A 112,426-nucleotide genomic window follows, 5' to 3' on the forward strand; every position below is an offset into this window, starting at 1 on the left:
CACGACAACGTCGTCCTCCGCGGAGCGGGCGGCACCCGCACCACACTCCTCGCCACCAAGAACCTCACCGACCTCATCGGCCCCTACGGCAGCCGCTACGGGGGCGACAAGTCGAGCTGGTCCTGGGCGGGCGGGCTGATCTGGCTCTGCCCGGCCGCCCGTTGGGACAGCCTGACGGCCGCCATCAGAGCCAGGGACTGGCCCTTCGAGGGCTGGACCGGCAACAAGCGCGACGCGTGGCGCACCCTCACCACCCTCGCCCCCGCCACCCGCGGCTCCTGGTCGGTCCGCGTCACCGACCCCACCCGCCTGCGCCGCGGCGACCTCGTCCTCCTCCGTCTCGCCGACGACGCGGACCACACCCTCCTGGAGCACATGGCGGGCGACGGCCCGGGCCCGCGCGCGTACACCTGGGACGACAAGACGAAGCTCACCTCGTACGTCCCCTACGAGTGGCCCGTACGGATCGCCGCAGTCAAGGGGCGCACCATCAGCTTCGAGCGGCCGCTGCCGCTCGACGTACGACCCGAGTGGGATCCCCGGCTCACCACCCACGTCCGGGCCCTCACCGGCTCCGGCGTCGAAGGCCTCACCCTGGAGGCCGTGGAGACGCCGCAGTCGCCGCACCTGCTCGACAAGGGGTTCAACGGCGTCACCTTCCAGTGCGCGTACGACTGCTGGGCCGACGACGTCCACGTACGCCACGTCGACAACGGGTTCGGGCTCGTCGCCGCCTCCGCCTGCACCCTGCGCCGCACCTCCGTAGGCGGCCGCGGCTCGCACCACCCGTACTTCTGCCGGGAGGGCTCGCACGACAACCTGATCGAGGACTTCCGCATCGAGGCGCGCACGACTCCCGCGCCCGCCGGGACGCAGCTGCACGGCATCAACGTGGAGGGCCTGTCCTCGTACAACGTCTGGTCGCGCGGCGAGATGGAGATGGGGACCTTCGACACGCACCGCGGGATGCCGTTCGCCAACGTACGGACCCAGATCACCGTCGAGAACAACGGGCGGCACGGCGGCGACGCGAGCGCGGGGCCCCTCTACGGAGCGCGCTTCACGCACTGGAACGTCACCGTCACCAACCAGCGCGCCGGACTGGTCAAAATTGACGGCATCGCGCCGTACAGCGCCACGGTCGGCATCTCCCGGGTGCGCGAGTTCGACCAGATTGACGTACCGGACTTCTCCGGAGAGCTCAACTCGCGCATCGAGGCGTACGGTTCGCCGGGTTCCGTACGGCCCCGGAACCTGTACGACGCCCAGCGCGCCCTGGACGACTGAGGGCCCCTAGGGGAACTACCCGAAGGGGACCAGCCGGACCACGGTCACCGTGAGGACCGAACCCGACACGTAGTAGAGGACGATCGCCCCGCCGACCGTCGCCTCGCGGCGGTCGCGCTCGGCGGCATCCGTGGACACGGCCGTCGAACCGTGCCCGTAGGGGTCGCGGCCGAGCGTGCGCACCATGGCCGCCCGGAAGGCCTCCGCGTCGTCCATCTTGGCGAGGGTGTCGTCTGCGGGCGGCGCGTACGTGATGCGATAGCTCCGGCTCCGGTGACGGCTCACGCGATGCTCCGCCTCTCGGCCTCGTCGGCGGCAAGGCGGTCGAGCAGGGCCTCGGCCTCGGGGTCCGGCACGGCCTCCAGCATCCAGTGCCGCATCACGCTGTGGATCTCGTCGACCCCGGCCTCGTTGATGGCCCGGTCGAACTCCGCGCGCCGGTCCTCGGGCAGGGCGGCGCGGATGTCCGGGATGGTGTTGGGGACGTCCACCTCCTCGCCGCCGATGAAGGTCTTCAGTGGTTCCGCCATGGTCGGGTCACTCTCCCTGAGGTCCCTGGGTGGGCCCTGCGCTGATCTCACGGTAGCGGCGGCGGCCCGATCCTCCCGGAGCCGCACCCGACACCTTCGGGTCCTGTCCCGGCGCCTCCGGAAGCCCCCGCATCAGACCCCAATACCCGAGCGCCGCCACCGTACCCACCACCGCACAGAAGCCCCACAGCCACTCCGCCCCCAGACGGTCGATCAGGAAGCCGGACATCAGGGGCGCCACGAGCGCCGCCACGGCCCACGACATCGTGTACATGCCCTGGTAGCGGCCGCGTCCGTGCGTCGGCGAGAGCTGCACCACCAGGCCCGTCTGGGTGGGCGCGTTGACGATCTCGGCGAGCGTCCAGACCATCACGGTCAGCATGAAGACGCCGACCGAACCCGCGAACGCGGTGAGCCCGAAGCCGATCCCGGCGAGGAGCGAGGACAGCACCAGCAGGCGCTGCGGGTCCCGGTGCTCGATGAACCGCGTCACCGGGATCTGCAGCACGACGATCATGACGCCGTTCACGGCGATGGCCACGCCATAGTCGCTCGGCGAGAAGCCCGCCTCGCCCATCGCCACCGGCAGCCCCACCGAGCCCTGCTGGAAGACCAGCGCGACCAGGAAGGACAGGCCGACCACGCCCATGAACCGGCCGTCCCGCAGCACCGTGCCGAGCCCGACGTCGTCCGCCTTGTCGGCGGCAGTAGGCCGCGGCCGCGACTCCGGCAGCTTCACGTACACGACGATCGCGCACACCAGCGTCATGACGGCCTCGATGAGGAAGCCCGCGAGATAGCTGTACGAGGCGATGAAGCCCGCGCCCGCCGCGGAGACGGCGAAGCCGAGGTTGATGGCCCAGTAGTTGAGCGAGAAGGCGCGCACCCGGTCCTCGGGGCGCACGATGTCCGCCATCATCGCCTGCACGGCGGGGCGGGACGCGTTGCTCGCCATGCCGACCAGGAACGCGACACCCGCGATGGCCACGGGGTGGATCATGAACCCCAGCAGCGCCACGGAGCCCGCGGTGGACACCTGGGCGATCAGCAGCGTCGGCCGCCGCCCGAGCCGGTCGGTCATCACGCCCGCGCCGAGCGAGGAGACGACCCCGCCGAGGCCGTGCAGGGCGGCGACGAGTCCGGCGTACGTGGCCGAGTAGCCCCGGTCCAGGGTGAGGTAGAGCGCCATGAAGGTGGCGACGAACGCCCCGAGCCGGTTCACCAGCGTGCTGGTCCACAGCCACCAGAACGCCGGAGGCAGCCCGGACACCGACTCCTTCACGGCGCGTCTGACTACGGCGAATGGCATGGTTCCCCCGAGGTGGCACAGGCAGTAGCTGTAAGAGGCCAAAGCGGCGAGCACAAGTTACTTCGGCGGGGAATCCCCGCGCCACACGTTTGACGGCAACCGTCAATCGCCTCGGGCGTGCTCCCGGACGCGACCCCTACGGGCGTTCCATTACGCTCAGAGGCATGGCCGACGCACCGTACAAGCTGATCCTCCTCCGCCACGGCGAGAGCGAATGGAACGCGAAGAACCTGTTCACCGGCTGGGTGGACGTCAACCTGAACGAGAAGGGCGAGAAGGAGGCGGTCCGCGGCGGTGAGCTGCTCAAGGACGTCGGCCTGCTCCCCGACGTGGTCCACACGTCCCTCCAGAAGCGAGCGATCCGCACCGCGCAGCTCGCCCTCGAATCGGCTGACCGCCACTGGATCCCGGTCCACCGCAGCTGGCGCCTGAACGAGCGCCACTACGGCGCCCTGCAGGGCAAGGACAAGGCGCAGACCCTCGCCGAGTTCGGCGAGGAGCAGTTCATGCTGTGGCGCCGCTCGTACGACACCCCGCCGCCCGCCCTCGAGGACGGCACCGAGTTCTCCCAGTCCGCGGACCCGCGCTACGCCTCCATCCCGCCGGAGCTGCGCCCCCGCACGGAGTGCCTGAAGGACGTCGTCGTCCGCATGCTCCCCTACTGGTACGACGGCATCGTCCCGGACCTCCTGGCCGGCCGCACGGTCCTCGTCGCCGCCCACGGCAACAGCCTCCGCGCCCTCGTCAAGCACCTCGACGGCATCTCCGACGCCGACATCGCGGGCCTGAACATCCCCACCGGCATCCCGCTCTCCTACGAACTGGACGCCGACTTCAAGCCCGTGAACCCGGGCGGCACCTACCTCGACCCGGAGGCCGCGAAGGCGGCGATCGAGGCGGTCAAGAACCAGGGCAAGAAGAAGTAGCCACGCACGACCGAGGCCGACCCGAGGCCGACCAAGGCCCCTGCCCGCGGATTCTCCGCTGGTGGGGGCCTTGTTGCTGAGCCCGCTCGGCCTTGGGCCCGCTCAGCCTGCGGCCCGCCCTTCCGCTGCCGCAGCGCCGGGATCGTCCGGCGGCGACGGGACCGGCGGCCAGGACGATCAGCGTCGGGCCGTCGAGAAGGGCCGACTGGGCACCCGCCGCTCCAGGAGGCCGCGCTGGAAGTGCTCAGCTCCCCGGCCTGGGACCGGCACGTCCGGTCCCTCGGCACGGCGCTCCGGGAGCGGTGCGCGGTGCTGGCCGCCGCGGTCACCCAGGAGATCCCCGGCGCGACCCTGACCGGGCCACCCGCGGGCGGACTGCACCTGTGGCTTCGCCTGCCGCCCGGTGTGGACGACACCGTCCTCACCAGCGCCGCACGGCACACCTGCGCATCGGATTCGCCGCCACCACCGACCACGCCGAACTGACCGAGGGCGCACGCCGGCTGGGCGCCGCGCTCACGGACCTCGGCCCGCGGCAGGGGTGAAGCGCGAGACACCGTCGAGGGGGAGGGGGAGGGGCGAGTGGCGTACGAAAGCGAGTGGCGTACGGAAGGGCGTGTTGGCGCCAAACGCGCGCGTGCGCCGTTGACGCGCCCCGGTGCCCCGGGCGTGCAATGGAGGGTCAGGCAGTACGTCTTCGCAGTACGCCTTCGAGGAGGAGACCATGGCCGAGTCCCCCAAGCCCGACATCTGTGCCGGCGACTGTCAGTGCGGTCCTGGCTGCAGCTGTGGCTGCCAGTCCGGCGGCCCGTGCCAGTGCGGCGGCGGTTGCGGCTGACGCTCGGCGGAGCGTCGGTCAAGCAGAGTACGAAGGGGTGGGCGCGCACACTGCGGCGCCCACCCCGCGCACGTCGACGCGCCCCCGCCGCCAGGCGGTTACGTGCCCCCCCGCCAGCAGGCGTTACGCGCCCTCGACCGGCGCCGCCCCCGGCTGGATCTCGTCCGCGTGCTCGCCCGTCACCAGGTACACGACGCGCTTGGCCACGGACACCGCGTGGTCCGCGAAGCGCTCGTAGTAGCGGCCGAGGAGCGTCACGTCGACGGCCGTCTCGATGCCGTGCTTCCAGCGGTCGTCCATCAGGTGCTGGAACAGCGTGCGGTGCAGCAGGTCCATCTCGTCGTCGTCCTGCTCGAGCTGGAGCGCCAGGTCCACGTCCTTGGTGATGATGACCTCCGCCGCCTTCGCCATCAGGCGCTGCGCGAGCTGCCCCATCTCCAGGATCGTCGCGTGCAGATCGCGCGGCACCGCCGAGTCCGGGAAGCGCAGCCGGGCCAGCTTGGCCACGTGCTGGGCCAGGTCGCCGGAGCGCTCCAGGTCGGCGCTCATCCGCAGCGAGGTGACGACGATCCGCAGATCCGTCGCGACCGGCTGCTGCCGCGCCAGCAGGGCTATCGCTCGCGCCTCCAGCTCGTGCTGGAGGTCGTCGACCTTCTGGTCGGCGGCGATCACGCTCTCGGCCAGCTTGAGGTCGGCGTCGAGCATGGCCGTGGTGGCGCGCCCGATCGCCGACCCGACAAGGCGGGCCATCTCGACCAGTCCCTCGCCGATCGAGTCAAGTTCCTCGTGGTACGCGTCACGCATGTGGCTGTCCCTCTCTCGTACGTCACAGGGGGTCACCCCTACGCTCCCACGGTGTGGGGCCGACGCGTCCGTTTAAGTCATCTCAAATGAATCGCCCCTGTCGTCAAGGTGAACTATGGGCGACAGGGCACCTCCCCGCGCCGGATGCGCCACACTGCACGAGGGGTCCCACGAGGTGACCCGCGACCCGCACCCGGAAGGCGTGCCCGGCACCGGAATATCCGGGTCCACCGGGCCCTCCCGCCGAAATGAACCACTGCCGTCCCCACAGTGAACTCTGGGCGACGAGTGTTCGAGTGGCCACCCGGATGGCTGTGGCCGGTGCTCCGACCGCGCATAACCTGGAGGCATGGACGTGAACGCGGCGGTCGCCGCAGCGGCAGCGATCGCCGGGGTGTGCACCGGCGTGATCGCCATGCTGGCGTTTCGCTGGAGCGAGCGCGACCAGAAGAGGCCCACGAGGACATCCCTGCACACGGACCCGGTCCTGCCCCCCGGCGTCGACACGGTGCTCTCCGTGCTGCGCTCCTCCGCCGTCGTCCTGGACGAGGCGGACAGCGTGGTCAAGGCGAGCTCCGCGGCGTACGCCCTCGGACTGGTGCGCGGCGGCAAGCTCGCCGTCGAGCCGATGCTGCAGATGGCCAGGGACACCCGGCGCGACGGCGAGATACGCCAGGTCGAGCTGGACCTGCCGCGCCGGGGCACCGGCCGCGGCGACGCGCTCGCGGTCTCCGCGCGGGTGGCGCCGCTCGGCTCCCGGCTCGTCCTGCTGCTCGTCGAGGACCTCACGGAGGCCCGCCGCATCGAGGCCGTGCGCCGCGACTTCGTGGCGAATGTCAGCCACGAGCTCAAGACGCCGGTCGGGGCGCTCTCCCTACTCTCCGAAGCCGTCATGGACGCCGCCGACGACCCCGAGGCCGTCGAGCGCTTCGCGGGCCGGATGCAGAACGAGGCGACCCGCCTGACCAACCTCGTGCAGGAGCTGATCGACCTCTCCCGGGTGCAGAACGACGACCCGCTGGAGGACGCCGAGCCCGTCCGCGTCGACGAGCTGGTGGGCGAGGCCATCGACCGCTGCCGTCACCAGGCGGGCACCAAGCAGATCACCATGGCCACGAATATGGCAGCGCCCGAAGGGCTCGATCAGGGTGGTGGTGGGCGACGGGAGGGAACGGCCGACCTGCGGGTCTGGGGCAACCGGGGCCAGCTCGCCGCGGCCCTCGGCAATCTCGTCGAGAACGCCGTCAACTACTCACCGGCCCGCACCCGGGTCGGAATAGCCGCCCGCCGGGTCAACGCACCGGGCGGGGACCTCATCGAGGTCGCGGTCACCGACCAGGGCATCGGCATCTCCGACAAGGACAAGGAGCGCATCTTCGAGCGCTTCTACCGCGTCGACCCGGCCCGCTCCCGGGCCACCGGCGGCACCGGCCTCGGCCTCGCCATCGTCAAGCACGTGGCCGCCTCGCACGGCGGGGAGGTCACCGTGTGGAGCTCGGAGGGACAGGGCTCCACCTTCACGCTGCGGCTGCCCGAGGCGGCCGCGGCCCGCGACCGCGGCGCCGGGACCGGCCCGGCCGCGAACGACGCGCACCAGGGCGCAAGGCCCGACGACACAACCGCATACGAACCCATCCCTGCCGCCCCGGAGGTCCTTCCGTGACCCGAGTGCTCGTCGTCGAGGACGAGGAATCCTTCAGCGACGCCCTGTCGTACATGCTCCGCAAGGAGGGCTTCGAAGTCGCCATCGCGGCCACCGGCCCGGACGGTCTCGACGAATTCGAGCGCAATGGCGCCGACCTCGTCCTGCTCGACCTGATGCTGCCGGGCCTGCCCGGCACGGAGGTCTGCCGCCAGCTCCGCAGCCGCTCGAACGTGCCGGTGATCATGGTCACCGCCAAGGACAGCGAGATCGACAAGGTCGTCGGCCTGGAAATAGGAGCCGACGACTATGTGACCAAGCCCTTCTCGTCCCGCGAGCTCGTCGCCCGCATCCGCGCGGTGCTGCGTCGCCGGGGCGAGCCGGAGGAGGTCGCCCCGCAGGCCCTGGAGGCGGGCCCGGTCCGAATGGACGTCGACCGCCACGTGGTCACCGTCTCCGGCTCCAAGGTCGACCTGCCCCTGAAGGAGTTCGACCTCCTGGAGATGCTGCTGCGCAACGCGGGCCGCGTACTCACCCGCATGCAGCTCATCGACCGCGTCTGGGGCGCCGACTACGTGGGCGACACCAAGACCCTGGACGTCCACGTCAAGCGCCTCCGCGCCAAGATCGAGCCGGACCCGGGGGCCCCGCGCTACCTGGTCACCGTCCGCGGCCTGGGCTACAAGTTCGAGCCGTAGCCGGGCCACGCGCGCGTGCGCGTCGCGAGGCAGGCAACGCAAAGGTTGCGAAGTAAGCAACGCAAAGGGCGGGAACCTCAAGAGGTTCCCGCCCTTTCGCGCTCGGCTGCGTACTCGGTACGAGGCGTCAGCCCCGGCACGCGGCGTCAGCCCGTACGAAGCGTCAGTGCGCGGCGCCGCCGTGCGAGGCGGCCTCGCCGCCCTCGGCCGCGGACCCGCCGGCAGGCGGCGTGGCGCCCGCGCCCTGAGCGCCCTCGGCGCCTTCCGCACCCTCGGCGCCCTCGGCCCCTTCCGCACCCCCGGCGGGCGTGCCCGACGGGTTGCCGGACGGCGTGCCCGAAGGCGAGCCGGACGGCTTGCCCGAGGCGCCCTGCGACGGCTTGCCCGACGGCTTGGCGTCCGGGGCCTTCGGGAGCTCGCTCGGGCCCCACTTCTCGAAGTAGCTCTCGGCCGGCACGACGAAGGTCTTCAGCTTCACGTCGCCGGTCTTGCTGAACGCGAACGTGACCGGCTGCGCGTTGCCGTCCTGCACGGACTCGCGGCTGCTCGGCAGCACCGCCGAGGCGTTGTCCTTGCCGCCGATGGTGACGGAGCCGCCGGCCGGGATCGTCAGACCGCCGCCCTTGCCCTTCTTCTCGCCCTTGGCGGGGCTCAGTTCGGCCTTCTTGCCGGTGCCGTCGACCTTGATCGAGTCGAGGGTCTGGGCACTGTCGCCGTTGTTGAAGAGCGTCGCGGCGATCACGGCCGGGCCGGTCGACTCCCGGTCGGGCTGCGTGATGATCATGGCGTTCTGGATCTTGATGTCGCCGACGGCGGTCGCCGCGTTGTCCGGCTTGATCTCGATCGTCTGGGCGTTGTTTCCGGCACCGCAGGCGGTGAGCGTGGCGAGCGAGAACGCGAGGGCGGTGGCGGCGATGGCGCCGCGTCGAAGGCTGCGGCTCACGGCGGCGGCAACTCCTAGAACGTGGGCGGTAACGGATGGGCGGGCGGCCGTTTGACCGCCCTAAGGGTGTGTCAGCGCGCTTAGGTTACCGAGCCGTTCCCGCGCCACCGCACCCGACCCGCCCCTGAGGACACCCGACCCGCCCCGGTGGCCCGCGCGCCTCCACCGCCTCGCGCGCCCCGGCCGCCCCATTGGCTTGATGTGGGTCGCACGTTGGCCTGATGTCGGCCGCGCGTTCCTCATTCCCATAACCGCCGCCGATGGTTCCCGGGTGATTTTCCGCGGGGAATGCGGGGCGGCGCCGGAAATTGATCAGGGCAACGCTTCTGGCGTGATCAGGGCAACGCTTCCGGCGGGCTTCCGATGGGCTCGGCCTCCGCGCTTCTTGATCAATTCCGGATTCGCCGAGTCGTCCCGTACGCGGCGTCGTACGCGGCGCCAGTCGCCGAACGGAGTAGCGGAAGTTCACCTACGGGAACCCGGCAAACCGGGACGTTCGTCCCCTTGGGGCGCCCTCGCGGGGTGCGTAACGTGGGTGTTTCTCCCCCGCCGGACAGCGGCTCCCACCTGCGAATACCCCCTTCCGGGACCCTCTCGAAGCACGTTCCTGTTGCTGTTGTCAAGCCCCGAGATATGCCCTGACCTGCGAAAACGCCATTCAGAAGACGCCGTATCCGTGTTACCCTGGATAGCCACGGAAGGGGTACCTGTCACATGACGTTCAAGGTTGGCGACACCGTGGTCTATCCCCATCACGGGGCCGCGCTGATCGAGGCCATCGAAACTCGCCAGATCAAAGGCGTGGACAAGACCTACTTGGTGCTGAAGGTCGCCCAGGGCGACTTGACGGTGCGTGTGCCAGCGGACAATGCGGAGTTCGTCGGTGTGCGTGATGTGGTCGGTCAGGACGGCCTTGACCGGGTCTTCGAAGTACTGCGCGCGCCGTATGCCGAAGAGCCCACGAACTGGTCGCGTCGTTACAAGGCAAATCTCGAGAAGCTCGCCTCCGGCGATGTCATCAAGGTCGCGGAAGTAGTCCGTGACCTGTGGCGTCGGGAGCGCGAGCGCGGACTGTCCGCCGGTGAGAAGCGCATGCTCGCCAAGGCCCGCCAGATCCTGGTGAGCGAGCTGGCCCTCGCGGAGAACACGAACGAGGACAAGGCCGAGGCCCTGCTTGACGAGGTCCTCGCGTCCTGACCCACGCAGCGCAGCGCCACTTGTGGCGTGCGTCCCGGGACAATGAATACTGCCGCGGTGCCCGCCGACTCCTGAATGGTGTTGCCGGGCACTGCGGCATGTCCGTACCCGGAACTGCCGTCACTCCGGGCGTGGCCGTACCCCGGTCTTCATCGCCGGTTCGCGTGTACGGAAAGATCCCCCCGGTACGTTGGCGTGCCGGGCTCGGGCAGCAGGCTCGACCGGATGTCACGGAAGGGTTCCGGTCAAGGCGTCGCGCCCGGCACGCTGTGGCCATACCCATGTCGGCCGAGCACACAAACCTGAACGGAACCGATGTCTGACGCATCTTCTGCGGCGGGCGGGCCCCCGGCCCCGCGCCCCCGCACGGCAGCCGTGATTCCCGCCGCGGGACGTGGCGTACGGCTCGGCCCGGGCGCCCCCAAGGCGCTGCGCGCGCTGAACGGCACGCCGATGCTGATCCACGCCGTGCGCGCCATGGCCGCCTCCCGCGCCGTCTCGCTCGTCGTCGTCGTGGCACCGGCGGACGGCGCCGCCGAGGTCAAGACCCTGCTCGACGACCACGCCCTGCCCGAGCGCACCGACTTCCTCGTCGTGCCCGGCGGCGCGACCCGCCAGGAATCCGTGAAGCTCGGCCTGGACGCGCTGCCGCCCGGCGTCGACATCGTGCTCGTGCACGACGCGGCCCGCCCTCTGGTCCCCGTCGACACCGTCGACGGCGTCATCGAGGCCGTCCGCGACGGGGCGCCCGCCGTGGTCCCCGCGCTGCCGGTCGCCGACACCGTCAAGGAAGTCGAGCCGGCGGCGCCCGGCGAGCCCGAGCCCGTCGTCGCCACGCCCGAGCGCGCCCGGCTGCGCGCCGTACAGACCCCGCAGGGCTTCGACCGCGCGACGCTGCTGCGTGCGCACGAGGCCGTCGTCGTCGGCGAGGGCGCCACGGACTGCGCGGGGCTCGTGGAGCGGCTCGGCGAGCCGGTCGTGCTCGTGCCCGGCCACGAGGAGGCGTTCAAGGTGACCCGCCCGCTCGACCTCGTCCTGGCCGAGGCCGTGCTCGCGCGCAGGAGGGCCACCGATGGCTTCTGAGCCGCAGTCGGCCCCGCAGCCGCAGCCGCACCCGCAGTCGGCCCCGCACCCGCACCCGCAGCCGTCCCCGCCCCCGGGGCCGGGAGCGCCCGCCTTCCCGTATCCGCTGCCGCAGGTCGGCATCGGCACCGACATCCACGCCTTCGAAGAGGGCCGGGAGCTGTGGTGCGCCGGACTGAAGTGGGAAGGGGAGGGCCCCGGACTCGCCGGGCACTCGGACGCGGACGTCGTCGCGCACGCGGCGTGCAACGCGCTCTTCTCCGCCGCGGGACTCGGCGACCTCGGCGCCCACTTCGGCACCGGGCGGCCCGAGTGGGCCGGCGCCTCCGGGCTCGCGCTGCTCACCGAGGCCGCGCGGATCGTGCGGGACGCGGGCTTCGTCATCGGCAATGTGGCCGTGCAGGTCGTCGGCCCCAGGCCCAAGATCGGCAAGCGGCGCGAGGAGGCCCAGAAGGTGCTCTCCGAAGCGGCGGGCGCGCCGGTCACCGTGTCCGGGGCGACCACCGACGGGCTCGGCTTCCCCGGCCGGGGCGACGGGCTCGCGGCCGTGGCCACGGCGCTGGTGGTGCGCGCCCCCTAGAGCGCCACCTGGCTCCCCCTAGCTCCACCCGGCTCCACTGCCTCCGCGCGGGCGCGTGGAGATCCCCAGGGGTTCACGTGTGGTGAAGGAGGATCGGGTTACGCGTTCATAAAACGCGCAATCCCGGCACCCCTCCGAAGGAGACACCGTGACCGCAGCACTCTCCGAGAAGCTCAAGGCACTCCTGGACTCCCCGGTCTTCGTCATCGTCGCCACCATCCAGCCCGACGGCAGCCCCCAGCTGTCACCGGTCTGGGTGAAGCGCGACGGCGACGACGTCATCTTCTCCACCACGCTGGGGCGGCGGAAGGAGCAGAACCTGCGCCGCGACCCACGCGTGACGGTGCTCCTCCAGCCCTTCGACGCCCCCTACACGTACGCGGAGATCCGCGGCACCGTCACCATGTCCAGCGACGGCGGCCAGGAGCTCATCGACGAACTGGCGCTGAAGTACACCGGCCAGAAATACGCGGAGTTCAACCCGAAGGCCGCCGAGGACAACCCGCGCGTCGTCGTCCGCGTGACGCCCCGCAAGGTCGTCGGCAGGCTCTGAGCGGCCCGCGCGGGACACCCGTTCATCACAGTTGTGTGCCCTGTCGCCCCTAGGGGCGCGGGGCACTGTCCCAGGGCCACTACCCTGGAGTGGTGACGATTCGCCTGTACGACACCAGCGCCCGGCAGATCCGAGAATTCAGCCCCCTCGTCGAAGGCTGTGTCTCGATCTACCTGTGTGGTGCCACGGTGCAGGCCGCCCCGCACATCGGACACATCCGCTCGGGCCTCAACTTCGACATCATGCGCCGGTGGTTCGCCCACCGCGGCTATGACGTGACGTTCATCCGCAATGTCACGGACATCGACGACAAGATCATCAAGAAGTCGGCGGAGCAGGGCCGCCCCTGGTGGTCCATCGGGTACGAGAACGAGCGCGCCTTCAACACCGGTTACGACGTCCTCGGCTGCCTGCCGCCCACCTACGAGCCGCGCGCCACCGGCCACATCACCGAGATGATCGAGATGATGCGCGGCCTCATCGAGCGCGGCCACGCCTACGAGGCGGACGGCAACGTCTACTTCGACGTGCGGTCGTACGACGGCTATCTGCAGCTGTCCAACCAGGACCTCGACGAGCTGCGCCAGCCCTCCGGCGAGGGCGAGACCGGCAAGCGCGACCAGCGTGACTTCGCCATGTGGAAGGCCGCCAAGCCGGGCGAGCCCAGCTGGGAGACGCCCTGGGGCCGGGGCCGCCCCGGCTGGCACCTGGAGTGCTCGGCCATGGCCCACAAGTACCTGGGCGCAGAGTTCGACATCCACGGCGGCGGCATCGACCTGATCTTCCCGCACCACGAGAACGAGATCGCCCAGGCCAAGGCCTTCGGCGACGCCTTCGCGCGGTACTGGGTGCACAACGGCTGGGTCACCATGAGCGGCGAGAAGATGTCGAAGTCGCTCGGCAATTCGGTGCTGGTCTCCGAGATGGTCAAGAACTGGCGCCCCATCGTCCTGCGCTACTACCTGGGCACCCCGCACTACCGCTCGATGATCGAGTACAGCGAGGAGGCCCTGCGCGAGGCCGAGTCCGCGTTCGCGCGGATCGAGGGCTTCGTGCAGCGCGTGGTGGAGAAGGCCGGGGGCGTGGTCGAGCCCGCCGCCGAGGTGCCGCCCGCGTTCGCCGAGGCGATGGACGACGACCTGGGCGTCCCGCAGGCGCTCGCGATCGTGCACACCACGGTCCGGCAGGGCAACTCCGCGCTCGCCGCCGACGACAAGGAAGCCGCGGTCGCCCGCCTCGCCGAGGTGCGGGCCATGCTCGGCGTCCTCGGCCTCGACCCGCTCGACGCGCACTGGGCGGGCGGCGACGGCGACGCGGGCGACGACCTGCACGGCGTGGTCGACACCCTCGTACGCCTCGTGCTGGATCAGCGCGAGGCCGCCCGCGGCCGCAAGGACTGGGCCACCGCCGACGCCATCCGCGACCAGCTCGGCCAGTCGGGCCTCGTCATCGAGGACAGCCCGGCAGGACCCCGCTGGACGCTCGGTCCGCGCTAGCGCGGACCGCATGCTGATGTGCCGCCCGCGGACTCGGGCGGCACACTGCATATACGACGACTTCAGATGCGTACGCGCGCGGAACAGCGCGGGTGCGCAACCACGCATCACAGAGACAGGTAGGTCATGGCCGCTAACAACCGCCGCATGTCGGGCAAGAAGGGCGCGCAGGTCGGCAGCGGCGGAAAGCGACGCCGGGCCCTCGAGGGCAAGGGGCCCACGCCGCCCGCCGAGATGCGCAAGGGGCACGTCAAGCAGCGCGTAGCCCAGGCCAAGTCGCGCCGCGCCGCCGGAGGACGGCAGGCCCCGCGCGGCCGGGGCGGCAAGTCGGCGTCCGAGATGGTCGTCGGCCGCAACCCCGTCTACGAGGCGCTGCGCGGTGGCGTGCCCGCCACGACGCTCTACGTCCAGCAGTTCATCGACAACGACGAGCGCGTCCGCGAGGCCCTCCAGCTCGCCGCCGAGCGCGGCGACATCCACCTGATGGAGGCCCCGCGCGCCGAGCTGGACCGCATGACCAACGGCCTCAACCACCAGGGCCTCGTGCTCCAGGTCCCGCCGTACGAGTACGCGCACCCCGAGGACCTGGCCGCGGCCGCCTACGACCAGGGCGAGGACCCGCTCATCGTCGCCCTGGACGGCGTGACCGACCCGCGCAACCTCGGCGCCGTCGTCCGCTCCGTCTCCGCCTTCGCCGGGCACGGCGTCCTGGTGCCCGAGCGCCGGGCCGCCGGGATGACGGCCAGCGCCTGGAAGACGTCGGCGGGCACCGCCGCGCGCACGCCGGTCGCGCGGGCCACCAACCTCACGCGCGCCCTGGAGGCGTACAAGAAGGCGGGCATCGCCGTCGTCGGCCTCGCCGCCGACGGCGACCACGAGATCGGCGACCTGGCGGCCCTGGACGGCCCGGTCGTCATCGTCGTGGGCAGCGAGGGCAAGGGCCTGTCCCGGCTCGTCGGCGAGACCTGCGACTACCGGGTGCGCATTCCGATGCCCGGCGGCGCGGAGTCGCTGAACGCCGGTGTCGCGGCGGGCATCGTGCTGTACGAGGCGGCGCGGCGCCGGAAGTGACGGTGCGGCCGGGCCCGCGGTTGACCGGGCCGGGCCCCACCCGGTAACGGATGCTTGACGGGGTCCGGACATTTGGCGTGGGTCAAGGCAGTGTCCAAACCACACATCACTCGGTTAGATGAGTGTGGACACCAGAACACCCCGCACACCCACGGGGGGACGCTCGTCAGGGTTCGACGACACTCCCGCGCTGAGCATGGTGAAGGTGCCCTGCGACCCGGCGCAGGTCATCGTCAATCACGCGAGCTTCCGCGTGCAGCTCCCCATCGCCGGGCGGACCCAATCGCCGCGCATCGCCCACCACTTGAGCTCCGCGGACGACACCGTGCGCATCCCCGCCGTCGGCGCCGCCCCGGCGCGCAGGCGCGCGCCTGTCGTGTGGAGCGGCAAGTCCGCGCCGGGGGACGTCGACGCGAGCGGGCTGCTGCAGGCCGCGCGTGCCAGCGTGCGCCGTTCGGCCGAGGGGGCGGGCCGGGACGGCGACGCGCACGCCGTGCTCGGCGGCCGCGACCCCTTCGACGACGGCGGTGCCACCCAGGTCATCCCGCGCGTCGACCTCGACGACCCGTACGCCGACCCCGCCGAGACCGCCGCGTTCGCCCCGCCCCTCGACCCCGCCGAGACCGCGGCCTTCACCCCGCCCCGCGACCCCGGCGACGGCACCCGGCTGCTCCCGCAGATGCGCCTGCCCGGCAGCGCCGACGACGAGCACCACGCGGCCGCCACCGCATCGGCGGCGTACGACGACGACGGCGACGGCGACGACGACCCGGACGAGTACGACGACGACCGCGACGAGGCCACCGGCCGCCGCGGCGCCGGGCACCGGCACGCCTACTTCCCCGGCCGCCGCATGAACCTCGGCGTCGTGCTGCTCCCGCTGCGCGTCTTCCTCGGCTTCATCTCCATCTACGCCGGCATGGGCAAGCTCTGCGACCCCGTCTACTTCGACGGCGGCGAGCGCGGCTCCATGGTCAAGTGGCTGAACTCGCTGCACCCGTGGGCGCTCGCCGAGCCGCTGCGCGACTGGGCGCTCCAGCACCCCGTGGGCGCCGGCCTGGTCATCGCCTTCCTCCAGGTCATCGTCGGCGTGCTGACCGTGCTCGGCCTCTGGCAGCGCCTCGCCGCGTCCGTCGGCGTGCTGCTCTCGGCGGCGCTCCTGGTGACCGTGAGCTGGAAGACCGTCCCGGCCTACGACGCGCCGGACATCATCTATCTGGCCGCCTGGTCCCCGCTGATCATCGCGGGCGCGCCGGTCTACTCCGTCGACGGCCGGCTCGCGGGCGAGGCCTGGCGCACGCTCGGGCCGCGTGCCGAACTGTGGGAGCTGCGGCGCCGGGTGCTGCGCCGCGGCGCGCTCATCGGCACCCTCGTCGTCGGCCTCACGCTGCTCGTCGGCTCGGTGCTCGGCGGTGCCGTGCGGGACGCGGACCGCGTCACCGTGCCCGGCCCCGGCGAGGCACCGCGCAACAACCTGCCCGGCTCGCCGCTGCCGGAGAACTCCGACGGCGAGCGCGAGCTGCGCCGCGACCGGCAGAGCCCGTCGGCGTCCACCAACGGCGCGCCCACGCAGGGGAGTTCGGCCAGCCCCACGCGGGGCGGCGAGGGCACCCCGGGCGCGGCCCGCGAGACGGGCGGCGGCGCGAGCGAGGGCGGCCGGCCGAGCGCCACCACCCAGGGCACCGGCGGCCAGGCGCCCTCCTCGCAGCAGCAGCAGGCGCCCCCTCAGCAGCAGCCGCCCGCGGCCTCCAGCGGCCCGGCCGCGAGCACCGGCGGCAGCACCGGTGGCGGGAGCACCACCGGCGGCGGCACCACGGGCGGCAGCACCGGCGGCGGCAGCACCGGCGGTGGCGGCACCACCGGCGGCGGCGGCGACCGGCCGGGCGGCCTGCTCGGAGGTGTCCTCGGCTGAGGAGGCGTCGCCGGTACGCGTCTCCGGCACGCCTCTCCCGTACGTTTCATCCGTACGCCGACGGGGCCCCGCACACAGCACGTGTGCGGGGCCCCGTCGGCGTACCGGAGAGCTGTTGCCGAGGTGAGTCCGTCAACGGCTCTGGGCCGCGAGTTCCTTGGCCGCCTCCGTGAGGTCCTTGGCGGTGTCGATGGCGCGCCAGTACGCGCCCTGCGGCAGCGGGAAACCGGCCAGGCGCTTCGCGCGGGCCAGGCGCGGGAACGTGGTGCGCTCGTGGTCGCCGCGGTCGGGCAGCAGCGCGGTGAAGGCCGCCGAGAAGACGTACACGCCCGCGTTGATGAGGTACGGCGACGGCGGCGCCTCGATGAAGTCCGTGATGTGGCCGAAGGCGTCCGTCTCCACGGCGCCCCAGGGGATCCGGGGGCGGGCGAGGGCCAGCGTGGCGGTGGCGTCGCGCTCGGCGTGGAAGGCGGCCATGTCGCGCAGCGAGAAGCGGGTCCAGATGTCGCCGTTGGTCGCGTACCAGGGCTGGTCGGCGTGCGGCAGATGCGCGGCGGCGTACTTGAGGCCGCCGCCGCGGCCGAGCGGCTCCTTCTCCACGACGGTGGTGACCTTCAGCGGCAGCTCCGTGGACTCCAGCCACTCCTGGAGCACCTCGGCGAGATGGCCGCAGGAGACGACCGCGTCCGTGACGCCCTCGGCGGCGAGCCAGGCGAGCTGGTGGCCGATGATCGGGGTCCCCGTGCCGGGGATCTCGACCATCGGCTTGGGCCGGTCGTCGGTGTACGGGCGGAGGCGTGAGCCCTGGCCGCCGGCCAGGACGACGGCCTGCGTGGGCCGTACGGAATGGTGGGCACCGGAGGTCATGACGGCACCTTACGCGGCGGACCGGGCGGGTTTCCGCGCCGCCCCGGCCCCTGCCGGGCCCCTACCGGCCCCTGTGGCCGCGCCCGGCTCAGCCGTCCTGGTGGGCGGCCACGCCCGAGGCGAAGGACGTGTCGCACACCGGGCGGGCGTAGGACTGGGCGCGGGTGGGGCCGTAGGCGCGGACGGCGGCGCGGCCGAGGGCGCGGGCGATGGACACGCAGTGCTTGGCGAGCGAGGGGTGCCGGTCGACCTCCTGCTGCAGGTGTGTGAGGGCGACGCCCGGGTTCTCCTCCTGGAGCTCGAGGAGCAGCCGGTCGCGCAGGACGTCCTGCGGGGCGCGGGACTTGGCCGGTGCGGACAGGTCTCCCGCGGAGGCGGTGAGGACCGAATCCGAGGGGTTTCCGGACCAGTTGACCCGGGTGACCGCGAGCGTGCCGGACAGCACCAGGACGACGGGCAGGACGAGGGCGAGCGTGCGCCCGATGCGGCGGCCGGGGCCGCGGTGGCCCCGGCGCGACTTCTGGGTGTGGTTGGCGGAGTGCGTCACGCGAGTGAGAGTAGCGCCAGGTGATGATTTGGCGACATTTAGTCACCCGGTCGAGTGACCAGGAAAGATGTCTGCCTGCTCGCGCGTTGACGTACACGGATCGAAATGGCCGATGTGCCGGGGTATTTGTCGACACAATCTCGGGCGGAGCGGGCCGGGCCTCCCTTATGCCCAGGGGCGCCCCGCACCATGCCCAAGGGCCCCGCACCGGAGTGCGGGGCCCTTGGGTGGACGTAAGCCGGCCGGTGTCCGGCGGTCAGTCGCTGAGGCGCTCGCCCGTCGACGTCGAGAAGACGTGGGTCTCGCCCGGGCGCGGCACGACGTGGAGCTGGGCGCCCTTCTCCGGGACCTGGCGGCCGTTCACGCGGACCACGAGGTCCTTCGCCTCGCCGCCGACCTCGGCGGTGCCGTAGACGTAGCCGTCGGCGCCGAGCTCCTCGACGACGTTCACGGACACGGCGAGGCCCGCCGGGGCGTCCTCGGTCTCCTTCGACAGGGTCTTCGCGGCGCCGCCGTTGGTCTCGACGATGTCGAAGTGCTCGGGGCGGACGCCGACCGTGACGGTGCGGTCGCCCCTGTCGGCCGCGGCGGACAGCGCCTCGCGGTTCACCGGCACCACCGAGTTGCCGAACTTCACGCCGCCGTCGGTGATCGGGACCTCGACCAGGTTCATGGCGGGGGAGCCGATGAACCCGGCGACGAAGAGGTTGTTCGGCCGGTCGTACATGTTGCGCGGCGAGTCGACCTGCTGGAGCAGGCCGTCCTTCAGTACGGCGACGCGGTCGCCCATCGTCATGGCCTCGACCTGGTCGTGGGTGACGTACACCGTGGTGATGCCGAGGCGGCGCTGGAGCGAGGCGATCTGCGTACGCGTGGAGACGCGGAGCTTGGCGTCGAGGTTGGACAGCGGCTCGTCCATGAGGAAGACCTGCGGCTCACGGACGATCGCGCGGCCCATCGCCACGCGCTGGCGCTGACCGCCGGAGAGCGCCTTGGGCTTGCGGTCCAGGTACTCCGTGAGGTCGAGGATCTTCGCGGCCTCCTCGACCTTCTGCCGGATGACGTCCTTGCTGACGCCCGCGATCTTGAGCGCGAAGCCCATGTTCGCGGCGACCGACATGTGCGGGTAGAGCGCGTAGTTCTGGAACACCATGGCGATGTCCCGGTCCTTGGGCGGCAGGTGCGTGACGTCGCGCTCACCGATGCGGATGGCGCCGGCGTTCACGTCCTCCAGGCCCGCGAGCATGCGCAGGGACGTGGACTTGCCGCAGCCGGACGGGCCGACCAGGACGAGGAATTCGCCGTCCTCGATCTCGATCTCGAGAGAGTCGACGGCGGGCTTGTCGGAACCCGGGTAGATCCGGGTCGCCTTGTCGAACGAAACAGTGGCCATGGTGAATGGGCCCCCTTCACCGGCAGGAACGTGCCGGACGATCCGAGTAAAGGATGGGTCTAGTCCACGTGGATGAACTGCCCGTGACCGTACCCCGCAGGTCGTTGGTCTGTCAGTAGCCGCGGCGTCATCACCTTCGAGACCTTCGAGGAAATTTTCGACAGGGGGACCGGTCGTGTTGGTTACACTTCACGGGCACGCCCGCAGCGGGGCCCGTGCGCGCCTCCTTAGCTCAGCTGGTCAGAGCGCCGCTCTTGTAAAGCGAAGGTCGTCGGTTCGAATCCGACAGGGGGCTCGGAGAAGTGGCAGGCCGAAGGCCCCGTCGTCCGGGTGGACGGCGGGGCCTTCGGCGTTGTGCTGCCTGGGTCAGGCTGTCGTCCACGGGCGGAGCTTCTCCGGGTTCCGTACCGCCCAGAGGCGCGTGATGCGGTCGCCCGCGAAGTCGAACGCGAGGACCGACACGGTGACGCCGTCCTCCTGGAGCACCAGGCCGGGCTGGCCGTTGACCGTCCGCTCCAGGAGCGTCTGGCCGGCGATCCTGTCGGTGAGGGCGACCATGTAGTGCGCGATCTGCTCGCCACCGCCGATGGGATGGGGCGCGGCGTTGGCCAGGCCGCCGCCGTCGGCGAGTGCCGTGGCGTCGGGGTCGAGGAGGCCGATGAGGGCGCCGATGTCCTGGGCCTCCCAGGCCCGCTTGAAGTCCCGGACGAGGCCGGCGCGCCGGGCCGCCGGGGTCGGGGGAGCCGCGGGTGCGGGCGACGCGCGCATGCGGCGGCGGGCCGAGGAGGCGAGCTGACGGCACGCCGCCGGGGTCCGGCCGACGATCTCGGCCACTTCGGCGAAGGAGTAGCGGAAGACGTCGTGCAGGATGAACGCGACGCGCTCGGCCGGGGTCATCGCGTCGAGCACGACGAGGAAGGCCATGTTCACCGACTCGTCGAGGGTGACGCGGTCGGCCGGGTCCGCCGGGTCGGCCGTCCTGCCGCCGGGCCCGCCGACGATCCACTCCGTGCGGTCGGGCAGCGGCTCCGGGATCCACTCGCCCACGTAGCTCTCGCGCCGGGCCCGCGCCGAGCGGAGCTGGTCGAGGCAGATGCGGCCCGCGACCCTCGTCAGCCAGGCGCCGGGGGACTCGATGGCCCGCTGCTGTTGCGGGGTCATGGCGTACCAGCGCACGTACGCCTCTTGTACGACGTCCTCGGCGTCGGCCAGGGAGCCGAGGAGCCGGTACGCGAGGTTGATCAGGTGGCGGCGCTCGCTCCGGACGGCGCTCAGGCCCGGATCGTCGGGTCGGTCGTCCGCCGGGTCGGAAGGGCCCGCCGGGTCGGACGGGTTCGGCTTGCTCATGGTGTCGCTGCTCCCTTGGCCGCTCGCCGCGTCTGCCGTCATCAGTACTCAGTACTCAGTACTCAGTACTCAGTACGACGAGACAGCCCCCCGAAATGTGAGGTCGGCGCGTCATCTCACATTCCGGGGGGCTGCCTCGTCGTACCGGGTGGGACGCAACCGCGGCCCACCTGAGAGAAGGAGATCACCATGGACACCCGTCTCGACTTCATCACCAACCCGGTCGCAGGCAAGTCCGTGAAGCACCTCGCCGCGGCGGGCATGGCGGTCGCGGAGTCGACGCTGCCGGCGGCGACGCGGGAGCTCGTACTGCTCCGCGTCAGCCAGATCAACGGCTGCGGATTCTGCGTCGACATGCACACCAAGGAGGCCACCGCGGCCGGGGAGAGCCAGCTGCGCCTCAACCTGGTCGCGGTCTGGCGCGAGGCCACGGTGTTCACCGACGCCGAGCGCGCCGCCCTGGAGCTGGCCGAGGAGGGCACCCGCATCGCCGACGCGGCCGGTGGCGTCACCGACGAGGTCTGGGCGAACGCCGCCAAGCACTACGACGAGGAGCAGCTCGGCGCCCTGTTGACGATCATCGCGGTCATCAACGCCTTCAACCGCCTGAACGTCATCACTCAGCGGCCGGCGGGCGACTACCAGCCCGGCCAGTTCGGCTGACCGGCGATTCTCCCTGCCCGGGGCGGCCGCGACCCGCGGTCCCGGCCGCCCCGGCCCTGAGCCCTGAGCCCCGGCTCAGGCGCCCGGAGGCGTCCCGATTCAGGCGCCCCGCCCCGAAAGCCGGTCCGCCAGCCGTGCCCGCCTCGGGGCCTCGGCCGTGTGGGACGTCAGCTCCTTGCGGTCCGCCGCGCGGTACGTGGCGTACATGCCGTGCACCCCGAGCCACCGCAGCGGCTCCGGCTCCCACTTGCGGACCCGGTGGTTCACCCACGGCAGCGCCGTCAGGTCCGTCGGGCCCGCCTGACCCGAGTCCGCCTGGACCAGGTCGCGCAGGGTGCGGGCGGCGAGGTTGGCGGTGGCGACGCCCGAGCCGACGTAGCCGCCCGCCCAGCCGAGGCCCGTCGCGCGGTCCAGGGTGACCGTGGCGCACCAGTCGCGCGGCACGCCGAGGACGCCCGACCAGGCGTGGTCGATCCGTACGCCCGTGAGCTGCGGGAAGAACCGGACCAGAAGCTCGCGCAGGGCTTCGATCGTGGCGGCCTGGGTGCGGCCGTCGTTGTCCGTCCTGGAGCCGAAGCGGTACGGGACGCCGCGGCCGCCGAGCGCGATGCGGTCGTCGGCGGTCCGCTGCGCGTACATGTACGCGTGCGCCATATCGCCGAGGGTCTCGCGGCCCGCCCAGCCGATGGTGTCCCAGGCGTCGGCGGGCAGCGGGGCGGTGACGATCATCGAGGAGTTCATCGGCAGCCAGGTGCGGCGCTGGCCCTTGAGCGCGGCCGTGAAGCCCTCCGTGCAGCGCAGGACGTAGGGGGCGCGGACCGTGCCGTACGGAGTGAAGGCGTGCTTCGGGCGGATCTCCGTGACCGGTGTCGACTCGTGAATGGTGACGCCGAGCGCCTCCACGGCCGCCGCGAGGCCCTTCACCAGCTTCACCGGGTGCAGCCGGGCGCCGTGCGGGGTCCAGGAGGAGCCGACGGCCCCGGTGACACGGATCCGCTCGGCGGTCTCGCGGGCGCCGTGCAGCGTCCGGTCGCTCTCTCCGTACGAGAGTTCCGTCGCGTGGAAGTCCTTCAGGCGGGCCAACTGGGCGGGCGTGTAGGCGACTTCGAGGACGCCGCCGTGGTGGATGTCGGCGTCGATCCGCTCTTCGCCGGCGGCGCGGATCACCTCGTCGACGGTGGCGTTCATGGCCTGCTGGAGGCGGACGGCGGCTTCGTGGCCGTGCAGGCGGGCGTACCGGTCGCGGCCCGCGATGCCGTTGTAGAGCCAGCCGCCGTTGCGGCCGGAGGCGCCGTAGCCGCAGAACTTCTGCTCCAGGACCGTGATGCGCAGGAAGGGCGCGGCCTTCTTCAGGTAGTACGCGGTCCACAGGCCCGTGTAGCCGCCGCCGACGACGCACACGTCGGCCGTCGTGTCGCCGGACAGGGGTTCGCGGGCCGTGGGGAGGCCGTCGTCGGCGTACCAGTAGGAGATGCCGCCGTTCACGGTGTTCGTGCTGCTCATGGGGCGGGACGTTACGCTTTCGGGGCCGCTTTTCGGGACCCTTTCGAGAGGACTGTTCATGGTCGTACGCAAGGCCGGGCGCGTGGTCGCATCGGTGGCCGCCGTGGCGCTGCTGGGCGTCGCCGTCACCGCGTGTGACTCCGGTGACTCCGACGACGGCAAGGGGGCGAGCCGCAAGGTGACGGAGTCCCGGGGGTCGGAGGGGCGGTTGGAGTCGGACTCTCCGTCGGCGGGCGCTGCGGCCGAGGGGTCCGCGTCCGAAGGGGCCTCGCCCTCCGAGTCCCCGGAGGTCGTCCCGGAGGCGAAGGTTCCGCCGGTCTCCGCCTCGCGACTGGCCAAGGTGCCCGCCACCGTGAAGGGCGGCGTGATCACGGTCGGCAAGCCGTCGGCCGAGCACACGGTCAAGGTGTACGAGGACCCGCGCTGCCCCTTCTGCAAGAAGTTCGAGGAGGGCGGCGCGCAGGCGCTGGTGGGACCGCTGTCCGCCGGTGACGTGAAGGTCGAGTACACGATCGCCTCGTTCCTCGACAAGAGCCTCGGCGGCAGCGGCTCGGTGAACGCCGCGAACGCCCTGCGAGCCGCCGTGGAGGCGGACAAGTTCCCGCAGTTCCACGCCGCGCTCTTCACCAACCAGCCGGAGGAGACCGAGGACGCGTTCACGCCCGCCTTCCTGCTGAAGATCGCCGACAAGGCCGGCCTGCGCGACGGCGCCTTCAAGAAGGCGGTGACCAACGGCACGTACAAGAACTGGGTCGGCACCGCCATGGAGGCCTTCTCGAAGGACGGGATCACCGGGACCCCGACCGTCGTCGTCGACGGGAAGAAGGCGCCCGCCGAATCGCTGTACAGCGAGGGGGATTTCAAGAAGGTCCTGAAGGACGCGGGGATTTCCTGAGGCGGTGTGCTGGCCGGTATGAGCTGTGTCCGGCGCGAGCGTGCCCTGTCCGACATAAGCGGTGTCCGGAACACGCTGTTCCCGGAAGAAAATCGCATGTGGTGGACGAGGGTGCCTGGGTAGCGTCGCCCGCGTGATCGACATCCACGTTCCGGACGAGCTGGTCCAGTCCCAGTACATGTACGCGGGCGAGGCGGGCCGCGCCTTCATCGCCGCGCTGCCCGCCCGCGTCGCGGAGTTCGTCGACCGCTGGGAGCTGGAGGTCGTCGGGGACTCCATGTACGGCATGGCGGCGCTCGTGCTGCCCGTGCGGCGGGCCGACGGGACCACCGCCGTGGTGAAGTTCCAGGTCAACGACGAGGAGACCGAGGGCGAGCCGGTCGGCCTGCGGATCTGGAACGGCGACGGCGCGGTCCGGCTGCTCGACCACGACGCGGCGACCGGCACGATGCTGCTCGAACGCGCCCGGGACGGCGAGGAGTTGTCCACGTACGCGGCGGCGGGCCACGCCGAGACCCGCAAGGCGATCGTCGTCATCGCCGAACTCCTGGCCCGCCTCACCGCCGTGCCCGCCCCGCCCGGCATGCGCACCCTCGGCGACATCGCGGGCCGGATGCTCGACGACACCCCGGCCGCCCTGAAGGCCCTCGGCGACCCGGCCGAGCGGGCCCTGATCGCGCGCTGCGCGGACGCCGTGCGCGAGGTCGTGGGCGAGCCCGGCGACCGGATGCTGCACTGGGACCTGCACTTCGACAACGTCCTCGCCGCCGACCGCGAGCCGTGGCTCGCCATCGACCCCAAGCCGCTTGCCGGGGACCCCGGCTTCGACCTGTGGCCCGCGCTCGACAACCTCTTCGAGGCGGACGAGGTGCTGTGGCGCTTCGACGCGATGACCGAGGTGCTCGGGCTCGACCGGGAGCGGGCGCGGGCGTGGACGCTGGGGCGGGTGCTGCAGAACGCGCTCTGGGACATCGAGGACGGGCGGCCGCTGCCGCCGGACGGCCTGGAGATCGCTCGGCGGCTGCTCGGGCGCTGAATCCGGCGCGTGCTCGTGGGGTACGCGGGTGTCCGGTCGCCGCGGGGTACGCGGGTGTCCGGCCGTCGTGGGGTACGCGGGTGTCCGGCCGCCGTGGGTGTCCGGTCGCCGAAATACGTGGTTGACCCGCCGCCGCGGCCTATGGCTTGCTGCGCTCATGATTCGTACCGCCACACCTGACGACATCCCTCTTGTCCACACCCTGGTCCGTGAGCTCGCCGAGTACGAGAAGGCGCCGCACGAGGCGCGCGCCACCGAGGCGCAGCTGCGCGAGGCGCTGTTCGGCGAGCGGCCCGCCGCGTACGCCCACATCGCCGTGGACGACGCGACGGGGCAGCCCGTCGGTTTCTCCGTCTGGTTCCTCAACTTCTCCACGTGGCGCGGGGTGCACGGCATCTACCTGGAGGACCTGTACGTACGTCCCGAGGCGCGCGGCGGCGGGCACGGCAAGGCGCTGCTGCGGGAGCTGGCCAGGATCTGCGTCGAGCGCGGGTACGAGCGCCTTGAGTGGTCCGTCCTGAACTGGAACGCGCCGTCCATCGCGTTCTACGAGGCGTTGGGGGCGCGGCCGCAGGACGAGTGGACGGTGTACCGGCTGACCGACGGCGCGCTGGCGGCGCTCGGCACGCGATGACGGCGCGCCGTCGGCTCATGTAGGTCGGTTCACTAGAACCAGGGTTCTAGAACTCGTCCACGGTGTGCGGGAGGCGGTCCGTGCGCAGGGCCGCGTCCAGCCCGGCAGCCGCGCCCGGGGTGTGCTCCGTGGCCAGGCCCGCCCGGACCACCGAGGTGGTCCGGGTGCCGCCGAGGTAGGCGGCGGCGAGGTCGCGTACGTCGAGGGTGAGGTCGGCGGGGTCGCTCGTGCGCTCGTACGACGCGTCCTCGCTGTTCACCGTGAGGCGGAAGCGGCCGTCGTTGGCGGGGAGTTGGGCGTCCGTGACCTCCAGGACGAGGTCGGCGGGCGCGGCCCAGGAGCGGGCGAGGAGCGCGGCGCGTACGTCCACGAGCCGGATCCACAGCGCCGGGAACTGGCCCGTCACGCGGACCTGGTCGCGGTCCGAGGCGAACAGGAGCAGCGGGTCGTCCAGGGGGCGGCCCCAGGCGCGGATCAGGCCCGTGAGGTCGATGCCGGCGAGGTAGCGCCACAGGGCCGCGGCGGCCTGCGGGGTGTCGGCCTCCAACTCGTCGAGGCGGACGAGGCCGGGGGCGTCGTCGCGGGTTTTGGTGCGGTAGACGGCGTAACCGGTGATGTTGTGGGGGCTGTTGGGGTGGGCGGCGTTGGGGTGGGTGCCGTCGGGTTGCGTGGTGTCGGACGCGGTGGCGTCGGACGGGGTGGCGTCGGGCCGGGCGTCGAGGACGACGACGCGCGGGGGCGACAGCTCGTCGTCTTCCTCGTCCTCCGTCACCAGCCACTCCTCGCTCCACCACGCCGCACTGCGGGCGATGCGGCCCGCGCGGTGGGCGCGGGTGCGGTCGTAGTACTCACCGATGAGGGCGGGGGCGTGCGCCGGGTCGACGAGGCGCAGGGGGCCGTCGTCCGGGGTGATGCGCAGGGCCAGCGGGCGCTCGGAGTTGATCTCCACGGTGTTGCCGTGGGTGGCGGGGCCGAAGCCGAAGCGGCCGTAGATCGCGTCCTCGGAGGCCCACAGCGCGGCCAGCGGGTGGCCGTCCGCCACGCACTTCTCGTACAGCTTCGCGATCATCCCGGAGAGCACGCCGCGGCGGCGGTGCGTCGGCGCCACGGAGACGAACGTCAGGCTGGGGCAGGGGAGTTCACCGCCGGGCACGGAGACGGTGAACGGGAACGCGACGACCACGCCGACCAGCGCGTCCCCGTCGTACGCACCGATCCGGTGACAGCCGAGCAGCAGGTCGCGGTGGTGCTTGCGCTTCTCTTCCTCGGGCGTGTCGTGAAAGACGAGATACGCCAGGTCGAGGGCGCGGTCGATGTCGGTCTCGGGGAGGGGGCGGATGGAGAGGAAGGGGGTGGAGAGGAGAGGGGTGGAGAGGGGGGAGGCGGCCGGGGGTGCGGAGTCCATATAACGGACGCTAATTCCCGTATCCCACGCGAGCACCTGATTTTCGCCACACCACTCCTTACCGCCCACTGCGGCGGCTCGTGGCCCCAGGCCTACGGCACCGTGACCACCAGGGCACTCACTAAGGAATCAGGACCACCTTCCCGTGGGTCCCACGGGACTCAAGCGCCAGGTGCGCCGAAGCCGCCTCGGCCAGAGGAAACCGCTGCACGGCAGGCGTGAAGTACCCCCCGGCATACGCCCGCAACGCGGCAAGCTCCAGCACCCGCACGGGATTCTCCCCACCCGCCTTCACCATCATGGCCTGCCCCAAGGGATTGACCTGCGTGATGCCCCGAGCGGCCAGCTCGTCCTCACCCAGCTCCACGGGCCCCTTGTTTTCCGACCACCCGAACGTCACATGCGTACCGCCGTCCCCCAACAACCCCACGAGCGCCCGCCCCGTCTCCCCACCGACCCCGTCTAGAACATCCGTCGCCGTCCGCCCCCCGTCCCCCAGCCCCTTGAGGAACCCGCGCACCTCGTCCAGCCACCCCGCCTCCCGGTAGTCCACGGCAAGATCCGCCCCGTACCCCCGCACCCGCGCCACCTTCGCGGCCCCACCCGCGAGCCCCACCACCGTGGCCCCCGCGTGCTTCGCGTACTGCACGAGCAACGTCCCGATCCCGCCCGCCGCCGCCGGAATCACCACCACCGACCGCGCGTCCAACTCCACGAACTGCAGGATGCCCATCGCCGTACGCCCCGTCCCGATCAACGCCACAGCCTCCGCGAAGCCCATCCCCCCGGGCCCCTCGGATCGCCCGGCCCCGTCGGCCGTCTCGGGCAGCTCGTGCAGCCGGGCCACGTCGACGACCGTCAACTCGGCGTACCCGCCGGGCGCGAAGCCGATGTGCGTGACGACGCGCTTGCCGAGCCAGTCGGCGGACACGCCGTCGCCCACGGACTCGACGGTTCCGGCGACCTCGCGGCCGGGGATCGTCGGCAGCGCGGGCAACTCCGGCAGCGGCCCCTTCTCGCCGCGGCGGATCGCCGTGTCGAGCAGGTGGACGCCCGCCGCGGCGACGGCGATACGCACCTGCCCCGCCCCCGGCCGCGGGTCCTCGACCCTCTCGTACGTGAGGTTCTCGGCGGGGCCGAAGGCGTGGAGGCGGATGGCGTGCATGAGGGCTCCTTGTTTGGCGCGGGCACTGGCGCGTCCCGTCCGGACCGCTGATACCGGCCACTCTTCAACCTCAAGCGGACTTGAGGTCAACCCACGGCGTACCGTCGTCCGGCCTGTCCACCCCCGCCAATCCGCCCCTGCCCGTCAACGCCAGCGTGACCGCCTCCATCGCGCTGTTGAACGACACCTCCGACAGCAGCCCGGGCGCCGCCACCTGGTCTCCCGCGAGGTACACATCGTCGCCGCGGTCCACCGCCGGCCGGTCCCGCCACGTGGTCCCGGGGCGGTCGAGCGCACCCGTGCGACCGTTCGCCACAGCGGCGCGCCGCCACGTCACGCGCTCCCGCCAGTCCCGGAAACCGAGGTCCAGCAGGTGCTCGGCGCGGGCGACCCCGTCCGCCTTGGACTCGTCCGGGCCGATCGGGATCTGGGCCTGGATGAGCTGCTCACCCGCGGGCGCGAGCGTACGGTCCTGCGCCGTGAACCGCTCGATCCACCCCGTGGCATCCAGATCCGACAGCGCGAACAGGTCCCCGCGCCGGGCCCGCACCGCCACATCCACCAGCGTTGTACGCCCGCTCTCCCAGCGCAGCGAGTCGTCCCCCAACAGCCGCCGCGCCGCGTCGAGCGACGTCGCCACGACGACCGGGCCCTGCGCCTGGAACTCCTCGATGTCGTCGATCCGCGCGAGCGTCTCCACCCGCACCCCCAGGTTCCACGCCATGCCCGCCATCCGGTCGATCACCGCACCCCAGCCACCCACCGGATAGTGCGCCTCCGGCGGAAACTTCGTCGCCCGCCGCAGCCGCGTGTGCACGAACCGCGCCGACAGCGAGCCGGGGTCGTGGTGGAACAACGCCACCGCCGAGTAGTGCGCCGCGGCCCGCGCGCCCTCCTCTCCCACCTGCGCGCCGGCCCAGGTCGCGAAGTCCACGTCCACCGGCGCCTGTTCGGGGGAGCGCCGCAGCAGCTTCAGCATCGCGAAGGGCGGTGTACGGCGGAGTGTGCCGCGGTGGTGGAGACGCAGCCGGGTGCCTTCGATGGGCGGGATCGGCGCGAGGTCCCCGATCAGCCCGCGCTGCTTCAGCCACGACCAGTGCGGCCCGCCGTTGTACAGCGCGTGCGGCCCCTCATTGGTCTTGTACATCCCTTCGGCCGTGCGCGCCCGACCGCCGAGCGTGTGGTGCGACTCGTGCAACGTGACCCGCGCCCCGGCCTCGGCAGCCGTGATCGCGGCGGTCAGCCCGGCGAAGCCACCGCCGACCACGGTGACGTGGCGCTGCGGACGGCCGGGGGAGTGGTTTGCTCGGGTGGCGCGGGCCATGGACGGCCTCCGTTTCTGTCGACCCTCACGGGCGCGGGAACGCAGTTACCGTTACGACGCACAGACCCTGGCCGAATGTGACATCCCCTTGTGACATCCCTGCGCCGACGCCCTTCAGCCCACCCGCGGATACCGTGCCTGCAACGTCCAGATCACCGGATTCGCCCCCAGCCCCTCATGCAGGTCGATGAGGTCGGCCATCAGGTCGTGCAGGAAGTCCCGTGCCTCCTTCCGCAGCTCCCTGTGCGAGAACGTGAGCGGCTCCTCCTCCGCCCGCATCCAGTCGGCCTCGATGTCCACCCACCCGAACCGCCGCACGAACAGCATCCGGTCCGTCGACTCCGTGAAGTCCAGCTCGGCATACTGCGGCCGCGACGCCCTGCTCCCCAGCGGATCCTTGTCCAGCTCCTCCACGATGTCGCACAGCGCCCACGCGAAGTCGAGCACCGGCACCCACCCCCACGCCGTACTCAGCTCCCGGTCCGCCTTGGTGTCCGCCAGATACACATCCCCGCAGAACAGGTCGTGCCGCAGCGCGCGAACGTCCGCCTCGCGATAGTCCATCTGCGGCGGGTCCGGAAAACGGCGGGAAAGGGCGTAACCAATATCGAGCACGCGCCCGATGGTGCCACGCTCACCGCCCCCCACCTCACACCGGACGACACCCCCAAGGCCCAGACTCTCCCGACCACCCCTGCTCACCGGCTTCCCCACCCTCCCGGCTTCCTCGCCGTCCCGGATTCCAGGCCCTCCCGGATTCCAGGCCCTCCCGGCACCCCCGTCCGTCTCGCCCTCCCGGACGCCCGTCAGGGAAGCAACCGCTTCTCCTTGGCCACCGCCACCGCCCCTGCCCGCGTATCCACCCCCAACTTGTCGTAGATCCGCCCCAGGTGTGTCTTCACCGTCGCCTCACTGATGAACAGCGTCCTGGCGATCTCCCGATTGCCCATCCCCTGTGCGAGCTGCGCGAGGATGTCCAGCTCCCGCGCGGTGAGCGTGGGCCGCGGCTCCCGCATGTGGGCCATCACACGGGAGGCCACGGGCGGCGACAGCGCCGTCCGCCCCTGCGCCGCCGCATGGATCGCCGCAAACAGCTCCTCGGGCCGCTCTGCCTTCAGCAGATACCCGGTCGCCCCCGCCTCGATGGCTCGAGTGATGTCGGCATCCGTGTCATACGTCGTGAGAACCAGAACCCGCGGCGTCTCACCCCCACCGTCACCACCTGGTCCCGCGCCACCGCCGCCGTCGTCACCACCTGGTCCCGCGCCGCCGACATCGCCCCTGCTACCGCCACCCTGGGCCTCGCGCTGCCCGGCCGCGATACGACGCGTCGCCTCCACCCCGTCGATCCCCTGCCCCAGCTGCAGGTCCATCAGCACCACATCCGGCACCAGCTTCGCCGCCAGCGCCACCGCCTCCTCACCGGTGCCCGCCTCTCCGATCACCTCGATCCCCGGCGCACTGGCCAGCAGCGCCAACAACCCCGCACGCACCACCACATGGTCGTCGCACACCAACAGCCGAACTGTGCCACTCGTCGGCGTACTACTGCTCATGACCACTCCCGGATGACGGCCGCTGGGACGGAGACGGCGACGAGGGCGAATGCGGAGACGCGGGCGAGGAAGGGGACGAAGACGGCGAAGGACGCGAGGACGAAGACGAAGGAGAACGGGACGAGGAGGGAGGCGACGACGAGGAGGGAGGCAAGGACGAGGAGGGAGGCAAGGACGAGGAGGGAAGCGAAGACGAGGCAGGAGGAGACGACAAGGAGAGAGCCGCGGACGAGGGCGAGGGAGAAGACGCGGGACCGGCCAGCGGAATCGACACCGACACCACCGTCCCCTCGCCCGGCGCCGACTCCACCGTCAGCATCCCTCCGAGCTGCCGCGCCCGAGCCCGTATCGCCAGCAGCCCATGCCCCCGGCCCGCCCGCACGCTCGGCTCACCCGGGCCGGACCCTGGTCTGCTGTCCGCGGCGGCGAACCCCGAATCGTCCTCCGAGGCCGGGAGCCCTCGACTTCCCTGACTTCTCTCCGCGACCACGAACCCCTTTCCGTTGTCCGCGATGTCGAGGACCACTTGGTCGTCCAGATATGTCAGCGTCAGCGCCGCCGTGCTCGCGTCGGCGTGCTCGCGCACGTTCGCCAGGGCGCCTTGTGCGATCCGGAGCAGCGCCGACTGGGCTCTGGCGGGCAGGGGGACGGGCTTGCCCTCGGCATGGAAGCGGACGGTCGGCTCCGTCTCCGATTCCCGTTCCGCCAGGGTCCGCAGGGCCGACGGCAGGGCGTCGCTGTCGTCGGAGCCCGCGTCGGCCAGGTCTGCGGGGGCCAGGTCGTGGACGAAGCGGCGGGCCTCCGCCAGTCCGCGTTCCGTGATCGCCTCCGCCGTCCGGACGTGGGCGCGGGCCGTTGCCGGGTCCGCGTCCCACACCCGGTCGGCGGCCTGCAGCAGCATCTGTTGGCTGGACAGGCCCTGGGCCAGGGTGTCGTGGATCTCCATCGACAGGCGCTGGCGCTCGGCGAGCGTACCCTCGCGCCGTTCGGTGGCCGCCAGTTCGCGTCGGGTGCGGATCAGGTCGTCGATCAGTGCGCGCTGCTGTGCCGTCTGCTGCTGCATGTGGAGGAACACCGCGGTCGCCACGGCCGCGACGGCGGGCGGTGCGAAGGCCAGATTCGGATCGAAGCCGCCGGCGAGTCTGAGCTGCGCGCCGACCACGAGGCCGGTGAGGACCGTGACCAGGGCCAGTGCCGCTCGCGTCGGCAGCGTGCGCAGTCCCGTATAGAACAGGGGCACTGCGCACCACGCGAAGCTCGGCGCGAGAACGACGAGGACCACCCAGGCGCCGACCACCGCGCCCAGCCAGAGCGGGCGGCGGGTGCTGGGGGCGGCTCCCGGCGCCGGCCCCAGCAGATAGAGGACGGCGAGCGCGACGGACAGGGCGATGATGCCCGGGGTGCGGGGCTCGCCCGGGTGGCGCAGGAGGAAGCGGGCGAGGGAAGCGGCGAGGAGGAGGAAGAACGCCGTGTGCATGACGGCGCCGAGCCAGCGCGACTCGGGGGCGGCGGCGCGGGAGCCGGGATCGACGGCGCGCCGGCTCCCGGCGTGAGAGCGGTCGGTCCCGTCCGGATTCGCGGGGTGGGAGCCGGTCCCACCTTGATCCACGGCGCCGAGGCCGTCTGGCTGCTGGTCCACGCTGGCCTCCTTTCGGCCGTCGCACGTGCTTGAGCTCACGCGCCTGAACTGGGAAGACATCCACATTCTGGCGTGCGAGGCCACGCGCCCGGATCAACCGAACGGTTGACACGGCTGTCGACCGAAGCGCGCGCCGCATGCAGCCGGAACGCCGACGAGAAGGGGCGGGCAGGGGCCGGACGATGGATTGCGTGGCGGGACGACTCGCCGCTCACTCTCAAAATCCCGCATCCGCACAGGAGTTAACGGACATGAAGTCGATGAAGCAGCTCTCCCCGCGCACGCGATTCCTTACTACGGCCGCAGCGCTCGCCACGGTCGCCGCAGCGACGTTCGGCACGGTCTCTGCCACGGCCGGGACGCCGGACGCCGCCGCCAAGGCCGCCGTGACCGCGGACGCGGGCGACCGCCACCTCACCGGCTCCACGCACCTTTCCGTGGCCGCCGCGACCAAGGCCGCGCAGGCCTCGCTGGCCGCCGCGAAGAAGGAGAACCAGCGCGTGACGGTCGCCGTCGTCGACCGCAACGGCAACACCATCGTCACCCTGCGTGGCGACGGCGCAGGCCCGCAGTCGTACGAGTCCGCCGAGCGCAAGGCCTACACGGCCGTGTCATGGAACGCCCCCACCTCCGAGCTGGCCAAGCGCCTCTCCCAGACGCCGAACCTCAAGGACATACCGGGCACGCTGTTCCTCGCAGGCGCCACCCCCGTCACCGCCAAGGGCGCCCCCATCGCGGGCATAGGCGTGGCGGGCGCGCCGAGCGGAGACCTGGACGAGAAGTTCGCGAAGGCAGGGGTGGCGGCCCTCGGCCGCTGACCTGCCCCTGGCCGAGTGGGCACGGCACTCCCGAGCAGGCGTCAGCTGATCCAGACGGCTCCCCTGGGATGCCAGCTGACCTCTTGGGATGGCCCAGGTGACTCCCCTGGGACAAGGCCCCACGGGGCGGTGGTCATAGGATCACAGAGGTGAACTATCGAGCCACCGCCCCCCTGACCAGGGGGCCCCGCGCCCGCCGCCCCGCCCCCGCCGTCCTGGCCGCCCTGACGCTCACCGCGCTCACCGCCTGCACCGGAGGCGGCGTGGACGGCACCCCCGGCGCCGCAGGGGTCCGTGATCCGTTCTTCCCGAAGCTCGGCAACGGCGGATACGACGTGGCGCACTACGGCCTGACCCTCGGCTACGACCCCGAGTCCCGCCACCTCACCGGCAAGGCGGAGATCACGGCACGCGCCACCAAGAACCTCAGCGCCTTCAACCTCGACCTCAAGGGCCTGGAGGTCAAGGAGGTCACCGTCGAGGGCAAGGAGGCCCGCTTCAGCAGAGCGGGCGACGAGCTGACCGTGCGCCCGCGCGACGACCTCGACCGGGGCGAGACGTTCCGCGCGACCGTCCGCTACTCCGGCACACCGCAGACGGTCACCGACGTGGACGGCTCCAAGGAGGGCTGGCTGAAGGGGGAGGAGAGCGCGCTCGCGGTCGGCGAGCCGGCGGGCTCGATGGCGTGGTTCCCGGGCAGCAACCACCCGAGCGATAAGGCCGTCTACGACATACAGATCACCGTGCCCAAGGGCCTGAAAGCCATCTCCAACGGTGAGTTGACGAACGAGACCACCACGAACGGCCGCACCACGTTCGCCTGGCACAACGCCGAGCCCATGGCCAGCTACCTGGCGACGGTGGCGATCGGTGAGTACGACACGAAGAAGACGATGACGTCGAAGTCGGACTCCGGCATCCCGGTGTTCACGGCGATCGACCCGACGATGCCGGAGGACAAGTACGAGAAGACCGAGAAGGTCCTGGCGAAGATCCCCGAAATCATGGACTGGGCGGAACTCAACTTCGGTGACTACCCCTTCTCCTCGACCGGCGCGATCGTCGACGACCGTGTGAACCTGGGCTACGCCCTGGAGACCCAGACCAAGCCGGTGTTCCCCATCTCCGACGCCAACACGTCGACGCTCGTCCACGAACTGGCCCACCAGTGGTTCGGCAACTCGGTCACGCCGAAGACATGGCAGGACATGTGGCTCAACGAAGGCTTCGCGACCTACGCGGAGTGGCTGTGGGAGGAGGACAACGGAGGTGACAGCGCCCAGGAGACCTTCGACGCGCTGTACGAGGGGGACTACTACGAAGCAGAGGAGGACAACGAAGCCATCTGGGACTTCCCGCCCGCGAGGCAGCCGGACGCCGAGAACATCTCGGGTGACCCGGTGTACGACCGGGGAGCGATGGTGATCCACAAGATCCGCGAGACGGTCGGCGACGACACCTTCTACGACATCGTCCAGGGCTGGGCGAAGACCCATCGGCACGGCAACGCGGACACGAAGGACTTCACGGAGTACGTCGAGAAGCACGCGGGCGACGACGAATCTCGCGAGGAACTGAAGCAGGTGTGGGCGGACTGGCTCTACGGGGACGGCAAGCCGGAGAACCCGTAGGACCACGGCGCGCACTCGCTCCCCTCGCCACGGGTCCCTCGCCACAGGCCGCTCCCCACAGGCCGCTCCCCATGGGCCGCTTCCCACGGGCCGCTTCCCACGGGCCCTCCTCAGGGGCAGGGACCCTGGCACCGCCGTGCAGAGCCGTTCCCACCCCGGACCACTCGCAGAGCACTCACAGAGGCTTGCGCAATACGGCGCAGGGGCGGCCGAGTTGGGCGTCCTTGCGGTGGTCGATGAGTTCGTAGCCGAGGGCGGTCCAGAAGGCGAGGGCCTTCGGGTTGTTGTCGAGGACGGCGAGGCGTACCGCGGTGCGGCCGGCGGAGCGGAAGCGGTGTTCGACGGCGGTGGCCAACCGTCGTCCGAGGCCGGTGCGTTGGACCCGGGCGTCCACCAGGAGGAGGCCGATCCACGGGTCGGGGTCGGCCGGGTCGGGGTGGTGGGCGAGGGTGACGACGACGCCGACGAGTCGGCCTTCGGAGCGTCCGAGGAGTACCTCGGCGCCGGGTTGGGCGAGTTCGTCGGCGAGTGCGGCGGCGACCTGCTCGGTCGTGATGTCGTACGCGTCCGGGAAGTCTCCGCTGAGGGCGAAGAACTCGTGGTTGGAGGCGTAGAGAGCGGTGAGTTCGGTGAGGAGGGGGCCGGGCAGGTCGCCCGGAGCGGTGCCGTCGGTGGTGGCCGCGAGCGGTTCGAGGAGCATGCGGCGCAGGCTAGCCGCCCGGGGAGGGGCGGCGGCGCTTGGACGGTGAGTCGCGGTGCTCGGAGGGTGAGTCTGCGGTGCTAGGACGGTGAGTCGGAGGGGCGTCGGGTGCCGGCTCCCGTGGGGCCGGGGGTGTCGTGGGTGGTCGACTGGCGCCACTCGCCCACCAGGAGTCGTGCGTCGGTCGGGCTTCGGATAGGTGGGTCGGGACGTGGAAGGGCCCCGACCGGGGTGCCCGGTCGGGGCCCTTCACTTGTCCGGACTTGTCCGGCGACGGTCCGCCGGGCTGTCGGCTGTGCGGCTGCCCGGTCGGACGACTGCCCGGTCGGGCAATTGCCCGGTCGGACTCAGAGGTTGTCGACTCAGGCGTGGTCGACGTCAGACGTTGCCGAACTCAGGTGTTGCTGAACTCAGACGTTGACGCCGAAGTCCTGCGCGATGCCGACGAGGCCCGAGGCGTAGCCCTGGCCGACGGCGCGGAACTTCCACTCCGCGCCGCTGCGGTACAGCTCGCCGAAGACCATGGCGGTCTCGGTGGCGGCGTCCTCCGACAGGTCGTAGCGGGCGATCTCGGTGCCGCCGGCCTGGTTCACGATGCGGATGAACGCGTTGCGGACCTGGCCGAAGTTCTGCGAGCGGTTCTCGGCGTCGTAGATGGAGACCGGGAAGACGATCTTCTCGACGTCGGCGGGGAGGCCCGCGAGGTTGACGTTGATCTGCTCGTCGTCGCCCTCGCCCTGGCCGGTGACGTTGTCGCCGGTGTGGACGATGGTCTGGTCCGGCGTCGCCTTGTTGTTGAAGAAGACGAAGTGGGCGTCCGAGAAGACCTTGCCCTGGGGGTTCACCGCGATGGCGGAGGCGTCCAGGTCGAAGTCGGTGCCCGTGGTGGTGCGGACGTCCCAGCCGAGGCCGACCGTGACGGCGGTCAGGCCCGGTGCCTCCTTGGTGAGCGAGACGTTGCCGCCCTTGGACAGGCTTACAGCCATTGTTGGGAGTCCCTTCCTAGTTGCGTGAATACAACCGAGGTTGTGTGAATACAACCGAGTGGTGCCTGCGTACTGTGCGGGCTTCATGCTGGCACGAAGCTACCGACACCCCTATGAACGCCGAGGGGGGTATCGAAGGTTCCATATGCCGTGGACTCTCTTTACGTTCTTTACTCGCGGGCGTTGCGCGGGTGCTGCGCGGGGCGCGCAGAGGCCTCGCGGGCGCGGCGCGGGGGCGTCGTGAAGGCGCCGCGGGGTGCCTGGCCTGCGGCGGTCGCTGACACCGGTGAGCTGAAAAGAGGGTGACGTGAGGGGCTCGGGCACGGGACCATGGGGCACATGTCCGGTCACCGCCCTTACGTCATCCGTGGCTCCGTCTCGCTGCCCGAGGCCGAGCTGATGTGGCGTTTCTCGCGGTCCTCCGGGCCCGGCGGGCAGCACGTCAACACCAGTGACTCGCAGGCGGAGGTGCGCTTCGACCTCGCGCGGACGGAGGCGCTGCCCGAGGTGTGGAAGCAGCGGGCGCTGGAGCGGCTCGGGTCCCGGCTCGTGGACGGGGTCATCAGCGTACGGGCGAGTGAGCACCGGTCGCAGTGGCGGAACAGGGAGATGGCGGCCACCCGCCTCGCCGCCCTGCTCGCCGAGGCCACCGCCCCGCCGCCCAAGCCGCGCCGCGCCACCCGCATCCCGCGCGGGATCAACGAGCGACGGCTGCGGGAGAAGAAGCGGCGCGGGGAGACCAAGCAGGGCCGGTCGGGCAAGGGCTGGGGATAAAGGATGTAAAGGGCGTAAAGGGCGTAAAGGGCGTAAGCGCCGCTAGCCGAGCTGGCGGTAGCGGCCCTTGAAGTACAGCAGCGGCCCGCCGTCCGCGCTCGGCAGCTCCGCCGTAAGCACGCGGCCGATCACCAGCGTGTGGTCACCCGCCGTCACCGTCTGTTCCGTGCGGCACTCGAGGGTCGCGAGCGCGCCGCCCACGAGGGGGGCGCCGGAGATGTCGCCGTGTGCGTACGGGATGTCGTCGAAGAGCAGCCGGTCGCTGATGCGGCCCTTCATGGCGAAGCGGCCCGCGATGTGCCGCTGGCTCTCGGACAGGACCGACACCGCCCACAGCGGCTGCTCCGCGAGCAGGTCGTCCATGCGGGAGCCCTCGCGCAGGCTGACCATGACCAGGGGCGGGTCCAGCGAGACGGAGAGGAAGGCCGTCGCCGTCATGCCGACGTCCTCGCCGCCGGGGGCGTTCGGGTCGTCCGGGTCCAGCGAGGGCTCGTGGGCCGTCACCAGGACCACGCCCGCGGCCAGGCGGGACATGGCGGCGCGGAACTCGTCGTTGCTCACCCCCACAGGATGAACCCCCAGGGGGCGCGGGTCGGACAGGGTCTGGGTCTGGGTCTTCATGGTCAGGTCGGCAGCCACGGTCTCGACGCTAGCCGCGGACCGGATCGTTCCGCATCGGCCCCCGGGCCGAGCCCGGTCCTAGGCCGAGACCTAGGTCCACCCGGTCCGGCCGCCCGGTCCGGCCGCCCGGACCGGCCACCCGGGCCCCGCCCGCCGTCACCCCTTGGCCAAGGCCACCCCCGCACCCCGCCCATAGCTCAAATCGGGCTCAACTCCAGGTCTCAAATCGGACCTCTCACCTGTGACTTGAGTCACAGGGCCCATATTTTGTTGACCCTGTGTACCGGGTGGGCAGCTCGCTGTGATTCAGTGACCGTGGCAATCGGACGGACACAGAAGCTGATGGCACACGAGCGCGACGAAGCGTGAAGCACGGGCCTCAGCGAGGACACAGAGGGCGCTGCGGATCCTGGAGTTGCTGTCGAGGTCTCGGGGAGAGCGAGCATGGAGACCGAGTCGGAGCCGTACGTCCGTCTTGCGACCCTGCGGCAGCTCCATCAGGTGGTTGCGGACCTCAACACGGCCCGCAGCCTCGCGGACACGCTGCAGACCGTCGCCGACGGCGTGGTCAACGGCCTTGGCTATGAGCTGGCGTGCGTCAATCTCGTACGCCCGGACGGCGATCTCGTCGTCGCCGCCTTCGCGGGCAATCCCGCCGCCGAGGCACTGATCACCGGCCGCGTCGGCTCGCGCGAGTCCTGGGAGCGCCGCCTGACCATGGGCGAGGCCTGGGGCGCGCTGCGCTTCATCTCGTACACGGAGGGCTGGGTCCTCGACGAGGACGACGTGCCGCAGTGGTACACCGAGGGACCCGAGCCCCGCTTCGAGGACGAGTGGCACCCCTCCGACCGGCTCTTCGCGCCCATGTACGCGACCGGGGCGTCGGGCGGCGAGCTCATCGGCGTCATCTCCGTGGACCGCCCGCGCAACGGGCGCAGGCCCGGCGCATGGGGGCGCGAAGCGCTCCAGATGTACGCCTTCCAGGCCGCCATCGCCATCAGCAACGCACGCCTTCGCGCCAACATGCAGCGCGCCCTGGTCCGCCTGGAGCGCGAGCAGCAGGCGCTGCGCGCCAGCGAGGAGAGCTTCCGGCAGGCCTTCGAGTACGCGCCCAGCGGCATGGCCATCGCCGAGATGGGCGGCGACCAGCACGGCCGCATCCTGCGCACCAATGACGCGCTCTGCCGCCTCCTCGGCCGCCCCGCCTCCGCGATGCGGCGCTACTCCTTCTCCGACCTCGTGCACCCCGAGGACATCGGGACGCTGCTGCGTACGTCGGCGGAGGGCGGGCGGGCCGAGCTGCGGTTCGGGCGCAGGGACGGGACGTACGTATGGGTGTCGCTGCGGAACTCGGTCGTCGCCGACGCCGCGGACGGGCCCCGGTTTCTGCTCACGCACGTCGAGGACATCGAGGAGCGCAAGCGGCGCGAGCTCCAGCTCGCGCACCGCGCCTCGCACGACTCACTGACCGGACTGCCGAACTCCGCCGAGCTGCGCGCCCGCCTCAGCGCCCGCCTCTGCCGCAGGCCGCACGCGGGGCAGCCGTCCACGGTGGACTCGCTGGACGCGGCGTACGACAACAGCGGTCTGTACGCGCCGGGGCACGCCTCCAGCAACGGCCACGGCCCGGTCATGGGCGGGCACACGGGCCTGCACGGCGAGGGCTACGACCACCACGTGCACACGGTCGCCCCGCCCGAGGAGGCCGACCCCGACGACGGCACCAAGGGGCTCGCCGTCCTCTTCTGCGACCTCGACGGCTTCAAGTCGATCAATGACCGCTTCGGGCACCACACCGGTGACGCCGTCCTCATCGAGGTCGCCCGGCGTCTGACCAGCGGCGTCCGGGACGGCGACACGGTGGCGCGGCTCGGCGGCGACGAATTCGTGGTGCTCGCCGACGGGCTCGGCCGGGCCGACGCGCAGGACCTCGCGGTGCGGCTGCGGAACGCGATCATCCCGCCGATCCGGGTGGACGGGCGTGCCGTGCGCGTCGGCGCCAGCTTCGGCATCGGATGGGCACATTGCGGGATGTCCGCGGACGAAGTGCTGCACTCTGCCGACCAGCGGATGTACGTCGAGAAACGTTCCCGTGCGAAGCAGCACCGGCGGGCCGGGTGAACTCCCTTACGGGGTACGGGATGCGGCGGGCGGAGCGGTGTCGGTGCGGTGACGGGGCGATGTCGGTGCGGTGCCGGGACAGGTGCCGCCAGTGATGTTGTTCGTGTTGTGTTCGTGATGCTGTCAACGTCACCTTGGGCGGTCACCCGGAGCGGGTAGGCTCGCCGCATCCGCGATGCGAGGGAGTGACCTGCGAATGACGCCCGGCAATAACGGCGAGCACACGCCGCGCGCGCCAGAGGGCGATGACGACCCGTTCGGCTACCTGTACGCAGACGGCCAGGCGGCCGGCGCGACACCGCCCTCCGGGGGCGGCGGGTACGGCTACCCGGGACCGCGGTCCTCGTACAACCACGTGCGCGCGGTCGGCGAGCGGCAGTACGGGCAGCAGCAGGGTCACGCCCAGGGCCAGGCCCCGGCGTACGGCTACCCGCCGCCCGCCCACGCGCCGCAGCAGCCGCCCGGGCAGCCCAGCGCCCACTACACCGCTCCGGAGGCACAGCACGGGGTCACCGCGCCGATGCGGCAGGCGGGCGGGCCCGGTGCGCCCGGCGCGCACGCCGGAGCCGGAGGCGGCGGCGGGCGTGGGCGGGGGCCCAACACCAAGGGCCTGCTGATCGGCGCCATCGCCGTCGTCGCCGTCGTGTCCCTCGGCATCGGCGCCGCCATGATGTTCGGCGGCGGTGACGGGGACGACGACGGGAAGCAGGCGGGCCCCTCCCAGAACCAGTCCGTCTCCGAGAAGCCGAGCCCCACCCCGTCCAAGGGCAACGGCAAGAAGCCCGACGCCGAGCTGCCCAAGTCGGACGCCAAGGCCCTCAAGCTGGAGGGCGGCACCACCACCGCGTCCGACATCGACGGGGCGCAGTCCGCCGGTGGTGTGTACGTGGCCGGGCTCAACAAGCCCGGAGCCCAGGTGACTTGGACCGTCGACGGGATTCCCAAGAGCGGTGCCTACACCGTGTTCGTGGGCTATTCCGTGCCCGGCAAGGCCGCGGAGACCACGCTCGGGATCAATGGGACTGCTTCCGGGCGGAAGCTCAATATGGACAACTTCACCGGGGCGAAGGCGGGGGCCTGGGACAAGGGGTGGACGAAGACGTTCGCCTTCGTCCAGCTCAACAAGGGGACCAACACGATTTCTGTGTCCTGCCAGGCGGGGGACAAGTGTGATGCTGTGCTTGATCGGGTTTGGCTGAAGGCTGGGCACGTCAAGGAGTAGGGGGCCCTGCCGGGAGGCTCCCCAATCCCGCCCCTTCCCGTAACCAGGGGCGCTGCGCCCCCTGGACCCCAGCCAGGTCGGCGTCCCGTGCGGGTGGGACAGCTCCCGTCGATCGCCGCTTCGCGGCTCGTCCTCAAACGCCGGACGGGCTTTAAAGGAGCCGTAGGAACGACTCCGCCACCCCCGCCATCGCCTCGCGCGCCGGGGTCAGGTACTTGCGGGGATCGACCCCGCTCGCGTTCGCCGCGAGGTACGTACGCACCTCGCCCGTGAAGGCCGTGTTCAGTGCCGTGCCCACGTTGATCTTTGTCATGCCGGAGGCGACGGCCTGGCGGATCTCCTGGTCAGGGACCCCGCTTGAGCCGTGCAGGACCAGAGGGACGGGGACGGCCTCCCGCAGGGAGTGGATCAGGTCGTGGTCCAGGGCCGCGGTGCGTTGCGTCATGGCGTGGGAGGAGCCGACGGCCACGGCGAGGGCGTCTATGCCGGTGTCGGCGACGTAGGCGGCCGCTTCGGCGGGGGCCGTGCGGGCGCCGGGGGCGTGCGCGTCCAAGGGGGCCTCGCCGTCCTTGCCGCCGACCTCGCCGAGCTCCGCCTCGACCCAGATGCCGCGCTCGTGGCCCCAACGCACCGCCTCCGCGGTCTCCTTGACGTTCTCGGCGTACGTCAGCTTCGACGCGTCGAACATCACCGAGCTGAACCCCTCGGCGTGCGCGGCGCGCAGCAGGTCCGGGTCCGTGACGTGGTCGAGGTGGAGGGAGAGGGGCGCGGTGGAGGCGTGGGCGACGGCGGTGGCCGCGGCCGCGATCGCGGAGAGGCGGCCGCCGTGGAACTTGACCGCGTTCTCGGATATTTGGAGCACCGCAGCGGTGCCCGCTCGCTCCGCGCCGAGCGCGATGGCCTCCGCGTGTTCGAGCGTGATGACGTTGAAGGCCGCGACGCCGCGTCCGTCCGCGGCCGCCCGGGCGACGAGTTCGCCGGTGGTGGTGAGTGGCATGCCGAACCATCCCCATTCCTGGGCCCGTTGCGGCCCGTTGCGGCCCGTTGTGCTACGCCTGAGCCCCGCCCCCGCCGTACTCCGCCCTCACGCCGACGCCCCCATATCGTCGCCTCACGCCGCCGTCGGCTTCCCCGTCACGGCGACCTTCGGCAGCACGTCCTCGTACACCGCCGCGTCGAACTCGCCCGCCGCCGGGGCCGCGACCGTCGCCGCCGACAGGGCCACCGCGCGCGTCAGCCGGTCCGGCCAGGGCAGCCGGCGGACGAGGCCGGAGAGCAGGCCCGCGACCGCCGAGTCGCCCGCGCCGGTCGGGTTGCCGCGGACGCGGCCGGGCGGTGTGGCGCGCCAGGTGCCCTCGGGGGTGAGGGCGAGCAGGCCCTCGGCGCCGAGCGAGGCGACGACGGCGTGGGCGCCGCGGCGGCGGGCGTCGCGGGTGGCCTGGGCGGGCTCGTGGGCGCCGGTGAGTTCGGCGAGTTCGTCGGCGTTCGGCTTGACGATGTCGGGGCGGGCGGCGACCCCGCGGCGCAGCGGTTCGCCGCTGGTGTCGAGGAGTACGGGTACGGAGGCGGCGCGCGCGGCGCGTATCAGCAGGGCGTACGCGCCCACCGGCACGCCGGGCGGCAGGCTGCCGCACAGGGCCACGGCCGTCACGTCGTCGCCGCTCAGCAACTCCTCGTAGGAGGTGAGGAATCCGGCCCACTCGGCAGGGGAGACGGTCGGGCCCGGCTCGTTGAGCTGGGTGGTGTCGCCGGTGCGGGCGTCCACGACGGCGAGGGTGCGGCGGGTGGCGCCCGCGACGGTGCGCAGGCCGTCCGCGACGCCGGGCACACGGGCGAGGTGGTCGCGCAGGGTGCGGCCGGTGTCGCCGCCCGCGAAGCCGGTCACCGTCACCTCGTGGCCGAGCGCGGCGAGCACGCGCGCGACGTTCAGGCCCTTGCCGCCCGCGCGTTCGGTCACTTCGGTGACGCGGTGCGAGGCGTGCGGGGTGAGGGAGGGGACTTTGTACGTGATGTCCAGGGCGGCGTTCAGCGTGACCGTGACGATCACTGCTTCACCCCCGGATCACGCGTGCCGCGTACAGCTTTCGGGGCCTGATCATGCCAAAAAGAAGGCGGTTGGCCCAGACCTCGGACCAACCGCCTTGGTTATGGGGTGAATTAGGGCTCGATCACCCAATCGCCCTTGCGCATCACGCCCTTGAGCGTGAACTCCGCGTCCAGGACCACGATGTCGGCGTCCTTTCCGGGCTCCAGCGAGCCGACCCGGTCGTACATGCCGAGGAGCTTGGCCGGGTTCGCGGAGGTCGCGGCGACGACGTCCTCGACGGGCAGCTTGTCGATGGTCACCGACCGCTTGAACGCGCGGTCCATGGTCAGCGTCGAGCCGGCGATCGAGCCGCCCTCGGCGAGCCGCGCGACGCCCTCCTTCACCTCGACCTCCAGCGGGCCGAGCAGGTAGGTGCCGTCGCCGAAGCCCGCCGCGTCCATGGCGTCCGTGATGAGGGCGACGCGGCCCGCGCCCGCGTGGTGGAAGGCCAGCTCGAAGGAGGCCGGGTGCAGATGCGTGCCGTCGTTGATGAGCTCGACGGTGATCCGCTCGTCCTCCAGGAGGGCGGCGATGGGGCCGGGGGCGCGGTGGCCGAGGCCGGGCATCGCGTTGTAGAGGTGCGTGGCGACGGTGGCGCCCGCGTCGATGGCGGCCTTCGTCTGCTCGTACGTGGCGTCGGTGTGGCCGATCGCCGCGATCACGCCGTGCTCGGCGAGGAGGCGTACGGAGTCGATGCCGCCGGGGAGTTCGGTGGCGAGGGTGACCATGCGGGCCCGGCCGCGGGCCGCGTCGATGAGCTTGCGGACCTCCGCCGGGTCCGGGTGGCGCAGCAGGGCCTCGCTGTGGGCGCCCTTGCGGCAGGGGGAGATGAAGGGGCCCTCGAAGTGGATGCCGGCGATGTCGCCCTGCTCGGCGAGCTCGGAGAGCAGGCCCGCGCGCTGGGCGAGGGCGTCCATCTCGCCGGTGACCGTCGAGGCCACGACCGTCGTGGTGCCGTGCAGGCGGTGCGTCCGCACGCCGTGCAGGATGTCCTCGGCCGTGCCGCTGGTGAAGGACGCGCCGCCGCCGCCGTGGTTGTGCACGTCGACGAAGCCGGGGACCAGCCAGCAGCCGGTCAGGTCGACGGTCTCGGCGTTCGCGGGAGCTCCCCCAAGCTCTCGGCTTCGCTCGAGCAGGGAGGTACCCCCCTCGCCGATGCGGCCGGCTTCGGTGACGATGACGCGGCCGCCTGGGACGGTTCCGGTGGGCAGTACCACCTGAGCACCGGCGAGCACCTTGCTAGTGGCCATCAGGTGGTTACCTCCGGGGAGTGGGGGATGCGGGTTCTGTCGGGTTCGGTGGCTGCTTCGGTGGGTTCTTCGGCGGTTGCGTCGGTGGTTTCGCCGGTGGCTTCATCGGTGGTGCCGAGGAGGTCCCACGCGAGCAGGCCCGCGCCCAGGCAGCCCGCCGCGTCGCCGAGTGCGGCCGGGACGATCTCGGGCAGCGTCTGGAACCGGACCACGCGGTCGGCGACGGCCGCGCGCAGCGGTGTGAACAAGGTTTCCCCGGCCTCCGCGAGGCCGCCACCGATGATCAGGGTGTGCGGGTCCAGCAGAGTGAGGGCCGTGAGCAGGCCGTCGGCGAGGGCGTCCACCGCGTTCTGCCAGACGTCCAGGGCGCGCGGGTCGCCGGAGCGGACGGCCTTCGCGCAGTCCGCGGCGTCCGCGGCAGGGTCGCCGCTCGCCCTCGCCCAGGCCTCGCTCACCGCGGAGGCGGAGGCGAGCCGCTCCAGGCAGCCGCGCTGGCCGCAGCCGCAGGGCGGGCCGCCGGGGCGTACGACGATGTGGCCGATCTCGCCGGCCGAGCCGTGGGCGCCGGGCTCGATGGCACCGTCGATGCCGATCGCGCCGGCGATGCCGGTGCCGAGCGGCACGAACAGGAACCGGTCGGCGCCCTTGCCGGCGCCGAGGCGGCCCTCGGCGAGGCCGCCGGTGCGCACGTCGTGGCCGAGCGCCACGGGGATGCCTTCCAGGCGGGCGCTCAGGAGGTCGCGCAGGGGTACGTCGTGCCAGCCCAGGTTGGCCGCGTACACCGCGATGCCGTGCTCGGCGTCGACGATGCCGGGTACGGCGACGCCGGCCGCGGCGGCCGGTTCGCCGAGGTGGGCGAGGCCGTGGGCGCGGAGGTCCGCCGCGAAGCCGAGGATCGACTCCACGACGGCCTCGGGGCCGCGGTCCCGTCCGGTCGGGCGGCGCGCCTCATGGAGCAGCGTGCCGTCCGCCCCGACCAGGGCGGCCTTCATTCCTGTGCCGCCCACGTCCAGGGCGATGACATGTCTCACGGGGACAGTGTCGCGTGTGACCCTGCGAGAGGTCTAGTCCACATGTCTGTGGGTGGGCCCGGCTGGGAGCTCCCCAATCCCGCCCCTTCCCGTAACCAGGGGGCTGCCGCCCCCTGGACCCCCGCTGATCGCCGCTCCGCGGCTCGTCCTCAATCGCCGGACGGGCTAGAACCTTGCCGCACCGGCGAAAGTCTTAGCCCCTCCGGCGTTTGAGGAGTGGGGTCTGGGGCGGAGCCCCAGTTACGGCGAAGGGGCGGGTCTGGGGCGCGCCGCGAGGCCGGAAGCGGCGGATAAGGCAAGGCCGTTGCAGAAGTGATACTCGGGTGGTGTAGACCTTGTATCGGCACGCGAGGGAAACTCGCAGTTCAGCATGGAACGACGAGGGTGGGAACAGCAGTGCAGCGGCGCGTGACAGGTCTGACCGCGGCGGTGGCCGCGCTGAGCATGACGGCGCTGCTCGCCGGCTGCGGCGGCGACTCCGGCGACTCCGGTGACGTCACCCTCAAACTCGTCGCCGCCGACTACGGCGACTCCTCGGCCAACAGCTCCAAGAAGTACTGGGCCGAGCTGACCAAGAAGTTCGAGGCCGAGCACCCGAACATCAAGGTCGACGTGAGCGTCTACTCCTGGACGGACGTCGACCGCAAGGTCAAGGAGATGGTGAAGGACGGGGAGGCCCCCGACCTCGCCCAGATCGGCGCGTACGCCGACTACGCCGCGCAGGACAAGCTGTACAGCGCCGACGACCTGCTCTCCATCCCCACCCAGGCCGACTTCCTCGCGCCGCTCTCGAAGGCCGGCGAGGTGAACCGCGTGCAGTACGGCATGCCGTTCGCCGCGTCCACGCGCCTGCTCTTCTACAACGAGAAGCTGTTCAAGAGCGCCGGCATCAAGCCCCCGCAGAGCTGGTCCGAGCTGCAGGCCGCCGCGCAGAAGCTGAAGGCCCGCGGCGTGAAGATCCCCTTCGCGCTGCCGCTCGGCCCGGAGGAGGCGCAGGCCGAGACGATGCAGTGGCTGCTGAGCGGTGGCGGCGGCTACACCGACAACGTCGACTCGTACGCCATCGACTCCAAGCAGAACATCAGCACCTTCGAGTGGCTGAAGGACGAGCTGGTCGGCAAGGGCCTCACCGGCCCGACCGCGCCCGCCGAGCTGAACCGCGCCGAGGCGTTCGCGGCCTTCACGCGCGGCGACGTCGGCATGCTCAACGGCCACCCGACGCTGATGCAGATGTCGGCCAAGAAGGGCCTGAAGTACGGCATGGTGCCGATGCCCGGCATCAACGGCAAGGCCCAGTCCACGATGGGCGTCGCCGACTGGATGATGGCCTTCAAGCAGAACGGCCACCGCGAGGAGATCGGGGACTTCCTCGACTTCGTCTACAGCAAGAAGAACGTTCTGGACTTCTCGCGGGAGTACGACCTGCTGCCCGTGACGACCTCGGCGTCGCAGGAGATGGCCGGGAACAAGAAGGACGCGGCGAAGCTCGGCGAGTTCCTGAAGGAGCTGCCGACCTCGCAGCTCTACCCGGTCGGCAAGGTGTCCTGGGCGCAGGTCTCCGTGCAGATCAAGAAGTACATCGGCAAGACCGTCGGCCCGAACGGCAACCCCAAGGCCATCCTCGGCCAGATCGAGTCGAAGGCGGCCGCGGAGGAGAACGCGCAGTGAGGACCCCGGGCCGGGGTTAGCGTGGACGTCATGACGGACGAGGGCCGGCCGGGGGACGACGGTGACGTCGGCCTGTCCGCGCGCGCCAAGGCGGTGCTCGCGCTCGAGCGGCGCAACTGGGCCGGGCCCGGCGCCAAGGAGCGGGCCATCCGCGAGGAGCTGGGGCTCGCCCCGGTCCGCTACTACCAGATCCTCAACGCCCTCCTCGACGACGGGCGCGCCCTCGCGCACGATCCGGTCACCGTGAACCGACTGCGGCGGGTTCGACAGGCGCGGCGCGCGGAGCGTTGAGGTTAAGGTCGGGCTCATGGGTGACCTGACGCACTCCTCCCAGCCGCTGCCGCGGCCGCTGACGCCCGCGGGGCGGGACGGACTCGCCGCGATCCTGGCCCGGCCCGAACGTGCCGTGATCGCCCTGGACTTCGACGGCACGCTGGCGCCGATCGTGGCCGACCCGGAGCAGGCGCGGGCCCACCCGGACGCGGTGCCCGCGCTTGCCGCGCTCGCGCCGAAGGTCTGCTCCGTGGCCGTCGTCACCGGGCGGCCCGCCGGTGTCGCCGTCCGCTACGGCGGGTTCGCCGGGGTGTCGGGCCTTGAGCACCTCGTCGTCCTCGGGCACTACGGCGCCGAGCGGTGGGACGCCGTCAGCGGGACCGTGCAGGCCGCGGAGCCGCACCCCGGGGTTGCCGCGGTGCGGGCCGAGTTGCCCGGCTTCCTGGACGCGATTGGCGCCTGGCGCGGTACCTGGATCGAGGAGAAGGGGCGGGCCGTCGCGGTGCACACGCGCCGGGCGCGGGATCCGCAGGCCGCGTTCGACGCCCTGCGCGAGCCGCTCGCCGAGCTCGCCGCCCGCCACGGGCTGATCGTCGAACCCGGCCGCCTCGTCCTGGAGTTGCGCCCGCCGGGCGTCGACAAAGGCGTGGCCCTCGTCGAGTACGTACGCGAAGTGGGCGCCGAGTCCGTCCTGTACGCCGGTGACGACCTCGGGGACCTGCCCGCCTTCGCCGCCGTGGACAAGCTCCGCTCCGACGGGGATGTGCGGGGCCTGCTGGTGTGCAGCGGCAGCACGGAGGTCCCCGAACTCTCTGACCGAGCCGACCTGGTGGTCGACGGCCCCCCGGGCGTGGTCACCCTCCTGGCGACTTTGGCCACCCAACTGCCCTGAGAGGCCCCGTCGGCCTGGGCTGCCGTTAAGGGTCGGGAGCCGCCCCTGGCGGCCCAGCTGCCCACAGCAGGTAACGGGAAAGTGACCTGTAGACGCCGAACTGCCTTGTGTGGCACCGGGAGTCGGTCGACCTGGGCTGTCGGTGGGCGTTGGTGTGGACTTCGGCCCGGAGCTGTTGGTCGAGTGGAAACGGGTGGGCGGGTGGGAGAGATCCGCCGCGGAGCGGCGGGCTTGTCAGGGGGTCAGGTGGCCAGGGCCCGCAGCTGGTCCAGGAACCACTGGGACGGGGGGAGGGCAGTGGCGGCCGCGGCCAGGCGTTTGGTGCGTTCCGCACGTTCCGTGGGCGGCATGGTCAGCGCCGCGTGCAACGCGTACGCCGTACCGGACACGTCGTACGGATTCACGACAACCGCGTCTTCCCCGAGCTCCTCGAAGGCCCCGGCCTCCCGGGACAACACCAGCGCACACCCCTCGTCGGAGACGACCGGCACCTCCTTGGCGACCAGGTTCATCCCGTCCCGGATGGGGTTGACGAGGGCGACGTCGGCCAGGCGGTAGGCGGCGAGGGAGCGCGCGAAGTCGTCCTTGACGTGGAGGACGACGGGCGTCCAATCGTCGGTCCCGTACGCGGAGTTGATCGCGGAGGCGACCCGCGACACCTCCGCCGTGTAGTCGCGGTACACCGCGAGATCCTGCCGCGACGGGTAGGCGAACGCGACGTGCACGACCCGCCCACGCCACTCCGGCCGCTCCTCAAGGAGCAGCCGGTACGCGTGCAGCCCGCGCACGATGTTCTTGGACAACTCGGTCCGGTCCACCCGGACGATGACCTTCCGCCCGGCCCCCACCTGCTCCCGCAGCGCGGCGAGCCGCTCCTCGACGTCCGCCCGCCGCGCCCGCTCCCGGAGGAAGTCCGCGTCGGCCCCGAGCCCGTGCACCCCGATGCGCGTCCCCGACGTACCCCCGAGGATCGCCACGCAGCACGCGGTGAACGCGTCCGCCCACCGCCCGGTGAGGAACCCGAGCCGGTCCGCGCCGAGCATCCCGCGCAGCACCTGCTCCGCGATGTCGTCCGGCAGCATCCGAAAGTAGTCGACGGGCGCCCACGGGGTGTGCGAGAAGTGCCCGATGCGCAGGTCAGGGCGCAGCTCGCGCAGCATCCCCGGCACCAGCGCCAGGTGGTAGTCCTGCACGAGCACCGAGGCCCCCGGCGCCGCACTCTCCGCCAGCGCGTCCGCGAACGCCCGGTTGTACGTCTCGTACGAAGCCCACCGCGCCCGGAACTCCGGCCCGAACGCGGGCTCCAGAGGCGTCTGGTACAGCATGTGGTGCACGAACCACAGCACCGAGTTCGCGATGCCGTTGTACGCGTCGGCGTGCACGGCGGCGTCGATGTCGAGCATCCTCACGCCCGGCTCGCCGACGCCCCGCCGCACGGCCTCCCGGTCGCCCTCGCCCAGCGCGGAGCACACCCACAGCGTGGCACCCTCGTCGGTGTCCGCACCGATGGCGCTGAGCCCGGAGACGAGCCCGCCGCCGCCGCGCTTGGCGTCGAGCGTCCCGTCGTCCCCGAGGGAGTACGTCACCGGGCCGCGGTTGGACGCGACGAGAACCTGGGCGGGCGCGTCGGCTGCGTGCGCGGAAACCTCGGAAACCATGTGCCGAAACCTAGCCGCTCACGGAAACGCTCAAACGTACGTCCGGGGAACGTCACATCACTGCCGGAGGCGGACCACGGCGCCGTATACAGCCGACGTACAGCCGACAGCCGGTCTCAGGCCACCCGCCGCTCCGCGTACTCCTCCACCTCCGCCATCGGCGGCCGCTCCTCCGTGTCCACCGCGTACGTCCGCGGCTCGAAGCCGTCCTCGCCGCGCACGAACTGCGTGAGTTCGGGGCGTACGAGATGGGCGCGGGCGAGCCGCAGCTGCGCGGTGCGGTAGATCGCCGCCGCCATCCGCCCGAGCGCCTGCCCGTCCTGGTGCCGGTGCCTGCGCACACCGACGTCGACCTGCGCGAGCGCGTCCAGACCCACGGTGTGCAGCGCGTCGACGAGCAGGCCGACCTCCACGCCGTACCCGACCGGGAACGGCAGGCGTTCGAGCAGCGACCTGCGGGCCGCGTACTCGCCGCCGAGCGGCTGCACGAAGCCCGCGAGCTGCGGCCAGTGCATGTTCAACAGCGGGCGCGCCATCAGCTCGGTCACCCGGCCGCCCTGACCGGCGGCCGCGCCCAGCGGGCGGTCGTACATCGCCTTCACGAAGTCCACGTCCGGCTCGGTGAGCAGCGGCCCCACGATCCCGGTGACGAAGTCCGCCGAGAACTCCTTCAGGTCGGCGTCGACGAACGCCACGATGTCACCGCCGGTGACCAGGAGTGAGCGCCACAGCACCTCGCCCTTGCCGGGCACCGCGGGCAGCCGCGGCAGGATCTCGTCCCGGTGCACGACCCGCGCCCCGGCGGCCGCGGCGACCTCGGCCGTGCGGTCGGCGGAGCCGGAGTCGACGACCACCAGCTCGTCGACGAGCGGGACCTTCTCCATCAGCTCACGGCGGATCTCGGCGACGATCTCACCGACCGTCCCCTCCTCGTCGAGTGCGGGCAGCACGACGCTCACCGAGGCGCCACCGGCACGCTTGGCGGCGGTGAGCTGATGCGGCGGGCGGTCGGCGACGGACCAGGAACGCCTGCTCAGCCAGCGCTCGACCTCTTCCAGCACGCGCGTCCTCCCGGTTGTGATCCATCTCGCGCATCGGACGACTATCTCAAGGGTCCAAGGCTTCGGTTACAGTCTTGAACAACGCCGGTGACCATCGCATGTCGGGGGTCGCCGCCGCGTTCGAGATCAACGACTGAAACCCACAACTGAAACCCACAATCGAATACCGCTCATCCAGAGGGGCAGAGGGATACGGCCCGTTGAAGCCCCGGCAACCCTCCCGCCGACCGCGAGGTCACGGTGGGGAAGGTGCCAATTCCGTCTCGCGGCGAGATGCGTCGCGAGGAAGATGAGGAGAAAGGGCCTCGCCTCCATGGCTGTGCAGACCGTCGCAACCACCCCCGCCGCCGCTTCCGCCCCGGGCACCGTAGACCTCGGCCCCGCGTCCGGCCTCTCCTGCCGCGAGTGCGGAACCCGCTTCGACCTCGGCCCGATCTTCGCCTGCGCCGACTGTTTCGGCCCCCTCGAAGTCGCCTACGACCTGCCGCTCGGCGACCCGGAAGGCCTCCGCAGGAAGATCGAGTCCGGCCCCGCCAACATCTGGCGGTACGCCCCGCTGCTGCCCGTCCCCGCCGACGTGGCCGACAAGCCGAACCTCAACCCCGGCTGGACCAAGCTCGTCCAGGCCGACAACCTCGCCCGGGAAATCGGCGTCGAGCCGGGCAAGCTGTTCGTCAAGGACGACTCCGGCAACCCCACGCACTCCTTCAAGGACCGCGTCGTCGCGCAGGCCCTCGAAGCCGCGCGCGCCTTCGGGTTCACCACGCTCTCCTGCTCCTCGACGGGCAACCTCGCGGGCGCCGTGGGCGCGGCCGCGGCCCGCGCCGGCTTCCGGTCCTGCGTGTTCATCCCGCACGACCTGGAGCAAGGCAAGGTCGTCATGGCCGCGGTGTACGGCGGCGAACTCGTCGGCATCGAGGGCAACTACGACGACGTGAACCGCTTCTGCTCCGAGCTCATCGGCGACCCGCTGGGCGAGGGCTGGGGCTTCGTCAACGTCAACCTGCGGCCGTACTACGGCGAGGGCTCCAAGACCCTCGCGTACGAGATCTGCGAGCAGCTGGGGTGGGTGCTCCCGGACCAGCTCGTGATCCCCATCGCCTCCGGCTCCCAGCTCACGAAGATCGACAAGGGGCTCAAGGAGCTGATCGCCCTCGGCCTGGTCGAGGACAAGCCGTACAAGATCTTCGGCGCGCAGGCGGAGGGCTGCTCGCCGGTGTCCACCGCGTTCAAGGCCGGCCACGACGTCGTACGCCCGCAGAAGCCGGACACCATCGCCAAGTCCCTCGCCATCGGCAATCCGGCCGACGGGCCGTACGTCCTGGACATCGCGCGGCGCACGGGTGGTGCCGTGGAGGACGTCAACGACGAACAGGTCGTCGAGGCCATCAAGCTTCTCGCGCGCACCGAGGGGATCTTTGCGGAGACCGCGGGTGGGGTGACGGTCGGCGTCGCGAAGAAGCTGATTGAGGCGGGCCTCATCGACCCCGCCCTCACCACCGTCGTCCTCAACACCGGTGACGGTCTCAAGACCCTCGACGCGGTCGCGGAGACGTCGCAGGCGACTGCCACGATTCGGCCCAGCCTCGATGCGTTCCGCTCCGCGGGGCTTGCGGGATAGAGCGCCGTAGGGCCTGAAGCATTGTTTCGTCTGCGGACCGTCTGTGGCTGGTCGCGCAGTTCCCCGCGCCCCTGACGGGGCGCTCCTCCTCCCCGAACCTCTGAGGTGAACCCATGAGTGTCAACGTTCGTATTCCGACCATCCTGCGTACCTACACCGGCGGCAAGGCCGAGGTGTCCGCCGAGGGGGCGACCCTTGCCGAGGTCATCGACGACCTGGAGAAGAACCACACCGGCATCGCCGCCCGGGTCCTGGATGATCAGGGGAAGTTGCGGCGGTTCGTGAATGTGTACGTGAACGACGACGACGTGCGGTTCGAGCAGGGTCTGGAGACGGCGACGCCGGACGGCGCCGGTGTCTCGATCATTCCCGCCGTCGCCGGAGGCTGAACGCACGCAGCGTCACCGCGATTGCCCCCTCCGCGAGAGAAGCGGAGGGGGCAATTCTGTATGGTTGATCGCGGTACAGTTGGGAATGGAGCTTCGTTCTTCGTCCCGCGCGGTGCCGCGCGCATATTCGAAGCCGGTCTCGGGCCGACAAGAAGTAGCCAAAGTGTCCTGCCCTTTTGAGCCTTAAGTGGCATTTGTCGGGCCCGACTTGCCCTGAACTCCGGTGAATTCTCCGCATATTACCGATCGGGCGTGCCCAGAATTCTCGTCCGATTGACCTGTTGCAGAGGGCAGTTGGACAGATACATTCAGCCGCGGTCGACGCGTTCCGGCGCACACCCCCAACCCATGGGGGGTGAGGTCTGACCCGGGTCCGCGAAGTGCGGGTCTGCGCAAGGGCCAGTAATAGGGGAGTTAGGCATGGCTCAGGGCACCGTCAAGTGGTTCAACGCGGAGAAGGGATATGGCTTCATCGCGGTCGACGGTGGTGCGGATGTATTCGTCCACTACAGCGCGATCCAGATGGACGGCTACCGCACCCTGGAAGAAGGTCAGCGAGTCGAGTTCGAGATCTCGCAGGGCCAGAAGGGTCCGCAGGCGGACATGGTCAAGCTCGCCGGCTGAGCGGCTTGACGCGATCGGCCACCGACGCGACGCAGACGAAGGGCCCGCATCCCGGAGACGGGGTGCGGGCCCTTCGTGCGCGCCGGGCCCACGGCCGCGCGGCCCGGCGGACGGCGTGTCGATCTCCACCGTGCGCGGGCGGGCGCGGGGCGCGCGTGGCGGGGTTCGGGGGCGACCTTGCGCCCACCCGTCTCCCGACCGCCACCCCTCATCGACGCCCCTCCGGGGCGGCCTTGCACTCTATGGGGTCGAGTGCTAATCATTGGCGTTAGCACTCTACGAGTGAGAGTGACAGAACTTGGATCGGGTCGGTGAGGTCCGCAGGCCGGGTGGGGCAAGGAACCACCGGGCAGGCAGGCCGTCCGTCGCGGGCGCCAGCACGATCCGTTTGCTTTTCCACCCCGTCCGGGAGGACCACTTCACATGGCCAAGATCATCGCGTTCGACGAGGAGGCACGGCGCGGCCTCGAGCGCGGCATGAACCAGCTCGCCGACGCCGTCAAGGTGACCCTGGGCCCCAAGGGTCGCAACGTCGTCCTCGAGAAGAAGTGGGGCGCCCCCACGATCACCAACGATGGTGTGTCCATCGCCAAGGAGATCGAGCTCGAGGACCCGTACGAGAAGATCGGTGCCGAGCTGGTCAAGGAGGTCGCGAAGAAGACGGACGACGTCGCCGGTGACGGCACGACGACCGCGACCGTCCTCGCCCAGGCGCTCGTCAAGGAAGGCCTGCGCAACGTCGCGGCCGGCGCCAACCCGATGGCCCTCAAGCGCGGCATCGAGAAGGCCGTCGAGGCCGTCTCCGGCGCCCTGCTCGAGCAGGCCAAGGACGTGGAGACCAAGGAGCAGATCGCTTCGACCGCCTCCATCTCCGCCGCCGACACCCAGATCGGCGAGCTCATCGCCGAGGCGATGGACAAGGTCGGCAAGGAAGGCGTCATCACCGTCGAGGAGTCCCAGACCTTCGGTCTGGAGCTGGAGCTCACCGAGGGCATGCGCTTCGACAAGGGCTACATCTCGGCGTACTTCGCGACCGACATGGAGCGCATGGAGGCGGCCCTGGATGACCCGTACATCCTGATCGTCAACTCCAAGATCTCGAACGTGAAGGACCTCCTTCCGCTCCTCGAGAAGGTCATGCAGTCCGGCAAGCCGCTGCTGATCATCGCCGAGGACGTCGAGGGCGAGGCCCTGTCCACGCTGGTCGTCAACAAGATCCGTGGCACCTTCAAGTCCGTCGCCGTCAAGGCCCCGGGCTTCGGTGACCGCCGCAAGGCCATGCTCGGCGACATCGCCATCCTCACCGGTGGCACCGTCATCTCCGAGGAGGTCGGCCTCAAGCTGGAGAACGCCGGTCTCGACCTGCTCGGCCGCGCCCGCAAGGTCGTCATCACCAAGGACGAGACGACGATCGTCGACGGCGCCGGTGAGAGCGACCAGGTCCAGGGCCGCGTCAACCAGATCCGTGCCGAGATCGAGAACAGCGACTCGGACTACGACCGCGAGAAGCTCCAGGAGCGCCTGGCGAAGCTCGCGGGCGGCGTGGCCGTCATCAAGGCCGGTGCCGCGACCGAGGTCGAGCTCAAGGAGCGCAAGCACCGTATCGAGGACGCCGTGCGCAACGCGAAGGCGGCCGTCGAGGAGGGCATCGTCGCCGGTGGTGGCGTGGCCCTGCTGCAGGCCTCCTCCGTGTTCGAGAAGCTCGAGCTCGAGGGCGACGAGGCCACCGGTGCCGCCGCTGTGAAGCTGGCCCTGGAGGCCCCGCTGAAGCAGATCGCGGTCAACGCCGGCCTCGAGGGCGGCGTCGTCGTGGAGAAGGTGCGCAACCTGACCGTCGGTCACGGCCTGAACGCTGCGAACGGCGAGTACGTCGACATGATCGCCGAGGGCATCATCGACCCGGCGAAGGTCACGCGTTCCGCCCTGCAGAACGCCGCGTCCATCGCCGCGCTGTTCCTCACCACCGAGGCCGTCATCGCCGACAAGCCGGAGAAGGCCGCCGCGGCCGGTGCTCCGGGCGGCATGCCGGGCGGTGACATGGACTTCTGATCCCCCGCGGATCGGACGTTCTCCGTACGCAATCGACCCGTATGTAGTCGATACGTACCGCTCGTACGAAGGGGCGGCACTCTCCTCGCGGAGGGTGTCGCCCCTTCGGCGTGCCCGGCCGCTCGCCGCCGTGCTCACGACGGGGCGGTGGGCGGGTTGAGGCCCGCCCACCGCCCGGTGTTCCTGTTACCGGTTACGCGTCGAGCGGGCGCATGAAGTCCAGCGACCAGATCTGGTGCTGGTCGACCTTGTTGGTGGAGATGAGCTCGACCTGCTGGCCGAAGTGCCCCGCGCGCCAGGCGAGGTGTTCCTTCTCGTCGATGATCTGGAGGCCGCCGACGCCCGGAGCGAAGGTCCACTTCGTCCACTGGTCGCGGGACGTGTTGTTGGCCCAGAGCTTGTGCTCGGCGGCGATGAGCCCGGGGTGCTTCTCGGGTTCGTCGTCGTACTCCGGGGAGAGGCTGATCACGTACGGGGAGCCCAGTACGGGCTCGGCCTGCTGGATGGCCCACTCCTGGGGGATCGGGGGGTACAGCGGGCGGTCGGTGGAGACGGGGAGCCCGTGCTCCACCGCGTATTCGCGGGCCGTGAGGAGGGCCGGGGGTCCGGCGATGTGCGCGTAGATCCTGTAGATGCCGGGCTTGATCGGAATCGGAGGCACCGTTGCTTCCTTTCCTAGGACCGGCCGGTGGCGGGACGGCCACCGGTGCGCGGTCCACGTTGACAGGCGTCACGAGGCTGTCGAAAGGACAGAAAGCGGCCAAGTCGAGCAAGGCGGGAAGTAAGCGGTCATTCACGCCCATTGAGCCAATTGCTTCGGGCGGTCTTGACGGTTTTGACGCTGTGTTCCCGTTCCCTCCTCCGGGTCCCCGCTCGCTACTCCGAGCCCGCCGCCGTCAGCGCGGCCCGCAGGTGGCCCTTCGACTCCGTGAGGAGCCGTGCCGCCGTGGGGCCGTCCACGTCGCCCAGGAGCACGAGGATCGCGTTCTTCACCTCGCCGTCGGTGGCGGCGAGTGCCGCCTCGATCTCCTCGTCGGACGCGCCCGTGGCGAGGGCGACGATGCGGCGGGAGCGGGCGCGCAGCTTGTCGTTGGAGGCGCGTACGTCGACCATCAGGTTCCCGTACGTCTTGCCGAGGCGGATCATCGTGATCGTCGAGAGCATGTTGAGGACGAGCTTCTGGGCGGTGCCCGCCTTCAACCGCGTGGATCCGGTGAGGAGTTCGGGGCCCACGACGACCTCGATGCCGTGCTCGGCCGCCGCCGCGAGCGCGCTGTCGGCGTTGCAGGACAGGCCGACGGTCAGGGCCCCGCGGGCGCGGGCGTGCTCGACGGCGCCGACGGCGTAGGGGGTGCGGCCGGACGCGGAGACGCCGACCACGGTGTCGTCGGCGGTGAGGGCGAGGGAGTCCAGGTCGGCGGCCGCGAGGTCCTTGCGGTCCTCGGCGCCCTCGATCGAGGTGACCACCGCGGTCGGGCCGCCGGCGATGAGGCCGACGACGTCGCCCGGGTCGGTGTTGAACGTCGGCGGGCACTCGGACGCGTCGAGCACGCCGAGCCGGCCCGCCGTGCCCGCGCCCGCGTAGATCAGACGGCCGCCGCGGGCCATGCGCTCGGCGGTGGCGTCGATGGCGGCGGCGATGCGGGGGAGCTGCGCGGCGACGGCCGTGGGCACGGTGGCGTCCTCGGCGTTCATGAGGCGCGCGATCTCCTCCGTGGGCAGCCGGTCGATCTCGGAGAGCTCGGGGCGGAACGCCTCGGTGGTGAGGTTCGCCAGCTGGGCACGGAGCTCGCCGTAGGCGGCGGGCCCGGTGGGCGTGGAGGTCATAGGGGTGCGGCTCTTTCGCGATGTGAGGTTCGGCGGTGGGTAGTACAGCCCGTCCGGCGATTGAGGACGAGGCCGAAGGCCGATCGGCGGCGCCCCCGGCGAACGGGACATCAACGACTGGCGGGGCCTCCGCGGGGATTATGGCGGTGCGCCAGCGCCTCGTACGAAGCGGCCAGCGCGGGGGCAGCCGTCTCGTACGTACGTTGTGCCACGCCCACGAACAGACAGTCCACGACCAGGAGCTGACTGGTCCGGGAAGACATCGCGGCGGGCCGCAACTCGCTCTCGCGGGCGGTGGACGTGGTCAGTATGTGGTCGGCGTACTGGGACACCAGGCCGTCGGGGCGGCCGGTGATCGCGATCGTCGTCGCGCCGTGCTCGAAGGCGACCCGCAACGGTTCGATGACGTCGCCGGTGGACCCGGAGTGGGTGATCGCGATCGCCACGTCCTTCGCGCGGAGCGTCACCGCGTTGGTGACGGCGAGGTGCGGGTCGGAGTGGGCGTGCGCGACCTGGCCGATGCGCAGCAGCTTCTGGGCGAGGTCCTGGGCGACGAGCCCGGACGCGGCGACGCCGTACACCTCCACGCGGCGGGCGGCGGCCAGCGCGCCGACGGCCGCGCCGAGTTGGACGGTGTCGAGTCCGGCGGCGGTGTCGGCGAGGGTCTGCTGCTCGTCGTACGCGAGCTTCGCGACGACGTCCGCGAGCGGGTCGTCGACGGCGATGTCGGCGGTGACGGCGGGGGCGCGGCCCGACTGCTGCTGGGCGGCGAGGCCGGCCAGGGCGAGGCGCAGGTCCCGGTAGCCGGGGTAGCCGAGGAGGCGGGCGGTGCGGACCACCGTCGCCTCGCTGGTGCCGGTGAGCTCGGCGAGGCCGGTGACCGTGAGCGCCGCGGTGCCCGCCGGGTCGCCCGCGACGGCCTCGGCGACGCGCTGCATGGAGCGGGTCATCGACGGCGCGAGCGTGCGCACCTTGGCCGCGAGGGCGGCGGGGGCCGGGGGCGCGCCGCCCGCGAAAATTTCCTTCACGTCTTGGGTCACTCTTGAAAGATATTTTCGGCGGCGGGGGAGGGTCAAGCCCCGGGAGCCAAGGCCTCGGGTCAAGACTTGGGGGTCAAGACCTGGGGGCCACGGCCTGGGGTCAAGACCTGGCGCACAATGGCTGTATGGACCCATCCGCATCCTCCGCCCCCGTCGGCCCGCTGGAGCAGGCGTTGCACGCCGCCCGCGCGCTGGTGCTCGCCGACCTGGTCGCGGACGAGGTGGCCGAGCCGGACGTGGTCTCGTTCGTCGAGGACTCCGTGGCGCAGCGCCGCTGGTGGGTCGAGCAGTGGCCCGACGGGGTCGACTATGTGGCCGGGCTCGTCGCCCAGGACGTGCAGGACGCCCTCCTGGAGCGGTACGGCCGGTGGCCGCTGTGCCCGGTGTGCGGCTCCGGGGACCCGCACGCGCTGGACGTGGAGCCCGAACTGGGCGCGGATCCGCACTGGGTGTGCGCGAAGGCGGGTGTGGTGGTCGCGGCCGTGGGGTCGCTCGGGACGGTGCCGCGGTGACCCTCTACATCGACCCGCCCACCTGGCCCGGGCACGGGCGGCTGTGGTCGCACCTGGTCAGCGACGTCTCGTACGAGGAACTGCACGCGTTCGCCGCGCGCATCGGCGTGCCGGAGCGGGCCTTCGAGCGCGACCACTACGACCTGCCGTCGCATCGGTACGGCGACGCCGTGCGGGCCGGGGCGGTGGAGGTCGGCTCCAAGGAGCTGGTGCGGCGGCTCACGGGGGCGGGGCTGCGGCGGCCCAAGGGCCGCGCAGCGGCGGACGGGTCCTTGCCGGACAGTCCCTTGCCGGACGGCCCCTTGCCGGGCGGGTCCTCGCCGGGAAAGCCCTCCGGGCAGGCCGACTGAGCGCTCCGCTGGCAGTGCCGCGATGGGCTGTCAATCGTCCGCGGCTCCGTCGTGGCTGGTCGCGCCCGCGCGGCGGAGCCGCATATCGATACAGCCCCGCGCCCCTTCGGGGCGCTACCGCACCCGACCTTCTTAGGGCCGACTAGGGTCACCCCATGCCCGACCACGACGACGTCACGTCCCTGCGAGCCCGCTGGCGCGAAGCCCTCTTCGGGGCCCGGGGGACCGGCACCGGCCCGGACCCGGACTCCGGCCCGGACCCCGACCCGTACGCCGACCACCTCCTCACCCGCTGGTCGGAGCCCCACCGCCGCTACCACACCCGCACCCACCTGGCCGCCGTCCTCACCCACGTCGACACCCTCCAGGCGCACGCGGACGCCCCGCACCTGGTGCGGCTCGCGGCGTGGTTCCACGACGCGGTGTACGCCCCCGACCGCTCGGAGAACGAGGAGCGCAGCGCGCGCCTCGCGGAACGCGCGCTGCCCGAGGCGGGGCTGACGCCGGAGGCGACCGCCGAGGTGGCCCGGCTCGTCCGGCTCACGGTGAGCCACGACCCGGCCGAGGGCGACCGCAACGGCGAGGTGCTGTGCGACGCGGACCTCGCGATCCTCGCGGCGGATCCGGACGCGTACGCCGCGTACGCCGCCGCGGTCCGCGAGGAGTACGCCTTCGTGCCCGACGAGGCGTTCCGCGCGGGGCGGGCGGACGTGCTGCGCCAACTGCTCGCGCTGCCCCGGCTGTTCCGTACGGAGTACGGCGCCGCGCACTGGGAGTCCCGCGCCCGGGAAAACCTCACGACGGAGCTGGAACTGCTCACGTAACCTCGCCGCATGCTCTTCAACGGCGGGGAACGGATCGACGAGGCGACGGCGCACGCGGTGCGGGCGCTGCGCGCGGTGGCGACGGCGGAGTACGACTGGACGCGCCCTGCGGGCGGCCTCGAGTGGAGCTGCCTGGACACGGCCGAGCACATCGCCTGCGACTTCACGGCGTACGCGACGCAGCTCACCGGGCGCACCGCGGGCACGGGCACGTACGTCCCCGTCGAGGCCAAGCTGGACGAGGGCACCGGCGCGGACGGCGCCGTGCGGGTCGTCGAGGCGACGGCGGGGCTGCTCGCGGCGGTCGTCCGGACGACGCCGCCGGGAGTGCGGGGCTGGCATCCGTACCCGTCCCGCAGCGCGGACGCGGCGGGCTTCGCGGCGATGGGGATCGCCGAGCTGCTCCTGCACACGTACGACATCCTGCGGGCCTTCGACGTCGCCTACGAACCTCCGGCCCCGCTGTGCGAGGTGCTGCTCGCGCGGCTGTTCCCGGAGGTGCCGCCCGCCCGGGACGGGGAGGGGCACTGGGAGGTGCTGCTGTGGGCCACCGGGCGTGGTGACCGCGCGGGGCACGGCCGTCTGGAGCGGTGGCGGTGGCACAACCCGTTCCAGCTGCCCGCGGGGCCCGTGGAACTGGTCGAGGTGGCGGCGGACGCGGCCGCGGATCTCGCCGGGGGCGGTGCGGGCGGCATCGACTGGGCCGAGGGCGGGCCCTCCGAGGGGACGCGGGGCGCCGCCTCCCGGGTCGCGAAGGCGTACGCCGCCGGGACGCATCGGCCCGAGTGGGGGATGTTCGCCGTCGTCCGTACCGAGGACCAGCTCGCGGTCGGGGCCGTCGGGTTCCACGGGGTGCCCGACGAGGAGGGCTGGGCGGAGGTCGGCTACAACCTGGTCCCGGCGGCCCGCGGCAACGGGTACGCGACGCATGCGCTGCGCGCGCTCACCGAGTTCGCCCTGGCCGGCCCGGACCGCGCCGACATCGCCGACCATGCCGGCCTGACCGGGCTGCGTGCGCTCGCCGACCCGGACAACGCCGCGTCCCACGCCGTCCTCACCCGCGCGGGCTTCACCCGCACCGCGGACCGCGACGCCGACGCCACGTTCGAGCTCCGCCGGACCTGAGCGAGCCGCAGGCTGCCTCACCGCCGCGCCCTCCGTGTGCCGCCGCTGCGCGGCGGCTCTTCCCACCCGCCCGCCCGTGAACCTGGTCGGCGGCTTCGCCGTCGGCGCGGGCGCCCGCGCCCGGAACGTCCGCGCACCCCAACACAAGCCCCCGCCAGGGAATTCCCGCACCGACCCCCACGTTGCCGCCGAACATGCCCCCTCGCACACGCATGCCCATAGCCGTCCACACCCTCGGTGTCGCCGTCTTCGCGCTCGGTACCAGTGAGTTCATGCTGTCGGGGCTGCTGCCGGACGTCGCGGACGACATGGGGGTGTCGGTGCCGCGGGCCGGTCTGCTGATCTCGGCGTTCGCGATCGGGATGGTCGTGGGGGCGCCGCTGCTCGCGGCGGCGACGCTGCGGCTGCCGCGGCGGGCCACGCTGGTCGCGCTCATCGCGGTGTTCGGCCTCGGCCAGATCGCGGGCGCGCTCGCGCCGTCGTACGGGATCCTCTTCGCGTCCCGCGTCGTCAGCGCGCTGGCCTGCGCCGGGTTCTGGGCGGTCGGCGCGTCCGTCGCCGTGGCGATGGTGCCGGTGACCCAGCGGGCGCGGGCCATCGCCGTGATGCTCGGCGGGCTCTCCATCGCCAACGTTCTCGGTGTGCCCGCCGGAGCCTTCCTCGGGGACCACTTCGGCTGGCGGTCCGCGTTCTGGGCGGTCGCGGCGGCCTCGGGGATCGCGCTCGTGGGCGTCGTCGTCCTCGTACCGCGCATCGCCCGGCCCGCCGAACAGCCCGTGCTCCGGCGGGAACTCGTCATCTACCGCGACCGGCAGGTGTGGCTCGCCGTCGCCGTCGTGGCACTCGCCGCGGGCGGCGTGTTCTGCGCGTTCAGTTATCTCGCGCCGCTGCTGACGGATGTCGCGGGCCTCGACGAGGGCTGGGTGCCCGCGGTGCTCGCGCTGTTCGGCGTGGGGGCGCTGATCGGGACCGCCATCGGGGGACGCGTCACCGACGGGCGGCTCTTCACCGTGCTGTTCAGCGGGATCGCCGCCTCGACGGTGTTCCTGAGCGCGCTCGCCCTCTTCTCCGCGACCGCCGCCGCGGCGGTCGTCCTCGCCTTCCTGCTCGGAGTCTCCGCCTTCTACACCGGCCCCGCGCTCAACGCCCGCGTCTTCGAGGTCGCCACCGCCGCGCCCACCCTCGCCGGGGCCACCGCGACCGCCTCCTTCAACCTCGGCAACACGGCCGGGCCGTGGCTCGGTGGCACCGTCATCGACGCGGGCCTCGGCTACGAGTCGGCCGCGTGGGCCGGGGCCGGGCTCACGACGTCGGCGATCGTGGCGGTGGCGGTTTCGTCGCGGTTGCGGCCGCGAGGAGGGTCCGCCGAGAGCCACCACGCCGCGTACGACAACAGGCAGCGGACAGAACTGTCCCCCTGAGCCGCCGCCCCGGCAAAGAGGAGCGGGTCTCGACGGAAAACCCGCCCCCGGACGTTGCCTTTCACGGCAGCGCCCGCTTGGCTGGCCGCCATGACGTACGACGCGACCCCCAACGCGACCCCGTCCGACGAAGCACACGAATCCGACCGCCCCGGCCGACTCCTCCGTACCGAACGCGACGCCCTCATCCCCCTCCTGCGCGCCGCCGAGGACGCGGCCTTCGCGGCGCCCACCTGCTGCCCCGGCTGGACGGTCCGCGACGTCCTCGCGCACTGCTCGGCGGCGCTGAGCCGCGTCATCGAGAGCCGCTTCGAGGACGGCGTGTTCACCGCGGCGGGCAACGACCGCGACATCGCCGAGCGGGCCCTCTGGCCCAACGCCCGCATCGTGGACGAGCTGGAGCACGGCATGACGAACGCGGGCGCCGCCATCGCCGCGTCCAAGGGCCTCTTCGACGGCGTGGCGCTCGGCGAGTGGGTGCACGCGGGAGACGTACGGGACGCCTGGGGGCTGCCGGGCGCGTACGCGGGCGAGGGGCTCGGTGACGCGCTGCCGCTGCTCGCCGCGTACACCAAGCAGCGCGCGGCGCTGCCCCTGCACGCCGACGTCGACGGCTTCGACGAGCCGCTGATCCTCGGCGTCACCGACGGCAGCCGGCCCCCGGCCCGGTACATCGGCGACGCCCCGACGCTGATCCGGCTGTACGCGGGGCGCCCGCTCGCCGGTGCGCGGTTCGAGCTCGCGGGTGCGACGCCGGAGGAGCTGACGATCTTCAACTGAGGCTCCGGGGGCGGGGCTTGGCTCAATGCTCGTGGGGCTTGTCCTTGCCCGTGCCGGTGTCTGTGTCCGAGCCCGTGTTCGCGTCGGCGTGTGTGTTTGTGTTCACCGTGAACGCCGCCGTCCGCACCGTGCCCTCGTGCTTGAAGTCCAGGAACAGGCGGTACGCGCCCGCGCTCGGCGCCGTCGCCGTGAAGGACACCTTCGGGCCGGGCTTCGTGGTGCCGTCGCCCACTTCGCCGTTCGGGTGGACGTGCAGGTACGCGAGGTCGCCCGCGCGCAGCGCGACCAGGTGGCCGTAGGCGCCCAGGTAGGGCTGGAGGTTCGTGACCGGCTTGCCGTCGCGCGTGACGCGCAGCGTCAGCTCACGCGGCTTGCCGGGCTTCAACCCGCCGTCCAGGCGCACCTCGTAGCCGTCGCCCGCCTTCGCGGTGGCCGCCGCGCGCGGCAGTTCGGCCGCCTTGTACGGGCCGGTCACGGCGAGGTCCGTGCCGAGCGTCACCTTCCGCTGCGCCTTCCCTTGCGTCCCCGCGGGCGTGAAGTCCGCGAACACGCGGTAGTCCCCGGCCCTGGGCAGCGTCGCCGGGACCGACCAGGTGCCGTCGGCGGCGCGCTCGGGGTGCAGATGGCGGTACGTCGTCAGGTCGCGTGAGGCGACGATGAGGTGGAGTTCCTTGCCGTGCTCCTGCTTGTACGTCTTCAGGGGCGCGCCTGAGGGCTCCTTCCCGCCCGGGGTCTCCTTCCGGATGGTGAAGCGCAGGTCCGTGCGCTCGCCCGCCTTCGCGCGCGGCGTCTTCAGGTCGAGCGCGTAGCCGTCGGCGGCGACCTGGAGGCCCGCGGGGGCCGCGCCCTTCTTCTCGCCGCCCTGCTCCGCGTGCCCGCCGCCGTGGTCCTTCTTCTCGCTGTGCGCCGTCGGCGTGCTCACCGTGTCGACGCTCGTCCCGATGCCGTACGCGGCCGTGAACGCCGCCGCGACGGCCGTGGAGTATGCGGTGATCCTCAGTCCCGTATTCATGAGACCGACGATACCCCCTGGGGGTATGAAGTCAAGTGCTGGACTCTCTTGCGCCAGGTACCCCCCAGGGGTATAAATGAGTCTCGTAAGCGATACCGGACCCGGGTATGCCGGGGATGAGGAGAGCGACTGACATGTCGACCCCGCAGAGTGCGCAGGCCACGCAGGCCGCACAGGTAGAACTCGCCATCGGCGGCATGACCTGCGCCTCGTGCGCGGCCCGTATCGAGAAGAAGCTCAACCGCATGGAGGGCGTGGCGGCGACGGTCAACTACGCCACCGAGAAGGCCAAGGTCACCTTCGACGGTGCGGACGTCGCCGTCGCGGACCTGATCGCCACCGTCGAGGCCACCGGATACACGGCTCAGGAGCCCGAGCCCCCGCATCCGGAATCCGGCGGCGGGGGCGGCGGAGGCGACGACGGGCGCGAGGACGCCGCCGAGCTGCGGCCGCTGCGGGAGCGGCTGATCACGGCCGTCGTGCTCTCCGTCCCCGTCATCGCGATGGCGATGGTCCCGGCGCTTCAGTTCGAGTACTGGCAGTGGCTGTCCCTGACGCTCGCGGCGCCCGTCGTGACGTACGCCGCGTGGCCCTTCCACAAGGCGGCCTTCACCAACGCCCGGCACGGCGCGGCCACCATGGACACGCTGATATCGGTCGGTACGTCGGCGGCGTTCCTGTGGTCGCTGTGGGCGCTGTTCTTCGGCTCGGCCGGGATGCCCGGCATGACGCACGCCTTCGAGCTGACCATCGAGCGCAGCGACGGCGCCGGGAACATCTACCTGGAGGCCGCGGCCGGCGTCACCGCCTTCATCCTCGCCGGGCGGTACTTCGAGGCCCGCTCCAAGCGGAAGGCGGGCGCGGCGCTCAAGGCGCTCCTTGAACTGGGCGCGAAGGACGTCACCGTGCTGCGTGACGGGACTGAAAAGAACGTTCTAGTCAGCGAGTTGATGGTCGGGGACCGGTTCCTCGTGCGGCCCGGCGAGAAGATCGCCACCGACGGGCGCGTCGTCGAGGGCTCCTCGGCCGTCGACGCCTCCATGCTCACCGGCGAGTCCGTGCCCGTCGAGGTCGCGCCCGGCGACGCCGTCACCGGCGCCACCCTGAACGTCGGCGGCCGCCTCGTCGTGGAGGCCACGCGCGTCGGCGCCGACACCCAACTGGCCCGCATGGCCCGGCTCGTGGAGGACGCGCAGAACGGCAAGGCCGCGGCCCAGCGGCTCGCCGACCGCATCTCCGGCGTGTTCGTGCCGGTCGTCATCGCGCTCGCCGTCGCCACGCTCGGCTTCTGGCTCGGCAACGGCGCGGGGCTCACCGCCGCGTTCACCGCCGCCGTCGCCGTACTGATCATCGCCTGCCCGTGCGCCCTGGGCCTGGCCACGCCCACCGCGCTCATGGTCGGCACCGGGCGTGGCGCCCAGCTCGGCATCCTGATCAAGGGCCCGGAGGTCCTGGAGACCACGCGGCGCGTCGACACGATCGTCCTGGACAAGACCGGCACGGTGACCACGGGCCGGATGACGCTGCTCGCCACGCACACCGCCGACACCACGGACCGGGCCGAAGTCCTGCGTCTCGCGGGCGCGTTGGAGCACGCCTCCGAGCACCCGATCGCGCAGGCCGTCGCGGCCGGGGCCGCCGCCGAGGTCGGCGCACTGCCCACGCCGGAGGACTTCGCGAACGTGGCGGGGCTCGGCGTGCAGGGCATCGTCGAGGGACACGCGGTCCTGGTGGGGCGTGAGCAGTTGCTCGCCGACTGGGCGATGGCCCTGCCGGTGGAGCTGAAGCGGGCCAAGGACGCGGCCGAGGCGGCCGGGCGTACGGCCATCGCGGTCGCCTGGGACGGCGAGGCGCGGGCCGTGCTCGAAGTGGCCGACGCGGTGAAGGAGACCAGCCCGGAGGCGATCCGCAGGCTGCGTGACCTGGGCCTGACCCCGATGCTGCTCACCGGGGACAACCGGGCCGTGGCCGAGTCCGTCGCCGCGGAGGTCGGCATCGCGCCGGAGCACGTCATCGCGGAGGTCCTGCCGCAGGACAAGGTCGACGTGGTCAAGCGGCTGCAGGCCGAGGGCCGTTCGGTGGCCATGGTCGGCGACGGCGTCAACGACGCGGCGGCGCTCGCGCAGGCCGACCTGGGGCTCGCGATGGGGACGGGGACGGACGCGGCCATCGAGGCCGGCGACCTGACCCTGGTCCGCGGCGACCTGCGGGCCGCGGCCGACGCGATCCGGCTCTCGCGCCGCACCCTCGGCACGATCAGGTCCAACCTGTTCTGGGCCTTCGCCTACAACGTGGCGGCGCTGCCGCTCGCCGCGGCCGGGCTGCTCAACCCGATGCTCGCGGGCGCGGCCATGGCGTTCTCGTCGGTCTTCGTGGTCGGCAACAGCCTGCGGCTGCGCTCCTTCCGGCCACTGAGCTGACGTTTTCTGGTGTACGTGGCCTGATCACCCCGGTGCGGTACGAATTCGCGCCGGGGTGATCTGCGCGTACCCTGGTAATTGGACTAGACCTGTGTTTCTGTGGTCGCCGCCAGCATGACTCCGAGAAGGAAGACGTCACCCATGAGCAAGCGCGCGCTCCTGGAGGTGATCGCCCTCGACGCCGAGGACGCGGTCGCCGCCCAGGCCGGAGGTGCGGACCGCCTCGAGCTGGTCACCGACATGGCCGCGGACGGGCTCACGCCGTCCCTCGAGACCTTCACGGAGATCCGCTCCTCGGTCGGCATCGCGCTGCGCGTCATGCTGCGGCTCGCGGACGGGTTCGCGGCGGGCGACGTGTCCGAGCTGGTGCGGCGGGCGCGGGAGCTGCGGGCCGCCGGGGCCGAGGAGTTCGTGCTCGGTTTCCTGGACGAGGCCGGGGGCGCGGATGTGGCCGCCGTCGAGGCGGTCGTGGGGGCGCTGGACGGCTGCGCCTGGACGTTCCACCGGGCTGTCGACCGGGCCGTCGACCGCGACGCCCTGCGCAAGCAGCTCGCCGAACTGCCCGGGCTCGACACCTACCTCACCGCGGGCGCCGCGGGCGGCGTCGACGAGGGGCTGCCTGTCCTCCTCGCGGAGGCCGCGCGTTCCGGTGAGCCCGGGTACGAGCCCCGCATCCTCGTCGGCGGCGGCCTCCGCCTCGACCACGTCCCGGCGCTCCGCGCGGCCGGGCTCGACGCTTTCCACATCGGCGGGGCGGCCCGGCCCCACGGGTGGGGCTCGCCGGTCTCTTCTTCGGCCGTCTCGACCTGGCGCCGGGCCCTGGACGCCTGACCTGTCCCCGCCGCTCCGCGGCGGGATCTCTCTCCCACCCGCCCACCCGTTTCCAGTCGACCGACAGCTTCGGGCCGCGGCCCCCGCCAAGGCCGACCACCGGCCCACGCAGGCCATGCCTCCGGTGCCGCTCGGGCTTGCTCGGCGTCTGCGGCCCGTCGCCACGTCCTGCCCGCTGTGCGCCGCTCCCCGCTGTGGGCGGCGGCTGCCTGCTGTGTGCCGCTCCCTGCTGTGGGCAGTCGTTCCGCAGGGCGGAACGGGTGGGCACAGCCCAGGCCGACGGGGCCCTGATGTGGGGGGAGGGGTACTGCCCAGGCTCACGGCCACTGTCACGTCATGCGGTTGCCAACGCTTCCGGCAGTGGGGCCGCGTGGATCACCGTCAAGCCGGACACCGCCCGGGTCAGGGCCACGTACAAGCGCCGCAGGCCGGTGCGTTCGTCGGGCTCGGCGTCGACCACCGCGGCCGGCTCGTCCAGGACCACGTAGTCGTACTCCAGGCCCTTGGCCAGGGAAGCGGGGACGAGGGTGAGGCGGGTGTCGGGGGTGGTCTCCTCGCCGGGGTCGAGGTAGGGGAGACCCGCCGCACGCAGCGCCTCCGCGAGGGAGGGCACGCGGGCGTCCGCGGCGATCAGCCCGACCGAGCCCTCGTTGCGGAGGGAGTCCACGCAGGCGGCGAGGACGGCCTCGGTGAGATCCGGCACCCGGCGTACCACCAGCGACCCCGGAGACTGCCGCACCGAGCTCACCTCCGTGAGGTCCGGTGCGATCGCCGGCAGCAACCGCGACGCGTACGCGATGACTTCGCGCGGCACACGGAAACCGGCCGTCAGCTCCTCCACGACGGCGTCCCCCTTGCCGAGATGCCCCAGCGCCTCGCCCCAACTCGGCGTAGCCCACGCGGTGGTGCCCTGCGCCAGGTCCCCGAGGACCGTGACCGACCCGGTCGTACAGCGGCGGCCCACGGCCCGATACTGCATCGGGGAAAGGTCCTGGGCCTCGTCAAGGACGACATGGCCCAGCGAGTGGGTGCGGGTGATCTGGTCGGCGGCCTCGTCGATCAATACGGCGTCCGCGGCCGACCACTTGGCGCTCTTCACGCCCCGCGCGGGCTTGGCCCAGAGAACCGTCTTCTGCTCCTCGGGGGTGAGGATCCCGTCGGCGTGCGCGGCGAGGAAGTCGGCGTCGGACAGCAGCCGGAGCACCAGCTTCGCGGGATCGACGGGCGGCCAGACGGCCTTCACGGCCGCCTTCACCGCCGTGTTCCGCGCCACCGCGTCCTGCACCCGGTCGTCCGGCGCCTCCCCCGAGCGCTCCATCTGGACGAGGACGGCATGCGCGATGCGATGGGGGAGGGCCTCGCGGGCCGCCCCGTAGCGCATGTCGCGGGCCAGCAACTCCCGTACGATCTCCTCCAGTTCGTACGCCGGTACGCGCCACCGCCGCGACCCCCGCACCACCACGACCGCCTCCTCCGGCAGCGTCACGTGCGAGCGCAGCGCCCGGCGCAGCACCTCGGCCATGCGCGCGTCGCCCTTGACGACGGCGGCGGCCGCGTCGTCCGTGCCGCGCACCTCCACGTGCGCCACGAGGTCGTCGACCGTCGCCTGCCGCACCTCCAACTCGCCGAGCGCGGGCAGCACTTGCTCGATGTAGTGCAGGAAGGACCGGTTCGGCCCGATGACGAGGGTGCCGGTGCGGGCGAGGCGCTCGCGGTGGGCGTAGAGGAGATACGCGACCCGGTGCAGGCCGACCGCCGTCTTTCCGGTGCCGGGGCCGCCCTGCACACACACGGACCCGCCGAGTCCGCCGCGTACGATCTCGTCCTGCTCCGGCTGGATCGTCGCCACGATGTCCCGCATCGGGCCCACGCGCGGCCGCTCGATCTCCTCCTGGAGCAGCTTGCTGACCTGCTCGGCCTCGGTGGCGTCCGTCAGATGCTCGTCCTCGTACGCGGTCAGCTCGCCGCCGGTGTACCCGAACCGGCGGCGCAGACCCACGTCCAGGGGGTCCTTCTTCGAGGCCCGGTAGAAGGGCTGCGAGACGGGGGCGCGCCAGTCGATGACCATCGGGTCGCCGTCGGCGTCGTGCACATGCCGCCGCCCGATATGCAGTGTTTGATAAGCGGCCTCCGGCCGCGGGCGCTCGCCCTCCCCGCCCTCGGCCTGCTCGGCACCCACCGCGTGGAGGAAGTCGAGCCTGCCGAAGAACAGCGGCGTGTGCGCGAGGTCGGCCAGGGCCTTGATCCGCTCGTCGATCTGGCCCTGGAGGACTTCGGCGTTGACCCAGTTCGCCGTCACGTCGCGGATGTCCAGGGCCTGCGCGTCCTCACGCATGGCGCGCAGCGCGGCACGGGACGCGGTGAGGTGGGCGCGTTCGCGGGCGAGGGGGTCTTCGGGCGCGGTGTCTTGGGGCGCGGCGTTCACGGGGTGGCCTCCGGCGGCGGTACGGGGTGTGCTCGGTGTACTCGGTACGTGACTGCATGGCTCGGGGCCGCCGGTTTCCGGCCGGGCGGCGGCGCTCCAACAGGGCGGGAGGCGGGAAGGGGAGAGCTTAGTGAGGGGGGTCGGGGCGGGGCCAACGAATTTTTCCGGTGCGGCGACCGCTCTTCCGGCGCGCGGCGGACCCCGGGAGACGCCACACCGCCAAACCCTGAGGCGTCCCCGAGAGAACCCTGAGGGTTCCCCTCCCTCCGGAGACGGACGGCCGCCGCCCCGGAGTCGTACCGACGGACACCGCCGGTTACCTCCGCAGACCGATGTCTGGGACGGCCCCGCGAACCACCATGGAGACATGAGCGCAGCAACCATCACCCCCGCGTCCCTCGGCCCCGGCCCCCGCCCCTCCACCGGCGCGACGGCCCTCTCCGGCACCCACCGTCCGCACCGCCTCGGCGCCGCACTGCGCGCCGCGAAGGTGTTCGCGGGCGCGGCGTTCGGGGTGGCAGTCCTCGGTGAGTACGCGGAAGAGGCGGGCGTCCGCCGCCGCTGACTCCGTACGCGTCGAGCACGTCGCTGTACGCGTCGACCACCTCGCCGACGTCGCCCCGACACGGGCGCCACACCGGCCGTTGGTCGCCGTTCGCTAAGGTCACGGCCGTGAAGCGACGGACTGTGACCATGCCGTCACCAACCGCGGTGACTGGAATCCTCGTTCTGGCCCTCTCCTGCACCGGCTTCGCGGCCCTCTGCGCCGTGCACGGTCTGCCCATGGCCGACGCTCTCGTCTACCGGGCCGAGGGAGCCGCCGTCGTCGACGGCCGGGACCTGTACGGGTTCACCGTCACCCAGTGGGAACTCCCCGCCACCTACCCGCCGTTCGCCGCGCTCCTCTTCGTACCGACGACCTGGCTGCCGCTCGCCGTGCTCAAGGGCGTCTTCCTCGTGGGCAACGTCGCGCTCCTCGTCCTCCTCCTGCACCTCTCCTGCCGCCTCGCGGGCCTGCCCTCGCGGGCCGCGCCGCTCTGTGCCGCCGCCGCGTTCGCGCTGTGGCTCGAACCCGTCTTCCAGACCGTGCTGTTCGGGCAGATCAACCTGGCGCTGGCGTGCCTGGTGCTGTGGGACCTCACGCGCCCGGCGGGGGCCGTCGGCAAGGGTTTCGCCGTGGGCATCGCCGCCGGGATCAAACTGACCCCGGCCTTCTTCATCGCGTATCTGCTGGTCACCCGTCGGGTACGGGAGGCGGGCACCGCTGTCGTCGCGTTCGCCGGGACCGTGCTCCTAGGGGCGCTCGTGCTTCCCGCCCCCAGTGCCGACTTCTGGACGCGGCGGATCTTCGAGACCGGGCGGGTCGGCAAGGCGTGGATCGTCGACAACCAGTCCCTGCAGGGGCTGGCCGCCCGCGTCCTGCACGTGCCTGAGCCGGGGCTCGTGTGGGCCGTGCCCGCCGTGGTGGTGGCGGGGGTGGGGTTGTGGGTCGCGCGGAGGGCTGGGGCCGGGGCGTGGGGGTTGCTGGTCGCGGCGGGGGCCGCGCTCCTCGTCTCCCCCATCAGCTGGTCCCACCACTGGGTGTGGTGTGTGCCGGTGATCGTGGTCCTTGCGGGGGAGGGGCGCCTTCGGCTTGCGGGGGTGGTCGCGGTCGTCTTCACGGCCCGCACGCTGTGGCTCGTGCCGCACGAGGGCTCCTCGGACCTCCACCTCGCTTGGTGGCAACAGCCGTTGGGGTCGCCGTATGCGTTGCTGGCGGTGGGCTTGTTGGCGCTGCTGCGAAGCCCCCAATCCCGCCCCTTCCCGAAACCGGGGGCTCCGCCCCCGGACCCCCGTATCGGCCTGAACGGCCTCGTCCTCAAACGCCGGACGGGCTGAAAGTTGCCGGAGCGTGCCGACTACGTCCGGTAGGGCAAGTCAGGGCGGGCGGGTGGGAAAAAGCCCGTCCGGCGCTTGAGGACGAGCCGCGAAGCGGCGATCGGCGGGGGCCAGGGGGCAGCAGCCCCCTGGACTCGGGAAGGGGCGGGCTGTCGAAGACCGGCAAGGTCTACTTCATGCACGGCGACAAGTACGTGCGCTGCACGATGGCCACCCACACCATCGACGACGGCTACCCGAAGACGATCACGGCGTACTGGCCGGGCACGCAAAGCGCCCGTTTCGGTACGGGCAACAGCGCGGCCCTGGTGTGGGACGAGGACGGCAAGCGGCTGTACCTCTTCAACCGCGACCAGTACGTCCGCTACGACCTGGAAGCCGACAGGGTCGACGACGGCTACCCGAAGACGATCGGCTCCTACTGGGCCGGAATGCGCGAAGCCGGCTTCGACAGCGGCATCGACGCCTTCATCCGCTGGGACTCCGCCACCGCCTACGCCTTCAAGGGCGACCTGTACCTCCGCTACAACATCTCCAAGGACAAGGTCGACCCCGGCTACCCACGCAAGATCACCGACCACTGGCCGGCCCTCGCCCATGCACACGTACGACGCGTCCTGGCCCTGTGGAAGGCCCCGGCCACGGAGCTCGGGGCCACGGAGGCCGAGGCCCCGATCCGCCCGGTGGTCGAGGCGGGCACCTCCACACCCGCTTTCCTCACGCCGGACGACCGGCCCGACCGGCCTCTCCCGGACGGGGCACACAAGGTCCGTAGCTGGAAGGAATTCGAGCAGCTGTGGGATGTCCCCGCCCTTGTCGAGGAAGGCAAGCCGAAGGAGGAGGGCAAGCAGAAGCCCGGGAGCCTGACCACGCGTAGGGCCACGGCTGAGTCCGTGCAGGGGTTCTTCGCCAACGGAGGCAAGTCCTGCTACATCGTGACGGTGCCGCGCACGAAGGACGGCCCGGACTACGCGAAGGCCCTGGCGGCGCTGGAGAAGGTCCCCGACGTGCACATGGTCGTCGCGCCCACCCTGTGGCTCGACAAGCCGAGCCCGGCCCAGGCGCGCCCCATGATGCAGTCCATTGCGGCACACTGCCAGAAGATGAAGAACCGAGTGGCGATCCTGGAACCGCCGCCCCGGTCCGACTCCGTTGCCGCCGGAGCACAGAGCCTCGACACGGAGCCACCGATCCGGAGTTCGTACGCCGCGGTCTACCGGCCTTGGGTGAAGGTCCCCGGACTCGACGACCGGGAGCGCCTGGTGCCGCCCGGCGGGCATATCGCCGGGGTCTGGGCGCGCTCGGACGCCGACCGAGGAGTGCACAAGGCGCCCGAAGGGTTCCTGAAGGGAGTGCTCGACCTGGCTGAGCAGCAGCCGAGTGAGGCCCAGGCCGAAGGGCTGAACTCGGCCGGGCTGAACTGCCTGCGCGTCTCCCCGCAGCGGGACGTCCGCATCTGGGGAGCACGGACCACAGACCAGTCCGACGTGAATTTCAAGTACATCAACGTGCGACGACAGGTCTGCTTCCTGGCCGACTCCATCCACCAGAGCAGCCAATGGGCGGTGTTCGAGCCGAACGACGAGAAGTTGTGGGGAGCCCTGCGAAAGCAGGTTTCCGGCTTCCTCTCGGACCAGTGGCGCAAAGGCGCACTGCAGGGAGAAACCTCGGAACAGGCGTTCTACGTGCGCTGCGACAAGAGCAACAACACGCAGGCCGACATCGACAAGGGGGTACTCCACGTCGACATCGGAATCGCCCCCGCGCGGCCGGCGGAGTTCGTCGTCTTCACCATCACGCAGACCCGTCCGTAAGCCCTCCCGGGCCCTCAGCCCTCCGCAAGCACCCCGTCCGCGTCCATGATCCGGTACGCGTACCCCTGCTCCGCCAGGAACCGCTGCCGGTGCGCGGCGAAGTCCTGGTCGATGGTGTCGCGGGCCACGACGGAGTAGAAGCGGGCCTCGTGACCGTCGGCCTTCGGCCTGAGGACGCGGCCGAGCCGCTGCGCCTCCTCCTGGCGGGAGCCGAACGTGCCGGACACCTGAATGGCGACGGTCGCCTCCGGCAGGTCGATGGAGAAGTTGGCGACCTTGGACACGACGAGGACGGAGATCTCGCCCTCGCGGAAGGCGCCGAAGAGCTTCTCGCGCTGCGCGTTGGTGGTCTCGCCCTTGATGACGGGCGCGTCCAGATGCTCGCCCAGCTCGTCGAGCTGGTCGATGTACTGGCCGATGACGAGCGTCTGCTCGCCCTTGTGCTTGCGCACCAGCGCCTCGGTGACCTTCCGCTTGGTCGCGGTCGTCGCGCAGAAGCGGTACTTCTCCTCGGCCTCGGCGGTGGCGTACGCGAGCCGCTCGCTGTCGGTGAGATTGACGCGCACCTCGACGCAGTCGGCGGGCGCGATGTACCCCTGGGCCTCGATCTCCTTCCAGGGCGCGTCGAACCGCTTCGGGCCGATCAAGGAGAAGACGTCCGACTCGCGGCCGTCCTCGCGGACGAGGGTCGCCGTAAGACCGAGCCGTCGCCGCGCCTGGAGGTCCGCGGTGAACTTGAACACCGGCGCGGGCAGCAGATGCACCTCGTCGTAGAGGATGAGCCCCCAGTCGCGGGAGTCGAAGAGCTCCAGGTGCGGGTAGATGCCCTTCCGCTTGGTCGTGAGGACCTGGTACGTGGCGATGGTGACCGGGCGGATCTCCTTCTTCGTACCGCTGTACTCGCCGATCTCGTCCTCGGTGAGGGAGGTGCGCTTGACCAGCTCGTGCTTCCACTGGCGGGCGGAGACGGTGTTGGTGACGAGGATGAGGGTGGTGGCCTTGGCCTCGGCCATGGCGCCCGCGCCGACGAGCGTCTTGCCGGCGCCGCAGGGCAGTACGACGACGCCGCTGCCGCCGTGCCAGAAGCCCTCGACGGCCTGGCGCTGGTAGGGGCGCAGGGCCCAGCCGTCCTCGCGCAGCTCGATGGCGTGGGCCTCGCCGTCGACGTACCCGGCGAGGTCCTCGGCGGGCCAGCCCAGCTTCAGCAGGGTCTGCTTGATCTGGCCGCGCTCGGAGGGGTGCACGACGACCGTGTCCGGGTCGACGCGGGCGCCGACCAGCGGCTGGACCTTCTTCGAGCGGAGGATCTCCTCCAGGACCGGGCGGTCGGTGCTGGTGAGGACGAGGCCGTGGGTGGGGTGCTTGGAGAGGGTGAGGCGGCCGTAGCGGGCCATCGTCTCGGCGACGTCGACGAGGAGCGCGTGCGGGACGGGGTAGCGGGAGAACTCGACGAGGGCGTCGACGACCTGCTCGGCGTCATGGCCCGCCGCGCGGGCGTTCCACAGGCCGAGCGGCGTGACGCGGTACGTGTGGATGTGCTCCGGGGCGCGCTCCAGCTCCGCGAACGGGGCGATGGCGCGGCGGCAGGCGTCGGCCTGCTCGTGGTCCACCTCGAGCAGGAGGGTCTTGTCCGACTGGACGATGAGCGGTCCGTTCACCGGGTGCCCTTTCGCTAGGCCAAACATCCAGTGTGCCGCATCGCCGCGCGGGCGGGCCCGGGTCACGAGTCCTAGGTCACGGCGGCGCGGACCTGCGGGACCGCGCGGAGGACGCGGTCGGCGGTGGCGAAGTGGACGAGGCCGTGGGCGGCGACGGGGGCGCAGACCGGGGCGTGGCCGAAGGGGGCGTACGCGCGCTTGGCCAGGGCGGGGCCGCCCTGTCGGGCGTCCAGGGCGATGAGCTCGCCGCCCTGGGTGAGGACGTACACCACGTCGCCCGCGACGGCCGGGGAGCTGGGTGTGGGGGACGCTGCTCTGTACGACCAGACGGCCTTGCCCGTGTCGCGGTCGACCGCGTGGACGCCGCTGTGGAGGCCGGTCACGTGGACGAGGTCGCCGAAGCCGCCGACCGCGGGGGTCGACCAGGCCTCGCCGTCGGGGCCGAGGGGGCAGGACCAGACAAGGCTCATGGAGTTCACTTCGACGGCGACGAGGCTGCCCCCGGTGGTGCCGAAGTAGGCGATGCCCTGATCCACCAGGGGCGCGGCGAGGGAGAGGCGGGCGCGCTCGGGCGCACGCGTGGCCTTGTGCTCCTGCCCGCCCCTCAGGCCGATGGCGTGCATCAGGCCGCGGCGCTCACCAAGGACGATCGTGGTGCCGTCCGCGATGGCGGGTGCCGTGAGGGAGCCGGGATCGCCCGCCGTCTTGAGCGCGCTGCCGACGGCGTCCGAGAAGATCCGCTCCCCCGAGCGCGGTCTCACCAGGGCGAGTTCCTCCGGGCCCGTACCGTCCGCGCCGCGGGCGACGAAGGAGACGAGCTGATGGGACACGGCCGGTACGCCCAGCGCCCGGACGTCCAGGGCCCACTGCTCCTCGCCGGTCGTGAGGCTGAGCGCGCGCAGCGAGTCGCCCGTGACGAAGAGACCCGGGGCTGTGCGGGGCAGGATCCCGAGCCAGGGGCGGGTGCCCGGGGGCGTGACGCGGCGACTCCATCGGGGCTCCCGGGTCCTGGCACTCAGGGCGTACACACGGCCCCTGTCGTCCGCCGCGTACAGCGTGCCGTCGGCGACCAGGACCTGGTGCGCGACGCCCTGGGTCGGGTACGACCACACCTGGGGCCCCGGCCGCCGATCACTGGCGGCAAGGCTCGCGACGCCCGCGCCCAGCACCGCCGCGGTCCCCGTCCGCAGCACACGCCTTCGCGAAAGCCCCCGTGAAAGCCCCCGCGGCCGCGGCACCGCGGGCGCCGGAAGCAGCGCGGCGAGGCCGTCCGGCGGCGCGGCGGGGGAGGCGGCGGACGGAAAGCCGTCGAGTACCGCCGCCACCTCGTCGAGGGAGGGCCGCTCCTCGGGCCGCTTGGCCAGGCACGTCGCGGCGAGCTCGCGCCAGCCGCGCCGCAGCCCGGAGAGGTCCGGTTCCTCGAACCGGATCGCGTACATCACCCGCCACATGTCCTCCGCCTCGAACGGCGCCCGCTTGCGCAGCGCGTACACGAGCGTCGACGCGAGCGAGAAGACGTCGGCGGCGGGCGTGATGTTCGCCGCGTCCCACTGCTCGGGCGCGGCGTACGCGGGCGTGCCGAGGAACTCCTGACTGGTGGTGAACGTGCTGGCGTGCAGATGCCGGGCGAGACCGAAGTCGAGGACGCGCGGGCCGCCCGCGCTGAGCAGGACGTTCGACGGCTTGAAGTCGCGGTGGACGAGGCCGGCGCGGTGGATCGCGGCGAGCGCGTCCGTCAACTGGCGCCCGACGGTGCGTACGTACTCCTCCGGCAGCGGTCCGTACGTCTCCACGGCGTCGGACAGCGCGACGCCCGGCACGTACTCCGTGGCGAGCCACGGCTGGTCCGCCTCCGGGGCGGCGTCGAGGACCTTGGCGACGAGCGGGCTGTCGACCGTGCGCGCCGCCGTGACCTCGCGGGCGAAGCGGCGCCTGGCCTCCTGCGCGTGCATCAGCGACGGCCGCACCCGCTTCACCGCGACCTGCCGGCCTCTGCGGTCCTTGCCCAGGAAGACCTCGCCCATGCCGCCGCGCCCGAGCACACCGGTCAGCCGGTAGGGCCCGAGGCGCCGCGGATCGGACTCCAGAAGCTTGCCGATGGCCGGTGCGGGCGTCACGCAGTGCAGGCTATTGGTGACAATGTGTGGCTGCCGGGGAGTTGGGTGAACCTCGCCCGAACGGGCCGGAGTTGCATCTGGGGGCTGCGCCCCCTTTCCCCTGCCCCTTCGGGCCTCCGCGCCTCGTCCTCAAACGCCGGACGGGCTCAATCTCGGTCGGCCTGTCCCTTTCGCTGCTGGCGGTGCAGGGCGCCTACCGCCGCGAGCTGTCTGTGTTCCCACGCCGTCGCCCGGCGGAGCCGGTAGAAGGCCACCCGCCACTCCATGCCCGTCGGGTGCGCCAACTCCACGAACAGGCCGTCCACTTGCCGTACGACGGCGGGCATCTCGTACACGCGGTCGAAGACCACCAGGCCGGGGCGCAGTTCCCGGGACGTGCGGAAGGTGTCCGGCTCGGCCGTTCCCCCGGTCATCCCCGCGGCGCCTTCCGGGTCCGTTCCGCCGAGCCCACGGGCTCCACGCTTGCCGGGTCCGCGTCCCATTCCCTGCCGCCGCCCAGGGGCCGCAGTTGGACGTACGGTCCCTCGTGGCCCATCACCCGGCCCAGGTCGCCTGTTGCTCCGTCCCTCACGGTGCTGCCGATCTCGGGCTTGACCGGGTCCATCCGCTCCACCTCCTGAGCACGGAACGTCTGCGCAGAGCGCGACAGTTGGATTACCGTGCGTGTTCCGGATGCTTCGAGCATGAACCAAGAACAGGGCGCGAATGCCGTCAGCACGCTGTACTTCCTCGGCGCGCGGCGTTAGTTCCACAACTTCCACAGGGGAGCACAGAGGAGAACGTCATGCCGTCGAGGCGCGTAGTCACAGGCCGCAGCCAGAACCCACGGCAACGATTCGCCGAGGAACTGCGGTCCCTGCGGACGCAGAGCGGATACAGCCTCCGCAAGCTGGGCGAGATCCTGGGCTGGGACTGGTCCCTCTTCGGCAAGATGGAGAAGGGGGAGTCGCTGGGCGGCCCGGAGGTTGTTCAGGCCCTTGATCAGCACTACAGGACGCCGGGTCTGCTGTTGGCGCTGTGGGAGCTTGCCATCGCGGATCCCATGCAGTTCCAGGAGCAGTTCCGCCGGTACATGACGTTGGAGGCCGAAGCGCTGAGCCTGTGGCACTTCGCCGTGAGCGTGCCTCCCGGGCTGCTTCAGACCGAGGGGTACGCATATGAATCGCTCGCGGCGGGCGGCTTCAAAGGACCGAAGCTGACGCAGCAAGTCGAGGCCCGGATGGGGCGACAGCGGGTGCTGGTCAGGGATGACCCGCCGCCCTTCCGCAGCATTCTGTCCGAGGCCGTGCTGCGTACGCCGCTGCGCGACCCGCAAGCGTGGCGGGCGCAACTGGAGCACCTCGTCGAAGTAGCCGAGCGGCCGAGCGTGACGCTCCAGGTGCTGCCCCAGGTGGCGGGCCTGCACGGTCTGGACAGCACCGCGACCATGTTTCTGCGCCTGCCGGACGGGCGTACCGTGGCCTACATCGAGAACGTTCTCCGAGGTGAACTGGTCGAGGAGAACAGCACAGTTGAGTGGATGCAGCGTGTCTACGATGCGGTGCGCGACCAGGCGTTGTCTCCCGCCGAGTCGCGGAAGTTCATCGGACGGATCTTGGAGGAATCGCCGTGCGCACCATCGACCTGAGCACTGCTACCTGGCGCAAGAGCTCCCGCAGCAGTTCGACCGGCGGCGAGTGCCTTGAAGTCTCCGGTGACTTCCCCGGCCTCGTACCCATACGCGACAGCAAAACCCCCAGCGGCCCCGCGCTGATCGTCACCGCCGGCGCCTGGGCCGCCTTCGTGGAGAGCCCCCTGGCCAAGGGAACGTACTAGGGGATGAACATCACCGAGTGCGGAACGGTCGCCCCGCCGTACACCCCGCCCTCGTTCGGGAACAGCGTGTCCTGGGCGACCGTGCACTCCGAGGTGCGGAACAGAATCGCCCGGGTGTTCGTGAAGTTGTCGGCGACGCCCGCCCCGCCGTCCAGCGGGATGCACAGGTTGTCGGGCGGGTTCGTGACCGAGAAGCGGAAGCCCGTGTCGGCCCGGTTGTAGAAGAACTGGCCCGTCGCGGCCTGGGCGCTGGTCGACAGACCTGTCACCAGCACGGCCGCGGAGCCGACGACCACGGTCACCCGGCCCAGTCGTTTCCACACGTGCGTGATGTGCATGTGAGCCCCCTGTTCCGAATCTGTTCGGAATGCGGATGTTCTGTGTGTCCAGGGCAGCAGGTATGCCGGCGACACGCCCCACCTGGGCCCGGGAAGCACCCGAAGGTGGCGGCGGCGCGGCGTGCGCTCCGGGGTGCGTGCGACGCGCGGGCGACCCGTCGGCGGGGCGGCGGGCCGGATGCGCCGGGGCGCCGCGTCCGCCCCGGCCCGGCGGGCGACCCGCTACCGTGGCCAGGATGAGCACCCCGGACGCCCCCCGTTCCCTGGCGGAAGCCCTCCGGGCGAGTGATGACGTGACGCTCGTCGCGCTGTTGCGGGCCCGGCCGGACCTTCTGACGCCGGTCCCGAACGACCTCACGCAGCTCGCGACCCGCGCGGGCACGCGGGCGTCCGTCGTGCGCGCGCTGGAGCGGCTCGACCGGTTCGCGCAGCAGGTCGCGGAGGCCCTCGCGGTGGCGCCGGAGCCCGCTTCGTACGAGGCGCTGCTCGGGCTGCTCGCGGGCGACGAGGCGGGCGCGGCGGGCCAGGTCAGGGCCGCCTTCGACCGGGCCCTGGCCACCCTGCGCGGCCAGGCCCTCGTGTGGGGCGGCGACGACCGCCTGCGCCTCATCCGCACCGCCAGAGAACTGCTCGCGCCCACCCCGCAGCGGCCGTCCCCGACCGGGCTCGGGCCGACCGTCTCGGAGGCGATGGCCGGGATGTCGCCGGGCCGCGTACAGAGCCTGGTCGCGGCGGCGGGGCTCCCGGCGACGCACGACGCGGTGTCGGCCGTGGAGGCGCTGACGGGGCTGTTCGCGGACCGGAAGCGGATGTCGGCGCTCCTCGACGAGGCGCCCGCGGAGTCCGTGGAGGTCCTCTCGCGGCTCGTGTGGGGGCCGCCGTACGGGCAGGTCACCGCGGAACCGGCGCCGCACCTGCGCTGGCTGATCGACCGGGGGCTGCTGCTCCCGACGGCGCCGGGGACGGTCGTACTGCCCCGTGAAGTGGCCCTGCACCTGCGCGGCGGCCGCGCGCACCGCGTCCTTGAGGCCGTGCCGCCCGCCGTGGCCGCCGCCCGCGAGCATCGTCCACAGGTTGTGGACGCGACGGCGGCCGGCCAGGCGCACACGGCGCGCGCCACGATCGACGAGCTCCTGAAGGACTGGGACGAGGGCGGCCCCGCCGTCCTCCGCGCGGGCGGCCTGAGCGTCCGCGACCTGAAGCGGACCGCCGCGGCCCTGGACGTGCCGGAGCCGCAGGCAGCGTTCTGGGTCGAACTCGCCTACGCCGCCGGTCTAATCGCGGCCGACGGCGAGGCCGACGAGCGGTACGCCGCGACGCCCGCGTACGACACCTGGCAGGAGCTGCCCGCCGCCGAGCGCTGGGCGCGGCTCGCCACCGCGTGGCTGACCGCGACCCGTACGGCGGGCCTGGTCGGCGGGCGCGACAGCAAGGACCGGACGCTGTCGGCGCTCGGACCCGGCCTGGACCGTTCCGCCGCGCCCGAGGTCCGCCACCGCGTCCTCGCCCTCGCCGCCGAGCTGCCCGAGGGCGCCGCCCCCGACCCGGAGTCGATCCTCGCCCGGCTCCGCTGGGAACGGCCTCCTGGCACGGGCGCCTCCGACCTGCGGGCCCGGCTCGCGCAGTGGGCCCTGAGTGAGGCGGAACTCCTGGGCGTCACCGGGCGGGGGGCGCTCGCCTCGCACGGCCGCGCACTGCTGGCCGCAGGCCCTGAGCAGACTTCTCCGCCGCTCCGCGGCGGGCCTTCCACCCACCCACCCGTTCACCCTGTGCCGCAGGGTGGGCCGGGGGTGGGCGGCGGTGCCCCTGCGCCGCAGGGCGCCCCAGCCGTGGGTGGCGTCCCCTTGTATCGGGTGCCCAGCTCCGCCGAGCTCGCCCTCGCCGCGCAGGAAGCCGCCCGCATCCTCGCCCCGCTCCTCCCCGAACCTCTCGACCACGTCCTGCTCCAGGCCGACCTCACCGCCGTCGCCCCCGGGCCCCTGCAACGTCCCCTCGCCGACGCGCTGTCCGTGCTCGCCGACGTCGAGTCCAAGGGCGGCGCGACCGTGTACCGGTTCACGCCCGGGTCCGTGCGGCGCGCCCTCGACGCCGGGCAGAGCGCGTCCGACCTGCACGCGTTCCTCGCCGAGCACTCCCGTACGCCCGTCCCGCAGCCCCTCGCGTACCTCATCGACGACGTCGCCCGTAAGCACGGGCACCTGCGCATCGGCGCCGCCTCCGCGTACGTACGCTGCGACGACGAAGGCGTACTCAACGAGATCCTCGCCGACAAGCGCGCCCAGGGGCTGCGGCTTCGGCGGCTCGCGCCGACCGTGCTCGCCACGCCCGCCGAGCCCGCCGTGCTGCTCGACGGGCTGCGGTCCATGGGATTCGCGCCCTCCGCCGAGAGCGCCGAGGGCGACGTGCTGATCACCCGCGCGCACAGCCGACGCACGCCGCCGCGTACGCCGCCCGAGCCCGTGCCCGACGGGCCGCCGCTGCCCGACTCCACCCTCATCGGCGCCGCCGTGCGCGCCATCCGGGCCGGTGATCTTGCCTCTACCGCGCCTCGCAAGGTCGCGCCCGCCGCGGCCGGTGAGTTGCCGCGGACCACGGCCGCCGAGACCCTTGCCACCATGCAGGCCGCTGTTCTCACCGGTGAGGCGTTGTGGATCGGGTACGTCAACGCGGAGGGGGCCGCCAGTCAGCGTGTCATCGCCCCGGTGCGGGTCGAGGGTGGCTTCGTGACCGCGTACGACCACACGGCGGACGAAGTCCGCACCTATCCGTTGCACCGGGTCACGGGGGTGGCGGAACTGGCGGACGAGGCGGGCTGAGCCCTCGCGGGGGGCGCCCCAGTCCCGCCCCTTCACCGTAACCAGGGGCTGCCGCCCCCTGGACCCCCGCTGGGTGGGTGTCCCGTTCGGGTGGGCCAGACCCCCGCCGATCGCCGCTCCGCGGCTCGTCCTCAATCGCCGGACGGGCTAGTAGGGGCCGGGTGGGCTGGAAGGGTCGGGTGGGCTCGAAGGGGCGGGTGGGCTGCGTGGGTGGGTGTCCCGGGCGGGTGGGACGGTCCTCCGTCGGTCGGCCTGCGGCCTCGTCCTCAATCGCCGGACGGGCTGTTTCCCACCCGCCCGCCCTTAGACGCCGGGTGGGCTGTTCCCCATCCGCCCGCCCATGGACGTGGGGTGGGCTGTTTCCCACCCGTCCGCCCATGGACGCAGGGCGGGCTGATCCCCACCCCCGCCCTGCAGATGGACGCCGGACGGGCTGGGAGGGGGATGGTGGCTGCTGGGCGCATTGGCTGATGTGCCGACTACGGCCCGTAGGGGAAGTCAGGGCGGGTGGGTGGGGAAAAATAGCCCCTCCGGCGTTTGAGGAGCGGGGTCTGGGGCGGAGCCCCAGGGACGGGCGGCGAGCGCGCGGGAGCTCGATTCGGGGGCCACCCCGGCCCAGGGGGAACCCGGGGGCGCCGCCCACGGTAACGTCGACACCCGGGCCCACCTCAACACCGCAGCCCCGGAGGGAACTTCGTGGGGATCGAGAGCGACCAGCTCGTCTTCGACTACCTGAGCCGCGTCGGCGACGTGGCCCAGCAGCGCCAACTACCGTCCGGCACAAGGATGAAGCTGGTCTCAGGACTGCGGGGCGAGATCGACCGCCGCCGCGCCGGGGCGGCCGACAGCCCGGCAGCAGTCCGCCGCATCCTGGACCGCCTCGGCACCCCGGACGAACTGGTCGACGCGGCCGCCGCCAACCCCGACGACGCCGGCGCCGCCATCCCCGAACAGCAGGACGAGCCCACGTCGAGCCGGCTGCGGCGGGTCGTCCCCGAGCCGGGCCGCCTGCGCCGCGCCGTCCCCCGGCCCCGGCTGCGCCCGGCCTCCGCCCAACGGCCCGCCCAGGAAAAGGACTCCGCCGCCCAAGGCCCCGCGCCCGCGTCTGCGTCCGCCCCCGTCCCCGAACCCCGGCGCCCCGCCCCACCCCACCTCGCGAGCACCGAGGAACTGGGCGCCACCGGCGACACCGGACTCGAACCCGACTGGTGGCGCGTGGACAACACCCCGTCGCCGGGCGCCGACACCGTGCACGGCTTCGTGGGCGGCGTGGAGATCCCGGAGATGCTGAAGCCACCGCCCACCGCCCGCGCCGCGGGCCCCGGCCGCCCCGTGGGCATGGCGAAGCCGGGGGGCGGCAGGACCAGGGACGGCATCGAGGACGACGAAGAGGACGAGTACGACGCCGAGGCCGAAGTCGGCGACGAGTACGAGGACGACGGGGCCGTCGAGGCCGCCCCGCGCCGCCGCTTCCGGCTGCTGCCCCCGTCCGCCAGGGCTACCCCGGCCAAGGACGCCGCCACGCAAGGGGGTTCGGCCGAAGGCGTAGGCGTGGGCGTGGGCGCCGCCCGCGGCTTCTCCCTCAGCAACCCCATCGCGCTGCTCGCGGCCCTCGCCCTCGTCGTCGGCGCCGTCATCGGCAACTGGTTCGCGCTGGCGGGCGGTTGGGCCGTCGCCTGGTTCGCGCCCAAGCTGAGCCGGGCCGAGAAGAAGGTCGGCGTGTTCGTCGTGCCGGGGCTCGCCATCGCGTCGGGCATCGGCTGGCTGTGGGGCCGCTCGCAGGGCAAGTGGGGCGAGCCCATCGTCAAGGGGCACATGAACGAGGCGGTGGCCGACACCTGGCCCTGGGTGGTCCGCGGCGCGGCCGTCGCCTCCGCGCTCTTCCTGGTGTGGAGATCGCAGCGGCAACGGCCGTCGACGGAGGAGTGATCCACGCCCGGAGCGGAGTGATCCGCGCTCGGAGTGGAGTAATCCGCGCCCGGAGCGCGGCTACTTCCGCGGCTACTTCTTCGTCAGATCCGCTTGCATCTCGTCCAGGATCTTCGAGGCGGCCGTGTAGCCGATGCCCTGGATCCACAGCTCGTCGTCGATGGTGTGCACGTTGCCGGACTTCACGGCCTTCATGTTCTTCCACAGGCCGCTGCCGACGGTCTGCGTCTGCTTCGCCTTCTTCGGATCACCGTACGTGGACCGGAAGATGACGTCGGTGTCGGCCAGGTCGATCTTCTCGGGCGACAGGTCGTACGAGAAGCCGTCCTTGGCCTTCGCCGAGATCGGCGCGCGGCCGAGGCCGACGTCCTTGAGGATCGTGGCGATGTAGCTCTGCTCGCCGTACAGGCGGATGTCCGCGCCCTCCATGAAGCGGATGACGTTGACCTTGGTCGCCTTGGCCTTGGCGGGGCCGCCGATGGCCTTCGTGACCTTCTCGGCGTGGGCCGTGTAGTCGGCGACGACCTTCTTCGCCTCGGCCTTCTTGCCGAGCGCGTCGGCGTGCACCTGGAAGTTCTCCTTCCAGGGGTGGCCGGTGGTCTCCGTCATCACGGTCGGCGCGATCTTCTTGAGCTGGTCGTACTTCGCGGCGTGCCGGATCTTGGAGGTGAGGATCAGGTCGGGCTTGAGCCCGGCGATGACCTCCATGTTCGGGTTCAGCATCTCGCCGACGTCCTTGATGCCGTCGACCTTGTCCTTCGGCAGGTAGCTCAGGAAGCCGGAGGACGCCTCGACGTGCGTGGAACCGACCGGCTTCACACCGAGCGTGATCGCGGAGTCCAGCTCGGCGGTGTCGAGCACGACGACGCGCTTCGGCGCGACCGGCACCTTCACGTCGCCCATGGCGGTCTTCACGACGTGCGTCTTGCCGGAGCCCGAGCCGGAGTCGTCGGAGTCGGAGGAGCCGCAGGCCGTCAGGGCGAGCGCGCCGGTCAGGGCGAGGGCGCCGGTGGTGAGGGCGCGGCGGCGGAGGCGTGGTGCGGAGCCGGACATGAGGCGGGCCTTTCGTCGAGGGGCGAGAGGGGAGAGCACGAGAGCGGACTACTTCTGGTCGGCGGGCGGCGCGGGCCGCCAAGGTGCGCCGGGCACCACCAGCGGTGACCCCGTCACCGGATCGGGGACCACCACGCACTCCAGGCCGAAGACGTCTCGTACGAGCTCCTCGGTGACGACCTCCGCGGGCGTCCCCCCGGCGACGAGGCGCCCCTCCTTCATGGCGACGAGGTGGTCGGCGTACCGGGCGGCCTGGTTCAGGTCGTGCAGGACGACCACGACCGTGCGGCCCCGGTCATGGTTCAACTGCCGTACCAGATCGAGGACTTCGACCTGGTGGGAAATGTCCAAGTAGGTCGTGGGCTCGTCCAGGAGCAGCAGTTCCGTCTCCTGCGCGAGGGCCATCGCGATCCACACGCGCTGCCGCTGCCCGCCCGACAGCTCGTCCACGGACCGCTCGGCGAGCTCGGCGACGTCGGTGCGCTCCATCGCCTCGGTGACCGCCGTCTCGTCGGCGTCGGACCACTGCTGCCACCAGCGCTGGTGCGGCTGGCGGCCGCGCGCCACGAGGTCCGCGACGGTGATCGCCTCGGGGGCGACGGGCGTCTGCGGGAGCAGTCCGATCTGCTGGGCGATGCGCCGCGTCGGCAGCTTGGCGAGGGCCTCGCCGTCGAGCAGGACGGCCCCGCCCCTGGGCTTCAGGAGCCGGCCGAGGGCGCGCAGGGTCGTGGACTTGCCGCAGGCGTTCGGGCCGACGATGACCGTGACCTTGCCGTCGGGGACCGCGAGGTCCAGGTCGTGCACGACCGTGCGGTCCTCGTACGCGAGGGTCAGCTCGCGGGCCGCGAGGCGGGCGTCGCCCGCGGGGGCGGCGTCGGTGGTGGCGGGGGCGGTCACGCGGTGCCTCCATTGCGGACGGTGCGGCTCCGGATGATGAGCCAGATCAGGTACGGGGCTCCGACGGCCGCCGTTAGGACGCCCACCGGCAGCTCGGTCGGCGCGAACAGCTTCCGCGCGAGCAGATCGGCGAGTACGACGACGATCGCGCCGAGCAGCGCCGAACTCAGCAGCGGTATCTGCGCGGTACGGGTGAGACGGCGGGCGATCTGCGGGGCGAGCAGTGCCACGAAGTCGACGGGGCCCGCGGCGCCGGTCGCCACGGAGGCGAGGACGACGCCGAGCAGGACGAGGCCGAAGCGGACGCGGCCCAGGCGTACGCCGAGCGCGATCGCCGTGTCGTCGTCCATCGACACCGTGCGCTGGGCCCGGGCCGCCCAGGCCACGCAGGGGAGCAGGACCAGGAGGGTCAGGGCGAGGGGTTCCGCCTCCGCCCAGCCGCGGCCGTTCAGGCTGCCCGTCATCCAGATCTGCGCCTGCTGGGCGACGAGGTAGTCGCCCTTCGTCATGAACAGCGTCGTGACCGAGCGGAGTGCGATCGCGAAGCCGATGCCGATGAGGACGAAGCGGGTGGCGTGCAGGCCGCCTCGCCACGCGAACACGTACACCAGGAGGGCGGCGAGGATGCCGCCTGCCACGGAGAGGTACGGGAGGACGGTGTACGACGTGAGGCCGAACGTCATCGCGCCCACCGTCAGGGCGCTCGCGCCCTGGCTGATGCCGATGATGTCCGGGCTGGCCAGGGGGTTGCGGGCGACCGTCTGGATGAGGGCGCCCGCGACGCCGAAGGCCGCGCCGACCAGGAGGCCCACCGTCATGCGGGGTTCGCGCAGCGTGCCCACGACCAGCTCGTCGGGGGACGGCTGCCCGAAGACGACCTTCAGGGCTTCGATTGGCTGTACGAAGGTCTCGCCCATGCAGAGGTACGCCAGGCAGGCGGCCGCGAGGAGCACGGCCAGGCAGGCCGTGACCACGCCGGAGCGGCGGTGCACGAGAAAGTTCGCCTGCCGGAAGCGGAGTACGCCGTAACCGGCTGGGCGCACACGTATCGGCTGGCCGGAACCGGGGGTTTTGCCCACCCGTTCCGCCATGCGGAACGCCTGCCCAAAACGGGTATGGGTCACGCGGCGACCGCCTTCCTGCGGACCAGGGTCACCAAGAAAGGCACCCCGATGAGGGCGGTCATGACGCCCGCGGGGACTTCGCTCGGGGGAAAGATGATGCGGCCGATCGTGTCGGAGACGAGGAGCATGATCGGGCCCAGGAGGGCCGCGAGGGGGAGGACCCAGCGGTGGTCGCTGCCGACGATCGCGCGGGCGATGTGCGGGACGGCGAGGCCGATGAACGCGATGGGCCCGGCCGCGGCGACGCCCACGGCGGTGAGGACGGTGGCGCCGAGCCCGCCCACGATCCGTACCACCGCGACCTTCTGCCCGAGCCCCTTCGCCACGTCCTCGCCGAGGGCAAGGGCGTCGAGGCCGCGCGCGACGGCGAGGACGAGGACGAGGCCCACGAGGAGGAACGGCCAGACCTGGGTGGCGATCTCGGCGTCGCGGCCGGACAGCGAGCCGACCTGCCAGAAGCGGAACTCGTCCAGGGCGGAGGCCCTGGTGGTGAGGACGGCGGTGGTGACGGAGACGAGCAGGGCGTTGATGGCGGCGCCGCCGAGGGCGAGCTTGACCGGGGTCGCCCCGCCCCGCCCGCTGCTGGCGATGGCGTACACCGCGACGGAGGCGATGCCCGCGCCGGCGAAGGCGAACCAGACGTAGCCGGTGAGCGTGTGCACGCCCGCGTACGCGATGGCGAGCACGACGCCGACCGAGGCGCCCTGGCTGATGCCGAGGATGCCGGGGTCGGCGATGGGGTTGCGGGTGATGCCCTGCAGGGCGGTGCCCGCGACGGCGAGCGCGGCGCCGACCATCAGGCCGATGACGGTGCGCGGCACCCGCATCTGCCGGACGACTTCGGCGGCGTCGCTGTGCCCGCCGTGCAGCAGGGCGTCGAACACCGCGGACGGCGCGATCGCGCGGGCGCCGACGGCGAGGCTGAACAGGACCGCGAGCAACAGGGCCACGACGGCCGCCGTCATCGCGACCGCGCGTCTGACGGACACACGCATCGATGGAGGCTCGTTTCGCAGTTCGGGGACGGCGGGCCGGGGAGCAGCGGTTAGTAAGGCTTGGCTAAGTGTAAGGGGCTCCTGGCCCCCGCTTCGGGGCCCGCGGGCCCTCGGCACAATGGGCGCATGACCTCACGGACTGACCGGGCCCCCGCCGCACTCACCGTCGGCTTCGACCTCGACATGACACTGATCGACTCCCGGCCCGGCATCCGCGCCTGTTACCTGGAGCTTTCGGAGCGCACGGGCACGTACATCGACGCGGACCTGGCGATCACCCGGCTCGGCCCGCCCCTGGAGCAGGAACTGAAGCACTGGTTTCCGGCCGAACAGATCGCTCCCATGGCCACGCTCTACCGTGAGATGTATCCCACATACGCGATCACTGCTACGCCCGCGCTGCCCGGCGCCCGCGAGGCCGTCGACGCGGTGCACGCGGCGGGCGGGCGCGCGATAGTCGTCACCGCCAAGTTCGAGCCGAACGCCAAGCTCCACCTGAAGCACCTGGCGATCGACGCGGACGCCGTCGTCGGCGACCTGTGGGCGGAGCAGAAGGCAGGGGCCCTGCGCGAGTACGGGGCTTCGGTGTACGTCGGCGACCACACCGGCGACGTACGCGGCGCGCGTACGGCGGGCGCGCTGTCCGTGGCGGTGGCGACCGGGCCGTGCGACGCAGCCGAACTGCGCGCGGCGGGCGCCGATGTCGTACTGGACGATCTGAGCCGGTTTCCGGCGTGGCTTTCGGCCTATGTGGCCGAGGGTCCCGCGGCCGACTTGGCCTGACGGCGCTGCACCGCGATTCCCCGCAGCACGCCCGCGCCCGCGATGAGGAAACCCACGCCCATCAGCATGCACACGGCATACGCGAGGGACGGGAAAGGGTCGCCGCCGAGGAACAGCGGGGCCACCGTGACCAGAGTGGCCACGGCGCCGACGAAGAAAACGATCGCGCCAATCCGGACGAGCCCGTCGCCCGGTCCGCTGGAATTCGCTTGGGTTTTGTCACGCACCGGACCAGGGTAGTTCCCAGCGCGTAGGAAGAAACCGGGGACGTCTTGTCACCGGCCCCGGGACCAATAGTCTTGATGCCGGCGGGTCGGGCGACCCGCTGTACTGCTATCCAGAGCCGTTTACGCCCGGCGGACGGGACAGACAGTCCGCCGGAACGCGTCGCGGCACAGACGAGTACGACGACGAGTACGAGGACGAGGACTTCACGTGCCTACCGGCAAGGTCAAGTGGTTCAACAGCGAGAAGGGCTTTGGCTTTCTCTCCCGCGACGACGGCGGTGACGTCTTCGTGCATTCCTCCGTACTGCCCGCAGGTGTCGACACACTCAAGCCCGGCCAGCGCGTGGAATTCGGCGTGGTCGCGGGGCAGCGCGGGGACCAGGCTCTTTCGGTGACACTCCTCGACCCCACTCCGTCCGTCGCGGCGGCCCAGCGGCGCAAGCCGGACGAACTGGCGTCCATCGTCCAGGATCTGACGACACTCCTCGAGAACATCACCCCCATGCTGGAGAAGGGGCGCTACCCGGACAAGGCGTCCGGCGCCAAGATCGCAGGCCTGCTGCGCGCAGTGGCGGACCAGCTCGACGTGTGAACCCCGAGGGGGCTCCGCCCCCTGGACCCCCGATCGGCCTGAACGGCCTCGTCCTCAATCGCCGGACGGGCTATCCCCCACCCGCCCGCCCTTATTCGCCCTTCGGGCGGAGTGGGGTGGGTGGGTGGGACAGCGCCCTTCGGGCGTGGGCGGGGAAAAAATAGCCCCTCCGGCGTTTGAGGAGCGGGGTCTGGGGCGGAGCCCCAGTTACGGGAAGGGGTGGGGTTGGGGTGCCCCCGGCAGGGCCCCCACCCTCACGGAAACGCCAGCGCCCCCGGGCGTAGGGCCGGGACGAGGCCCTCGGCCGCGGCTCGGGTGAGGAGGCCGCGGACTGCGGCGTAGCCGTCCTCGCCGAGGTCCGCGGTGAACTCGTTCACGTACAGACCGATGTGCTGATCGGCGACGGCCGGATCCATCTCCTGGGCGTGCTCGAGGACATAGGGCCGGGAGGCCTCGGGATCGTCCCAGGCCATCCGCACGGAAGTGCGGGCGGCATCGGCAAGCCCACGCAGCACGTCGTCCCCCAACGCTCGCCGAGCAATGATCGCCCCGAGCGGAATGGGCAACCGGGTCGTCGCCTCCCAGTGCTCCCCCATGTCGGCGAGCTTGTGCAACCCGTAGTTCCGGTACGTGAACCGCGCCTCGTGGATGACGAGCCCGGCATCGACCTTCCCGTCCCGCACCGCGGGCATGATCTGGTCGAACGGCAGCACCACGATCTCGCCGACGTCACCGGCGAGCACATCGGCGGCCCAGAGCCGGAACAGCAGGTAGGCGGTCGACTTCTCGCTGGGCACGGCGACCGTCTTGCCGGAGAGGTCGACCCCGGCCTCCCGGGTGAGCACCAGCGGCCCGCACCCCCGCCCGAGGGCGCCGCCGCAGGGCAGCAGGGCGTACTCGTCGAGGACGTAAGGAAGAACGGCGTACGACACCTTCAGCACGTCGTACTCGGCCGATGCGGACTCCGCGATGCCGTTGGTGATGTCGATGTCCGCGAAGGTCACGTCCAGCTCGGGCGCGCCCGGCACGCGCCCGTGCGCCCAGGCGTCGAAGACGAACGTGTCGTTCGGGCAGGGCGAGTACGCGATCTTCAGGGGCCGGTCCGGGAATTCAGTCATGCCTGTTCCAACTCTCCAGTACGGGCGTGAACTTCCCGAACGCCTCGGTCAGCGCGGCGAGGGCGTCCCCGATGCGCCAGGCGGCGCGGTCGCGCGGGCCCACCGCGTTGGACACCGCGCGGACCTCGAGGACGGGCAGGCCGTGCGCGGCGGCGGCCTCGGCGACGCCGAAGCCCTCCATCGCCTCGGCGAGGGCCCGCGGGTGGCGGGCGAGCAGCGCGGCGGCGCGCTCGGCGGTGCCGGTCACGGTGGAGACGGTCAGGACGGTGCCGGCCGCGGCGCCCGTCGCGGCGGCCAGCGCGCCCACGAGCGCGGGCGGGGGTTCGTGGGTGACCCGGCCGAAGCCGAGCTCGGTGACGGGCAGGAAGCCGTCGGGCGTCTCGGCGCCCAGGTCGGCGACGGTGATCGCGTCAGCGACGACGAGCGAGCCCAGCGGCGCGGCGGGCCGGAAGCCGCCGCCGATCCCGGCGGAGACCACCAGGTCGTACGGGTCGCCGTCCGCGACGGCGACGGCGAGCGCGTGCGCGGTGGCGGCGGCAGCGGCGGCGGGGCCGACGCCGACGACGAGCACGTCGACGGCGCGTGCGGGCTCACCGCCGGGGGCGGCGGCCCCGGACAGGCCGGACGCCACCGCGTCCCGTTCGGCGGGGACCGCGGTGGCGATCAGGACGCGCGGGCCCGGGGGCCGGGTCCGTGGAGCGGTCCCGGTCAGGCGTCCGAGTCCTTCTTGAGCTTGAACGACCACAGGCCGGTGGCCTTCGCGCCGCCCTCGGCCTTGCCGCCCTCGAGCAGGCTGACCGTGGTCGACTTGCCGCCGCCCCCGTACTGCTGGTTGAAGAACACGCTGCCCGGGATGACGACGTACGTCTTCTTGCTGGCCTCCGTCAGCGGCTGACCGTTCATCAGTAGCGTCCAGCCCTTGTCGGCGATCTCCGGGTCGACGCCGAAGCGGACCTTCTCGTCCGGGTCGACGGTGATGGACTTGACGTCCTTCAGGTCCTTCAGACACTTCTCGACCGCGGACTGCTTCAGTTCGTTGCCGTCGTTGTAGCAGGACGCCTCGGAGTGCACGGACTTGCTGCCGACCGTCACGGTGGCCAGCGGCGTCGGCTTGTCACAGGCCGACAGGACGAGAAGTCCGGCGGAGACGGCGCCGAGGGCGGCGACGGTGCGGCGGCGACGCGCCGAGCGGTGTACCAGGGAGGTCATGGCGGAAGGCTATCGGGCGCGGGGGTGAGGTCTGCCAGGTGGGTGCGGCGTGCCGCGCCCCGTAGGGGCGCGGGGAACTGCGCGACCAGCCCAAGAAGATCCGCAGACGCGTCTGCACAGTTACTCGGCAGACGCGTCTGCGGCCTTTCGCGCGCTGAGCGCGCAGTTCCCCGCGCCCCTTACGGGGCGAGGTCGGACGGCTCCCGGCGCCCCGGGGCGAGGTCAGACCACCCGGGTACGGGGCAGGCCGCCTCGGCGGGACGCCGCGAGGAGGCCCTTGACCGTGGGCAGCCAGCCCACGGCAACAATCGCCGCCGCGACGGAAAGCCCGAGCGTCCCGTTGAGCGGCAGCGCGATGCCGACACCGCCCCCCACCACCCACGCCATCTGCAGCAGCGTCTCCGAGCGCGCGAACGCCGACGTCCGCACGCTCTCCGGCACGTCCCGCTGGATCATCGCGTCCAGCGACAGCTTCGACAGCGCCTGCGCGAAGCCCGCGACCGCCGCGAGCGAGGAGATCCCGACCGGCCCGAAGAACAGCGCCGCGCACACCGCGACCCCGAGCACGACCGCGACCACCGTCACGATGATCAGCTCCGGCGCCCGCGCCTTCAGCCACGCCCCGACCGCCGTGCCCAGAGCGTTGCCCACGCCCGCCGCCACGCCCACTATGCCGAGCGACACCGCCGCGCTCTGCCCGCCGAGCGGATGCTCGCGCAGCAGGAAGGCGAGGAAGAAGATCAGGAAGCCGGAGAGCGCGCGCTGCGCGGCGTTGACGGTGAGGCCGTGGGTCACGGCGGGCCCGACCGTACGCAGCGCGAGGCGCCGCCTGCGGGAGGTGTCCTCGCGGTCCCGGGCGGACACCAGGTGCAGATGCTCCTCGTCGGCGGCGAGCAGCGCCTTCGCCTCGCCCTTGGCCGAGTCCACCTTTGGGGGCAGCGTGAAGGACAGCACGGTGCCCGCGATGAACAGCGCGCACGCCCCGTACAGCGGCCAGCGCGCCCCGAGCGCCTGCAGCCCCGCGCCGACGGGCGCCGCGACGCCGGTGGCGAGCAGCCCGCTGAGGGTCACCCGCGAGTTCGCCTTCACCAGCGAGAAGGCCGGTGGCAGCAGGCGGGGTACGACCGCGCTGCGCACGACTCCGTACGCCTTCGACGCCACCAGGACGCCCAGCGCGGCCGGATACAGCTCCAGGCCGCCGCTGACGACGGCACCCGAAAGGGTCAGGGCGAGCAGGGCCCGTGCCAGCATCGCGCCCGCCATCGCGGCGCGGCGGCCGTGCGGGAGGCGGTCCAGGAGGGGGCCGATGACGGGGGCGAGCAGCGTGAACGGGGCCATCGTGATCGCCAGATACAGCGCGACGCGGCCTCGCGCTTCATCCGTCGGTACGGAGAAGAACACCGTCGACGCCAGCGCGATCGTGATCATCACGTCGCCCGCGCCGTTCACGGCGTGCAGCTCGATCAGCTTGCCCAGGCCCGACTCGCCCGCTCCGTGGGCGTGGGTCGCCTTGCGGATGCCTCGTGCCGTGCCGGTGAACGGCAGGTGCAGGGCGCGGCCCAGCGCCCGGGCGAACCGGGATGCCGGACCCGGTTCGCCCGGCCGCCGAGACTCCGACCTGAGGCCAGTCACGCAGTCATAGTGCCCCTTTCGGGGGTGAAGTAGCGGTACTGCGCCCGCCGAGCGGGTGCGGAAGTTTCAGCCCCTCCGGCGTTTGAGGAGCGGGGTCTGGGGCGGAGCCCCAGGAAGGGCGGGTGGGTGGGGAAAAAGCCCGCCCGGCGTTTGAGGGCGAGGCGCGAAGCGCCGAAAAGCGGGGGAGAGGGGGCGCAGCCCCCAGACGGGCCCGGTACGCCGGTGTGGGCCCAGGGGCCAGGAGAAGGTAGCGTGCGTAACGCGCCTGCGGCGGTTGTCCTCGGCCGCGCGCCTCACGGCCATCCCGCAGAATGGATGGCGTAGGTGCGCCCGAAGACGTCGGGCGCGGACGTCGACGCGGCCCACTGGTCCGCTCCGTCCGTGCCCCCGCGTAAGGGTGGCGCACTCGTGAGACGGCGTAGGAGAGAAGCGATACCTGTGAGCGCAGCGACAACGCGAAGCCGTACCCAGCGCACCCCGCGTACCCCCGACCGTCTCTGCGCCGAGGCGGTCGGCCTGGCCCGCGCCGCCGCCGAGGAGGCCGCCGCGCCGGGCGTGGTCGGTGAGCACGTCGAGGTCGTCGTGGAGGGTGACCGCGTCGTCACGCATCTCTTCGAGTGCAAGGAGCCGGGGTACCGCGGCTGGCGCTGGGCGGTGACCGTGGCCCGCGCCTCCCGCGCGAAGGTCGTCACCCTCGACGAGACGGTGCTGCTGCCGGGGCCGGACGCCCTCCTCGCCCCGGAGTGGGTGCCCTGGAGCGAGCGGCTGCGCCCCGGCGACATGGGCCCCGGCGACCTGCTGCCCACGGACGCCGAGGATCTGCGTCTGGAGCCCGGTTACTCCGGCGAGGACGAGCCGCCGCCGAATTCCATCCTCTCCGAGGAGATGGCCGAGCGCGTCGAGGCGGAGGACGCGGAGGTCACCGCCGGGCCGCCCGCCGAGCTCACCGTGGCGCCCGCGCGCGGGTCGCTGGCGTCCATCGCCGACGAGCTCGGGCTGCGCCGGGCCCGGGTCCTGTCGCGGTACGGGCTGCACACCGCGGCCGACCGCTGGGAGGAGGGGTACGGCCCCAAGACCCCCATGGCGCAGGCCGCGCCCGCGCCGTGTGTGAGCTGTGGGTTCCTCGTGCCCATCGGGGGGTCGCTCGGGCAGGCGTTCGGTATCTGCGGCAATGAGTTCGGTCCTGCGGACGGGCATGTGGTGTCGCTTGCGTACGGCTGCGGGGGGCACTCCGAGGCCGCCGTCATGCCGAAGCCGCCCCGCCCGGCTCCGCCGGTCCTCGACGAGACCAAGGTCGACGTCCTGCCCCTGCGCCCGGCCCCTGACTCCGGGTCCGTGCCCCCCGCCGGGGCGGGCGAGGACCTGGGCCACTCCTAGCCTCTGCGGTTCTCCGGGTGCGGGCCTCCCACCCGCCCACCCGTGACTCCCAACAACAGGCTCGGGGGCTTCGCGTGCTGGCCGGTGGGTGGTTTCCGCCGCGCTTCGCGCGGCGGCCTGCCCCACCCGCCCACCCGTTTACCCCCAACGTTGAGGCGCACGGGCTTCGCGTGCGGGCCGGTGGGTGGTGTCCCCGCGCTTCGCGCGGGGTGTTCTCCCACCCGCCCACCCGTGACTGCCCGCCACCCGTGGCTGCCTGTGCCCATGGCTGCCTGCCCGCCCACCCATGGCTGCCTGTGCCCATGGCTGCCTGCCCGCCCACCCATGGCTGCCTGTGCCCATGGCTGCCTGCCCGCCCACCCATGGCTGCCTGCCCGCCCATCCGTGGCTGCCTGCCCGCCCATCCGTGGCTGCCCGCCCACCCGTGACTGCCCGCCACCCGTGGCTGCCTGTGCCCATGGCTGCCTGCCCGCCCACCCGTGGCTTCCCGCCCATCCGTGGCTGCCCCCCCGCCCATTACTGCCCGCCCCCCGGCTTACTGCCCACCCACCGGCGGAGAGCCGCCGTGGTGCCCGCACCCCGGGCGGCGGTTGCCGCGGCGTCGGGCTTTTCGTCCGACAGTAAACGGGTGGGCGGGTGGGGGCATCGCCGCGCGCAGCGCGGCGGAAAGTACCCACCGGGTCGCACGCGAAGCCCGTGCACCCTGATGTGGGGGGTGAACGGGGGGGCGGGTGGGAGGCCCGCCGCGCGGCAGCGCGGCGAAAAACCCCCGCCGGCCCGCACCGGAAATCCACCCCCGCGCCGGACGCGATACGGTCGCCCCCGACCGGACCCACCAGCGCCGCAAGGCAGGGCAGAGGGAGAGCGACCACAGTGAGCAAGTCCGTGCGGCCGGCCGACGAGGGCACCGACCCGTTCGGCACCGCCCGCCTGCGCCGCTCAGTCCTGGAGGCCTGGGCGGCGAGCCCGGCCCGCTTCCGGGAGGACGCCAACGCCGAGGAGGACCTCGCGCTCGGCGGCTACCGCGACCGCCTGGTCGTCGAACTCGCCCAGAACGCCTCCGACGCCGCGGCCCGAGCGGGCGTACCGGGCCGCCTGGCCCTCACCCTCCAGGGCGGCGTCCTGGCCGCCGCGAACACCGGCGCCCCCCTCGACGCGACGGGCGTCGAGTCCCTCTCCACCCTGCGGGCCTCCGCGAAGCGGGAGGACCGCGATGATCGCCTGGACCGCCCGGCGCAGGAGCACCGCCCGTCCCACGGGCAGCCGGACACCGGCACCCAAGAGGACCCCGCCGCAAGGCGGACGACCGGCCGCTTCGGCGTAGGCTTCGCCGCCGTCCTCGCCGTCTCCGACGAACCCGCCGTCGTCGGCCGCACCGGCGGCGTCCGCTGGTCGCTGCCGGAGGCCCGCGAACTGGCCGCCGAGACGGCCAGGTTCAGCCCCGGCCTCGGCGACGAGATCCGCCGCCGCGAGGGCCACGTACCCCTGCTGCGCCTCCCGCTGCCCGCGGAGGGCACCGCTCCGGACGGCTACGACACCGTCGTCATCCTGCCGCTGCGCGACGCCGCCGCCGAGGACCTGGTGGCCCGCCTCCTGGACGGCGTCGACGACGCCCTGCTGCTCGCCCTGCCCGGCCTCGCCGAGGTCACCGTCAGCACCCCGGACGGCGCCCGCCGCACCCTGCGCCGCGCGGCCGAAGGCCCGTACACCGTCATCGAGGACAGCCGCGAGGGTACGACTCGCTGGCGCACCGTCAGCGATCACGGCACCCTCGCCGCCGAGCTGCTCGCCGACCGGCCCGTCGAGGAGCGGCAGCGCCCCTACTGGCATCTGACCTGGGCCGTGCCCGCGGGCCCCGACGGCGCCCCCGAGCGGCCCCGTACCAGCGCCGTCGTGCACGCGCCCACCCCCAGCGACGAGCCCCTCGGCGTCCCCGCCCTGCTCATCGCCTCCTTCCCGCTGGACACCAGCCGCCGGCACGCCGCGCCGGGTCCGCTCACGGACTTCCTGGTGGAGCGCGCGGCGGACGCGTACGCCGAACTCCTCGCCGCCTGGCGTCCGGTGACCGAGGGCGTCATCGGCCTCGTACCGGGCCCGCTCGGCAAGAGCGCACTGGACGGGGCGCTGCGCCAGGCCGTCCTCGACCGGCTGCCGCGCACCGAGTTCCTGCCCCCGGCCGTGTCGCCACCCGCGCGGGACGATCACTCCGACGAGTGGTCCGACGCCGAGGCCCCCGAGGCCCTGCGCCCGCGCGACGCGGAGGTCGTCGAGGGCGCGGGCGCCGACACCGTGCGCGTGCTCGCCGAGGTGCTGCCGAGCCTGCTGCCCGCGGGCCTGGAGCGGCGCGGCGAACTGCGCACGCTCGGCGTCGCCCGCGTCCCGCTGACCGAGGCGATCGACCGGCTGGCGGGGCTGGAGCGCGAACCGTCCTGGTGGCGGCGGCTGTACGACACCCTCGCCGGCGTCGACCCCGACCGCCTCTCCGGCCTGCCCGTGCCGCTCGCGAACGGGCGTACGACGATCGGCCCGCGCCAAGTCCTGCTGCCCGCCCCCGGCGAAGGCACCGCGCTCGGCGGCGCCGCCCCCGGCGACCGCACCGCCGCCGCCCCCGCCGCCCTCGCCCGGCTCGGCCTGAAGGTCGCGCACGCCGAGGCCGCGCACCCGCTCCTGGAGAAGCTGGGCGCCCTGCCCGCCACGCCCCGCGCGGTCCTGACGACCCCGCAGGTGCGGGCCGCGGTGGCCGCGTCGCTCGACGACGACAGCTGGTACGGCGACGACGACGCCGGCGAAGGGGCACTGGACGCCGAGGAACTGGCCGACCTGGTGCTCACCCTCGTACGCGACGCGGATCTCGCGCCCGGCGACGAGCCGTGGCTCGGCGCGCTCGCGCTGACCGACGAGGACGGTGAGCTCGCTCCCGCCGGGGAGCTGGTGCTGCCCGGCAGCCCCTTCGCCCGCGTCATGCGGGAGGGCGAACTCGCCGGAGTGGACGCCGAGTTGGCGGAACGTTGGGGCGAGCAGCCGCTCGCCGCGTGCGGGGTGCTCGCCACCTTCGCCCTCGTCCGGGCCACGGACATCGTCCTCGACCCGGACGAACTGGAGCCCCGCGACGGGGACTTCGCCGAACCCGACGACGCGGGGCTGCTCGACGCCGTCGACGTGTGGTGCGAGGACGTCCTCGACCGGCTGCCGGACACGCCGGTGCCGCCGGTCGCCACGGAGCTCGTCGCCGTACGCGATCTCGATCTCGTCGACGACGAGCACTGGCCGGAGGCCCTCGCCATGCTCGCGCGGCCGCCGCTGCGGGACGCCATCACGCAGCCGGTGCGGGTGCTGCTGCCGGACGGCACGACGGAGAGCGTGCGCTCGTACACCGCGTGGTGGCTGCGCGGGCACCCGGTGCTCGGCGGGCGGCGCCCGGCGGGGCTGCGGGCCGTGGGCGGGGACCCGCTCCTCGACGGTCTGTACGACGACGCCGACGCGAGCGGCTTCGAGGACGAGCAGGTCCTGCGGGCCCTCGGCGTGCGTACGTCGGTGGGCTCGCTCCTCGCGGAGCCGGGCGGGGCGGCAGAGCTGCTCGACCGGCTCGCGGATCCGGAGCGGACCGTTTCCGCGGCGCGGTTGCACGCGCTGTACGGGGCGCTCGCGGACCTCGACCCGGAGCAGGTGACGCTGCCGGACGACGTGCGGGCGGTCGTGGACGGGGAGGTCGTGGTCGTCGACGCGGCGGACGCGGTCGTCGCCGACGCGCCGGACCTGCTGCCGTTCGCGTCCGGGGTGCCGCTGCTGCCCGTCGCGCCGTCCCGGGCGGGGGATCTCGCCGAGCTGTTCCAGGTGCGGCGGCTGAGCGAGCGGGTGCCGGCGGAGGTCGACCCCGGGGGCGGGGTCGAGCACGAGGTGCCGGAGTCCGTGCGGGTGCTGCTCGGCTCCGGGACCCCGGCGACGTACCGGGAGTACGAGGAGCTGACCGTCGACGGCGTCGACCTGGAGTGGCGGCGCACCCCCGACGGGGTCGTGCACGCCGCCACCCTGGAGGGCGTGGCCGCGGGGCTCGCCTGGGCGGCCCGGCAGTGGCCCCGGCGGTTCGAGGTGGCGGCGCTGTTGGAGGACCCGACGCGAACGCGCGAGTTGGCGCGGGCCAGGTGGTTCGACTGACCGGAACATTCCGGCGCCGTTGAATCGCGGCCTTCGGCCTGGCTCGTCCTCAAACGCCGGACGGGCTTGATCCTCGCGGCCTTCGGCCTGCTCGTCCTCAATCGCCGGACGGGCTGATAATCCTCGGCCCGAGCGCCGTGTCCGGCTTTCGGGCACAAATTTCTTACCTTGCGTACAACCCATGGCCAGAGCCATGGGTCTGATCTGCCGAGTCAACAGACTCCTAGATCACCGGGGCCTCGCGTGACGGCGTCGCGCTCCGCGAGGCCCCCTTCTCCACCTGGGGAAACACATGCGCATCCGTGCCACCGTGGCCGCACTGTCCGGCACTCTGGCTCTGTCCGCCCTCGCTGTTCCGGCCGCCCACGCGGGTGACGAGCCGGCTGCCCCCAAGCTGTCCGCCTCCGTCGCCGAGGCCACCGACGCCGTCGGCGCGCAGCGCGCCGCGGGTGACACCACGGTCACGAACGTCACCGTCAACGGTGGCAAGAGCGTCGTGATCGGCACCACCGCGAAGAAGAAGTTCAAGCTCGCCATCACAGCCACCGACCCGGTGGGCGTTTACCGCGCGAGCGGTTTCCTGTGGCACGGCACGGACTACGACGCGCCCTCCGGGGTCATCGCCCCGGCCACCGAGGCGGAGTTCGAGCCCACGTGCGTGGACGTGGACGACACCACGAAGACCTGCACGGTCAACGTCACCGCGGACCCGGCGAAGCTCGCCAACATCAACGCCGGCAATGGCTGGAAGGTCTTCGCCGCGGTGGGCAACAACGATGGCGGGTCGATCAGGGAGACGGGCCTCAAGGCGGGCGTGGCCCTCCAGCGCGCCGCCCGCCTGACGGTCAACGCCTCCCCGGAGCCGGTGAAGAAGGGCAAGACCATCACGGTCTCGGGCGCCCTGACCCGTGCCAACTGGGACACGAAGAAGTACGCGGGCTACACCCGGCAGCCCGTGAAGCTCCAGTTCAAGAAGAAGGGCGCCTCGTCCTACACCACCGTCAAGACGGTGAAGTCGGACACCAAGGGCAACCTGAAGACGACCGTGAAGGCCTCCGTCGACGGCACGTTCCGTTACGTCTTCGCGGGTACGTCCACGACTCCGGCCGTGACGTCGGCGGGCGACGCGATCGACGTGCGCTGACCTCCCGTAAGGGACCCCTTCGCTCAGGCCCCTTTTTCTTGAGGGGGCCCCGCACCACCTGAACCTGAGGAACACATGCGTATCCGCACCACCGTGGCCGCCGTCTCCGGCGCCCTCGCCCTGTCCGCCCTCGCCGTCCCGGCCGCCCAGGCCGTCGACGGGCCCGGCACCCCGGACGCCCCGCTGTTCGCTCCGCGCGCCGCCGCGGACGAGCTGCCGATGGAGGACGTCCAGATCGGCGACACCAAGATCACGAAGGTCGTCGTGAACGGCGGCAAGAACATCGTCGTCGGCACGACGGCCAAGAAGAAGATCACGGTCGCCGTGACCGCGAAGGACCCGGCGGGCATCGGGCTCGGCGGCGGCTTCCTCTGGCACGGCAAGAAGTTCACCGAGTCCTCCCTCGACGGCATGCTCGTCCCCGCGGACAGCGCCCGGCCCACCTGCACGAAGCTGAACGCGACGACGTCGACCTGCTCGCTGCCCGTCACGATCGACCCGAAGGCGTCCCTCGACAAGAACGGCCTGCGCAACCACCTGGCCGGCGGCGGCTGGAAGGTCTACGGCATCGCGGCCGGCAAGGACGAGGACCTCGTCATCAAGACCCAGCTCAAGACGGCCGTCCGCCTCCAGCGCGCCGCCCGCCTGACGGTCAACGCCTCCCCGGAGCCGGTGAAGAAGGGCAGGACGATCACCGTCTCCGGCGCCCTGACCCGTGCCAACTGGGACACGAAGAAGTACGCGGGCTACACCCAGCAGCCCGTGAAGCTCCAGTTCAAGAAGAAGGGCGCCTCTTCCTACACCACCGTCAAGACGGTGAAGTCCGACCGCAAGGGCAACCTGAAGACGACCGTGAAGGCCTCGGTCGACGGCACCTTCCGGTACGTCTTCGCGGGGACCTCCACGACCCCGGCCGTCACCTCGGCCGGGGACTTCGTCGACGTACGGTAAAGCCGGTAACCGCAGCGCCGCGCTAGGCGGCGAAGCGGCGGTCCACCCAGCGGAACGCGAACTCGATCGCCGCCGCCGCGACCGCCGCGATCGCCACCGCCGCCCACGGCATCGTCGTCCCCACCAGCTTCAGGGCGAAGAAGTCCTGGAGCCAGGGGACGACGAGGACGAGCAGGAAGCCGAAGGCCATCGCCGCGACGAGGGCGATCCGCCACCAGGTGTAGGGGCGGGCGATGATCGCCAGGACCCACAGGGACACCAGGAACAGGGTCAGCGTCGCGGCGCTGGTCTCGGCCTCGCGGGCGCCCTCGCCCATGTAGTGGTGCCGGGCCAGGAGGTACGTCGCGAACGTGGCGACCGCCGCGATGATGCCGCCCGGCAGGGCGTAGCGCATGACCCTTCGTACGAAGTGGGGTCTGGCCCTTTCCTTGTTGGGCGCGAGCGCGAGGAAGAAGGCCGGGACGCCGATCGTGAGGGTGGAGAGGAGGGTGAGGTGGCGGGGGAGGAAGAGGTATTCCACCTGCGAGCAGACCACCAGTAGGGCGATGACGACTGAGTAGACCGTCTTCACCAGGAACAGGGTCGCCACGCGCGTGATGTTGCCGATCACGCGGCGGCCCTCCGCCACCACCGACGGCAGCGTCGCGAAGCTGTTGTTCAACAACACGATCTGGGCCACCGCTCGCGTCGCCTCCGAGCCCGAGCCCATCGAGACGCCGATGTCGGCGTCCTTCAGGGCGAGGACGTCGTTCACGCCGTCGCCGGTCATCGCGACCGTGTGCCCCTTGGACTGCATCGCGCCGACCATGTCCCGCTTCTGCTGCGGAGTGACGCGGCCGAAGACCGAGTTGGCGTCCAGCTCCTCGGCCATCTCGGCCCGGTCCGCGGGCAGTCGCCGCGCGTCCACCGTGTTCGCCGCGCCGGGCAGGCCCAGCTTGCCCGCGACCGCGCCGACGGACACCGCGTTGTCGCCGGAGATGACCTTCGCCTGGACGTTCTGCTCCTCGAAGTAGCGCAGGGTGTCCGCGGCGTCGGGGCGCAGGCGCTGCTCCAGGACGACCAGGGCGGTGGCGCGGGCGCCCTCCGCCACGTCCGGCGCGTCGAGGTCGCCGGCCGCGCGGGCGAGCAGCAGGACGCGCAGGCCCTGGTGGTTGAGCTGCTCGATCTCGTCGAGCGCCAGGTCGCCGGACGGCAGGAGCACGTCCGGCGCGCCGAGCAGCCACGTCGAGTTCTCGCCGTCGCCCTCGCTGAAGCTCGCGCCGCTGTATTTGCGGGCGGAGGAGAACGGCAGCGACTCCGTGCAGCGCCACTCCTCGCTGTCGGGGTAGGCGTCGATGATCGCCTGGAGAGACGCGTTCGGGCGCGGGTCCGATTCGCCGAGGGCGCCGAGGACCTTGCGTACGTACGTCTCCTCCGAGCCGTTCAGCGGACGCAGCTCCGTCACGTCCATGCCGCCCTCGGTGAGCGTGCCCGTCTTGTCCAGGCAGACGGTGTCCACGCGCGCGAGGCCCTCGATGGCGGGCAGTTCCTGCACCAGGCACTGCTTGCGGCCCAGGCGGATGACGCCGATCGCGAAGGCCACGGAGGTGAGGAGGACCAGGCCTTCGGGGATCATCGGGACGATGCCGCCGACCGTGTACGCGATCGACTCCTTGAAGTTGTCGTCCTTGACGACCAGTTGGGAGATGATCAGGCCGATGGAGGTGGGGACCATCAGCCACGTCACGTACTTGAGGATCGTGCTGATGCCCGAGCGCAGCTCCGAGTGCACGAGCGTGAAGCGGCTCGCCTCCTCCGCGAGCTGCGCCGCGTACGCCTCGCGGCCCACCTTCGTCGCCGTGAACGCGCCGCCGCCCGCGACCACGAACGAGCCCGACATCAGCTTGTCGCCGGGCTTCTTCAGGACCGGGTCGGCCTCACCGGTGAGCAGCGACTCGTCGACCTCGAGGCTGTCGGCCTCGACCGTCTCGCCGTCCACCACGATCTTGTCGCCGGGGCCCAGCTCCACCAGGTCGCCGAGCACGATCTCGGACGTGGAGATCTCCGCGGCCACGCCGTCGCGCCGCACCGTCGGCTTGGCCTCGCCGATGACCGCGAGGCCGTCGAGGGTCTTCTTGGCGCGCAGTTCCTGGATGATGCCGATGCCCGTGTTGGCGACGATCACGAAGCCGAAGAGGCTGTCCTGGATCGGCGCGACGAAGAGCATGATCACCCAGAGCACGCCGATGATCGCGTTGAAGCGCGTGAAGACGTTGGCGCGGATGATCTCGGTCGTGGACCGGCTGCTGCGGACGGGTACGTCGTTGACCTCGCCGCGGGCGACCCGCTCGGCGACCTCCGCCGCCGTGAGCCCCAGGGCACGTCCCGTCGGTGGCGCCACCGGGTGGACCGGGTCCAGCTCGGCGCCCGCGTCGATATGCGTCATGGCTTCGACGGTACGGGGGGAGTGGGGCGTTCACCCCTTGAGTTCCGGAAAGATCCGACCTCGGTAGGACGGGGTTTGCCCTCAGGTCGTATGCCGTACCGCCGAGGGACTACGCGGTGCCCGAGGCCTCTGTCCGCGCGGCGTCCGACGCCTCCTCTGCCTCCGCCCGCTTGATCGCCGCGTCGCGCTTGCGGACGTACCAGATGCCGATGAGTCCGAGGCCGCCGCCCGCGAGGCACGTCCACACCCACCAGGTGAGGTCGCGGTCGTCGAACCAGCCGTAGAACGGCACCTGCACGACGAAGAGGGCGAACCAGAGGATCGTGCCGCCGGTGATGGTGGCGACGACGGGCCCCTCCAGGGGCTCCGGCGCCTCGTGCTTGGGGGTCCACTTCGCCATGCCCTACAGCTTAGACGTGGCCTATTCCGGCCCCGCGCGCACGCTCGTCCCCCCTTGCGCCACAAGGCTCTACGCGCGGAGATAGCCATTTCTCGCTCATGTATTCATACTGAAACAGCTTCTTAATGGCCAGTTGCTTTCGTACGAATATACAAGTTCGCGCAAGCCCGGCCCATCCCGTTCAACACAGGTCATGAGGTCCCGCATGTCCCCCTCGGCCACCAGCCCGGTCGACGCCAAGCAGCCGCCCAGCTCCCCCCGGGGAGGCCTGGACGGCTTCTTCAAGATCACCGAGCGGGGCTCGACCTTGGCGCGGGAGATCCGAGGCGGCTTCGCCACCTTCTTCGCGATGGCCTACATCATCGTGCTGAACCCGATCATCCTCGGCAGCGCCAAGGACATGTACGGTCACCAGCTCGACAACAAGCAGCTGGTCACCGCCACCGTGCTGACCGCCGCGTTCACCACGCTGCTCATGGGCGTCATCGGCAACGTACCTATCGCCCTCGCCGCCGGACTCGGCGTGAACACCGTGGTCGCCCTCCAGCTCGCGCCGCGGATGTCCTGGCCGGACGCGATGGGCATGGTGGTGCTCGCGGGCTTCGTGGTGATGCTGCTTGTGGCCACCGGGCTGCGGGAGCGCGTGATGAGCGCCGTGCCGCTGGGGCTGCGCAAGGGCATCGCGATCGGCATCGGCCTGTTCATCATGCTCATCGGCCTCGTCGACTCCGGATTCGTCTCGCGCATCCCGGACGCCGCGCACACCACCGTGCCGCTGCAGCTCGGCGGCGACGGACACCTCAACGGCTGGCCGGTCCTCGTCTTCGTCCTCGGCGTGCTGCTCACGCTGAGTCTCCTGGTGCGCAAGGTGCCGGGCGCGATCCTGCTGTCCATCGTCGCCATGACCGTCCTTGCCATGATCATCCACGCGGTCGCCGACGTGCCCTCCTGGGGTCTGACGACGCCCGAGTGGCCCGGCAACCCGGTCGCGACCCCGGACTTCGGGCTCGTCGGCGAGATCAGCCTGTTCGGCGGCTTCGGCAAGGTCGGGATTCTGACCGGCACCCTCTTCGTCTTCACCGTGCTGCTCTCGACCTTCTTCGACGCCATGGGCACGATCATGGGCATCAGCGACGAGGCCGGGCTGACCGACGACAAGGGCAACATGCCGGGCATCAACAAGGTGCTGTTCGTCGACGGCATCGCGGTCGCCGCGGGCGGCGCCTCCTCCTCGTCGGCCACCACCTGCTTCGTGGAGTCCACGGCGGGCGTCGGCGAGGGCGCGCGGACCGGCTTCGCGAACGTCGTCACCGGCGGGCTCTTCACCGTCGCCCTCTTCCTCACGCCGCTCGCCACGATGGTGCCCTCGCAGGCGGCCACGCCCGCGCTGCTCGCGGTCGGCTTCCTGATCCTGTCCGGCTCGATCGGCCAGATCGACTGGAGCGACTGGACGATCGCGATCCCGGCGTTCGTGACGATGCTGATGATGCCGTTCACGTACTCGATCACGAACGGCATCGGCATGGGCTTCATCGCCTTCACCGTGTTGCGGCTCGCCGCCGGGCGTGGGCGCGAGGTGCCGATCGCGATGTACGTGGTGTCGGCGGTGTTCGCCTTCTACTACCTGATGCCGGCGCTGGATCTCACGTAGGTCCCGCCACCTCGTAGAACTTCTCTGTTTCCTCGACGGACGTCGCGAACCGTTCGTCGAAATCATCACGGATGAGCGTCCGGGCCACATAGTCCTGGACGCTCATTCCGCGTTTGGCGGCATGTCGGCGGATCCGGTCGAGCAGAGCGACGTCTATCCGCAGGCTGAGCACGGTCGATTCCATGTCTGCCAGGGTCGCCGCCCCCTCGTGGGGGACGCCGGGCTTTCCGAATCCAGCTCACTCATTTGGGTGACGAAAGGGTTCTGTGCGCCAGATCACGGGCAACCCGGGCGCCCCCGGACCGTAACCCGGTGGTCTTTAGACAGGGTAATGAGTTACTCTAATGAACATGCCGGACCTCTCCCATGGCGACAACGCTGCCGCCGTGAACTCGCTGCGCTCCGCCGTGATGCGCCTGTCCCGTCGACTCAAGCACCAGAGGGTCGACGAGTCGCTGAGCCCCACCGAGATGTCGGTGCTCGGCACCCTTGCCCGCTGCGGCAGCGCGACCCCGGGCGAGCTCGCCCGCAAGGAGCATGTGCAGCCGCCGTCGATGACCCGCATCGTCGCGCTCCTGGAGGCGAAGGGCCTGGTCAGGCTCGAGCCGCACGCCGAGGACCGCCGCCAGAAGGTGGTGACCCAGACGGAGCGGGCCGAGGCCATGCTCGAGGAGAGCCGACGCAAGCGGAACGTGTGGCTCGCGAACCTCGCGGCCGAGCTCGACGAGGACGAGTGGGAGCGGCTGCGCGCCGCCGCGCCCGTCCTGGAGAAGCTGGCCCACCTCTGACCGTCGTGGGCCCGCCGCGGGCCCACCCACCCGCCCACCCTGTGCCGTCGGACTCCGGTCCGGCGGCGCCCCGACGCTCGGGGGCCGCGCGCGTGCGCGACCCCGTACCGACCATGAAGGAGCCCTAACAGGCCCCACCGCCAAGGAGGCGAGCTCTTTTGAGTACGGGATCCGGAGCAGACTCCGCCCCCGCACCAACCACCCTCGACAAGACCGCCCACCACAAGACGTCGATGTTCAGCTCCCTGAAGATCCGGAACTACCGGCTCTTCGCCGCCGGAGCCGTCGTCTCCAACACCGGCACCTGGATGGCCCGCATCACCCAGGACTGGCTGGTGCTCAGCCTCACCGGCTCGTCCGCGGCCGTCGGTGTCACCACCGCGATGCAGTTCCTGCCGATGCTGCTCTTCGGCCTGTACGGCGGCGTCATCGCCGACCGCTTCGCCAAGCGGAACCTCCTCTTCGTCACCCAGGGCGCGATGGGCCTCGGCGGCCTGTTCCTGGCCGCGATGACGCTCTCCGGGCATGTCGAGGTCTGGCACGTCTACGTGACGGCGTTCTTCACCGGCCTGGTGACCGTCGTCGACAACCCCACCCGCCAGTCCTTCGTGTCCGAGCTCGTCGGCCCCGACCAGCTCCGCAACGCCGTCTCGCTGAACTCCGCGAACTTCCAGTCCGCGCGCCTGGTCGGACCGGCCGTCGCGGGCGTCGTCACGGCCGCGGTCGGTCCCGGCTGGGCGTTCCTCGCCAACGGCCTGTCGTTCCTGGCGCCGATCACCGGTCTGCTCCTGATGCGCGCCGGCGAGCTGACCCGCAGCCCGCTCGCCCCGCGCCGCGGCAAGGGGCAGCTCCGCGAGGGCCTGAACTATGTGTCCCGGCACCCGGAGCTGATCTGGCCGATCGTGCTCATCGGCTTCATCGGCACGTTCGGCTTCAACTTCCCGATCTGGCTGAGCGCGTACGCCGACGACGTCTTCCACGGCGGCTCCGGCATGTACGCGGCGTTCACCACGCTGATGGCGGCCGGGTCGCTGATCGGCGCGCTGCTGGCCGCGCGGCGGCGGTCCTCGCGGCTGCGGATGCTCGCGGGCGCGGCGGGGCTTTTCGGTGTGCTCCTTGTCGCGGTCGCCGCGGTGCCGAGCGCGTACGTCTTCGCGGCGCTGCTTGTGCCCGTCGGGGCGATCGGGCTCACCGTCAACGTCACCGCGAACTCATCTGTGCAGATGGCCACGGACCCTGAGATGCGGGGGCGGGTGATGAGTCTCTTCATGATGGTGTTCGTGGGGGGTACGCCGTTGGGTGGGCCCCTCTTTGGGTGGCTTGCCGATGCGTATGGCGTGCGCGTGAGCTTTGCGGTGGGTGGGCTTGTTGTTGCCCTTGCCTCGGTGGGGGTCGGCCTGATGCTGGCCCGTGCCGCGAACCTCCGGTTGAAGGTGGATCTGCGGCGGGGCCGCACCCACGTGGAGTTTGTTGCCCGGGAGCGAGAGCTGGCGCCCGCGGCGTGAGCTGGCCGTAGGCCTTGGGCAGGCCGGGCGGTGCGTGGGGGACTGTTCGTTGTTCCCGGGCTGCGGCCCGTGGGGGCTGGTCGCGCAGTTCCCCGCGCCCCTTCAGGGCGCCACCTGGCCGCCTACATTCGCATCTCCAACACCTGGCCCGGCCATGTGCCGTTCTTCTCCGTGAAGGACTCGGTCCGTACGAAGCCGTTGCTTTCGTAGTACGCGACCAGCTGGCCCTCGTTGCCTGCGTAGCAGTCGACCCGGAGGAGGGAGATGCCCTGCCTCCGGGTCTCGGCGGCGGCGTGGGCCAGGAGGGCGCGGCCCACGCCCAGGCCCGCGAAGCGGTGGTCGGTGGCCAGGTAGTGGACGTACTGCTCGGGCTCGTCGACGGGCGGTATGTACGAGCCGGGGCCGTCCGTCAGCATCAGCATCCCCGCGGGTTCACCGCCCACCTCGGCTATCCACGGCGAGCCGTCGGCCACGTACTTCTCGATCATCTCGACGACCTTCGGGTTCCGCGACAGCGGCTCCGTGCCCCACTGCTTCGTACGCCCCTGGGAGACCAGCCGCTCGACGGCGCTGTCGAGGATGCCGAGGAAGTGGGGGATGTCGGCGGGGCCCGCGGCGCGGATGCGTACGGGGCTGTCGGTGCCGTCGATACGGCCGGTGCGGCCGAAACTCGCGTGATCCATGTCGTCCATACCGGCAGGCTAGTCGCATGAGACTCTTTGCGGCGGTGCTGCCACCGGAGCCGGTGTCGGAGGAATTGGCCCGATTTGTGGGCGAGTTGAGGAAGCTGCCGGGCGCCGACTCGGTGCGCTGGATGGCGCGGGAGGACTGGCACTTCACGCTGGCGTTCATGGCGGACGTGTCCGACGAGGTGCTGCCGGGGCTGTGCGAGCGCCTGGAGCGGGCGGCGCGGCGTACGGCGCCGTTCGCGCTGTCGCTGCGCGGTGGCGGCCGGTTCGGCGGGCGGGCGCTGTGGGTGGGGGCGGGCGGTGCGGTGGCCGAGCTGAAGATCCTGGCGGGGCGGGCGGACGCGGCCGCGCGGAAGGCCGGCCTCACGATGGAGGAGCACCGCGCCTACCGTCCGCACCTGACGCTCGCGCGGTCGCGGGGCGAGGCGGACTTCCGGCCGTACGTCGAGGCGCTCACCGCGTTCGAGAGCACGCCGTGGACCGTGCCCGAGCTGAGCCTCGTACGCAGCAATCTGCCGACGAGCGGGGTGCCGGGGGAGCGGCCGCGGTACGAGGTGGTGGGGCGGTGGGCGCTGGGAGGCGGCGCGGGGGCGCGGGAGGCGGCCGGTTAACCTCAAGGTGTGAACCCAAGGACCAGGAACCGGATCATGGCCGGCGTGCTCGTGCTGATGTTCGTCGTGGTGGCGCTGGCGGCGGCGCTCGGAAACTAGCGCCCGGACTGTCGCCCGGGACATCGGCCGACCGGACTGTCGGCCGAGGCCCCGCCGCCGCCCGCGCTCACGGGCGTGAACCCGTCGTCACCAGGCGAAGGCCTCCGGGGACGGGCCGGGGCCGGGGAAGATCTCGTCGAGCGACAGCAGTACTTCCTTGCTCAGCTTCAGTTCGACGGCGCGCACGGCGGAGTCGAGCTGGTCCGCGGTGCGCGGCCCGACGATCGGTCCTGTGATGCCGGGGCGGGTGAGCAGCCAGGCCAGGGCCGCCTCGCCGGGCTGCAGGCCGTGCTTGTCGAGCAGGTCCTCGTACGCCTGGATCTGGGCGCGCGTCGCGGGGTCGGCGAGAGCGGAAGCCGCCCGGCCGGAGGCGCGCCGGCCGCCCTCGACCTCCTTCTTCAGGACGCCGCCGAGCAGCCCGCCGTGCAGCGGGGACCAGGGGATGACGCCGAGGCCGTAGTCGCGCGCGGCCGGCAGGACCTCCATCTCGGCGCGGCGCTCGGCGAGGTTGTACAGGCACTGCTCGCTGACGAGGCCGTAGCTGCCGCGGCGGGCGGCCAGCTCGTTGGCCTGGGCGATCTTGTAGCCGGGGAAGTTGCTGGAGCCCGCGTACAGGATCTTGCCCTGCTGGACGAGGACGTCGACGGCCTGCCAGATCTCCTCGAAGGGAGTGTTCCGGTCGATGTGGTGGAACTGGTAGAGGTCGATGTAGTCGGTCTGGAGGCGCTTGAGCGAGGCCTCCACGGAGCGGCGGATGTTGACCGCGGAGAGCTTGTCGTGGTTCGGCCAGGGCGCGGCGCCGTCGGCCGCCATGTTGCCGTACACCTTGGTGGCGAGCACGACCTTGTCGCGCCGGTCACCGCCCTGCGCGAACCAGGTGCCGATGATTTCCTCGGTGCGGCCCTTGTTCTCGTCCCAGCCGTACACGTTGGCGGTGTCGAAGAAGTTGATCCCCGCGCCGAGCGCGGCATCCATGATCGTGTGACTTTCCGCTTCCCCCGTCTGCGGCCCGAAGTTCATCGTGCCGAGCGTGAGGCGGCTGACCTTGAGTCCTGTGCGTCCCAGCTGCGTGTACTTCATGAGTGCTTAGCCAACGGGGTAGAGTGGGCTCTAGGCAAGGGGGCTTGGGTCAGTCGCGGGGGAAGTCGGCGGTGTTGAGGGTGAGGTCGAGGGGGGTGTGGGTGAGGTCGATCTCCGTGCCGAAGTCGGCCTTCGTCTCGACGTGGTACGCGCCGTCCTTGGGCTGGGTGTAGATGTGGACTCTGCCCTGGTACGGGTCGGCGATCAGGTAGACAGGGATCTCGGCCGTTGCGTACACGGCCTTCTTGGGGCCGTAGTCATTGGCCGCAGTCCCCCGAGAGATCACCTCGCCGATGAACTCGATGTCCTCGTAACGCCAACGACCCCGGGCGTTGTGTTCCGCGTCGTCGCGCAGCTTGGCGATGTCAGGGCAGAGGCCGTTTCGGTATCCGGGGAAGTCGATGCGTACGTCCGACATCACCCTGACGGCCCTGCCGAACCTGTCCTCCAGGGCGTGGAGGAGATTGCGGGTGATCGTCCAATGCACGTCCCGCTGCGGCGTCATGTAGACGGTCCCCTCGACGATTTCGATCTTGAATCCTTCGAGGAAGGGCTCCCGCTCAAGCGCCTCGAACATCTCGTCCAGGGCTCGCTCGTTGGCGATCTCGGCCATCCCGGTCCTGTCTTCGAGAACAGTCACTGTGGCGCTCCTCCCCGGCCGCCGACCGATT

At 71.8% G+C, this 112,426-nt stretch carries 103 protein-coding genes, 1 tRNA gene and 1 riboswitch (1 of these 105 cut by a window edge); of the genes, 54 read left to right on the forward strand and 50 right to left on the reverse strand.

Going from position 1 to position 112,426, the window contains the following annotated elements; all coding sequences use genetic code 11:
- Positions 1-1,287 carry the 3' portion of a glycosyl hydrolase family 28-related protein gene (locus AC0KTA_RS20295; RefSeq protein WP_481049633.1) on the forward strand. The gene continues 366 nt to the left of window position 1, outside the view, so only the last 1,287 of its 1,653 coding nucleotides appear in the window; its start codon lies beyond the left edge, outside the window; its stop codon occupies positions 1,285-1,287.
- A 15-nt stretch (positions 1,288-1,302) separates the two neighbouring features.
- Here the strand turns inward: AC0KTA_RS20295 and AC0KTA_RS20300 are convergent, their stop codons facing one another.
- The 3 genes from AC0KTA_RS20300 to AC0KTA_RS20310 all read right to left on the reverse strand — a co-directional run bounded on the left by AC0KTA_RS20300 (position 1,303) and on the right by AC0KTA_RS20310 (position 3,126).
- Entirely contained in the window at positions 1,303-1,503 is a 201-nt protein-coding gene (locus tag AC0KTA_RS20300; RefSeq protein WP_481056495.1) for a hypothetical protein, read from the reverse strand.
- 65 nt (positions 1,504-1,568) lie between these two features.
- On the reverse strand, positions 1,569-1,817 hold the full coding sequence (locus AC0KTA_RS20305) for a hypothetical protein (protein ID WP_058846319.1): 249 nt from the start codon (positions 1,815-1,817) through the stop codon (positions 1,569-1,571).
- A gap of 7 nt (positions 1,818-1,824) precedes the next feature.
- Positions 1,825-3,126 (reverse strand): MDR family MFS transporter, encoded by a 1,302-nt coding sequence (locus AC0KTA_RS20310; protein WP_481049634.1) that lies wholly within the window; start codon positions 3,124-3,126, stop codon positions 1,825-1,827.
- A gap of 164 nt (positions 3,127-3,290) precedes the next feature.
- Here AC0KTA_RS20310 and AC0KTA_RS20315 point away from each other — a divergent pair, with 164 nt between their 5' ends.
- Both AC0KTA_RS20315 and AC0KTA_RS20320 read left to right on the forward strand, forming a co-directional pair.
- On the forward strand, positions 3,291-4,052 hold the full coding sequence (locus AC0KTA_RS20315; RefSeq protein WP_481049635.1) for a phosphoglyceromutase: 762 nt from the start codon (positions 3,291-3,293) through the stop codon (positions 4,050-4,052).
- 240 nt (positions 4,053-4,292) lie between these two features.
- Positions 4,293-4,538, forward strand: a complete 246-nt coding sequence (locus AC0KTA_RS20320) for a hypothetical protein (protein ID WP_481049636.1) — start codon at positions 4,293-4,295, stop codon at positions 4,536-4,538.
- Positions 4,539-5,013: 475 nt separating this feature from the next.
- Here the strand turns inward: AC0KTA_RS20320 and phoU are convergent, their stop codons facing one another.
- The gene (phoU, locus tag AC0KTA_RS20325) at positions 5,014-5,694 is read right to left on the reverse strand and encodes a phosphate signaling complex protein PhoU (protein WP_058846316.1); all 681 of its coding nucleotides are present in this window, start codon (positions 5,692-5,694) and stop codon (positions 5,014-5,016) included.
- Between the two features lie 349 nt (positions 5,695-6,043).
- On the opposite strand from phoU, the gene phoR reads away from it, so the two are divergent.
- Both phoR and phoP read left to right on the forward strand, forming a co-directional pair.
- Positions 6,044-7,357: a two-component system sensor histidine kinase PhoR gene (phoR, locus tag AC0KTA_RS20330; RefSeq protein WP_481049637.1), complete on the forward strand. Its 1,314-nt coding sequence runs from the start codon at positions 6,044-6,046 to the stop codon at positions 7,355-7,357.
- Positions 7,354-8,034 (forward strand): two-component system response regulator PhoP, encoded by a 681-nt coding sequence (gene phoP / locus AC0KTA_RS20335; RefSeq protein WP_030362171.1) that lies wholly within the window; start codon positions 7,354-7,356, stop codon positions 8,032-8,034. The genes phoR and phoP overlap by 4 nt, the downstream gene beginning before the upstream one ends.
- Before the next feature lie 163 nt (positions 8,035-8,197).
- Here phoP and AC0KTA_RS20340 read toward each other — a convergent pair whose 3' ends face one another.
- Positions 8,198-8,977, reverse strand: coding sequence for a copper chaperone PCu(A)C domain-containing protein (locus AC0KTA_RS20340; RefSeq protein ID WP_481049638.1), 780 nt, complete (start codon positions 8,975-8,977; stop codon positions 8,198-8,200).
- A 714-nt stretch (positions 8,978-9,691) separates the two neighbouring features.
- Between AC0KTA_RS20340 and AC0KTA_RS20345 the strand changes: the two genes are divergently transcribed.
- The 7 genes from AC0KTA_RS20345 (at position 9,692) to AC0KTA_RS20375 (ending at position 16,869) form a co-directional block, all read left to right on the forward strand.
- Positions 9,692-10,174: a CarD family transcriptional regulator gene (locus AC0KTA_RS20345; protein ID WP_003953493.1), complete on the forward strand. Its 483-nt coding sequence runs from the start codon at positions 9,692-9,694 to the stop codon at positions 10,172-10,174.
- A 315-nt stretch (positions 10,175-10,489) separates the two neighbouring features.
- A complete protein-coding gene (gene ispD, locus AC0KTA_RS20350; protein ID WP_481049639.1) occupies positions 10,490-11,257 on the forward strand; it encodes a 2-C-methyl-D-erythritol 4-phosphate cytidylyltransferase in 768 nt (255 codons plus the stop codon).
- Positions 11,247-11,837, forward strand: a complete 591-nt coding sequence (gene ispF / locus AC0KTA_RS20355; RefSeq protein ID WP_481049640.1) for a 2-C-methyl-D-erythritol 2,4-cyclodiphosphate synthase — start codon at positions 11,247-11,249, stop codon at positions 11,835-11,837. Before ispD ends, ispF begins: the two co-directional genes overlap by 11 nt.
- 148 nt (positions 11,838-11,985) lie before the next feature.
- Complete coding sequence (locus tag AC0KTA_RS20360) at positions 11,986-12,390, forward strand: PPOX class F420-dependent oxidoreductase (RefSeq protein WP_481049641.1); 405 nt, start codon at positions 11,986-11,988, stop codon at positions 12,388-12,390.
- Positions 12,391-12,482: 92 nt separating this feature from the next.
- Positions 12,483-13,886, forward strand: a complete 1,404-nt coding sequence (gene cysS / locus AC0KTA_RS20365) for a cysteine--tRNA ligase (protein WP_481049642.1) — start codon at positions 12,483-12,485, stop codon at positions 13,884-13,886.
- Between the two features lie 126 nt (positions 13,887-14,012).
- Positions 14,013-14,957: a 23S rRNA (guanosine(2251)-2'-O)-methyltransferase RlmB gene (gene rlmB, locus AC0KTA_RS20370; RefSeq protein WP_481049643.1), complete on the forward strand. Its 945-nt coding sequence runs from the start codon at positions 14,013-14,015 to the stop codon at positions 14,955-14,957.
- Positions 14,958-15,081: 124 nt separating this feature from the next.
- A complete protein-coding gene (locus tag AC0KTA_RS20375) occupies positions 15,082-16,869 on the forward strand; it encodes a DoxX family membrane protein (protein ID WP_481056496.1) in 1,788 nt (595 codons plus the stop codon).
- A gap of 132 nt (positions 16,870-17,001) precedes the next feature.
- Here the strand turns inward: AC0KTA_RS20375 and AC0KTA_RS20380 are convergent, their stop codons facing one another.
- The 3 genes from AC0KTA_RS20380 to AC0KTA_RS20390 form a co-directional block, all read right to left on the reverse strand.
- Complete coding sequence (locus AC0KTA_RS20380) at positions 17,002-17,736, reverse strand: nucleotidyltransferase family protein (protein ID WP_481049644.1); 735 nt, start codon at positions 17,734-17,736, stop codon at positions 17,002-17,004.
- An 88-nt stretch (positions 17,737-17,824) separates the two neighbouring features.
- A complete protein-coding gene (locus tag AC0KTA_RS20385; protein WP_481049645.1) occupies positions 17,825-18,283 on the reverse strand; it encodes a hypothetical protein in 459 nt (152 codons plus the stop codon).
- 256 nt (positions 18,284-18,539) lie between these two features.
- Positions 18,540-19,676, reverse strand: a complete 1,137-nt coding sequence (locus AC0KTA_RS20390; protein WP_481049646.1) for an ABC transporter ATP-binding protein — start codon at positions 19,674-19,676, stop codon at positions 18,540-18,542.
- A gap of 221 nt (positions 19,677-19,897) precedes the next feature.
- Here AC0KTA_RS20390 and AC0KTA_RS20395 point away from each other — a divergent pair.
- Positions 19,898-19,971 (forward strand) — tRNA-Thr (locus AC0KTA_RS20395).
- 71 nt (positions 19,972-20,042) lie between these two features.
- Here the strand turns inward: AC0KTA_RS20395 and sigJ are convergent.
- On the reverse strand, positions 20,043-21,023 hold the full coding sequence (gene sigJ / locus AC0KTA_RS20400) for an RNA polymerase sigma factor SigJ (RefSeq protein ID WP_481049647.1): 981 nt from the start codon (positions 21,021-21,023) through the stop codon (positions 20,043-20,045).
- 189 nt (positions 21,024-21,212) lie between these two features.
- On the opposite strand from sigJ, the gene AC0KTA_RS20405 reads away from it, so the two are divergent.
- Complete coding sequence (locus AC0KTA_RS20405) at positions 21,213-21,686, forward strand: carboxymuconolactone decarboxylase family protein (protein WP_481049648.1); 474 nt, start codon at positions 21,213-21,215, stop codon at positions 21,684-21,686.
- Positions 21,687-21,785: 99 nt separating this feature from the next.
- Here the strand turns inward: AC0KTA_RS20405 and AC0KTA_RS20410 are convergent, their stop codons facing one another.
- Positions 21,786-23,189: an NAD(P)/FAD-dependent oxidoreductase gene (locus AC0KTA_RS20410; RefSeq protein ID WP_481049649.1), complete on the reverse strand. Its 1,404-nt coding sequence runs from the start codon at positions 23,187-23,189 to the stop codon at positions 21,786-21,788.
- A gap of 58 nt (positions 23,190-23,247) precedes the next feature.
- On the opposite strand from AC0KTA_RS20410, the gene AC0KTA_RS20415 reads away from it, so the two are divergent.
- From AC0KTA_RS20415 to AC0KTA_RS20425, 3 genes are all read left to right on the forward strand, one after another.
- Entirely contained in the window at positions 23,248-24,084 is an 837-nt protein-coding gene (locus tag AC0KTA_RS20415; RefSeq protein ID WP_481049650.1) for a DsbA family protein, read from the forward strand.
- Between the two features lie 178 nt (positions 24,085-24,262).
- Positions 24,263-25,120: an aminoglycoside phosphotransferase family protein gene (locus tag AC0KTA_RS20420; protein WP_481056497.1), complete on the forward strand. Its 858-nt coding sequence runs from the start codon at positions 24,263-24,265 to the stop codon at positions 25,118-25,120.
- Positions 25,121-25,277: 157 nt separating this feature from the next.
- Positions 25,278-25,754 carry an N-acetyltransferase family protein gene (locus AC0KTA_RS20425; RefSeq protein WP_481049651.1) on the forward strand — a complete coding sequence of 159 codons (477 nt, stop codon included), beginning with the start codon at positions 25,278-25,280 and terminating at the stop codon, positions 25,752-25,754.
- Between the two features lie 46 nt (positions 25,755-25,800).
- On the opposite strand, the gene AC0KTA_RS20430 is transcribed toward AC0KTA_RS20425, so the two are convergent.
- From AC0KTA_RS20430 to AC0KTA_RS20455, 6 genes are all read right to left on the reverse strand, one after another.
- Entirely contained in the window at positions 25,801-27,159 is a 1,359-nt protein-coding gene (locus tag AC0KTA_RS20430; protein ID WP_481049652.1) for a GNAT family N-acetyltransferase, read from the reverse strand.
- 121 nt (positions 27,160-27,280) lie between these two features.
- Positions 27,281-28,324: a zinc-binding dehydrogenase gene (locus AC0KTA_RS20435; protein ID WP_481049653.1), complete on the reverse strand. Its 1,044-nt coding sequence runs from the start codon at positions 28,322-28,324 to the stop codon at positions 27,281-27,283.
- 70 nt (positions 28,325-28,394) lie between these two features.
- Positions 28,395-29,648, reverse strand: a complete 1,254-nt coding sequence (locus AC0KTA_RS20440) for an NAD(P)-binding protein (protein ID WP_481049654.1) — start codon at positions 29,646-29,648, stop codon at positions 28,395-28,397.
- A 114-nt stretch (positions 29,649-29,762) separates the two neighbouring features.
- Positions 29,763-30,263: a hypothetical protein gene (locus AC0KTA_RS20445; protein ID WP_481049655.1), complete on the reverse strand. Its 501-nt coding sequence runs from the start codon at positions 30,261-30,263 to the stop codon at positions 29,763-29,765.
- Positions 30,264-30,454: 191 nt separating this feature from the next.
- Complete coding sequence (locus tag AC0KTA_RS20450) at positions 30,455-31,204, reverse strand: response regulator (protein ID WP_481049656.1); 750 nt, start codon at positions 31,202-31,204, stop codon at positions 30,455-30,457.
- Positions 31,194-32,843, reverse strand: a complete 1,650-nt coding sequence (locus tag AC0KTA_RS20455) for a sensor histidine kinase (protein WP_481049657.1) — start codon at positions 32,841-32,843, stop codon at positions 31,194-31,196. The genes AC0KTA_RS20450 and AC0KTA_RS20455 overlap by 11 nt, the downstream gene beginning before the upstream one ends.
- A gap of 260 nt (positions 32,844-33,103) precedes the next feature.
- Between AC0KTA_RS20455 and AC0KTA_RS20460 the strand changes: the two genes are divergently transcribed.
- Positions 33,104-33,661, forward strand: coding sequence for a GlcG/HbpS family heme-binding protein (locus tag AC0KTA_RS20460; RefSeq protein ID WP_481056498.1), 558 nt, complete (start codon positions 33,104-33,106; stop codon positions 33,659-33,661).
- A 149-nt stretch (positions 33,662-33,810) separates the two neighbouring features.
- On the forward strand, positions 33,811-35,292 hold the full coding sequence (locus AC0KTA_RS20465) for a M1 family metallopeptidase (protein ID WP_481049658.1): 1,482 nt from the start codon (positions 33,811-33,813) through the stop codon (positions 35,290-35,292).
- Between the two features lie 175 nt (positions 35,293-35,467).
- Here AC0KTA_RS20465 and AC0KTA_RS20470 read toward each other — a convergent pair whose 3' ends face one another.
- Positions 35,468-35,992, reverse strand: a complete 525-nt coding sequence (locus AC0KTA_RS20470) for a GNAT family N-acetyltransferase (protein ID WP_481049659.1) — start codon at positions 35,990-35,992, stop codon at positions 35,468-35,470.
- Positions 35,993-36,402: 410 nt separating this feature from the next.
- Positions 36,403-36,978, reverse strand: coding sequence for a TerD family protein (locus AC0KTA_RS20475; RefSeq protein WP_016643471.1), 576 nt, complete (start codon positions 36,976-36,978; stop codon positions 36,403-36,405).
- 330 nt (positions 36,979-37,308) lie between these two features.
- On the opposite strand from AC0KTA_RS20475, the gene arfB reads away from it, so the two are divergent.
- Complete coding sequence (gene arfB, locus AC0KTA_RS20480) at positions 37,309-37,752, forward strand: alternative ribosome rescue aminoacyl-tRNA hydrolase ArfB (RefSeq protein WP_481049660.1); 444 nt, start codon at positions 37,309-37,311, stop codon at positions 37,750-37,752.
- A 42-nt stretch (positions 37,753-37,794) separates the two neighbouring features.
- On the opposite strand, the gene AC0KTA_RS20485 is transcribed toward arfB, so the two are convergent.
- Positions 37,795-38,373: a flavin reductase family protein gene (locus AC0KTA_RS20485; protein WP_481056499.1), complete on the reverse strand. Its 579-nt coding sequence runs from the start codon at positions 38,371-38,373 to the stop codon at positions 37,795-37,797.
- Between the two features lie 444 nt (positions 38,374-38,817).
- Here AC0KTA_RS20485 and cdgB point away from each other — a divergent pair, with 444 nt between their 5' ends.
- Together cdgB and AC0KTA_RS20495 are read left to right on the forward strand one after the other, a co-directional pair.
- Entirely contained in the window at positions 38,818-40,494 is a 1,677-nt protein-coding gene (cdgB, locus tag AC0KTA_RS20490) for a diguanylate cyclase CdgB (RefSeq protein ID WP_481049661.1), read from the forward strand.
- 196 nt (positions 40,495-40,690) lie between these two features.
- The gene (locus AC0KTA_RS20495; RefSeq protein ID WP_481049662.1) at positions 40,691-41,716 is read left to right on the forward strand and encodes a carbohydrate-binding protein; all 1,026 of its coding nucleotides are present in this window, start codon (positions 40,691-40,693) and stop codon (positions 41,714-41,716) included.
- Between the two features lie 151 nt (positions 41,717-41,867).
- On the opposite strand, the gene AC0KTA_RS20500 is transcribed toward AC0KTA_RS20495, so the two are convergent.
- The 4 genes from AC0KTA_RS20500 to AC0KTA_RS20515 all read right to left on the reverse strand — a co-directional run bounded on the left by AC0KTA_RS20500 (position 41,868) and on the right by AC0KTA_RS20515 (position 46,083).
- Positions 41,868-42,713, reverse strand: coding sequence for a class II fructose-bisphosphate aldolase (locus AC0KTA_RS20500; RefSeq protein ID WP_481049663.1), 846 nt, complete (start codon positions 42,711-42,713; stop codon positions 41,868-41,870).
- A 114-nt stretch (positions 42,714-42,827) separates the two neighbouring features.
- Positions 42,828-43,763 carry a 1-phosphofructokinase family hexose kinase gene (locus AC0KTA_RS20505; RefSeq protein WP_481049664.1) on the reverse strand — a complete coding sequence of 312 codons (936 nt, stop codon included), beginning with the start codon at positions 43,761-43,763 and terminating at the stop codon, positions 42,828-42,830.
- A 110-nt stretch (positions 43,764-43,873) separates the two neighbouring features.
- Positions 43,874-45,052 carry an N-acetylglucosamine-6-phosphate deacetylase gene (nagA, locus tag AC0KTA_RS20510; protein WP_481049665.1) on the reverse strand — a complete coding sequence of 393 codons (1,179 nt, stop codon included), beginning with the start codon at positions 45,050-45,052 and terminating at the stop codon, positions 43,874-43,876.
- Positions 45,052-46,083, reverse strand: coding sequence for an ROK family protein (locus tag AC0KTA_RS20515; RefSeq protein WP_481049666.1), 1,032 nt, complete (start codon positions 46,081-46,083; stop codon positions 45,052-45,054). Before AC0KTA_RS20515 ends, nagA begins: the two co-directional genes overlap by 1 nt.
- Positions 46,084-46,479: 396 nt before the next feature.
- Between AC0KTA_RS20515 and AC0KTA_RS20520 the strand changes: the two genes are divergently transcribed.
- Genes AC0KTA_RS20520 through otsB form a run of 3 tightly spaced genes read left to right on the forward strand, consistent with a single transcriptional unit; the run spans position 46,480 to position 48,916 of the window.
- Positions 46,480-47,751, forward strand: a complete 1,272-nt coding sequence (locus tag AC0KTA_RS20520; RefSeq protein WP_481056500.1) for an ABC transporter substrate-binding protein — start codon at positions 46,480-46,482, stop codon at positions 47,749-47,751.
- A gap of 30 nt (positions 47,752-47,781) precedes the next feature.
- Positions 47,782-48,042, forward strand: coding sequence for a DUF3263 domain-containing protein (locus AC0KTA_RS20525; protein ID WP_481049667.1), 261 nt, complete (start codon positions 47,782-47,784; stop codon positions 48,040-48,042).
- Between the two features lie 16 nt (positions 48,043-48,058).
- Entirely contained in the window at positions 48,059-48,916 is an 858-nt protein-coding gene (gene otsB / locus AC0KTA_RS20530; protein WP_481049668.1) for a trehalose-phosphatase, read from the forward strand.
- A gap of 242 nt (positions 48,917-49,158) precedes the next feature.
- On the opposite strand, the gene AC0KTA_RS20535 is transcribed toward otsB, so the two are convergent.
- Positions 49,159-50,574, reverse strand: coding sequence for an alpha,alpha-trehalose-phosphate synthase (UDP-forming) (locus AC0KTA_RS20535; RefSeq protein ID WP_481049669.1), 1,416 nt, complete (start codon positions 50,572-50,574; stop codon positions 49,159-49,161).
- Positions 50,575-50,690: 116 nt separating this feature from the next.
- Entirely contained in the window at positions 50,691-51,635 is a 945-nt protein-coding gene (locus AC0KTA_RS20540; protein ID WP_481049670.1) for a glucosyl-3-phosphoglycerate synthase, read from the reverse strand.
- A gap of 167 nt (positions 51,636-51,802) precedes the next feature.
- Positions 51,803-51,931: riboswitch (SAM riboswitch) on the forward strand.
- A gap of 17 nt (positions 51,932-51,948) precedes the next feature.
- On the opposite strand from AC0KTA_RS20540, the gene thrC reads away from it, so the two are divergent.
- From thrC to groL, 4 genes are all read left to right on the forward strand, one after another.
- Positions 51,949-53,256: a threonine synthase gene (gene thrC / locus AC0KTA_RS20545; protein WP_481049671.1), complete on the forward strand. Its 1,308-nt coding sequence runs from the start codon at positions 51,949-51,951 to the stop codon at positions 53,254-53,256.
- A gap of 113 nt (positions 53,257-53,369) precedes the next feature.
- Positions 53,370-53,645 carry a ubiquitin-like small modifier protein 1 gene (locus AC0KTA_RS20550; RefSeq protein WP_481049672.1) on the forward strand — a complete coding sequence of 92 codons (276 nt, stop codon included), beginning with the start codon at positions 53,370-53,372 and terminating at the stop codon, positions 53,643-53,645.
- A gap of 420 nt (positions 53,646-54,065) precedes the next feature.
- Positions 54,066-54,269 carry a cold-shock protein gene (locus AC0KTA_RS20555; protein ID WP_031073244.1) on the forward strand — a complete coding sequence of 68 codons (204 nt, stop codon included), beginning with the start codon at positions 54,066-54,068 and terminating at the stop codon, positions 54,267-54,269.
- A 423-nt stretch (positions 54,270-54,692) separates the two neighbouring features.
- Complete coding sequence (gene groL / locus AC0KTA_RS20560; RefSeq protein ID WP_481049673.1) at positions 54,693-56,318, forward strand: chaperonin GroEL; 1,626 nt, start codon at positions 54,693-54,695, stop codon at positions 56,316-56,318.
- 193 nt (positions 56,319-56,511) lie between these two features.
- On the opposite strand, the gene AC0KTA_RS20565 is transcribed toward groL, so the two are convergent.
- From AC0KTA_RS20565 to AC0KTA_RS20575, 3 genes are all read right to left on the reverse strand, one after another.
- Entirely contained in the window at positions 56,512-56,979 is a 468-nt protein-coding gene (locus tag AC0KTA_RS20565; protein ID WP_481049674.1) for a hypothetical protein, read from the reverse strand.
- Positions 56,980-57,194: 215 nt separating this feature from the next.
- Positions 57,195-58,145 carry an N-acetylmuramic acid 6-phosphate etherase gene (gene murQ, locus AC0KTA_RS20570; protein ID WP_481049675.1) on the reverse strand — a complete coding sequence of 317 codons (951 nt, stop codon included), beginning with the start codon at positions 58,143-58,145 and terminating at the stop codon, positions 57,195-57,197.
- A gap of 110 nt (positions 58,146-58,255) precedes the next feature.
- Complete coding sequence (locus AC0KTA_RS20575; protein ID WP_481049676.1) at positions 58,256-59,185, reverse strand: MurR/RpiR family transcriptional regulator; 930 nt, start codon at positions 59,183-59,185, stop codon at positions 58,256-58,258.
- 125 nt (positions 59,186-59,310) lie between these two features.
- On the opposite strand from AC0KTA_RS20575, the gene AC0KTA_RS20580 reads away from it, so the two are divergent.
- From AC0KTA_RS20580 to AC0KTA_RS20605, 6 genes are all read left to right on the forward strand, one after another.
- Positions 59,311-59,697, forward strand: coding sequence for a hypothetical protein (locus AC0KTA_RS20580; RefSeq protein ID WP_481049677.1), 387 nt, complete (start codon positions 59,311-59,313; stop codon positions 59,695-59,697).
- Positions 59,694-60,047 carry a DUF4031 domain-containing protein gene (locus AC0KTA_RS20585; RefSeq protein ID WP_481049678.1) on the forward strand — a complete coding sequence of 118 codons (354 nt, stop codon included), beginning with the start codon at positions 59,694-59,696 and terminating at the stop codon, positions 60,045-60,047. The genes AC0KTA_RS20580 and AC0KTA_RS20585 overlap by 4 nt, the downstream gene beginning before the upstream one ends.
- Before the next feature lie 155 nt (positions 60,048-60,202).
- Positions 60,203-60,871 (forward strand): HD domain-containing protein, encoded by a 669-nt coding sequence (locus tag AC0KTA_RS20590; RefSeq protein ID WP_481049679.1) that lies wholly within the window; start codon positions 60,203-60,205, stop codon positions 60,869-60,871.
- Positions 60,872-60,880: 9 nt separating this feature from the next.
- The gene (locus tag AC0KTA_RS20595) at positions 60,881-61,996 is read left to right on the forward strand and encodes a GNAT family N-acetyltransferase (RefSeq protein ID WP_481049680.1); all 1,116 of its coding nucleotides are present in this window, start codon (positions 60,881-60,883) and stop codon (positions 61,994-61,996) included.
- A gap of 212 nt (positions 61,997-62,208) precedes the next feature.
- Complete coding sequence (locus AC0KTA_RS20600) at positions 62,209-63,417, forward strand: Cmx/CmrA family chloramphenicol efflux MFS transporter (protein ID WP_481056501.1); 1,209 nt, start codon at positions 62,209-62,211, stop codon at positions 63,415-63,417.
- A 90-nt stretch (positions 63,418-63,507) separates the two neighbouring features.
- A complete protein-coding gene (locus AC0KTA_RS20605; RefSeq protein ID WP_481049681.1) occupies positions 63,508-64,197 on the forward strand; it encodes a maleylpyruvate isomerase family mycothiol-dependent enzyme in 690 nt (229 codons plus the stop codon).
- Between the two features lie 22 nt (positions 64,198-64,219).
- Here the strand turns inward: AC0KTA_RS20605 and AC0KTA_RS20610 are convergent, their stop codons facing one another.
- Positions 64,220-65,209 carry a hypothetical protein gene (locus AC0KTA_RS20610; protein WP_481049682.1) on the reverse strand — a complete coding sequence of 330 codons (990 nt, stop codon included), beginning with the start codon at positions 65,207-65,209 and terminating at the stop codon, positions 64,220-64,222.
- Positions 65,210-65,343: 134 nt separating this feature from the next.
- On the opposite strand from AC0KTA_RS20610, the gene AC0KTA_RS20615 reads away from it, so the two are divergent.
- Positions 65,344-67,629, forward strand: a complete 2,286-nt coding sequence (locus AC0KTA_RS20615) for a heavy metal translocating P-type ATPase (protein ID WP_481049683.1) — start codon at positions 65,344-65,346, stop codon at positions 67,627-67,629.
- Between the two features lie 141 nt (positions 67,630-67,770).
- Positions 67,771-68,460, forward strand: coding sequence for a copper homeostasis protein CutC (locus AC0KTA_RS20620; RefSeq protein WP_481049684.1), 690 nt, complete (start codon positions 67,771-67,773; stop codon positions 68,458-68,460).
- A 334-nt stretch (positions 68,461-68,794) separates the two neighbouring features.
- Here the strand turns inward: AC0KTA_RS20620 and AC0KTA_RS20625 are convergent, their stop codons facing one another.
- Complete coding sequence (locus AC0KTA_RS20625; RefSeq protein ID WP_481049685.1) at positions 68,795-70,885, reverse strand: HelD family protein; 2,091 nt, start codon at positions 70,883-70,885, stop codon at positions 68,795-68,797.
- Between the two features lie 367 nt (positions 70,886-71,252).
- Between AC0KTA_RS20625 and AC0KTA_RS20630 the strand changes: the two genes are divergently transcribed.
- The 3 genes from AC0KTA_RS20630 (at position 71,253) to AC0KTA_RS20640 (ending at position 74,577) form a co-directional block, all read left to right on the forward strand.
- Positions 71,253-71,450: a hypothetical protein gene (locus AC0KTA_RS20630; RefSeq protein WP_481049686.1), complete on the forward strand. Its 198-nt coding sequence runs from the start codon at positions 71,253-71,255 to the stop codon at positions 71,448-71,450.
- A 128-nt stretch (positions 71,451-71,578) separates the two neighbouring features.
- A complete protein-coding gene (locus AC0KTA_RS20635) occupies positions 71,579-72,763 on the forward strand; it encodes a glycosyltransferase 87 family protein (RefSeq protein ID WP_481049687.1) in 1,185 nt (394 codons plus the stop codon).
- 149 nt (positions 72,764-72,912) lie between these two features.
- Positions 72,913-74,577 (forward strand): hemopexin repeat-containing protein, encoded by a 1,665-nt coding sequence (locus AC0KTA_RS20640; protein WP_481056502.1) that lies wholly within the window; start codon positions 72,913-72,915, stop codon positions 74,575-74,577.
- A 14-nt stretch (positions 74,578-74,591) separates the two neighbouring features.
- Here the strand turns inward: AC0KTA_RS20640 and AC0KTA_RS20645 are convergent, their stop codons facing one another.
- The 4 genes from AC0KTA_RS20645 to AC0KTA_RS20660 form a co-directional block, all read right to left on the reverse strand.
- The gene (locus AC0KTA_RS20645; protein ID WP_481049688.1) at positions 74,592-76,235 is read right to left on the reverse strand and encodes a DNA repair helicase XPB; all 1,644 of its coding nucleotides are present in this window, start codon (positions 76,233-76,235) and stop codon (positions 74,592-74,594) included.
- 71 nt (positions 76,236-76,306) lie between these two features.
- Complete coding sequence (locus AC0KTA_RS20650) at positions 76,307-78,352, reverse strand: protein kinase domain-containing protein (protein WP_481049689.1); 2,046 nt, start codon at positions 78,350-78,352, stop codon at positions 76,307-76,309.
- A gap of 146 nt (positions 78,353-78,498) precedes the next feature.
- Entirely contained in the window at positions 78,499-78,765 is a 267-nt protein-coding gene (locus AC0KTA_RS20655; protein ID WP_481049690.1) for a hypothetical protein, read from the reverse strand.
- Positions 78,762-78,956, reverse strand: a complete 195-nt coding sequence (locus AC0KTA_RS20660; protein WP_481049691.1) for a hypothetical protein — start codon at positions 78,954-78,956, stop codon at positions 78,762-78,764. Before AC0KTA_RS20660 ends, AC0KTA_RS20655 begins: the two co-directional genes overlap by 4 nt.
- A 180-nt stretch (positions 78,957-79,136) precedes the next feature.
- On the opposite strand from AC0KTA_RS20660, the gene AC0KTA_RS20665 reads away from it, so the two are divergent.
- Together AC0KTA_RS20665 and AC0KTA_RS20670 are read left to right on the forward strand one after the other, a co-directional pair.
- On the forward strand, positions 79,137-79,979 hold the full coding sequence (locus tag AC0KTA_RS20665; RefSeq protein ID WP_481049692.1) for a helix-turn-helix domain-containing protein: 843 nt from the start codon (positions 79,137-79,139) through the stop codon (positions 79,977-79,979).
- Positions 79,961-80,167, forward strand: a complete 207-nt coding sequence (locus AC0KTA_RS20670; RefSeq protein WP_481049693.1) for a DUF397 domain-containing protein — start codon at positions 79,961-79,963, stop codon at positions 80,165-80,167. Before AC0KTA_RS20665 ends, AC0KTA_RS20670 begins: the two co-directional genes overlap by 19 nt.
- On the opposite strand, the gene AC0KTA_RS20675 is transcribed toward AC0KTA_RS20670, so the two are convergent.
- Complete coding sequence (locus AC0KTA_RS20675; protein ID WP_481049694.1) at positions 80,164-80,505, reverse strand: hypothetical protein; 342 nt, start codon at positions 80,503-80,505, stop codon at positions 80,164-80,166. The two genes, AC0KTA_RS20670 and AC0KTA_RS20675, sit on opposite strands and share 4 nt — an antisense overlap.
- Before the next feature lie 236 nt (positions 80,506-80,741).
- Between AC0KTA_RS20675 and AC0KTA_RS20680 the strand changes: the two genes are divergently transcribed.
- Positions 80,742-83,321 (forward strand): helicase-associated domain-containing protein, encoded by a 2,580-nt coding sequence (locus tag AC0KTA_RS20680; protein WP_481049695.1) that lies wholly within the window; start codon positions 80,742-80,744, stop codon positions 83,319-83,321.
- Between the two features lie 696 nt (positions 83,322-84,017).
- Positions 84,018-85,250: a hypothetical protein gene (locus AC0KTA_RS20685; RefSeq protein WP_481049696.1), complete on the forward strand. Its 1,233-nt coding sequence runs from the start codon at positions 84,018-84,020 to the stop codon at positions 85,248-85,250.
- A gap of 72 nt (positions 85,251-85,322) precedes the next feature.
- Here AC0KTA_RS20685 and AC0KTA_RS20690 read toward each other — a convergent pair whose 3' ends face one another.
- Genes AC0KTA_RS20690 through AC0KTA_RS20705 form a run of 4 tightly spaced genes read right to left on the reverse strand, consistent with a single transcriptional unit; the run spans position 85,323 to position 89,319 of the window.
- Positions 85,323-86,303 (reverse strand): ABC transporter substrate-binding protein, encoded by a 981-nt coding sequence (locus tag AC0KTA_RS20690; protein ID WP_481049697.1) that lies wholly within the window; start codon positions 86,301-86,303, stop codon positions 85,323-85,325.
- A 48-nt stretch (positions 86,304-86,351) separates the two neighbouring features.
- Positions 86,352-87,200, reverse strand: coding sequence for an ABC transporter ATP-binding protein (locus AC0KTA_RS20695; protein WP_481049698.1), 849 nt, complete (start codon positions 87,198-87,200; stop codon positions 86,352-86,354).
- A complete protein-coding gene (locus AC0KTA_RS20700) occupies positions 87,197-88,291 on the reverse strand; it encodes a FecCD family ABC transporter permease (protein WP_481049699.1) in 1,095 nt (364 codons plus the stop codon). The genes AC0KTA_RS20695 and AC0KTA_RS20700 overlap by 4 nt, the downstream gene beginning before the upstream one ends.
- Positions 88,292-88,320: 29 nt before the next feature.
- Positions 88,321-89,319, reverse strand: coding sequence for a FecCD family ABC transporter permease (locus AC0KTA_RS20705; protein ID WP_481049700.1), 999 nt, complete (start codon positions 89,317-89,319; stop codon positions 88,321-88,323).
- Between the two features lie 126 nt (positions 89,320-89,445).
- On the opposite strand from AC0KTA_RS20705, the gene AC0KTA_RS20710 reads away from it, so the two are divergent.
- Positions 89,446-90,102, forward strand: a complete 657-nt coding sequence (locus AC0KTA_RS20710; protein WP_481049701.1) for an HAD family hydrolase — start codon at positions 89,446-89,448, stop codon at positions 90,100-90,102.
- Here AC0KTA_RS20710 and AC0KTA_RS20715 read toward each other — a convergent pair.
- The gene (locus AC0KTA_RS20715; RefSeq protein ID WP_481049702.1) at positions 90,066-90,329 is read right to left on the reverse strand and encodes a hypothetical protein; all 264 of its coding nucleotides are present in this window, start codon (positions 90,327-90,329) and stop codon (positions 90,066-90,068) included. The two genes, AC0KTA_RS20710 and AC0KTA_RS20715, sit on opposite strands and share 37 nt — an antisense overlap.
- Before the next feature lie 208 nt (positions 90,330-90,537).
- On the opposite strand from AC0KTA_RS20715, the gene AC0KTA_RS20720 reads away from it, so the two are divergent.
- Complete coding sequence (locus tag AC0KTA_RS20720; RefSeq protein WP_016642928.1) at positions 90,538-90,921, forward strand: cold-shock protein; 384 nt, start codon at positions 90,538-90,540, stop codon at positions 90,919-90,921.
- Between the two features lie 254 nt (positions 90,922-91,175).
- Here AC0KTA_RS20720 and AC0KTA_RS20725 read toward each other — a convergent pair whose 3' ends face one another.
- The 4 genes from AC0KTA_RS20725 to AC0KTA_RS20740 form a co-directional block, all read right to left on the reverse strand.
- Positions 91,176-92,039 carry a 1,4-dihydroxy-6-naphtoate synthase gene (locus AC0KTA_RS20725; protein WP_481049703.1) on the reverse strand — a complete coding sequence of 288 codons (864 nt, stop codon included), beginning with the start codon at positions 92,037-92,039 and terminating at the stop codon, positions 91,176-91,178.
- Positions 92,032-92,751, reverse strand: coding sequence for a futalosine hydrolase (locus AC0KTA_RS20730; RefSeq protein ID WP_481056503.1), 720 nt, complete (start codon positions 92,749-92,751; stop codon positions 92,032-92,034). The genes AC0KTA_RS20725 and AC0KTA_RS20730 overlap by 8 nt, the downstream gene beginning before the upstream one ends.
- The gene (locus tag AC0KTA_RS20735; RefSeq protein WP_481049704.1) at positions 92,748-93,248 is read right to left on the reverse strand and encodes a DUF2771 domain-containing protein; all 501 of its coding nucleotides are present in this window, start codon (positions 93,246-93,248) and stop codon (positions 92,748-92,750) included. The genes AC0KTA_RS20730 and AC0KTA_RS20735 overlap by 4 nt, the downstream gene beginning before the upstream one ends.
- Positions 93,249-93,470: 222 nt before the next feature.
- The gene (locus AC0KTA_RS20740; RefSeq protein WP_481049705.1) at positions 93,471-94,880 is read right to left on the reverse strand and encodes an MFS transporter; all 1,410 of its coding nucleotides are present in this window, start codon (positions 94,878-94,880) and stop codon (positions 93,471-93,473) included.
- A 438-nt stretch (positions 94,881-95,318) separates the two neighbouring features.
- On the opposite strand from AC0KTA_RS20740, the gene AC0KTA_RS20745 reads away from it, so the two are divergent.
- The 4 genes from AC0KTA_RS20745 to AC0KTA_RS20760 all read left to right on the forward strand — a co-directional run bounded on the left by AC0KTA_RS20745 (position 95,319) and on the right by AC0KTA_RS20760 (position 102,507).
- Positions 95,319-96,257, forward strand: coding sequence for a DUF3027 domain-containing protein (locus AC0KTA_RS20745; protein WP_481049706.1), 939 nt, complete (start codon positions 95,319-95,321; stop codon positions 96,255-96,257).
- An 873-nt stretch (positions 96,258-97,130) separates the two neighbouring features.
- Positions 97,131-100,412 (forward strand): sacsin N-terminal ATP-binding-like domain-containing protein, encoded by a 3,282-nt coding sequence (locus tag AC0KTA_RS20750; RefSeq protein WP_481049707.1) that lies wholly within the window; start codon positions 97,131-97,133, stop codon positions 100,410-100,412.
- 292 nt (positions 100,413-100,704) lie between these two features.
- The gene (locus AC0KTA_RS20755; RefSeq protein ID WP_481049708.1) at positions 100,705-101,556 is read left to right on the forward strand and encodes a calcium-binding protein; all 852 of its coding nucleotides are present in this window, start codon (positions 100,705-100,707) and stop codon (positions 101,554-101,556) included.
- A gap of 75 nt (positions 101,557-101,631) precedes the next feature.
- Entirely contained in the window at positions 101,632-102,507 is an 876-nt protein-coding gene (locus tag AC0KTA_RS20760; protein ID WP_481049709.1) for a calcium-binding protein, read from the forward strand.
- Between the two features lie 22 nt (positions 102,508-102,529).
- Here AC0KTA_RS20760 and AC0KTA_RS20765 read toward each other — a convergent pair whose 3' ends face one another.
- Positions 102,530-104,932, reverse strand: coding sequence for an HAD-IC family P-type ATPase (locus AC0KTA_RS20765; protein ID WP_481049710.1), 2,403 nt, complete (start codon positions 104,930-104,932; stop codon positions 102,530-102,532).
- Positions 104,933-105,041: 109 nt separating this feature from the next.
- Complete coding sequence (locus tag AC0KTA_RS20770; protein WP_481049711.1) at positions 105,042-105,332, reverse strand: DUF2530 domain-containing protein; 291 nt, start codon at positions 105,330-105,332, stop codon at positions 105,042-105,044.
- A 205-nt stretch (positions 105,333-105,537) separates the two neighbouring features.
- Between AC0KTA_RS20770 and AC0KTA_RS20775 the strand changes: the two genes are divergently transcribed.
- Positions 105,538-106,983, forward strand: a complete 1,446-nt coding sequence (locus AC0KTA_RS20775) for an NCS2 family permease (protein ID WP_481056504.1) — start codon at positions 105,538-105,540, stop codon at positions 106,981-106,983.
- Here AC0KTA_RS20775 and AC0KTA_RS20780 read toward each other — a convergent pair.
- Entirely contained in the window at positions 106,976-107,167 is a 192-nt protein-coding gene (locus AC0KTA_RS20780; protein ID WP_481049712.1) for a ribbon-helix-helix protein, CopG family, read from the reverse strand. The genes AC0KTA_RS20775 and AC0KTA_RS20780 overlap by 8 nt on opposite strands.
- A gap of 166 nt (positions 107,168-107,333) precedes the next feature.
- Between AC0KTA_RS20780 and AC0KTA_RS20785 the strand changes: the two genes are divergently transcribed.
- Together AC0KTA_RS20785 and AC0KTA_RS20790 are read left to right on the forward strand one after the other, a co-directional pair.
- Positions 107,334-107,771 carry a MarR family winged helix-turn-helix transcriptional regulator gene (locus AC0KTA_RS20785; RefSeq protein WP_481049713.1) on the forward strand — a complete coding sequence of 146 codons (438 nt, stop codon included), beginning with the start codon at positions 107,334-107,336 and terminating at the stop codon, positions 107,769-107,771.
- Between the two features lie 158 nt (positions 107,772-107,929).
- On the forward strand, positions 107,930-109,276 hold the full coding sequence (locus AC0KTA_RS20790) for an MFS transporter (RefSeq protein WP_481049714.1): 1,347 nt from the start codon (positions 107,930-107,932) through the stop codon (positions 109,274-109,276).
- A 122-nt stretch (positions 109,277-109,398) separates the two neighbouring features.
- Here AC0KTA_RS20790 and AC0KTA_RS20795 read toward each other — a convergent pair whose 3' ends face one another.
- Positions 109,399-109,959 carry an N-acetyltransferase family protein gene (locus AC0KTA_RS20795; RefSeq protein ID WP_481056505.1) on the reverse strand — a complete coding sequence of 187 codons (561 nt, stop codon included), beginning with the start codon at positions 109,957-109,959 and terminating at the stop codon, positions 109,399-109,401.
- A gap of 26 nt (positions 109,960-109,985) precedes the next feature.
- On the opposite strand from AC0KTA_RS20795, the gene thpR reads away from it, so the two are divergent.
- Entirely contained in the window at positions 109,986-110,576 is a 591-nt protein-coding gene (thpR, locus tag AC0KTA_RS20800; RefSeq protein ID WP_481049715.1) for an RNA 2',3'-cyclic phosphodiesterase, read from the forward strand.
- 186 nt (positions 110,577-110,762) lie between these two features.
- Here thpR and AC0KTA_RS20805 read toward each other — a convergent pair whose 3' ends face one another.
- Entirely contained in the window at positions 110,763-111,755 is a 993-nt protein-coding gene (locus AC0KTA_RS20805) for an aldo/keto reductase (protein ID WP_481049716.1), read from the reverse strand.
- Between the two features lie 49 nt (positions 111,756-111,804).
- Positions 111,805-112,395 carry a Uma2 family endonuclease gene (locus tag AC0KTA_RS20810; RefSeq protein WP_481049717.1) on the reverse strand — a complete coding sequence of 197 codons (591 nt, stop codon included), beginning with the start codon at positions 112,393-112,395 and terminating at the stop codon, positions 111,805-111,807.
- Positions 112,396-112,426 lie beyond the last annotated feature (31 nt).

This window comes from Streptomyces sp. Y309 (assembly GCF_056712025.1).

Bases quoted from the DNA above. Each gene is read 5' to 3' on its own strand.
- AC0KTA_RS20300 (WP_481056495.1), bottom strand. From the start codon at position 1,503: ATGGACGACGCGGAGGCCTTCCGGGCGGCCATGGTGCGCACGCTCGGC.
- AC0KTA_RS20305 (WP_058846319.1), bottom strand. From the start codon at position 1,817: ATGGCGGAACCACTGAAGACCTTCATCGGCGGCGAGGAGGTGGACGTC.
- AC0KTA_RS20310 (WP_481049634.1), bottom strand. From the start codon at position 3,126: ATGCCATTCGCCGTAGTCAGACGCGCCGTGAAGGAGTCGGTGTCCGGG.
- AC0KTA_RS20315 (WP_481049635.1), top strand. From the start codon at position 3,291: ATGGCCGACGCACCGTACAAGCTGATCCTCCTCCGCCACGGCGAGAGC.
- phoU (WP_058846316.1), bottom strand. From the start codon at position 5,694: ATGCGTGACGCGTACCACGAGGAACTTGACTCGATCGGCGAGGGACTG.
- phoR (WP_481049637.1), top strand. From the start codon at position 6,044: ATGGACGTGAACGCGGCGGTCGCCGCAGCGGCAGCGATCGCCGGGGTG.
- AC0KTA_RS20345 (WP_003953493.1), top strand. From the start codon at position 9,692: ATGACGTTCAAGGTTGGCGACACCGTGGTCTATCCCCATCACGGGGCC.
- ispD (WP_481049639.1), top strand. From the start codon at position 10,490: ATGTCTGACGCATCTTCTGCGGCGGGCGGGCCCCCGGCCCCGCGCCCC.
- ispF (WP_481049640.1), top strand. From the start codon at position 11,247: ATGGCTTCTGAGCCGCAGTCGGCCCCGCAGCCGCAGCCGCACCCGCAG.
- rlmB (WP_481049643.1), top strand. From the start codon at position 14,013: ATGGCCGCTAACAACCGCCGCATGTCGGGCAAGAAGGGCGCGCAGGTC.
- AC0KTA_RS20380 (WP_481049644.1), bottom strand. From the start codon at position 17,736: ATGACCTCCGGTGCCCACCATTCCGTACGGCCCACGCAGGCCGTCGTC.
- AC0KTA_RS20390 (WP_481049646.1), bottom strand. From the start codon at position 19,676: ATGGCCACTGTTTCGTTCGACAAGGCGACCCGGATCTACCCGGGTTCC.
- sigJ (WP_481049647.1), bottom strand. From the start codon at position 21,023: ATGAGCAAGCCGAACCCGTCCGACCCGGCGGGCCCTTCCGACCCGGCG.
- AC0KTA_RS20405 (WP_481049648.1), top strand. From the start codon at position 21,213: ATGGACACCCGTCTCGACTTCATCACCAACCCGGTCGCAGGCAAGTCC.
- AC0KTA_RS20410 (WP_481049649.1), bottom strand. From the start codon at position 23,189: ATGAGCAGCACGAACACCGTGAACGGCGGCATCTCCTACTGGTACGCC.
- AC0KTA_RS20415 (WP_481049650.1), top strand. From the start codon at position 23,248: ATGGTCGTACGCAAGGCCGGGCGCGTGGTCGCATCGGTGGCCGCCGTG.
- AC0KTA_RS20420 (WP_481056497.1), top strand. From the start codon at position 24,263: ATGTACGCGGGCGAGGCGGGCCGCGCCTTCATCGCCGCGCTGCCCGCC.
- AC0KTA_RS20425 (WP_481049651.1), top strand. From the start codon at position 25,278: ATGATTCGTACCGCCACACCTGACGACATCCCTCTTGTCCACACCCTG.
- AC0KTA_RS20430 (WP_481049652.1), bottom strand. From the start codon at position 27,159: ATGGACTCCGCACCCCCGGCCGCCTCCCCCCTCTCCACCCCTCTCCTC.
- AC0KTA_RS20435 (WP_481049653.1), bottom strand. From the start codon at position 28,324: ATGCACGCCATCCGCCTCCACGCCTTCGGCCCCGCCGAGAACCTCACG.
- AC0KTA_RS20440 (WP_481049654.1), bottom strand. From the start codon at position 29,648: ATGGCCCGCGCCACCCGAGCAAACCACTCCCCCGGCCGTCCGCAGCGC.
- AC0KTA_RS20450 (WP_481049656.1), bottom strand. From the start codon at position 31,204: ATGAGCAGTAGTACGCCGACGAGTGGCACAGTTCGGCTGTTGGTGTGC.
- AC0KTA_RS20460 (WP_481056498.1), top strand. From the start codon at position 33,104: ATGAAGCAGCTCTCCCCGCGCACGCGATTCCTTACTACGGCCGCAGCG.
- AC0KTA_RS20470 (WP_481049659.1), bottom strand. From the start codon at position 35,992: ATGCTCCTCGAACCGCTCGCGGCCACCACCGACGGCACCGCTCCGGGC.
- AC0KTA_RS20475 (WP_016643471.1), bottom strand. From the start codon at position 36,978: ATGGCTGTAAGCCTGTCCAAGGGCGGCAACGTCTCGCTCACCAAGGAG.
- arfB (WP_481049660.1), top strand. From the start codon at position 37,309: ATGGGGCACATGTCCGGTCACCGCCCTTACGTCATCCGTGGCTCCGTC.
- AC0KTA_RS20485 (WP_481056499.1), bottom strand. From the start codon at position 38,373: ATGAAGACCCAGACCCAGACCCTGTCCGACCCGCGCCCCCTGGGGGTT.
- cdgB (WP_481049661.1), top strand. From the start codon at position 38,818: ATGGAGACCGAGTCGGAGCCGTACGTCCGTCTTGCGACCCTGCGGCAG.
- AC0KTA_RS20495 (WP_481049662.1), top strand. From the start codon at position 40,691: ATGACGCCCGGCAATAACGGCGAGCACACGCCGCGCGCGCCAGAGGGC.
- AC0KTA_RS20500 (WP_481049663.1), bottom strand. From the start codon at position 42,713: ATGCCACTCACCACCACCGGCGAACTCGTCGCCCGGGCGGCCGCGGAC.
- nagA (WP_481049665.1), bottom strand. From the start codon at position 45,052: ATGGCCACTAGCAAGGTGCTCGCCGGTGCTCAGGTGGTACTGCCCACC.
- AC0KTA_RS20525 (WP_481049667.1), top strand. From the start codon at position 47,782: ATGACGGACGAGGGCCGGCCGGGGGACGACGGTGACGTCGGCCTGTCC.
- otsB (WP_481049668.1), top strand. From the start codon at position 48,059: ATGGGTGACCTGACGCACTCCTCCCAGCCGCTGCCGCGGCCGCTGACG.
- AC0KTA_RS20535 (WP_481049669.1), bottom strand. From the start codon at position 50,574: ATGGTTTCCGAGGTTTCCGCGCACGCAGCCGACGCGCCCGCCCAGGTT.
- thrC (WP_481049671.1), top strand. From the start codon at position 51,949: ATGGCTGTGCAGACCGTCGCAACCACCCCCGCCGCCGCTTCCGCCCCG.
- AC0KTA_RS20550 (WP_481049672.1), top strand. From the start codon at position 53,370: ATGAGTGTCAACGTTCGTATTCCGACCATCCTGCGTACCTACACCGGC.
- AC0KTA_RS20555 (WP_031073244.1), top strand. From the start codon at position 54,066: ATGGCTCAGGGCACCGTCAAGTGGTTCAACGCGGAGAAGGGATATGGC.
- groL (WP_481049673.1), top strand. From the start codon at position 54,693: ATGGCCAAGATCATCGCGTTCGACGAGGAGGCACGGCGCGGCCTCGAG.
- murQ (WP_481049675.1), bottom strand. From the start codon at position 58,145: ATGACCTCCACGCCCACCGGGCCCGCCGCCTACGGCGAGCTCCGTGCC.
- AC0KTA_RS20580 (WP_481049677.1), top strand. From the start codon at position 59,311: ATGGACCCATCCGCATCCTCCGCCCCCGTCGGCCCGCTGGAGCAGGCG.
- AC0KTA_RS20590 (WP_481049679.1), top strand. From the start codon at position 60,203: ATGCCCGACCACGACGACGTCACGTCCCTGCGAGCCCGCTGGCGCGAA.
- AC0KTA_RS20595 (WP_481049680.1), top strand. From the start codon at position 60,881: ATGCTCTTCAACGGCGGGGAACGGATCGACGAGGCGACGGCGCACGCG.
- AC0KTA_RS20600 (WP_481056501.1), top strand. From the start codon at position 62,209: ATGCCCATAGCCGTCCACACCCTCGGTGTCGCCGTCTTCGCGCTCGGT.
- AC0KTA_RS20605 (WP_481049681.1), top strand. From the start codon at position 63,508: ATGACGTACGACGCGACCCCCAACGCGACCCCGTCCGACGAAGCACAC.
- AC0KTA_RS20610 (WP_481049682.1), bottom strand. From the start codon at position 65,209: ATGAATACGGGACTGAGGATCACCGCATACTCCACGGCCGTCGCGGCG.
- AC0KTA_RS20615 (WP_481049683.1), top strand. From the start codon at position 65,344: ATGTCGACCCCGCAGAGTGCGCAGGCCACGCAGGCCGCACAGGTAGAA.
- AC0KTA_RS20620 (WP_481049684.1), top strand. From the start codon at position 67,771: ATGAGCAAGCGCGCGCTCCTGGAGGTGATCGCCCTCGACGCCGAGGAC.
- AC0KTA_RS20630 (WP_481049686.1), top strand. From the start codon at position 71,253: ATGAGCGCAGCAACCATCACCCCCGCGTCCCTCGGCCCCGGCCCCCGC.
- AC0KTA_RS20635 (WP_481049687.1), top strand. From the start codon at position 71,579: ATGCCGTCACCAACCGCGGTGACTGGAATCCTCGTTCTGGCCCTCTCC.
- AC0KTA_RS20655 (WP_481049690.1), bottom strand. From the start codon at position 78,765: ATGACCGGGGGAACGGCCGAGCCGGACACCTTCCGCACGTCCCGGGAA.
- AC0KTA_RS20660 (WP_481049691.1), bottom strand. From the start codon at position 78,956: ATGGACCCGGTCAAGCCCGAGATCGGCAGCACCGTGAGGGACGGAGCA.
- AC0KTA_RS20665 (WP_481049692.1), top strand. From the start codon at position 79,137: ATGCCGTCGAGGCGCGTAGTCACAGGCCGCAGCCAGAACCCACGGCAA.
- AC0KTA_RS20675 (WP_481049694.1), bottom strand. From the start codon at position 80,505: ATGCACATCACGCACGTGTGGAAACGACTGGGCCGGGTGACCGTGGTC.
- AC0KTA_RS20680 (WP_481049695.1), top strand. From the start codon at position 80,742: ATGAGCACCCCGGACGCCCCCCGTTCCCTGGCGGAAGCCCTCCGGGCG.
- AC0KTA_RS20690 (WP_481049697.1), bottom strand. From the start codon at position 86,303: ATGTCCGGCTCCGCACCACGCCTCCGCCGCCGCGCCCTCACCACCGGC.
- AC0KTA_RS20700 (WP_481049699.1), bottom strand. From the start codon at position 88,291: ATGGCGGAACGGGTGGGCAAAACCCCCGGTTCCGGCCAGCCGATACGT.
- AC0KTA_RS20705 (WP_481049700.1), bottom strand. From the start codon at position 89,319: ATGCGTGTGTCCGTCAGACGCGCGGTCGCGATGACGGCGGCCGTCGTG.
- AC0KTA_RS20710 (WP_481049701.1), top strand. From the start codon at position 89,446: ATGACCTCACGGACTGACCGGGCCCCCGCCGCACTCACCGTCGGCTTC.
- AC0KTA_RS20725 (WP_481049703.1), bottom strand. From the start codon at position 92,039: ATGACTGAATTCCCGGACCGGCCCCTGAAGATCGCGTACTCGCCCTGC.
- AC0KTA_RS20735 (WP_481049704.1), bottom strand. From the start codon at position 93,248: ATGACCTCCCTGGTACACCGCTCGGCGCGTCGCCGCCGCACCGTCGCC.
- AC0KTA_RS20755 (WP_481049708.1), top strand. From the start codon at position 100,705: ATGCGCATCCGTGCCACCGTGGCCGCACTGTCCGGCACTCTGGCTCTG.
- AC0KTA_RS20760 (WP_481049709.1), top strand. From the start codon at position 101,632: ATGCGTATCCGCACCACCGTGGCCGCCGTCTCCGGCGCCCTCGCCCTG.
- AC0KTA_RS20765 (WP_481049710.1), bottom strand. From the start codon at position 104,932: ATGACGCATATCGACGCGGGCGCCGAGCTGGACCCGGTCCACCCGGTG.
- AC0KTA_RS20770 (WP_481049711.1), bottom strand. From the start codon at position 105,332: ATGGCGAAGTGGACCCCCAAGCACGAGGCGCCGGAGCCCCTGGAGGGG.
- AC0KTA_RS20775 (WP_481056504.1), top strand. From the start codon at position 105,538: ATGTCCCCCTCGGCCACCAGCCCGGTCGACGCCAAGCAGCCGCCCAGC.
- AC0KTA_RS20780 (WP_481049712.1), bottom strand. From the start codon at position 107,167: ATGGAATCGACCGTGCTCAGCCTGCGGATAGACGTCGCTCTGCTCGAC.
- AC0KTA_RS20785 (WP_481049713.1), top strand. From the start codon at position 107,334: ATGCCGGACCTCTCCCATGGCGACAACGCTGCCGCCGTGAACTCGCTG.
- AC0KTA_RS20795 (WP_481056505.1), bottom strand. From the start codon at position 109,959: ATGGATCACGCGAGTTTCGGCCGCACCGGCCGTATCGACGGCACCGAC.
- thpR (WP_481049715.1), top strand. From the start codon at position 109,986: ATGAGACTCTTTGCGGCGGTGCTGCCACCGGAGCCGGTGTCGGAGGAA.
- AC0KTA_RS20805 (WP_481049716.1), bottom strand. From the start codon at position 111,755: ATGAAGTACACGCAGCTGGGACGCACAGGACTCAAGGTCAGCCGCCTC.